Annotated in this window: 74 protein-coding genes and 2 tRNA genes (1 of these 76 only partly in view); 44 read left to right on the forward strand and 32 right to left on the reverse strand. The window is 42.2% G+C overall.

Annotated elements, in window-relative coordinates:
* The 6 genes from ACYVBM_RS00885 to ACYVBM_RS00910 form a co-directional block, all read left to right on the forward strand.
* Window positions 1-32, forward strand: the 3' portion of a protein-coding gene (locus tag ACYVBM_RS00885) for a RagB/SusD family nutrient uptake outer membrane protein (protein WP_460683718.1). It extends 1768 nt beyond the left edge of the window; 32 of the gene's 1800 nt are visible here — the last part of the coding sequence; its start codon lies beyond the left edge, outside the window; its stop codon occupies window positions 30-32.
* Window positions 33-67: 35 nt separating this feature from the next.
* A complete protein-coding gene (locus ACYVBM_RS00890) occupies window positions 68-1513 on the forward strand; it encodes a DUF4623 domain-containing protein (RefSeq protein ID WP_460683719.1) in 1446 nt (481 codons plus the stop codon).
* A 100-nt stretch (window positions 1514-1613) separates the two neighbouring features.
* Complete coding sequence (locus tag ACYVBM_RS00895; protein WP_460683720.1) at window positions 1614-3023, forward strand: glycoside hydrolase family 10 protein; 1410 nt, start codon at window positions 1614-1616, stop codon at window positions 3021-3023.
* Window positions 3024-3214: 191 nt separating this feature from the next.
* Window positions 3215-3964 carry a DeoR/GlpR family DNA-binding transcription regulator gene (locus ACYVBM_RS00900; protein ID WP_460683721.1) on the forward strand — a complete coding sequence of 250 codons (750 nt, stop codon included), beginning with the start codon at window positions 3215-3217 and terminating at the stop codon, window positions 3962-3964.
* Between the two features lie 18 nt (window positions 3965-3982).
* Window positions 3983-7168: a SusC/RagA family TonB-linked outer membrane protein gene (locus ACYVBM_RS00905; protein WP_460683722.1), complete on the forward strand. Its 3186-nt coding sequence runs from the start codon at window positions 3983-3985 to the stop codon at window positions 7166-7168.
* A 12-nt stretch (window positions 7169-7180) separates the two neighbouring features.
* On the forward strand, window positions 7181-9070 hold the full coding sequence (locus ACYVBM_RS00910; protein ID WP_460683723.1) for a SusD/RagB family nutrient-binding outer membrane lipoprotein: 1890 nt from the start codon (window positions 7181-7183) through the stop codon (window positions 9068-9070).
* A 248-nt stretch (window positions 9071-9318) separates the two neighbouring features.
* Here ACYVBM_RS00910 and ACYVBM_RS00915 read toward each other — a convergent pair whose 3' ends face one another.
* Both ACYVBM_RS00915 and ACYVBM_RS00920 read right to left on the reverse strand, forming a co-directional pair.
* A complete protein-coding gene (locus tag ACYVBM_RS00915; RefSeq protein WP_460683724.1) occupies window positions 9319-10719 on the reverse strand; it encodes a nucleoside recognition domain-containing protein in 1401 nt (466 codons plus the stop codon).
* Window positions 10720-10828: 109 nt separating this feature from the next.
* Window positions 10829-11776, reverse strand: a complete 948-nt coding sequence (locus ACYVBM_RS00920; protein WP_460683725.1) for an aldo/keto reductase — start codon at window positions 11774-11776, stop codon at window positions 10829-10831.
* 199 nt (window positions 11777-11975) lie between these two features.
* On the opposite strand from ACYVBM_RS00920, the gene ychF reads away from it, so the two are divergent.
* Window positions 11976-13073 (forward strand): redox-regulated ATPase YchF, encoded by a 1098-nt coding sequence (ychF, locus tag ACYVBM_RS00925; RefSeq protein WP_460683726.1) that lies wholly within the window; start codon window positions 11976-11978, stop codon window positions 13071-13073.
* A gap of 97 nt (window positions 13074-13170) precedes the next feature.
* Here ychF and ACYVBM_RS00930 read toward each other — a convergent pair whose 3' ends face one another.
* The gene (locus ACYVBM_RS00930) at window positions 13171-14175 is read right to left on the reverse strand and encodes a long-chain-fatty-acid--protein ligase (protein WP_460683727.1); all 1005 of its coding nucleotides are present in this window, start codon (window positions 14173-14175) and stop codon (window positions 13171-13173) included.
* A gap of 80 nt (window positions 14176-14255) precedes the next feature.
* Between ACYVBM_RS00930 and ACYVBM_RS00935 the strand changes: the two genes are divergently transcribed.
* From ACYVBM_RS00935 to ACYVBM_RS00945, 3 genes are all read left to right on the forward strand, one after another.
* The gene (locus tag ACYVBM_RS00935; protein ID WP_460683728.1) at window positions 14256-15170 is read left to right on the forward strand and encodes a UbiA prenyltransferase family protein; all 915 of its coding nucleotides are present in this window, start codon (window positions 14256-14258) and stop codon (window positions 15168-15170) included.
* Window positions 15171-15187: 17 nt separating this feature from the next.
* Complete coding sequence (locus tag ACYVBM_RS00940) at window positions 15188-15814, forward strand: class I SAM-dependent methyltransferase (protein ID WP_460683729.1); 627 nt, start codon at window positions 15188-15190, stop codon at window positions 15812-15814.
* Window positions 15815-16049: 235 nt separating this feature from the next.
* Window positions 16050-16325, forward strand: coding sequence for a hypothetical protein (locus ACYVBM_RS00945; RefSeq protein WP_460683730.1), 276 nt, complete (start codon window positions 16050-16052; stop codon window positions 16323-16325).
* A gap of 108 nt (window positions 16326-16433) precedes the next feature.
* Here ACYVBM_RS00945 and ACYVBM_RS00950 read toward each other — a convergent pair whose 3' ends face one another.
* Complete coding sequence (locus ACYVBM_RS00950; protein ID WP_460683731.1) at window positions 16434-19820, reverse strand: glycosyltransferase; 3387 nt, start codon at window positions 19818-19820, stop codon at window positions 16434-16436.
* Between the two features lie 89 nt (window positions 19821-19909).
* On the opposite strand from ACYVBM_RS00950, the gene ade reads away from it, so the two are divergent.
* The 4 genes from ade to ACYVBM_RS00970 all read left to right on the forward strand — a co-directional run bounded on the left by ade (window position 19910) and on the right by ACYVBM_RS00970 (window position 24500).
* Entirely contained in the window at window positions 19910-21541 is a 1632-nt protein-coding gene (ade, locus tag ACYVBM_RS00955) for an adenine deaminase (protein ID WP_460683732.1), read from the forward strand.
* 248 nt (window positions 21542-21789) lie between these two features.
* Complete coding sequence (locus ACYVBM_RS00960; protein WP_460683733.1) at window positions 21790-22569, forward strand: LiaF transmembrane domain-containing protein; 780 nt, start codon at window positions 21790-21792, stop codon at window positions 22567-22569.
* Between the two features lie 187 nt (window positions 22570-22756).
* Window positions 22757-23761: a sensor histidine kinase gene (locus ACYVBM_RS00965; protein WP_460683734.1), complete on the forward strand. Its 1005-nt coding sequence runs from the start codon at window positions 22757-22759 to the stop codon at window positions 23759-23761.
* Window position 23762: 1 nt separating this feature from the next.
* On the forward strand, window positions 23763-24500 hold the full coding sequence (locus tag ACYVBM_RS00970; protein ID WP_460683735.1) for a LytR/AlgR family response regulator transcription factor: 738 nt from the start codon (window positions 23763-23765) through the stop codon (window positions 24498-24500).
* A gap of 43 nt (window positions 24501-24543) precedes the next feature.
* Here the strand turns inward: ACYVBM_RS00970 and ACYVBM_RS00975 are convergent, their stop codons facing one another.
* Window positions 24544-25830 carry a PQQ-dependent sugar dehydrogenase gene (locus ACYVBM_RS00975; RefSeq protein ID WP_460683736.1) on the reverse strand — a complete coding sequence of 429 codons (1287 nt, stop codon included), beginning with the start codon at window positions 25828-25830 and terminating at the stop codon, window positions 24544-24546.
* 106 nt (window positions 25831-25936) lie between these two features.
* Here ACYVBM_RS00975 and ACYVBM_RS00980 point away from each other — a divergent pair, with 106 nt between their 5' ends.
* Window positions 25937-27103, forward strand: coding sequence for an ATP-binding protein (locus ACYVBM_RS00980; RefSeq protein ID WP_460683737.1), 1167 nt, complete (start codon window positions 25937-25939; stop codon window positions 27101-27103).
* Between the two features lie 119 nt (window positions 27104-27222).
* On the opposite strand, the gene purD is transcribed toward ACYVBM_RS00980, so the two are convergent.
* Window positions 27223-28506, reverse strand: a complete 1284-nt coding sequence (purD, locus tag ACYVBM_RS00985) for a phosphoribosylamine--glycine ligase (RefSeq protein ID WP_460683738.1) — start codon at window positions 28504-28506, stop codon at window positions 27223-27225.
* A 207-nt stretch (window positions 28507-28713) separates the two neighbouring features.
* On the opposite strand from purD, the gene ACYVBM_RS00990 reads away from it, so the two are divergent.
* The 3 genes from ACYVBM_RS00990 (at window position 28714) to ACYVBM_RS01000 (ending at window position 34183) form a co-directional block, all read left to right on the forward strand.
* Window positions 28714-30471: a peptide MFS transporter gene (locus ACYVBM_RS00990; RefSeq protein WP_460683739.1), complete on the forward strand. Its 1758-nt coding sequence runs from the start codon at window positions 28714-28716 to the stop codon at window positions 30469-30471.
* Between the two features lie 215 nt (window positions 30472-30686).
* Window positions 30687-32363, forward strand: coding sequence for a peptide MFS transporter (locus ACYVBM_RS00995; protein ID WP_460683740.1), 1677 nt, complete (start codon window positions 30687-30689; stop codon window positions 32361-32363).
* A 305-nt stretch (window positions 32364-32668) separates the two neighbouring features.
* Window positions 32669-34183 carry a peptide MFS transporter gene (locus ACYVBM_RS01000; RefSeq protein ID WP_460683741.1) on the forward strand — a complete coding sequence of 505 codons (1515 nt, stop codon included), beginning with the start codon at window positions 32669-32671 and terminating at the stop codon, window positions 34181-34183.
* Window positions 34184-34274: 91 nt separating this feature from the next.
* Here ACYVBM_RS01000 and ACYVBM_RS01005 read toward each other — a convergent pair whose 3' ends face one another.
* A complete protein-coding gene (locus tag ACYVBM_RS01005) occupies window positions 34275-35177 on the reverse strand; it encodes a hydroxypyruvate isomerase family protein (protein ID WP_460683742.1) in 903 nt (300 codons plus the stop codon).
* A 121-nt stretch (window positions 35178-35298) separates the two neighbouring features.
* Between ACYVBM_RS01005 and ACYVBM_RS01010 the strand changes: the two genes are divergently transcribed.
* Together ACYVBM_RS01010 and ACYVBM_RS01015 are read left to right on the forward strand one after the other, a co-directional pair.
* Window positions 35299-36255: a formylglycine-generating enzyme family protein gene (locus ACYVBM_RS01010; RefSeq protein ID WP_460683743.1), complete on the forward strand. Its 957-nt coding sequence runs from the start codon at window positions 35299-35301 to the stop codon at window positions 36253-36255.
* A gap of 25 nt (window positions 36256-36280) precedes the next feature.
* Window positions 36281-37615, forward strand: coding sequence for a Gfo/Idh/MocA family protein (locus ACYVBM_RS01015; protein ID WP_460683744.1), 1335 nt, complete (start codon window positions 36281-36283; stop codon window positions 37613-37615).
* A gap of 75 nt (window positions 37616-37690) precedes the next feature.
* On the opposite strand, the gene ACYVBM_RS01020 is transcribed toward ACYVBM_RS01015, so the two are convergent.
* From ACYVBM_RS01020 to mfd, 5 genes are all read right to left on the reverse strand, one after another.
* The gene (locus tag ACYVBM_RS01020) at window positions 37691-38098 is read right to left on the reverse strand and encodes a cupin domain-containing protein (RefSeq protein ID WP_460683745.1); all 408 of its coding nucleotides are present in this window, start codon (window positions 38096-38098) and stop codon (window positions 37691-37693) included.
* A 177-nt stretch (window positions 38099-38275) separates the two neighbouring features.
* Window positions 38276-38632, reverse strand: coding sequence for a DUF2200 domain-containing protein (locus tag ACYVBM_RS01025; RefSeq protein ID WP_460683746.1), 357 nt, complete (start codon window positions 38630-38632; stop codon window positions 38276-38278).
* A gap of 63 nt (window positions 38633-38695) precedes the next feature.
* Entirely contained in the window at window positions 38696-39295 is a 600-nt protein-coding gene (locus tag ACYVBM_RS01030; protein WP_460683747.1) for a HEAT repeat domain-containing protein, read from the reverse strand.
* Window positions 39296-39563: 268 nt separating this feature from the next.
* On the reverse strand, window positions 39564-40877 hold the full coding sequence (locus tag ACYVBM_RS01035) for an alpha/beta fold hydrolase (RefSeq protein ID WP_460683748.1): 1314 nt from the start codon (window positions 40875-40877) through the stop codon (window positions 39564-39566).
* Window positions 40878-41304: 427 nt separating this feature from the next.
* Window positions 41305-44742 (reverse strand): transcription-repair coupling factor, encoded by a 3438-nt coding sequence (gene mfd / locus ACYVBM_RS01040; protein WP_460683749.1) that lies wholly within the window; start codon window positions 44740-44742, stop codon window positions 41305-41307.
* Window positions 44743-45058: 316 nt separating this feature from the next.
* Between mfd and ACYVBM_RS01045 the strand changes: the two genes are divergently transcribed.
* The 3 genes from ACYVBM_RS01045 (at window position 45059) to ACYVBM_RS01055 (ending at window position 48217) form a co-directional block, all read left to right on the forward strand.
* Window positions 45059-46408 carry an alpha-L-fucosidase gene (locus ACYVBM_RS01045; protein ID WP_460683750.1) on the forward strand — a complete coding sequence of 450 codons (1350 nt, stop codon included), beginning with the start codon at window positions 45059-45061 and terminating at the stop codon, window positions 46406-46408.
* A 182-nt stretch (window positions 46409-46590) separates the two neighbouring features.
* Window positions 46591-46962 carry a 30S ribosome-binding factor RbfA gene (gene rbfA / locus ACYVBM_RS01050; protein WP_460683751.1) on the forward strand — a complete coding sequence of 124 codons (372 nt, stop codon included), beginning with the start codon at window positions 46591-46593 and terminating at the stop codon, window positions 46960-46962.
* A 31-nt stretch (window positions 46963-46993) separates the two neighbouring features.
* Window positions 46994-48217 carry an FtsX-like permease family protein gene (locus ACYVBM_RS01055; RefSeq protein WP_460683752.1) on the forward strand — a complete coding sequence of 408 codons (1224 nt, stop codon included), beginning with the start codon at window positions 46994-46996 and terminating at the stop codon, window positions 48215-48217.
* Between the two features lie 190 nt (window positions 48218-48407).
* On the opposite strand, the gene ACYVBM_RS01060 is transcribed toward ACYVBM_RS01055, so the two are convergent.
* On the reverse strand, window positions 48408-49697 hold the full coding sequence (locus tag ACYVBM_RS01060; protein WP_460683753.1) for a bifunctional folylpolyglutamate synthase/dihydrofolate synthase: 1290 nt from the start codon (window positions 49695-49697) through the stop codon (window positions 48408-48410).
* Between the two features lie 117 nt (window positions 49698-49814).
* On the opposite strand from ACYVBM_RS01060, the gene ACYVBM_RS01065 reads away from it, so the two are divergent.
* Window positions 49815-50510: a 2-C-methyl-D-erythritol 4-phosphate cytidylyltransferase gene (locus ACYVBM_RS01065; protein ID WP_460683754.1), complete on the forward strand. Its 696-nt coding sequence runs from the start codon at window positions 49815-49817 to the stop codon at window positions 50508-50510.
* Between the two features lie 9 nt (window positions 50511-50519).
* Here the strand turns inward: ACYVBM_RS01065 and ACYVBM_RS01070 are convergent, their stop codons facing one another.
* Entirely contained in the window at window positions 50520-51494 is a 975-nt protein-coding gene (locus ACYVBM_RS01070) for a Gfo/Idh/MocA family oxidoreductase (protein WP_460683755.1), read from the reverse strand.
* Between the two features lie 95 nt (window positions 51495-51589).
* Window positions 51590-51660: transfer RNA gene (locus tag ACYVBM_RS01075), tRNA-Gln, on the reverse strand.
* 188 nt (window positions 51661-51848) lie between these two features.
* On the opposite strand from ACYVBM_RS01075, the gene mdh reads away from it, so the two are divergent.
* Both mdh and ACYVBM_RS01085 read left to right on the forward strand, forming a co-directional pair.
* Complete coding sequence (gene mdh / locus ACYVBM_RS01080) at window positions 51849-52778, forward strand: malate dehydrogenase (RefSeq protein WP_460683756.1); 930 nt, start codon at window positions 51849-51851, stop codon at window positions 52776-52778.
* A 126-nt stretch (window positions 52779-52904) separates the two neighbouring features.
* Window positions 52905-54017, forward strand: a complete 1113-nt coding sequence (locus tag ACYVBM_RS01085; protein ID WP_460683757.1) for a lipase family protein — start codon at window positions 52905-52907, stop codon at window positions 54015-54017.
* 91 nt (window positions 54018-54108) lie between these two features.
* Here the strand turns inward: ACYVBM_RS01085 and ACYVBM_RS01090 are convergent, their stop codons facing one another.
* The 4 genes from ACYVBM_RS01090 to ACYVBM_RS01105 all read right to left on the reverse strand — a co-directional run bounded on the left by ACYVBM_RS01090 (window position 54109) and on the right by ACYVBM_RS01105 (window position 56996).
* Entirely contained in the window at window positions 54109-54561 is a 453-nt protein-coding gene (locus ACYVBM_RS01090) for a GatB/YqeY domain-containing protein (RefSeq protein ID WP_460683758.1), read from the reverse strand.
* 35 nt (window positions 54562-54596) lie between these two features.
* Window positions 54597-55670: a pseudouridine synthase gene (locus tag ACYVBM_RS01095; RefSeq protein ID WP_460683759.1), complete on the reverse strand. Its 1074-nt coding sequence runs from the start codon at window positions 55668-55670 to the stop codon at window positions 54597-54599.
* Window positions 55671-55792: 122 nt separating this feature from the next.
* Window positions 55793-56203 carry a Spy/CpxP family protein refolding chaperone gene (locus tag ACYVBM_RS01100; RefSeq protein WP_460683760.1) on the reverse strand — a complete coding sequence of 137 codons (411 nt, stop codon included), beginning with the start codon at window positions 56201-56203 and terminating at the stop codon, window positions 55793-55795.
* Between the two features lie 34 nt (window positions 56204-56237).
* Window positions 56238-56996, reverse strand: a complete 759-nt coding sequence (locus ACYVBM_RS01105) for a hypothetical protein (protein ID WP_460683761.1) — start codon at window positions 56994-56996, stop codon at window positions 56238-56240.
* Window positions 56997-57193: 197 nt separating this feature from the next.
* Between ACYVBM_RS01105 and ACYVBM_RS01110 the strand changes: the two genes are divergently transcribed.
* The 5 genes from ACYVBM_RS01110 (at window position 57194) to ACYVBM_RS01130 (ending at window position 63752) form a co-directional block, all read left to right on the forward strand.
* Window positions 57194-59539 carry an ATP-dependent helicase gene (locus ACYVBM_RS01110; protein WP_460683762.1) on the forward strand — a complete coding sequence of 782 codons (2346 nt, stop codon included), beginning with the start codon at window positions 57194-57196 and terminating at the stop codon, window positions 59537-59539.
* A 65-nt stretch (window positions 59540-59604) separates the two neighbouring features.
* Window positions 59605-60885 (forward strand): chloride channel protein, encoded by a 1281-nt coding sequence (locus ACYVBM_RS01115; RefSeq protein WP_460683763.1) that lies wholly within the window; start codon window positions 59605-59607, stop codon window positions 60883-60885.
* Between the two features lie 82 nt (window positions 60886-60967).
* The gene (gene tsaE / locus ACYVBM_RS01120) at window positions 60968-61399 is read left to right on the forward strand and encodes a tRNA (adenosine(37)-N6)-threonylcarbamoyltransferase complex ATPase subunit type 1 TsaE (protein WP_460683764.1); all 432 of its coding nucleotides are present in this window, start codon (window positions 60968-60970) and stop codon (window positions 61397-61399) included.
* 268 nt (window positions 61400-61667) lie between these two features.
* Window positions 61668-62882 carry an alanine dehydrogenase gene (locus ACYVBM_RS01125; protein WP_460683765.1) on the forward strand — a complete coding sequence of 405 codons (1215 nt, stop codon included), beginning with the start codon at window positions 61668-61670 and terminating at the stop codon, window positions 62880-62882.
* A 129-nt stretch (window positions 62883-63011) separates the two neighbouring features.
* On the forward strand, window positions 63012-63752 hold the full coding sequence (locus tag ACYVBM_RS01130) for a hypothetical protein (protein WP_460683766.1): 741 nt from the start codon (window positions 63012-63014) through the stop codon (window positions 63750-63752).
* Between the two features lie 244 nt (window positions 63753-63996).
* On the opposite strand, the gene gltX is transcribed toward ACYVBM_RS01130, so the two are convergent.
* The gene (gene gltX, locus ACYVBM_RS01135; protein WP_460683767.1) at window positions 63997-65532 is read right to left on the reverse strand and encodes a glutamate--tRNA ligase; all 1536 of its coding nucleotides are present in this window, start codon (window positions 65530-65532) and stop codon (window positions 63997-63999) included.
* A gap of 522 nt (window positions 65533-66054) precedes the next feature.
* Window positions 66055-66651: a 3-keto-disaccharide hydrolase gene (locus ACYVBM_RS01140; protein WP_460683768.1), complete on the reverse strand. Its 597-nt coding sequence runs from the start codon at window positions 66649-66651 to the stop codon at window positions 66055-66057.
* 409 nt (window positions 66652-67060) lie between these two features.
* Here ACYVBM_RS01140 and ACYVBM_RS01145 point away from each other — a divergent pair, with 409 nt between their 5' ends.
* The gene (locus ACYVBM_RS01145) at window positions 67061-67600 is read left to right on the forward strand and encodes an SRPBCC family protein (RefSeq protein WP_460683769.1); all 540 of its coding nucleotides are present in this window, start codon (window positions 67061-67063) and stop codon (window positions 67598-67600) included.
* 139 nt (window positions 67601-67739) lie between these two features.
* Here ACYVBM_RS01145 and ACYVBM_RS01150 read toward each other — a convergent pair whose 3' ends face one another.
* Complete coding sequence (locus ACYVBM_RS01150) at window positions 67740-69911, reverse strand: cation:proton antiporter domain-containing protein (RefSeq protein ID WP_460683770.1); 2172 nt, start codon at window positions 69909-69911, stop codon at window positions 67740-67742.
* Between the two features lie 18 nt (window positions 69912-69929).
* Window positions 69930-70487 carry a hypothetical protein gene (locus ACYVBM_RS01155; RefSeq protein ID WP_460683771.1) on the reverse strand — a complete coding sequence of 186 codons (558 nt, stop codon included), beginning with the start codon at window positions 70485-70487 and terminating at the stop codon, window positions 69930-69932.
* A 240-nt stretch (window positions 70488-70727) separates the two neighbouring features.
* Between ACYVBM_RS01155 and ACYVBM_RS01160 the strand changes: the two genes are divergently transcribed.
* The 4 genes from ACYVBM_RS01160 to ACYVBM_RS01175 all read left to right on the forward strand — a co-directional run bounded on the left by ACYVBM_RS01160 (window position 70728) and on the right by ACYVBM_RS01175 (window position 75432).
* Window positions 70728-71081: a HesB/IscA family protein gene (locus ACYVBM_RS01160; protein WP_460683772.1), complete on the forward strand. Its 354-nt coding sequence runs from the start codon at window positions 70728-70730 to the stop codon at window positions 71079-71081.
* A 30-nt stretch (window positions 71082-71111) separates the two neighbouring features.
* A complete protein-coding gene (locus ACYVBM_RS01165; protein ID WP_460683773.1) occupies window positions 71112-72083 on the forward strand; it encodes a TerC/Alx family metal homeostasis membrane protein in 972 nt (323 codons plus the stop codon).
* Window positions 72084-72126: 43 nt separating this feature from the next.
* The gene (locus tag ACYVBM_RS01170) at window positions 72127-74595 is read left to right on the forward strand and encodes a bifunctional UDP-N-acetylmuramoyl-tripeptide:D-alanyl-D-alanine ligase/alanine racemase (RefSeq protein ID WP_460683774.1); all 2469 of its coding nucleotides are present in this window, start codon (window positions 72127-72129) and stop codon (window positions 74593-74595) included.
* 138 nt (window positions 74596-74733) lie between these two features.
* Window positions 74734-75432 (forward strand): lipoprotein signal peptidase, encoded by a 699-nt coding sequence (locus ACYVBM_RS01175; RefSeq protein WP_460683775.1) that lies wholly within the window; start codon window positions 74734-74736, stop codon window positions 75430-75432.
* Window positions 75433-75811: 379 nt separating this feature from the next.
* Here the strand turns inward: ACYVBM_RS01175 and ACYVBM_RS01180 are convergent, their stop codons facing one another.
* Window positions 75812-76345, reverse strand: a complete 534-nt coding sequence (locus ACYVBM_RS01180) for a thioredoxin family protein (RefSeq protein WP_460683776.1) — start codon at window positions 76343-76345, stop codon at window positions 75812-75814.
* Here ACYVBM_RS01180 and ACYVBM_RS01185 point away from each other — a divergent pair.
* Window positions 76344-77063: a pyridoxine 5'-phosphate synthase gene (locus tag ACYVBM_RS01185; protein WP_460683777.1), complete on the forward strand. Its 720-nt coding sequence runs from the start codon at window positions 76344-76346 to the stop codon at window positions 77061-77063. The genes ACYVBM_RS01180 and ACYVBM_RS01185 overlap by 2 nt on opposite strands.
* A 77-nt stretch (window positions 77064-77140) precedes the next feature.
* Window positions 77141-77521, forward strand: a complete 381-nt coding sequence (locus tag ACYVBM_RS01190; protein WP_460683778.1) for a hypothetical protein — start codon at window positions 77141-77143, stop codon at window positions 77519-77521.
* Between the two features lie 244 nt (window positions 77522-77765).
* Here ACYVBM_RS01190 and ACYVBM_RS01195 read toward each other — a convergent pair whose 3' ends face one another.
* The 4 genes from ACYVBM_RS01195 to ACYVBM_RS01210 all read right to left on the reverse strand — a co-directional run bounded on the left by ACYVBM_RS01195 (window position 77766) and on the right by ACYVBM_RS01210 (window position 83930).
* Window positions 77766-78074 carry a DUF3467 domain-containing protein gene (locus tag ACYVBM_RS01195; protein WP_460683779.1) on the reverse strand — a complete coding sequence of 103 codons (309 nt, stop codon included), beginning with the start codon at window positions 78072-78074 and terminating at the stop codon, window positions 77766-77768.
* Between the two features lie 225 nt (window positions 78075-78299).
* A complete protein-coding gene (locus ACYVBM_RS01200; RefSeq protein WP_460683780.1) occupies window positions 78300-79115 on the reverse strand; it encodes a hypothetical protein in 816 nt (271 codons plus the stop codon).
* A gap of 98 nt (window positions 79116-79213) precedes the next feature.
* Window positions 79214-80752 carry a RagB/SusD family nutrient uptake outer membrane protein gene (locus ACYVBM_RS01205; protein ID WP_460683781.1) on the reverse strand — a complete coding sequence of 513 codons (1539 nt, stop codon included), beginning with the start codon at window positions 80750-80752 and terminating at the stop codon, window positions 79214-79216.
* Window positions 80753-80762: 10 nt separating this feature from the next.
* The gene (locus ACYVBM_RS01210; protein WP_460683782.1) at window positions 80763-83930 is read right to left on the reverse strand and encodes a SusC/RagA family TonB-linked outer membrane protein; all 3168 of its coding nucleotides are present in this window, start codon (window positions 83928-83930) and stop codon (window positions 80763-80765) included.
* 314 nt (window positions 83931-84244) lie between these two features.
* Here ACYVBM_RS01210 and ACYVBM_RS01215 point away from each other — a divergent pair, with 314 nt between their 5' ends.
* From ACYVBM_RS01215 to ACYVBM_RS01225, 3 genes are all read left to right on the forward strand, one after another.
* Entirely contained in the window at window positions 84245-85120 is an 876-nt protein-coding gene (locus ACYVBM_RS01215) for a bifunctional 5,10-methylenetetrahydrofolate dehydrogenase/5,10-methenyltetrahydrofolate cyclohydrolase (RefSeq protein WP_460683783.1), read from the forward strand.
* Between the two features lie 112 nt (window positions 85121-85232).
* Window positions 85233-85847 (forward strand): 7-carboxy-7-deazaguanine synthase QueE, encoded by a 615-nt coding sequence (locus ACYVBM_RS01220; protein WP_460683784.1) that lies wholly within the window; start codon window positions 85233-85235, stop codon window positions 85845-85847.
* 564 nt (window positions 85848-86411) lie between these two features.
* Complete coding sequence (locus ACYVBM_RS01225) at window positions 86412-86876, forward strand: DUF1801 domain-containing protein (protein WP_460683785.1); 465 nt, start codon at window positions 86412-86414, stop codon at window positions 86874-86876.
* Window positions 86877-87009: 133 nt separating this feature from the next.
* Here ACYVBM_RS01225 and ACYVBM_RS01230 read toward each other — a convergent pair whose 3' ends face one another.
* Both ACYVBM_RS01230 and ACYVBM_RS01235 read right to left on the reverse strand, forming a co-directional pair.
* Window positions 87010-88815: an ABC transporter ATP-binding protein gene (locus ACYVBM_RS01230; protein WP_460683786.1), complete on the reverse strand. Its 1806-nt coding sequence runs from the start codon at window positions 88813-88815 to the stop codon at window positions 87010-87012.
* 296 nt (window positions 88816-89111) lie between these two features.
* Window positions 89112-90287, reverse strand: coding sequence for a thiolase family protein (locus tag ACYVBM_RS01235; RefSeq protein WP_460683787.1), 1176 nt, complete (start codon window positions 90285-90287; stop codon window positions 89112-89114).
* A gap of 522 nt (window positions 90288-90809) precedes the next feature.
* On the opposite strand from ACYVBM_RS01235, the gene ACYVBM_RS01240 reads away from it, so the two are divergent.
* From ACYVBM_RS01240 to ACYVBM_RS01250, 3 genes are all read left to right on the forward strand, one after another.
* Window positions 90810-91856: a quinone-dependent dihydroorotate dehydrogenase gene (locus ACYVBM_RS01240; RefSeq protein ID WP_460683788.1), complete on the forward strand. Its 1047-nt coding sequence runs from the start codon at window positions 90810-90812 to the stop codon at window positions 91854-91856.
* Window positions 91857-91864: 8 nt separating this feature from the next.
* Window positions 91865-92686 (forward strand): TerC family protein, encoded by an 822-nt coding sequence (locus tag ACYVBM_RS01245; protein WP_460683789.1) that lies wholly within the window; start codon window positions 91865-91867, stop codon window positions 92684-92686.
* Window positions 92687-92878: 192 nt separating this feature from the next.
* Window positions 92879-92952: transfer RNA gene (locus ACYVBM_RS01250), tRNA-Pro, on the forward strand.
* A 100-nt stretch (window positions 92953-93052) separates the two neighbouring features.
* Here the strand turns inward: ACYVBM_RS01250 and ACYVBM_RS01255 are convergent.
* Both ACYVBM_RS01255 and ACYVBM_RS01260 read right to left on the reverse strand, forming a co-directional pair.
* A complete protein-coding gene (locus tag ACYVBM_RS01255) occupies window positions 93053-95107 on the reverse strand; it encodes a dipeptidyl-peptidase 3 family protein (RefSeq protein WP_460683790.1) in 2055 nt (684 codons plus the stop codon).
* 73 nt (window positions 95108-95180) lie between these two features.
* Window positions 95181-95409 (reverse strand): glycoside hydrolase family 97 C-terminal domain-containing protein (locus ACYVBM_RS01260; RefSeq protein ID WP_460683791.1); only part of this gene is annotated, 229 nt, incomplete at its 5' end.

A 95409-nucleotide genomic window follows, 5' to 3' on the forward strand; every position in this document is an offset into this window, starting at 1 on the left:
CCCAAACAGAAGGTTGGCCCGCATACGAATAACAGCATTATTACCTCTTAATAAAAATATATTAAAAATGATGAAACATATTTCTAAATACAGGGTAATGATCGTAACGCTGGCCGCAATGCTGCTGGTCATCTCCTGTCAGAAAAAATACCCGGGAAATGTAGATTCTCCTGATGAAGTGGTTCTGAAATCGATCAGAATTGTAAATGCCGGCGCCAATGGCGGTACAATTTTAGAAGGCGTTATCGATGAAAGCAGGAAGACCATATCTTTTCCTTATGCTGATACAATGACTGATTTCAGCAAGGTAAAATTAGAAGCCGAAATGTCCAGCGGTGCTTCGCTGGAAAAAGCAGAGCTGCAATTTGATTTTAAAGATGGAGCCGAATATTTTATTGAAAGCAAAACCTCTCTTACGCAGATCATTAAGGTAATCAATAATAAACGTTTCAGGGAGTACTCTCTTACACTGCGTACAAAAGTGCCGCCTTTTGGCGCCGATTTTGAGAAGCCGCAGATATACGATTATACCAGTAACCCGTTGGGAAATCCATTGTATCCTTCTTTTACAGGCGCAGCCACAAGGGGTTCCGGCTTCGACGGTGAACATGTGCTGGTTGTAACCCGGGCTTCGGGAGGTTCGCACCTCTTAAAGGTGTCCGATTTAAAAAATAATGTAATTAATCCTATACCGCTGAATCTGACAGGTGTTTCCGGTGGAACATTTCCTGTAAACGTGGGAGCGCAGATCAATGGGCATACTTATATCGCCAACCTCTCCGGTAACTCGGCGGCCAGTCCTTTAAAAATTTATTACTGGACAGACCCCTCTGCCCCACCCCAATTGTTGTGGAGTGCGGTAATACCCGATGGTGGTGTAAGACTGGGTGATAATATGTCGGCTAACCTGGATGAAAATGGTAACGGGTATTTTTATTTTGGCGATAATGCGGCTACAAGATTGGCAAGACTAAAGGTGACCAATTATACCCAGATTTCGGATCCGGTGGCATTTATGGCCACTACCGGGCAATCCTATATGATGGGTTTTAACAGGGTGGCCAACACGCCTGATTATATTTATAAGGGGTATTTAGGCCCTGTAAGGGTAGCCAATGAGTCAGCAGCAGTTTCCTATTCTTTAAGCAATACCGCTGTTCCTGAAAGAGGTACGGATGCGCACGTGATAAACTTCAACAGGGAGCGATACCTGGTAATGACCACTGCAGCCCGCTCTGGAGCGGAAGCAGCTGTGTTATATGTATATAACATTACAAAAGGGAAAACAACAACGGAAGCGCTGGAAGAATTTAACGGTAAACCGGCTGCCGATAGAGCGCCTATATATGAATATCCTTTGTTTGGCGCAGCGGGTCCCAACTGTTTCCTGCAAACTAGGTGGCACATTACAAAAGATACTGATGGAAGAGATTTGAAGTTAACTGTATATTCGGCATATACCGATGCGGGTTTTGTAGTGATTGATTTTCCAATAAAGAGCCTGGATGAATAAAACAAAGATGCGTTTCTTCTTACTGACATATCAGTAAGTGGAAACGCTTTTAAAATACATGGCAGTACCCGTTCTTCCATATAATCACAAATACAGCCCCATGAAAAAGTTAAATTGTCTCATATTAATAGTGCTGCTGGCGGCACTTTTCAATGCCTGTAAAAAAGAGAATTCGGGTAATGATCCCTCCCCGAAACCGCCCAATCCTTCGGGCGAAGAAATGATCCTGCCCAAAAAGCAGATGCGTGCTGCCTGGATGGCTACTGCATGGGGCCTGGACTGGCCGCAGGAAGATTATAATGCTGCTACGCAAAAGCAACAATACATTTCGTACCTGGAGAAATTTAAGCAGTTGAATATGAACGCTGTTTTTGTACAGGTAAAGGGAATGGGCGATGCCTTCTACAATTCTCCCTATGAACCCTGGAGCGTGGCTATTACAGGAACAAGGGGAAAAGATCCCGGGTATGACGTACTAAAGTTCATGATTGATGAGGCACATGCAAAAGGTATTGAGTTTCATGCCTGGCTGAACCCTTACCGTATTGCAACAAGAGCCGGTACGAGTTCCTATTATCCTGCACTACATTCGTCGGTGAAGCCCGAATGGGTAGTAAGCCATGAAAAAATACAGATATACAACCCTGCCATACCGGAAGTACGGCAGCGGCTGGCAGATATTGTTAAGGATATTATTACCAAATACGAGGTAGATGGTATTCATTTCGATGATTATTTTTATCCCGACCCTTCAACGGCAGGGCAAATGGTATCAGACCAGAACGATTACCTGACTTATAAAACCGGTACAGAAACTATTGAACAATTCAGGAGGTCAAATGTAGATAAAGCCATTAAAGGCGTTCGGGACGTAATTGTAGCAACAAAGCCCGAGGTAGTATTTTCAGTTTCTCCCGCATCCGATTTTACCTATAACCTGAATACGATGTATGCCGATATTAAAAAATGGGCCGCTGAAGGGTGGATGGATGTGGTGATCCCTCAATTATATAGCAATTCAAATTTTTCAACCAAATTGGGTGAATGGGATATATTCAATAATAAGCCGCATCTGATGATCGGGCATGGGTATTATGTAATGAATAGCAGCTCCGATCTTTCAAACCAATTCAGTTTGATTAAAAATAAAAAAGCGGTAGTAGGAAGTTTGCTTTATAGCGCCAAATACCTGAACTCAAAGCCGGATATTACCAATAAGCTGGCCGAGCTATGGAGCGACCCTGCCGTTATACCGTTCCTGGGAAGAGCCGTAGCGCCTGCACCGGCTGATCCTCAGAATGTTCGCCTGGAAGGAAATGTCCTTAAATGGAATACATCGGGACCTGTCAGATCGGTAGTGTACTTTACCACCGATATAAAAAAAGAAGCAAAAGTATTAACCATTACCAGCGCCAGCCAGGTAGATGCGGTTGAAACCGGATTTTATTCTGTTTCTACTCTTAATGCAGATAATAAAGAAAGTGCAGTTTCCAAAACCATTAAAAAATAAATGAATATAAAGATTTTTTAAGTTAATTCTCTTTATTATAGTGCCTGGTACCAGGCACTATTCTTTTTTAACACCCCCTGCTATATATTTTTCGGATTTGCGGGATATTTTTAGTTATTTTTTCCGGTTTTTTGCTGGTTTTTGCAGTAAATTGTATTATCTTTAGGTTATCTCTAACAAAATATTAAGAATTGCTTAAGAAAGAAAGGCAGGCTTATATTCTTCACCAGCTCAATCTTCATAATAAAGTATTGAGTGTTGATTTATGTAATGAGATCGCAGTTTCGGAAGACACAATAAGAAGAGATCTGCAGGAACTATCAGAAGCCGGGCGCCTCATAAAAGTGCACGGCGGCGCGCTTTCGATGGCATTTAGTGAGATACAGTTTAAAGCGGCACACGTTTATTCTCAGGCTCATAAAAAAATTATTGCAAACAAGGCATTGCAGTTGATAACAAGCGGAATGTTTATTCTGACCAGTGGCGGCACTACAATCCTTGAAATGATCCGTACCCTGCCGCCACATTTAAAGCTTACAATAATGACAGGGAGCATACCGGTGATAAACGCCTGTATGGTTCATCCTAATATTAATGTGGTAGTGATTGGTGACAGGTTGTCGAAGGATTCAAAAATAACAGTGGGTGCGGAAGCTATTGAAAAGATCAGCCATGTAAATGCGGATCTGTGCTTTCTGGGAACAAATGCCATTGATATAGAACATGGCGTTACTGATAATGACTGGGAAGTAGTACAGGTAAAAAAAGCCATGGTAAACGCTGCATCAAAAGTGATCTGTATGACCATTTCAGAAAAGCTCGAAACGTACCAGCCTATACGTGTTTGCGGATTAGATAGTATTGATTATTTAATTACAGAGCTGGAATCAGAAAGCGGGTTATTGCAACCATTTATAAAGGCAGGTTTAAGCGTTTTATAATTAATAAATATATCTATTATGAGAAAAACAATAACAAGTCTACTCTTGTTTTGGATGTTCTGCTGTTTATTACCCACACCGGCATTAGCACAAACAAGAACCATTAAAGGCATTGTATTAAGTGAAGACGGGATACCGCTACAAGGCGTTTCCGTATCAGTTCAGGGAAAACCAGGCGGTACGCAAACAGCAGTAAACGGCTCATTTTCTATTTCTGCCAATGCAGGAAATATCCTGACTTTTTCCTATGTAGGTTATATTACCGAAACAGCAACAATTGGATCATCAAATGTTATAAATATTACGCTTACAAAAAATGATACTGAAAATATGGGCGAGGTAATTGTTACGGCCATGGGTATCAAGCGTGAGAAAAAGGCTTTAGGTTATGCGGCCCAGGATCTTGGGGCTGAAGAACTCATGAAAAACAAGACGGCAAATATTGTTAACTCCCTTGCGGGCAAAATAGCCGGGGTGAATGTAACACAAACAAGTGGTGGAGCAGGCGCTGGCGCCAGTATCATCCTTCGCGGAGGTACATCCCTCCAACGCGACAACCAGCCTTTATTTGTAGTGGACGGCCTTATCTACGATAATTCTGCCAGCATCAACGGCGAAAGTGGCTTCGACGGGGCTCAGTCAACCAACTCTACTTACAGTAACCGGGTAATGGATATCAACCCCGAAGATATTGAAAACGTATCTGTATTGAAAGGTCCGGCCGCGGCGGCACTCTATGGTTCGCGGGCTGCGGCAGGCGTTGTCCTGATTACTACCAAAAGCGGAAAGCAAGGCAAAGCCAGTGTTAGTCTCAATTCCCGGTATGTGACGAATTGGGCAAATCGCCTGCCCGAATACCAGAACCGGTATAAAAGGGGTTTTTATCAACAAAATGGCGATCTTATAGAAGGCAATGCTACTACTACTATGGGCTCATGGGGCGCACCGTTTGGTTCGGGCGATGTGATGTACGATAATATCAGTAATTTCTTTCAGAAGGCAAATACCTGGGATAATTCGATCAGCCTTTCCGGAGGTACAAAAACAGGAAGTTTTTATCTTTCGGTATCCAACTTCAGTTCCACTGGTATCATCCCTAACTCAGAATATGATAAAACCACTTTCCGTTTTAACGGCGAACAAAAGTACGGCATTCTAAAAGTGGGAGCTAACGTAGCCTATTCCTCCGCGGATCAGTCAAGCTCTCTCACTTCTGGCGGGCTTTATGGTTCAAGCGGCGAAGGTGCGGTACAGGCAGCATTTATATGGCCACGCGACATGGACATGAAGCACTGGTTGAACGAGGATGGCTCCAAATATCGCCCGTTTGACTGGGACCTGGTACAAAATGATTTCGATAATCCTTACTGGATATTAAATAAAATGCCCCGAACTGACAAAACCAAGCGCCTTACCGGTAGTATCAAGGCAAGCGTGGATATTACAAAATGGTGGGATGTGAACTATCAGATAGGGATAGACCGTTATACGCAAAATACGACTCGTTTTGCATCACCGGGTTCAGGCATCTCTCTGATTTATCAAAAAGGATTGCTGTCTGAAAACGACAGAACATTCGAATTTAAAAGTTCCAACCTTATGACCAACTTCAAAAAGAAATTTGGTGATGTTGATATGAACCTGATGTTAGGAACTACGGCGGAATGGACCGACATTGAGTATAACGGACGGAAAGCCTGGAATTTTATTATCCCCGGAAAATATATTTATATGAACGCTGCCGCTACCGATAGAGATGCAGCGCAGCAATTGTCGCAACAACGCTTAATGGGTGTTTTTGGCGAATACCGTGTGTCGTATAAAGATTTTGCGTACCTCTCATTTACGGGACGTAACGACTGGTCTTCAACATTACCTATTGAAAATCGTTCCTACTTCTATCCTTCCATTCAGGGAAGCTTTATCTTTTCCCAGTTCATTCCTAAAAATAACATTCTTACCTATGGTAAAGTACGCGCTTCTCTTGCCCGGGTAGGGAAAGCCACAGATCCTTACGTAACCAATACATATGTGGTTACACCGGCAGAATATACTTTGTATAATGGGGGATTAGGCATCGGCGTTCGCAACGACTGGTTACGGGGTAACAAAGAACTATTACCCGAAATTACGGAAGCCCAGGAATATGGTATGGATCTGAAATTCTTCCGCAATCGCCTGGGCTTGGAATTTACTTACTATAAAAACAGCAGCTTTAACCAATTGATGCAACCTCGCACCTCGCAGGCTACAGGCTATATACTGATGTGGACAAATGCAGGGAATATCATAAACAATGGTGTGGAATTGACGCTGACCGGCTCTCCTATCAAACAGGAAAACTTTACCTGGGATGTTACCATCAATGCTTCTCGCAATAAAGGGAAAGTGGAGAACCTGCTTCCGGGATTAGATATTCTGTACGTAACAGATGTACAGGTTGGAAATGCCAAAGCAGCCTCATTTAATGGTGGGAACTTTATGGCTATTTCAGGGTCGAAATGGCTGAGAAGTGAGGAAGGCCATTTAGTATTAAATCCGCAATCGGGTATGCCGCAATCTGACGGCTTGCAAACATACGAAATCGGGAACAGGGAGTCTAAACTTTTCGGGGGCATTAATAACAGCTTTCAATATAAAAACTGGAACCTTTCTTTCTTGCTGGATTACCGTATCGGGGGCGATGTATATAATGGCACCGATTACTATATGACCTCTATGGGCATGAGCGCCCGTTCGGCCAACCGGGAAAAACTAACCATTACCGGAGTAGTTAAAACAGGAGATAATCCAGATAAAACACCTATTTATTCTGACTTGAAAACCTTTGAATACGAAAGAGGCAAAATGTATACAGTCGGCAATCAAACCATGAGCGGCGAAAGTATCATTAATGGTTACTGGCAGAATGCTTATAATTTAGAGTCGGCCAATTATATGACCAATACGAACTGGTTGCGCTTACGTACGATTTCTTTGGGCTATGCTCTTCCCGGATCGGTATTGAACCGTGTAAAGGCAATCAAGGGCGCTAGCCTTACAGTAACCGGAACAAATCTCTGGCTGTTGACAAACTATAAAGGAATGGACCCCGAGACTTCGGCAGCCGGCGCCGGAGCAATAGGGTCAAGCTCAGTAGGTATAGACTACAATGGTATTCCGGCCTTATCGGGTATAACTTTTGGACTTAACGTGACTTTTTAAAAACAAAGAATTATGAAAAAATTATCATATATATTAGTTGCTTTGTTAATGCTGAACCTTGCTTCGTGCAAAAAATGGTTGGACATAAACGACAATCCAAGCAAAGCCAGTGAAATAGTACCAACTCCGGATTTACGGTTGAGGTCTATTCAAATGCAATTCGTAGATGCGTATGAATCTTCAGGCACACGCGCAGCCTGGCTTACACAAAACGTGACCAAGATAACTGGTAGCACCAATAACGATGCAATTATTCGTTGGGATTTCCCGTTGGCATCAACAACCTGGCCTTATCAGGCATGGTTTGTTTACACGGCCACCAATCTGGAACCACTTATTAATAAAGCTACTGAAGAAGAGGCCTGGCATTATGTAGGTGCTGCACAACTAATTCATGCCTGGGGATTTATGCTCATGTTGGATTTATACGGCGAAATGCCCTACACCGAGGCTTTAGGATCAATTATTTCTCCCAAATACGATGATGGTAAAACAATTTTTTACGGCTGTATGGATATGTTAGACAAGGCAATCGAAAATCTGTCCAAAACTCAGCCAGCAAAAGCTACGCCCTTGTCTAGCGGTGATGTGTGGAACAATGGCAACCCTCAAAAATGGTTAAAACTGGCTTATGGCTTAAAGGCCCGTTGGCTGAATAATTTATCCAAAAAATCCTTTTATGATCCGGATGCAGTGTTAGCCGCACTGGACAATGCCCCTCAGTCCAATGCAGATAATACTGTAATGGAGGCCATCAACACATCAGAAACTAATATTTCCGGTATTGTTTCAGCAATGCAGCATACCAATCTGGGAGGAACAGGAAACCGTCTAACCAAATGGTACACAGACTTATTGACTAACACATTTACCGGAGGATCAGGCATTATGGACCCCCGTGCTACGCGTATCATTCCAAGTGCAGAATTTTATAACACTACAACCGGGAAAAAGGAATGGCGCTTATCCCAAGGAGTGGATATGAAATCAAATATCCGTACAAGTGCAGGCCCTGTTGCATATGAAATTATGGCTACGAGGGCTGGTACTACTACACATCCTTCCGGTCAGGTACGTGCAACAGCAACCCAGCGTGCTGACCCATCATTTACTAACAGATGGTTTACTACAAATACTACAGTAGCGCGGCAGGGCGACTCGATATATATTTCTATTTATTCGGATCGCTTGGATTGGATTGCAGCCTTCCAGGATAACAAAAATGACCAGTATCTGGCCAACCGTTACAATGGCATGACACTTGATAATCCGAATTTCAACAATAGTGTGATCAATATCAACTCTACCGGTAGCTTTTATATACGGGCTGATGCACCCGCACATTTGTTAACATATCATGAGATGTGCTTTATCAAAGCCGAGGCCTTGTTCAGGAAAGGTGATCCGGGAAACGCTTTGATCGCGTATAAGGCGGGTATTCGCGCGCATATAGAAGCAATGAACGAAAAGCTCAAAACATACGATCAGACCAAGTATGGCAAACAAGTTATTTCCGAATCCGAAATTGCTGCGTTTTTAGCAAGTCCGGCAGTGGCACAGAATGCAGGAGAATTAACGATGGCCAAAATTATGCAACAGAAACAAATAGCAATGTCGCTGACTGTCCAAAACTGGAACGACATGCGCCGTTTCAATTATTCTGCTCCTAATCCAAAGTTCGGGGTGGTATATCCCGATTTTGGACGTCCATTTGAAGTGAATGCAACCTCGTTGGAATGTTACCCTGGCGGAGCTCCAACAGATGAGCGTTATTGGCCCCGCCGTATTCAGCAATGTAGCCACGAACGAAATTATAACTCTACCAACTGGAAGAATTCTCACCCGGAAGCCAACCTGAGAACGATACTCTCTGCGCCGGTTTGGTGGGATACAGCCGAATAAAAAATAACGCACTACAAAAGAGTAGTGAGATTACACCCGCTAAGTCATTAAGCAGCACAGCTCAAATGGCGTAGCGGGTGTTTTATGTACTACCGGCAATAAAAATGATCAAAATTGAATGAACTGATTTCAGTTAGTTTTATTTGCCCAGGGACCGATAATTGGTAACAGGCTTTCAGCATGCCGCTATAAACACGATGTAGGGGTGGATGTGAACACATCCTGTCTACCATACCATCTACCCTCTCCTATCTAAAAAACAAATAACTAACCGCAATAGCGGTAATAATACCTGCAAGATCGGCAAGCAGCATGGCGCCAACAGCATAACGGGTATTTTTAATTCCCACTGCACCAAAGTAAACCGCAATAATATAAAAAGTAGTATCTGCTGATCCGCGGAATACCGAAGCCAGGTTACCGGTAAAGGAATCGGGGCCATGAGCTTTCAGCGTATCGATCATCATGGCGCGTGCTCCGCTACCGCTAAAAGGCTTTAACAGTGCAGTAGGCAAAGCATCAACAATACGTGCATCGCCGCCGGAAAAAGCAAAAAGTGCCTTGATGCCGTCCATAACAAAATCAAAAGCGCCGCTGTTACGCAGCAGGCTGATGGCCACCAGTAAACCTACGAGGTATGGGATAATTTTAACAGCCGTTTCAAAACCTCCTTTTGCTCCATCTACAAAAGCGTCAAAAACAGGAGCTTTTTTATAAATAGCTCCCGCAATGATCAATAAAAAGATCAGCAGGATCAACCCATTGCTAAGGCTGGTAGAGAACAGCTGCACCCCTTTAATATCCAAGGTACGCACATATAATATCAAAGCGGAAAACACAGCCGTTATACCCATTACCCAGGCTATAATTATGGGCTGAAAGACTTTTATCCCCTGCCTCACAGATACGATGGTCATTGCAGTAATAGTAGCTACAAAAGTGGCTATCATACATGGGATAAATATTTCTGTAGGGAACTGCGATTTCAAAGCTACCCTGTCGGCTATAATTACAGTAGGAATAAGTGTTAGCCCCGATGCATGCAGGCACAAAAACATGATCTGCGCATTGGTAGCTCTTGTTTTATCAGGATTCAACTCCTGCAAACTTTCCATCGATTTGATTCCAAAAGGCGTTGCAGCATTGTCTAACCCCAGCAGGTTGGCAGAAAAATTCATTACCATATGTCCCATCGCCGGGTGGTTCTTAGGCACTTCCGGGAAAATCTTAGAAAAAAACGGCCCAATGATCCTCGACAAAAACCGCACTCCGCCTGCCTGCTCGGCAATATTCATAAATCCCAGGAACAATGCCATGATTCCTATAAGGCCGATACAGAGCGTAACCGCATCTTTTGTAGTATCAAAAACGCCGTTGGTAGGCTGCAGATCATACATTTTAAATATACCGTTACCCATAGATATCACCTGGTGTCCCTCCCATTTCACAATTTGCCCGGGAACCATCTGTTCCGGTAAACCTGCCGGCAGTAAGGCAGCATCTACTTCTTTAATATACGTAGTATCGCCGCTCTTGCCTGTTACCATTTGAGTAAACAGCTGTTGCTGCCCGGGCTGAAATATAAATCTGCCCAAAGCTACTATGAGTGCAATGAGTATAAATGCGCTCCAAATCCTGCTTAAAACCATAGCAGTAAAAATACCAAAAGACAACAACTAATAATAATAAATTGTCAAAAGTTATTGCTGCATCAAAAAGGCCTGGTATGCTGTACCCAGGCCTGATAAGATAGAAGCTTTAGCTGCTTACGGAGTTCAGTAATTTTAAATCTTCATCATCAAGCTGCAGATCGGGGGCTGCGAGTATTGTATGTAATTGTTCAGCATTCGTTGCGCTCACGACCGGCGCGGCAACCTGTGGTTGCGCCAGCAGCCAGGCTAAAGAAACAGTTGCGGGCAGCGAATGATACTTAGCCGCTACAGCATCAAGCGCATTTAAAACTTCCAGCCCTTTTGCTGTAAGATACTTGCCGGCGCCGGAGCCCCGTATACTTTTGCCTAAATCGGCCTCAGAACGGTATTTGCCGGTTAAGAACCCCGCAGCCAGCGACCAGTAGGGAAGTACTGCAAGGTGATGCGCTTGGGCTACAGGCGCATACTCCGTTTCATATTTTGATCTTTCCACCAGGTTGTAATGAGGTTGTAAGGCAATATACTCCGGAAAATTTTTTTCCCGGGATATTTTAAAAGACTGAACCAGCCTTTCAGGTGACACATTAGAAGCTGCTATATACCGTACTTTCCCGGCTTTCACTATGTCATCATAGGCTGATAAAGTTTCTTCCGGCGAAGTTTTGCCATCGTCAAAGTGGGTATAGTACAAATCAATATAATCGGTTTGCAGTCTTTTTAAAGACTCATCTACAGATTTCAGGATATGTTTTTTACTGATATCATAACCATGTTCTTTAGTCTCCGATCCCACCTTGGTAGCAAGAACCAGGTTTTTACGGTTGCCCCTGTTTTTCTGCCATTTCCCAATAATCGCTTCAGACATACCTCCGGTTCCATTCACCCACCAGGGATATGTATCCGCTGTATCAATAAAATTGAAACCTGCCTCAATAAATGCGTCTAGTATTTCAAATGATCTTGCCTCATCCAGGGTCCATCCAAAAACATTACCGCCCAAATTGATGCGGGCTATTTCAAGATCAGTTTTTCCAAGCTTGATTTTTTTAGTCATAATACATTATTTACATATCTGATTATTGTATGATTTACAATTAGAACAGCGATGCATTCATTTTGTTGAATTTTCGGCATATCATGCAATATTTATATGGCCGCCAACTCCGGGTATTTAGTAAGTCAGACATTAATTGTACCTTTGCAGACTTTTTAGTGGTCAATGGTCAATCAAAATACTAAATATTAAATAAGAAATGGCTTTACAGGCAGGAATAGTGGGACTACCCAATGTAGGAAAATCAACGCTGTTTAACGCGGTAAGCAACAGCGCCAGGGCACAGGCAAGCAACTACCGCTTTTGTACCATAGAACCTAATGTGGGTTTGGTGGATGTGCCGGACAATAGAATCACACAACTGGCAGAACTGGTTCAGCCTAACAGGACCGTACCTACCCAGATTGAAATTGTGGATATTGCCGGCCTTGTGAAAGGTGCCAGCAAAGGTGAAGGCCTGGGTAATAAATTCCTGGCCAATATACGTGAAGTAGATGCCATTATTCATGTAATCCGCTGTTTTGAGGATGATAATGTATTGCGCGAAGAAGGCGCTATCCACCCTGTAAGTGATAAGGAGATTATTGATACAGAGCTACAGCTAAAAGACCTGGACAGCGTGGAAAAACAAATTCAAAAGAAGGAAAAACAGGCCAAAACAGATCCTAAGGCAAAGCCGGAGCTGGAAGTGCTGTTGCGCTGCAAAGCCCATTTGGAGCAAGGTAAAAGCATTCGCTCACTGGACCTGGGTAAAGAAGAGAAGCTGGCTGTTGCCGACCTGTTTTTGCTTACCGACAAACCCGTGCTGTATGTAGCAAACGTAGATGAACCATCGATGCACACCGGCAATAAGTATTCAGAAGTTCTAAAAAAAGTGGCCGAAGAGGAGGGCGCTGAAATTATTGTGATGAATAACAGTATTGAAGCGCAGATCTCTGAAATGGAGGACCCGGATGACAAAGCTTTATTTATGGAAGAATATCAAATGAAAGAGCCGGCATTAAACCGCCTGATCCGCTCTGCTTATAAATTATTAGGCTTGAATACCTATTTTACCGCAGGCGTACAGGAAGTACGTGCCTGGACGTTCCATGAAGGCTGGAAAGCCCCGCAATGTGCCGGAGTTATCCATACCGACTTTGAGAAAGGCTTTATTAAAGCAGAAGTAATTGCCTTTGAAGATTACCTGCAATATAAAAGCGAGGCCGCCTGCCGCGAAGCAGGTAAATTAAGAATCGAAGGAAAAGAATATATAGTGAAGGATGGTGATATTATGCATTTCAGGTTTAATGTGTAATATCCGTTCGTAGATAATAAGGATAACCAGCCGGCCGCAAAGGCCGGTTTTTTTACTACAGCCTCTCTCTTCCGAATGGCTTTTGATCATGAATTATTCAAACAGCCAGCAAACTGCATCCTCTCAAATCGCTGTTATCCATTCTTCCTATAACCTCAAAACGGCCATCGTAATATAAAACGCCCGAATCATCAGTAGCAATAAAACTACAGGAGTAAATATTTGCCAGATCTATCACATTAATAAGCCCGCGGGTTTTATTTGCTTCAATATTCTTTATGGTTAAAGGATCTTCTGCATCACGCAATAGAATGCGCATCCAGGGTGGAGTTTGAAAGATGCCGTTACCTTTAGAGTAAGCCTGTGATAACAGCTCCGACATACCATATTCCGAATGTACAGCATCCAGCGAAAACGCATCTTTTAATATATCGTGCACTTCATTTCTTATCATTTCTGTTCTCCTGCCTTTCATGCCCCCGGTTTCCATCACTACTGTATGATGCAAAGGCATTGGATACTTTTCAGCAAAGTCAAGCAGGGCAAAGGTTACGCCGATCAGCAAAGTCTGCTGGCCTTGCTCTTCCAGCACGGCTAAAGTATGTGCAAGCTGCTTAAAATCATATAAATAAAAACCACTCTTTTCATGCCCGCTTTTTTCAATCAATTGCTGCACCATGTAAACCAGTGAAGAGTGCTTTCTTTCCAGATAAGAAGGCAACAGACCCAGCACACACCAGTCTTTAGCATTACCATAAAATCGTTCAAAGCAGGAAAAAAAGCTTTCTTCATAAATACCGGCATCTTTTACAAGGTGCTTACTATTCACAGTTTGAGTGGTACCACTGCTTTCAAAGATCAGCTCAGGGTTAAAGCGGCCAGTGGTAATTGGATGGGTTTTAAAAAAACGGATCGGCAAAAAAGGAATGGTTGCCGTTTTTACAATTTTAGATACATCCACTTTAAGTGCATCTACATATTTTCTATAAATAACGTTATTAGCGTACTGAAACCTGAAAATATCTAAAGCAATTTTCTCAAAATCAGGCTCGCCTTGAAATATCAGGTTTCGTATATCTGCCCATTCTTGCTTTTGCTGCATCCGCAATAATCATTAAATTCTACAATTCATCGAAGCTACAAAATTTTCAACTTACAGCCCCTGTATCTTTGCATGTGCACATGAGCAATAAGTTTATAAAATTTATTTTCTTCTCAAATTATTTTGTGGGGTTGCTTTCAGTTGCACTATCCATAGAAATGAGCCTGCAGGCACATTTACCATTCAATTCATTTGCTTTCTACAGCCTGCTTTTTATGATTACTGTTTTGTATTATACGTACGCCTATGTTGGACCTGTAAATGCAAACAATTCGGTCAATCCACGTACAAAATGGTACCAAAAAAATAACCGCTTTGTAAAAACGAGCCAGCTCATATTTCTAACGGCCAGTATTCTTTTAATACTGTACATAGTTATAAAAAACCGGGAAGCTGTTTTTCAGCTTGAGCTGGTATACTGGCTCTCAGCTGGTATAATACTTATGGCGGCTTTGTTGTACTATGGCCTGTTACCCAAATCTTTTATCAGGTTAAATTTAAGGGGCACAGGCTGGATAAAGGCCTTTGTGATTGGCTTTGTATGGGCATCCTGTGTAAATATACTTCCGCTTATTGATATTAAAATTGAAAAGGGTACTTTAGTAGCCAATCCTGTTTGGGTGAGCTGGCTATTTGTAAAAAACTTTATGTTTTGCACTATAAATGCTATCATGTTTGATATTAAAGATTATGCAGATGATTCGAACAGACAGCTAAAAACATTTGTGGTACGGTATGGACTGCATAAAACAATTTTTTTTATTCTGATTCCTCTTTTATTAATAGGGGTTATTTCTCTGATTTTATTTACGATGACGCAAGACATCAGCCGGGTAGCCATTTTATTAAACCTGCTGCCATTTGCATGCCTGTTGCTTGTTGCATACTCATTGCAAAAAGAGAAAAGGATTTTATATTACCTGGTAATAATAGATGGACTGATTTTTTTTAAAGCATTATGCGGAATAGCCGGGGTGTTGCTAACTGATGCATAACCATTTCTATTAAAACAATGCGCAACAATTACAACTTTATAGCTCCTTATTACGATTTTATAAGCCGGCTTATTTTCGGCAAAGCTATTATACGGGCGCAAACCTGTTTGCTCTCACACATTGCACCCAACAGTAGCTTACTCATAGCCGGTGGCGGTTCGGGATGGATATTGGAGGAAGTGGCCAGGCTGTATCCGGCTGGACTTACTATAACTTATATCGACAACGCTGCAAAAATGATAGCCCTTGCAAAAAAGAGAAATTGCGGCGCTAACAAAGTGATCTTTATTTGTGATGCCATAGAAAATTGCCCGTTTACACAGCAATTTGACTGCATTTTTACAGCTTTTTTTTTCGATAATTTTAAAATTGAAAAGGCGGCAGCCATTTTTGAAATCCTGCACCCTCATCTTAAACCCGGAGGTAATTGGTTATATACCGATTTTGTTCCAACAAGCGTGGCAAAAAAATGGCAAAAAATATTATTGAAAACAATGTACTTCTTTTTCAGCGTTGTGAGTGGAATTGAGGCGCAGGAATTGGCAGACATGTCTTTTCTTTTTCAAACGTTTCACTACAAACAATTTTATATAAAATGGCATTACAGTCATTTTATACAATCCGTTGTTTATAAAAAAAAGTAAGCATCTGCCTGACATTTCTTCATGTTATGCTTATAGCCAAATAATTGTGGATAATTTATTTTATTGATTCCTACTATTTTAACTTTCACGCTTTATACAAATACAACAAAAACCAAAAAGGATTATTCATTTTGCTTTATCTTAGACCGTTTAATAGCCTTTTCACCATATTATACTTTTTAAAATACAATTGAGCGGTACAATATTTGCAGGCACAAAATATCTTATTCGTACAATGCATACTTCATTTATAAAAATCATACATTTTAGCAGGCTGGTTAAAATCAATAACAGGTTAAGAGAGTTCAATTTCAAAAAAAATAATAACGCTGGTGATTATGTTTTTGATGTTGACACTGCAGATGACAGGGGCAACCGCTTGTTTTTCAGGCTTACAAAAAACAATGATAATCAATGGAGCTTAGATTCCAAGCAACCTATCCCTGATTGGATAGAGAACCATCAACAGCAACTGGTAGTGGAACTTGAAGAAGGCTTGCTAACGAATTAAGCAACTTAAAAGTTCATAGCGTTCTTTTTCCAACGAAGAACGGTATTTTTTTGTGGCCATTTACCTGTATGGGTTAAAAACAGGCATAGGATACCTTTGCTTACTTTATCAGGTTTCTTTTAAAACCACATTCCCTGTTCTTTTCAGGTTCCCCCAGCCCTGGCCTTCCCCTTTTATGGCACGCCTTACCGATCTGAACCATACAATATACATTAATTGCCGGTATACAAACCTTTGCGGCAATAACCAAAGCAGCCGCCAGTAATTCTCCTTTTCAAAGCGAAATGCCACTACAGAAATAAATACATCTATAAACAGGAACAGAAAATAGTAAATAAGTATCTGCTGCATACTATCCATATCGTTCCTGTTATAAACAAGGCCTACAAAAAACAGCAGGTCGGCCAGTGGCGCGATCATTGGCATTAAGATCTGGAATAATAAAATATTAGGCAGCGCTATCATTCCCAACCCCTTATATTTTGGATTAAAACAGGCATCCCTGTTCTTCCAGAAGCTTTGCATAATGCCATAACACCATCTGAACCGCTGCTTCAGGAACTGGTTTACCGACTCCGGAGCTTCGGTAACCGCGATAGCGGCAGTACAATTACGAATCACATATCCCTGCCGCAAAATACGGATAGTGAGGTCGCAATCCTCTGCCAGGGAATCCGTGGCAAAGCCGCCAACGTCCTGCATGGCCTTTTTCCTGAAAGCCCCTATGGCACCCGGAACCACGGTAATACCATTAATATAATCAAATGCCCGGCGATCAAAATTCTGAGCAGTTATATATTCTATTGATTGCCAACGGGTAAGTATTTTTTGAGTATTGCCCACTTTTACATTACCAGCAACAGCGCCTGTGCTTTCTTCTTTAAAATAGGGCATCATCTGGCTGATAGCATCTCTTTTAAGCTGAGTATCGGCATCTATGCACAACAGGAAGTCACTACCAGCTCTTTCTATGCCGTAATTCAATGCAGATGCTTTGCCCCCGTTTTCTTTCCGGTATGCCTTTATTCTTTTATTGTTTCCAAAAGCTTCTGTTATACGCTCAAAAGTTTGATCTTTCGATCCATCATCTACAAAAATGATTTCGTAATTCGGGTAATCCTGTTGTAGCAGGCTTTTTACCGTAGCTACACAATTCACTTCTTCATTATATGCGGGAACAATAATGCTTACTTTAGGAGTAAATGACCCAATAACAGGAGTACCCTTTTTTTTGTCTTTAAAATAATTCAGCAGTGCCAAAACCCCGAGAAAAAGTATGCGTAAAATACCTAATAAAATGGCCAGCCAAAAGGACACTTTTAAGAACTCTGACAGGAAAGCTATGGTTTTGGACGCAGCTGAATCAGCACCAAGCCAGGCACCCTGTACCGGGGGCATTACCTGGTCCCGGGTCAGGTTCAACAGCTGAGCTACTGTAATAAACGCTATTCCCCGTTGTTTAAAATACTGAATAATTCGTGGCAGGGCATCTACCGTAGCCTGGCGCGGCCCCCCCGCATCGTGCAGCAAAATAATCCCCTTTTGGGGGTTTGCCTCATACTCCCGCACCACCCTGTTATAAATCGTATCGGCGTTCATTACATAAGCCCGGTTCTTGGTATCCCAATCCTCGGGATCAATACTTTCTCCAACAGCATAATAGCTGTGTTTCTTACTAATAGCAATAGGTTCCAGCTCCACATAGCTGCCCGGCTCAGAATCTGCATTGTAGGGCGGCCTGAACAAGATTGTGCTATGCCCTGTCTGCGATTCGATCAGCAGCCGGGTAGCCTCAATTTCCGTGGTAGCACGGCTCCTGCCTACTTCTGCAATATTGGGGTGTGTGAAAGTATGGTTCCCTATTTCAAACCCCTCTTTATAAATGCGTCTGAAAAGTGAAAGATTACTCTCTACATTGGTGCCCACTACAAAAAAAGTAGCCGGAACTTTCTCCCGCTTCAGTATATTCAATATCTGAGGGGTGAATTCAGGATCGGGGCCATCATCAAAAGTAAGAAGTACCTGCCGGTTCACTTTCCCGAACCTCTTAATGATATACCTGGTAGGCAGTTGCAGGTACTCCTCTTCGGATATAAGGTTATCTATACTATCCCTTACAATCTTCATTACACCGTCAGCGGGCTCTGTGATCATATCCAGTACCTCTCCATCCCCGATATAATCCGGCTTTTTATAACCAACAGGGCTGTGCTCCAGTTTTGTAAAAACAGATGGATAAGCAGCAACAGCTATTCTTCTTAAATCCCTGTTATAAAAGGTCCATAACCTTTCGTCTTCCGAGCCCAGCCTCCATATAGCAGTGCCCGCCACTCCATAGTCGTCTGCAAAACGCATGGTATTAAAAGCCCCGGCGGCATCATTAAAATATACTTTATGTAGAACGCTGTCTGCATCCCTGTAACTAAAAGAACAATTGTAAGTATCGCTGTTAAATTCAATTGGGGCATAATGATCTTTGGCTAAAGCTATCGCTTCGGCATAGGTTACATTAGAAGCATTACTATTTTCGGGCCAGTTGTACCCATACGCTGCAAGACATAATATTATTTTATCGGAACTGATGTTTGCCGCAGTATTATCAAGCACTTTCTCTATCCACCGCTGTTCACTAACAGGACCGGGTACACTTTCAGTAAAATGCTGATCATACGCCATCAGGAAAATATAATCAAGATAAGGCTCTGCTACCGTAAGATTATAGTTATCGTCACCCGGAACCACATCCTGCGTAACCAGTAATTTTTTTGCATGAAGACGCTCATACAATTCTTTCTGAAAAAGAAAAAGCGGCTTTAAAGTAGATTGATGTATCTCCTCAAAATCAATATTAATCCCTGCAAAATGATTTTTCTGTAAAACATCTTCTATCTGATCCAGAAAATGTTTTCTCTTTTCGGGATTTTGCATTATCCTGTCTAATAATGTACCATCAAAATTGCCATCTGTTTCAGCAATATTTACATTGCTCATAATAGGTACTATACGCACATTGTATCTGCGCATGTATTGCAGGGCTTCTGCATCAATGCGTACTACGAGCGTATCTGCAACAGGATCAATAAAAAACCATTCGGGCAGCACCATATTTAATTTATGAATATGGGCTTTTAAGGACGACAGGGATTGCGGGTCCCAATCCACGTAAAAAGCAGCACGTACCGCCTGCGTATAGGGGCGTTTTGCATCCCGTGCTATATGATCGTAATTTTGCTTACGCAGCTCTAAAAAATGCTGAAAACCTTTATAGCGTATAGCATCCTGCCTCGTAAAATCTTTCGGTATCACCAGGTTCTTATTCTTTGTATAGCCTGTTCGTTCCAGTTTGGGAAGAAAAGGCGTATTCATATTTGCCAGTGAGATCCACACAACCGGCACAATCAATAGTAACAAAAAAATAATTATCCGGCTTGTCCATTTAAAAGTGTTCCACCTTAATTTGCTTTCGGTTTCGAAAACCTGCTTTTGCTTTGCCATGATGAGAATTAGGTAATGCAAAATTATATTTAGATTTGTTTATCTGTGTAAATTTTCGGCTTAACAGACTGTTATTTAAAACATAAATTATGCAGGCCATAACAGGCAATTACGTAGACATAAAACAACGGCTCATATTCCCGGCATCCATATTTGTTTCGGATGGGAAAATAACCGCTATTCATAAGCTCGATATGCCTGCTCCGGAAGCCGGGTTTATCATTCCCGGGTTCATCGACAGCCATGTGCATATTGAAAGCAGCATGCTTGTGCCTTCGGAGTTTGCCAGGCTGGCTGTAGTACATGGCACGGTAGCTACGGTAAGCGATCCGCATGAAATTGCCAATGTATGCGGTATGGCAGGTGTAGAATATATGATCGGAAATGGCAGTACCGTACCTTTTAAATTCAATTTTGGCGCGCCAAGCTGTGTACCTGCAACCACTTTTGAAACAGCCGGCGCAATGCTGAATGTTAATGATGTGAAAGCATTACTGCAAAGGAAAGAGATCAAATACCTGAGCGAAATGATGAACTTCCCGGGAGTACTTCAGGAAGACCCGGAAGTGATACAAAAAATCAGAGCAGCCCTGGATGCAGGGAAACCGGTTGACGGTCATGCCCCGGGCTTACGCGGAGATGATGCAAAAAAATATATCAATTCGGGCATCAGTACCGATCATGAATGTTTTACTGCCGAAGAAGCACTGGATAAATTAAAACATGGCATGAACATCCTTATCCGGGAAGGAAGCGCTGCTAAAAACTTTGAAGCATTGATACCCCTGCTGAATAATTACCCGGATCAGATCATGTTTTGCAGCGATGACAAGCACCCCGACAGCCTGGTGGCCGCTCATATCAACGATCTTTGTGCAAGGGCTGCCGCTAAAGGAATAGATGTGTTCAACATACTCCGGGCGGCCTGTATAAATCCGGTGGCACATTATACGCTGGATGTAGGACAGTTGCAGGTGGGCGATCCTGCAGATTTCATACTGGTTGAAGACCTGCAAAATTTTAAGGTGAAGCAAACCTATATCAATGGGCAACTGGTGGCGGAAAACGGTAAGAGCTTTATTACTTCGCAGCCTGCGGCTATTATCAATAATTTCAGCTGTACCCCTAAGTTGCCGCAGGACTTTGCTGTTACTGTAACGAATGATGAAACCATTCCGGTGATTGAAGCATTGGATGGACAGCTTATTACTCACAAGATTTTTGTAAAACCCAAAATCCAAAACGGTTCCGTTATAAGCGATATTGATAGGGATATTTTAAAAATTGCAGTGATTAACCGCTATGCCGATGCCCCCATAGCCACCACCTTTATTAAAAATTTCGGGCTGAAAAAGGGGGCACTGGCATCTTCTGTTGCGCACGACAGCCATAATATTGTTGCCGTAGGTGTGGATGATGACAGCATCTGCAGAGCTGTAAACCTGGTCATAGAACAAAAAGGAGGTATAAGCGCCGCAAATCTTTTACAGGACAGGATAGAGACCATTTTACCGCTACCTGTAGCCGGCCTAATGAGCAAAGAAGACGGGTATAAAATAGCCAAAGCCTACACCGCTATTGATGCAATAGCAAAGCAGATGGGAAGCCCCCTGAGTGCTCCCTTTATGACACTATCATTTATGGCATTGCTGGTAATCCCTGAACTGAAATTAAGTGACAAAGGATTGTTTGACGGAGGAACATTTCAGTTTATTGAATAAAGACTCCTAGAAAGAACCTGTATGGTATATTCTGAACCAGGCAGCGGTATTACGATAAGGCCTCGTTGCGTCGCACTCTTCAGCGGTAATATTACTATGAACAGCATACGCTTTTCCAACTTCCAGACTTTCCGGTCCCCTGCTTTTCACCGACCCAACCCCGCCATTTACCGATATATTAGGTTTATATACAATAAATATGTTGCTTTAGCAGTTGTGGCGTGCTATTTTTACTTAAATTTAAAAAAATGAGCGAAAACAATATATACAACACAGAAATGTATAAAGGTGAACCAGGCAGCTATCCAGATCCCGGAAATTTCAGGCCCCGTCAGTCTCAAAGTCATGTATGGATAGGAGGATTCCTGTTAGTGATCGGTGTTGCCTATTTATTGAAACGTATAGGAATCCATTTGCCCGAGTTCCTTTTCTCATGGCAAATGTTCCTGATTGCACTGGGAGTTTTCATTGGCATCCGCAAAAACTTTGAAGGCCCGGGATGGATGATCCTGATCCTGATCGGTTCAATATTTCTCATCAATGAGTTTTTTGTTTTTGGTGAATTAAGAAGATTCATACTTCCCATTATTCTCATTGGTTCCGGTCTGTTCTTCATTTTCCGGCCTAAGGGATCTAAAAGCTATATACAGTTCGATGAAAGCGGTACTACCCCGCTTGCAGGAGCCAGTGGCCAGGATTACATAGATACTACCTCTATTTTTGGCGGCTCTAAAAAGAAAGTTTTTTCCAAAAGCTTCAGGGGAGGCGAAATGACCAATGTTTTTGGAGGCAGTCAAATAGATCTTAGTCAGGCCGATCTGTCCGGAACTGCGGTTTTAGAAGTTACGGCGCTTTTTGGCGGCGCTACCTTAATTGTGCCCTCTCACTGGAACGTAATTTCTGAAGCAGTTGCTATTATGGGCGAAGTTAAGGACAAGCGCGTTATGCAGACCCTTCCCGATACCAATAAAACTTTACTGATAAAAGGCACTGTTATTTTCGGAGGTATTGACGTAAAGAGTTTTTAAATTGCAGCAGGAAAGACCGAAGTCGGCAGGTTTGGGCAGCCCAAAAGAACGGCTGGAAGCTGGAAGGAGTATTATTACAGGCATCCCTTTCTGCCCACTCCCGGCTTGTGTATTTCCTGGCCTATTTATTATTCATTATTAATTACTCATTGAATTAATGCCTTCCCCTCTTTCAGCAAAACGGTTTTTGTTTTACCTTATACTTGGCTGGGTAGTGCTGGTGATAGCGCAGGTATTAATCTTCAGCCGCCTGTTCACTTTCCCGGTCAGGATTGTCATTACTGACAGCCTGGTAAGCATAACTATGCTGTTGTTAGTGAGCCTGCTGGTACTAAATATCACCAAATATTACCTGCCTACCTCCTACCAGTATGCAGGCATTATTGCTTCATCGCTGGTGTTGTCGCTGCTATGGCTGCTTATTACCAACAGCTTTCTTAAAATAATTTTCGACAGCTATATAGCCTACCTGGGGTTTCTGCATAACTCACTGGTCATAAGATTCACATTCGCCTTTCTTTTATTAACCATTGTTACCATTGCATCTATTTTATGGCACAACTGGCATGAACGCCAGAAAGAATCGCAACGGAAGGCCGATGTAGAAGCGCTTTCGCGCGAAGCAGAATTATTTAAACTACGCCAGCAGCTACAGCCACACTTTTTGTTTAACAGCCTTAACTCTATTAATGCACTCATTGGCCTTGATCCGCAGCAGGCACGGAAAATGGTGCAGCAGCTTTCAGATTTCTTACGCGGCACGCTTAAAAAAGAAGAGTCGCAAATGGTAACGCTGGAAGAAGAGATCACCTACCTTAACCTGTATCTTGAGATAGAAAAAGTACGGTTTGGGAACAGGCTTCGAACCCGGATAGATATCAGCGAAGGATGCAAAACGGCACTATTGCCTACTTTGCTGCTGCAGCCTATTGTTGAAAATGCAATTAAGTTCGGGCTTTATGATACAACAGGACAAACATTGATTACCATTACCTGCCATTCAGAACAGCAGGAGCTGATCATTATGGTTTCCAATCCGTACGACCCCGAAACATCAGTACCTAAAAAAGGCACGGGCTTTGGGCTTTCTTCTATTAAAAGGCGATTATATTTGTTATTCGCCCGCAATGACCTGTTATATACAAATGCCAAAGACAATATTTTTGAAACAATTGTAAAAATACCCCAATAATATGGCCAAAGTTATAATAATAGATGACGAATTTTTAGCACGGAGCATGGTAAAGGAATATTTAAAAAAGCATCCGAAACTGGAAATTGCAGCAGAGTGCAGTGATGGCTTTGAAGGCCTGAAAGCTATACAGGAACATGAGCCCGACCTGATCTTTTTAGATATACAGATGCCCAAGATCAGCGGCTTTGAAATGCTGGAGCTGGTAGAAAATCCGCCTGCGGTGATCTTTGCTACAGCATTTGACGAATATGCCATTAAAGCTTTTGAGGCCCATGCTATTGACTACCTGCTTAAACCTTTTGACCAGGAACGCTTTGATAAAGCCATAGCAAAATTCATGGTGCAAAACAGGCCAGCGGCAACAGAAAGCACCAGAGCGCTTTTAAACGATACCCAGTTGCCAGGCAGCAACACCCGTATTGTGGTAAAGAACGGAAGCAAGATAAAGATCATACCGGTGCAGGAAGTTTTATACCTGGAGGCTGCCGATGATTTTGTGAAGATCTTTACCAAAGAAGGCTATTATCTTAAAAACAAAACCATGGCTTTCTTTGAATCGTTCTTACCTGCAGATATGTTTGTTCGCAGCCACCGTTCTTTTATTGTAAATATCCAGGAGATCACCCGTATCGACCCTTATGAAAAGGATGGACATGTAGCCATACTCAAAAACGGAGCTAAAATCAACGTTAGCCGTAACGGATATGGAAAGCTGAAAGGAGTACTGGGCTTATAAAACGCGCAGGCCTGTAAGGTTTTGAAAACTTTATAGATCAAATTTATTTCTCTGCACTTACTTTCCAGATAATACCAGCGGTATCGTCATTTACCAGCAACGACCCATCAGGTGTAACAGCCACACCAACCGGCCTTCCATGAACCTCGCTTTTTGCTTCATTAGCAATAAAGCCTGTTAAAAAATCTTCTGGCGGCTGAGGTTTTCCATTTTTAAAAGGAATAAAAACCACTTTATACCCCGAAAGAACGGAACGATTCCAGGAGCCATGCTGGCCAACAAAAGCGCCATTTTTATATTTAGCCGGGAATTGCCGGCCTGTATAAAAGACCAGGCCAAGAGATGCCGTATGAGGGCCCAAAGCTACATCCGGAATGATGGCTTTATTCACCAGCTCCAGGTGAGGATCACCTGCCCAGCGCGGGTCTTTGATCTTACCAAAGTAGCTGAACGGCCAGCCATACCAGCCGCCAGGTTTAACGCTGGTAGCATAGTCGGGAACCAGGTTGTCTCCCAGTTCATCGCGCTCATTTACTGCGGTCCAAAGCTCGCCGGTTACGGGATTCCAATCCATACCAACAGGATTCCGCAAACCATTTGCATAAACCTGCTTACCAGACCCATCAGGGTTTACTTCAAATATCAGTGCCCGCCCGTCCTCGGCATCAATACCATGCTCCCCGGCATTGCTTCCTGAGCCTACGCTGATGTATATTTTATTTTTCGCTTTATTGGTAATAATATTCCGGGTCCAGTGATTGTTATAACCTCCTGCATATAATTCTGTAATTTTTTCTCCAGGTATAGTAACCAGCGTATCACCGGCTTTATAAGGGAAACGGTATAACCCGTCCGTATTGCCAACATAAAAATAATCTCCCAACACCAACATGCCGAAAGGACGGTTCAGGTTTGTAAGGAAAACATATTTAGCATCTGCAATACCATCTTTGTTTACATCTCTGAAGAGTAAGATCCTGTTTGCCGATTGCCTTGTGCCTGCTTCTGAAACAAAAACATCCCCGTTAGGTGCAATGTAGGTCCACCGCGGATTTTGCAGTCTCTCCGCAAAACGGGTAACTATAAAGCCTTCAGGTGCTTGGGGGGCTTCACCTTCAGGCCATCCAATGGTTCTGCTGTTCTTTCTTGCCGATACGGTTTTATAGGGTGGTTCTAAAGTAAGCGGCCCCACTGCTGTTTGAACGGTTACGGGCGGCTGGGCAGCCAGCTGAGCTTTCGTATCGTCATTTACTTTACTAACCTGTGCGCTAGCATATAAAGATACGTTTAGCAGAAGGTAAGAAGCCAGCTTCATTTTCATATGTGCCATTAAAAGGAATTTACTATAAAGATATTCAATTATGATAAGTTAGCCAATAATTATTAACCATGAAATTTAAAAATACAATTTTCAAATTTCATGGTATATTTGAAATATGATACATAGAAAAATGGAAGAAACGGCACTGAAACTGCTCAAACATTTTCCGGCTGTAGCCCTGCTGGGACCCAGGCAGGTAGGTAAAACCACACTGGCTAAAAACCTGGTAAAGCGGTTAGAAAAGAAGAATATTTATTTAGACCTGGAGCGGCCTACAGACCAACTAAAACTGGCAGATGCGGAGGCCTATCTGCAATTTCATGTTGACAAATGTGTAATAATGGATGAGATACAGTATCTCCCGCAATTATTTAGCGTGCTGCGCCCTCTTATCGATGAAAAACGCAAGCCAGGCCGGTACCTGCTTACGGGGTCGGCCTCACCGGAACTGGTAAAAGGAGTATCCGAATCGCTTGCGGGTCGCATTGCTTATACTGAGCTGCCCCCCGTAGGACTTACAGAATTACCGAAAACTATTTCACAACAAAGGCACTGGTTCCGGGGCGGGTTTCCCGATTCACTAACCGCCAAAACGGATGTACTGAGCCGGCAATGGCTGGACCACTTTATTAAAAGTTATATTGAACGGGACCTGAACCTTTTTTTTCGTGTAACGTTGAACCCGTTGATTGTACGCCGGTTCTGGCAAATGCTGGCGTACAATAACGGCGGCGTTTTCAATGCCGGCAATTTTGCACGGGCGTTGGGCATTACCAACCCTACAGTGCAACGATACCTGGACCATTTAGAAGGAGCTTTTTTAATAAGAAGGTTACAGCCATGGTTTGCAAATATTAACAAGCGACTGGTGCGATCGCCTAAAATATATATCCGCGACAGCGGCCTGCTTCACCGGCTGGCACAAGTAAATACTATGGAGGAACTCAGAGGGAATGTGCTCATCGGTGCATCATGGGAAGGATATGCGATTGAGCAAATCGTGCAGTTGCTGCCGGAGACCTTATCTCCTTATTTTTACCGCACGCACAATGGGGCAGAGTTAGATCTGCTGCTGATAAAGCGCAACAAGCCGTATGCCGCCATCGACATAAAGGTAAGTACCAGCGCTCAACCATCGCGTGGCTTTTATGAATCTATAAACGCCCTGAAGCCTGCAAAAAGTTTTATTATCTCACCATTAGGAGAGGCTTATCCTGCAGCAAACGGCACCCTGCGGTGTAACCTGAAATATTTCTTAACTGAAGAATTGCCAAGATTATGAACCATGAAAATTAAAAATTGTATTTTTAATTTTCATGGTTCATAGTTTTTATATTTTTATTAAAAAAACTATAAGCTGCTCTTTCTATATTGTATATCACTGCTTAAAAAACGTTTCTTTTAAAGGAACTCATACCCTATATCCCTTCTGTAATACATATCGTCAAACCGGATACCGGATAATGTTTTTTTAGCAGTATTAATCGCGTCTTTAATGGTATCGCCAAATGAAGTAACACACAGCACCCGGCCACCATTGGTTACTATTTGCCCTTCCTGGGCTTTTGTGCCGGCATGAAAAATGATGGCCTCCTCCAACTCCTTCGAAGCAGAAGGAAATACAATTTTATATCCTTTTTCAAAACTTCCGGGATAGCCGCCGCTTACCGCAACCACCGTAGCCGCGGAGCGCGGATCTGTTTCAATGTTTACACCGCTTAGTTTATTTTGTGCTGCGGCCAGGCAAAGTTCAGCAAGATCGTTCTTTAACCTTGGCATCACTACTTCTGTTTCGGGGTCGCCCATGCGGCAGTTGTACTCAATTACATAAGGCTCGTTACGCACTTTTATCAAACCAATAAATATAAACCCCGTATAATTGATGCCCTCTTTGCACAGGCCATTTACGGTAGGTTGAATAATTTTTTCTGTTACCTTCTGCATCAAATCATCCGAAGCAAAAGGCACCGGGCTTACAGCGCCCATGCCGCCGGTGTTCAGGCCTGTATCCTTTTCGCCAATGCGCTTATAATCTTTAGCTTCGGGCAACAATACATATTCTTTTCCGTTGGTAAGAATAAAAACGCTCATCTCAATCCCGTCCAGGAACTGCTCTACCACTACGGTTTTGCCGGCATCGCCAAACTTGGCCTGCATCAGCATGGCTTCAAACTCAATGATAGCATCGGTATGATTGTCGCAAATAACCACACCTTTACCGGCAGCCAGGCCATCGGCCTTTAATACAATAGGTAAAGAATGGGCTTTTAAATAATTCACGCCCTCATCAAAATCCTTAGCCGAAAACTCACGGTAAGCCGCTGTAGGAATATGATGTCTTTGCATAAAAGCCTTGGCAAAAGCCTTACTTCCCTCTAGTTGGGCGCCCAGCTGCGACGGACCTATAAAATGGATATGCTTTAGTTCTTCTTTCTGAAAATGATCCCAGGCGCCTTTTACCAAAGGCTCTTCCGGGCCTGCTATTACCATTTCAATATCATGATCCAGGCAAAACTTTCCCATTGCTCCAAAATCTGTAACAGCAATGGCGACATTAGTACCACATTGTGCCGTACCAGGATTGCCGGGTGCAATGAACAGCTCATGTTTACCCTGTCCTCTTTCTTTAATATTCCAGGCAAGCGCATGTTCCCTGCCACCGCCGCCAAGTATCAGTATTTTCATGTTCCAGTATCGTTTTTAAAGTTGGTGAAGGTAATAAATCTGCAAGGAAGGCGTGGGAATTGAGCCGGTGATTTTTTTTAGCGAAAAAGAACAGCCTAACGGGCGCGAAGGATCACAAAAAAGTTTTTTATCGCCCGCTAACCTGTTTCGGAGATCACTTTCGGGTAAATTCCTATATTTACTCATCTTGTTTTAAATATAATTCGTATGCCGGAAACCCAAAATGATTTTTTTAAGAGCCGTGTATTAGGACATCCTTCGGGGTTGTTCGTCTTATTCTTTACAGAAATGTGGGAACGGTTCTCCTTTTATGGAATGCGTGCCTTGCTGGTAATGTTCTTAACCGCTGCTTTATTTGACGGCGGCTGGAGCTGGACGCGTGAGCAGGCTATGGCCTTATTTGGCTCTTATGTTGGACTGGTGTACTTATCTACTATGCTGGGAGGATATTTTGCCGATAAAAAAATAGGATACCGCTTAGCAGTGGTAGTGGGGGCCTTGCTGATGACCATGGGCCATGCTTCTATGGCCATAGAAACCCGGTTTTCCATTTATCTCGGTTTGATATTACTGGTTTTTGGCAATGGTTTTTTCAAGCCTAATATGACTTCTATCATTTCCGAGATGTATAAAGACCGTCCCGATAAAAAAGATGGGGCTTATACCATTTTTTATATGGGTGTAAATGCCGGTGCTTTTTTTGGTATTTTACTATGCGGGTACCTCGGGGAAAAGGTAGGATGGAGCTGGGGGTTTGGCCTGGCAGGCGTGTTTATGCTTTTCGGGCTTATACAGTTCTGGCTGGCGCAGGATATTTTCGGTACAATTGGCTTGAAACCTAAAAAGAAAGATGCAGCTGCATTAGAAAAAGCTAAATCAGAATTGGGCAATGATCAGCTGAATCCCTTTTCGGGCGCACAGCTGGCACTTATAGGCTTAATGGTAGCGCTGGGATTATTATGGATCATTTTTGAACCCGCGAAGCTGATCACAAACGGCAGGATCGATATTTTTAATTTCAGTGTAATAGGGCTATCAGGCAACAACTTCACAATATTATTAGCCCTGGCATTATTCATAGTACTGCTGATTTACAGGCTGTCCCGTTATGCCAAAATTACAAGAGACAAAATGATCGCCGTTTCGTTCTTTGCTTTTTTAACTATGTTCTTCTGGGCCATTTTTGAGCAATCGCCGGGAACGCTTACCATTTTTGCAAAAGATTATACCAACCGGATCCTGGAAGGTAATGCAGGTACTATCTTCAAAGTAGTAAATGCACTGATCACCATTATTCCATTAAGCATCATTACCTGGGTATTATTTAAGCTATTCGGGCAAACATTTAAAAAATTTACTGTTTCGAACCTCATTTTAGCTTCCAGCTTTTTTATCATCTGGTGTATTGCTATCTGGATGCTCTATAACCAGTTCTCCGAAAAAACACTGGAGGTGCCCGCTTCCTGGTTTTCTACTTTAAATTCTTTATTCATCATCAGCCTGGCACCGTTATTTTCGAAATGGTGGAGCAGTAAATATAATCCTTCAGCAAATATAAAGTATGCCATTGGAATGGGTTTGCTGGCACTGGGAATGGTTGCTGTTGCTGTGGGCGCAGGTGCTATTGAGCCGGGCGCCAAAACGGCTTCTGTAAGTATGGTCTGGCTGATACTGGTATACCTGTTTCATACTATGGGAGAGCTTTGCATATCGCCGGTCGGCCTGTCGTATGTAAGTAAACTGGTACCCGGACGCATGATTGCTGTGATGTTTGGGATATGGTACCTTGCAGTAGCCATTGGTATGAAAGGTGCTGCCAAATTTGGCGAGAATGTAGATAAGATCGCCGATGAAAAGGGAATCAGCTATTTCTTCTGGATGCTGGCCGGTGTTTCGTTTACAGTAGCCGTAATATCTATTTTATTTGGTCCTGTTATTAAAAAGCTTATGCACGGAGTACGGTAACTTTTTTTTAGTTCTACATTGAACACGGTTTCTGTATGTAAGTATATAGTGTTTGTATACTTCACAAAGGGATAAAACAGGGTCTCTTTTATTAGATGGCCGGCGGCGCCTGATGCCACTAGGCATGGGGAAAACCGTTTCCATATCCGGCCTCTTTTGTTTTTTCCGTACTTTGGATGCGCTTTATTTAATTTAGTAGCCAAAATATGAATACAATGGAAACGTTATCGACCAAAACTAAGCATCCTAAAGGTTTATGGGTTCTGTTTGGAACAGAAATGTGGGAACGCTTTAATTTCTACGGAATGCGTGCGCTCCTCACTTTATTTATGATCAATTCTCTGGGAATTATCGAGTCTGAAACTTCTATTATTTATGGCGGATTTTTAGCACTATGTTATTTAACTCCCATGCTTGGAGGTTTTATAGCTGATAAATATTTCGGTAACAGGAATTGTATTCTTTTGGGTGGATCACTGATGGCTATCGGCCAATTGGTACTATTTATCAGCGCCACTTCTTTTCCCCAAAATATGGATCTTGCCAAAATGCTTCTTTGGATAGGGCTGGGTATCATTATCCTGGGTAATGGATTTTTTAAACCGAACATATCCTCAATGGTAGGCAGCCTGTATCCCAAACAGGAGAAAAGTAAATTAGATTCTGCTTTTACTATTTTTTATATGGGTATCAACCTGGGCGCTTTCTTGGGCCAGCTGATCTGCCCTTTATTAGGAGATGTAAAGGATGTAGATGGCGTAAGGGATATTCACGCTTTCAGATGGGGGTTCCTGGCAGCTTCTATGGCTATGATGATAGGTACCCTTACCTTCTTTCTTCTAAAAAACAGATATGTTGTAACTCCGGAAGGAAGACCCATTGGCGGACTTCCTAAAAATAACACCGTCGAAGATTTTGACGAAGGCGAGGCCCAGTCAGCCAGCTTTTCCAGAAAGTCCATTGTTGTTGCGGTTATAGCTTTTATTGGACTTTGCCTCTTATTTCATTTTGCTGCAGGCCAAAATATTGTGTATGCACTGGTATATGCCGCGGGTTTAACCTTAGCCGGGTTGATCATATCTGATACTTCTATTACAAAAGTTGAGAGGGACCGGATACTGGTGATCTATGTAGTTTCGTTCTTTGTCATCTTCTTCTGGGCAGCATTTGAGCAGGCAGGTTCTTCCCTTACTTTTATTGCGGATAACCAAACAGACCGGAACTTTTTTGGATGGAACATGCCGCCATCGATGGTGCAAATCTTTAACGGATTATTTATTGTAGTACTGGCCGTACCTTTTAGCATGTTATGGGACAAATTAAGATCCCGGGGCAAAGAGCCGGTATCTCCCTTAAAACAAGCCTTTGGTTTACTGATCATCGCTTTAAGTTATTTCATCATTGCCCATAATGTTAAAGACCTTGGCAATACCGGGTTATTAGCTATTAAATGGCTGATACTGCTTTACCTGTTACAAACCTGTGGCGAACTTTGCCTCTCGCCGATTGGCCTTTCCCTGGTTGGAAAACTGGCTCCTAAAAGATTTGCCTCACTTCTGTACGGTGTATTTTTTATATCCAATGCCGCGGGTTATGCCCTGGCCGGAACACTGGGGTCTATAATGCCTGCTACCGGCGATAAGTTTAAAAAAGCAAGCGAGCTGGGCTTTAACCTCCGGGATATCCTGGATAAAAAAGTAACGCTTACCGCTGAACAGGCCGAACTCTTTGCCAAGAACCAGATACCCACATCAAATCATGTATTTGCCGGTTTTGAAATACATAACCTGTACGAGTTTTTTATGGTTTTTGTTGTACTGTGCGGCATTGCAGGCGTTATTTTAGCATTGGTATCACCATTTTTAAAGAAAATGATGCACGGTATAAAATAAACTGGTTGAGCCATACATAACAAAGAACAGCTTCTTATTGGGAGCTGTTTTTTATGTTACTGAAGAATCATTACACTTAAAATGAGTAGTGAATGGTCCGTTTTGAATATATATCCGAAATTACTCACTATTCACTAGTGACAACTCCCACTTAACTTAACACCAGGCCCTGTTATTATTGACAGGAGAGAAATCTGTCGCATATCATACCATTTGTATATACAACGGAAGCCTTTGTAACGTCCTATATTTTCACCAGCAAGTATTTAAGTTTTCATTATCTTTCCTTTTTACTTTTACGCCTCATGCAAACTTTAGAACAAATCCAGGACTTTAAGGGCAAATATCCCAGGCAGCTATGGTCGTTATTCTTTTCAGAAATGTGGGAACGCTTCTGTTTTTATGGTATGCGGGGCATGCTGGTATTCTTCATGATATCCCAGTTAAATTTCGCAGACGCCAAAGCCAATCTTCAATACGGCGCTACACAGGCTTTTGTGTATGCCTTTACTTTTATCGGAGGGCTTTTTGCCGATAAGATACTGGGGTTTAGAAAATCGCTGTATTGGGGCGGTTTGTTGATGATTGTGGGTAGTATTATACTGTCAGTAGATCCGCACAAATTCTTCTTTTTAGGTATTTCGTTCACTGTGATTGGTACAGGCTTTTTCAAGCCCAACATTTCAACAATGGTGGGATATTTATATAAAAGAGGAGATGTGCGAACCGATGCAGGCTTTTCCCTTTTTTATGCTGGCATTAACCTGGGCGCGCTTATTGGCGGTTATATGTGCATTGCCATAGGCAAAGGAGAAATGTTTGCTTCTTTTGTTCCCGAAGACAAAAGATGGAATGTGGCATTCAGCCTCGCAGCAGTGGTAATGGTCATCAGCCTGGTTAATTTTATTTTTACCCAGAAAATATTAGGGCCTATAGGTTTGCAACCCCAGGCTGTATTGGCTGATGGCAGCAACCGGCCAATAGCTAAATGGAAAGAATATACTGTTTATGTCGGTACTTTATTGCTAATACCGGTTATTATGAAAATGGTATCGCAAACACAGTACACCGATTATTTTATGTGGACAATAGGGCCACTCACACTTTTATATTTGTTTTACGAAATGACCAAAGTAACACCGGCTGAGCGTAAAAAACTGATCGCAGCTTTGGTGTTCATCTTATTCTCCATATTGTTCTGGGGCATTTATGAACAAAGCGGAGGTTCACTTAGTATTTTTGCAGCTAAAAATCTTGACAATAATATACTGGGCCTGCATCTTGATCCCAATGGTGTAAATAATTCGGGCGGCTCATTCTTCATTATCTTTCTAGCTCCGTTGATAGGGCTATTATGGATATGGCTGAACAGGAAAAAAACAGAACCCAACACCGTGGTAAAATTTGGCCTGGGCTTTTTATTTTTAGGGGCAGGATATTATTTCTTGTTTGGTACCCGATGGTTTGCCAATTTGCAGGGCGTAACCTCTTTAAACTTTTTTACACTGGCATTGCTGGTAATTACGTTGGGAGAGCTGTGTCTTTCGCCAATAGGACTTTCCATAATGACCAAACTCTCCACAAAAAATTTACAGGGTATGATGATGGGTTTGTGGTTTTTGGCCAGCGCTTACGGGCAGTATGTTGCAGGACGTATTGGTGCGGGCATGGCAGAAGTAAAAGAAGGCGCCACTAATTACGATGCTTTGTTAACATATACCGACGGTTATAAACAGCTGGCCTTTTATGCAGTGATAGCCGGCGTAATACTGATCGCCCTGTCACCGCTTATGAAAAAGCTAATGCAGGAAATAAAATAGAACCCTTTGTCCAGGGTTTCTGACCCCGGGTTTTTCGACGATAACCAGTGCACAATCCATAACCGGCAACGAGCCCCCGGATTTCGCAATCTTAAAAGCTATCCACCTCCCGGTAAGCCTGCACCAGCCGAGCTTCGCCTTCTTTCCCGGGCTTCGATATCCCATGCTCCATGCCTACAACACCTTTATACTCTTTGTCATATAAAAACTTAAATACGTTTTTATAATTGATCTCTCCTGTTGTTGGCTCTTTACGCCCCGGGTTATCCCCCACCTGTATATAAGGGATTTCATCCCAGCACATCTCCAGATTTTTTATAAGATTACCTTCATTTTTTTGCATATGATAGGCATCATATAATATTTTACAGCTCGGGCTATCCACAGCTTTGCATATTTCATAGGTTTGAGCTGAGTGACGCAGGAACAGATCGGGTGTATCACTTAAGGGTTCCAGTACCATTACAATACCATGAGGCTCAAAGATCTCAGCACCGCGCCGCAACGCTTCAATTACATTGGCGGTTTGTATTGCCAGGGGCAACGACTTTTCAAAATCTCCCGGCACTACAGTCACCCATTTTGCGTTACAACGTTTAGCTACTTCAACAGATTTACGGCAACCTTCGAGGAAGATATCCACATGCTCTTTCTTTTTAGCGGCAAGTGTATTAGCACCGTTACCACCTTTAGGCACTACAAAAACTCCCATGCGCATATCCAGCTTAGCCAGTGTATCTCCTATCCGGGCCTGCATTTCAGGTGTTCTGCCCGTCATACCGTTATCTTCAATTGACCGGAAACCAAGATCATGCATATACTTGATCTGATCTATGAATTCCTTCCCGGCGCTGTTGGTAAACATGCCTTCATGAGGGGCATAATCCAGGTGAAATGTTTTATCACTAACTCTGGTGCTTTTTCCGAAAACGGCAGGGCTAGCCAATACACCTGTAGAAAGCAGCGTATTTTTTAAGAATGACCTTCGTTGCATCGTTACTATTTTTTGCCAAGATAACTTTAAAAAAGTTACCGGCATCTGAAAAATTTTGCAAAACCCTGGTTAAAAATGTTTTGCAGGGCAATTTCAGATTTTGTTTTATACCTTTATCGTTATGCGAAACATAGTATTAGCTGTTTTTGGGGCAATTGCCTTTTTGAATAGCCACGCTCAAAATCATTCTTTTAAGAAGTATGACCAAACCCTTCCCGGTTCAACGGTAAAATTTACAATGGTGCCCATACCCGCCGGTACTTTCTTATGGGGTAGTCCGGCCTCCGATCCTAATAAAGAGGAAGATGAGACGCCACAAAAAGAGGTAAAAATTGATGCCTTCTGGATGGGGGAAAAAGAAGTAACTTTTGAAGAGTTTCTTACTTTTTTTGCTGATGAGCATTTTTCGAGGAACTCGAAAATAGACGCCATAACACGCCCCAGTATACCTTATGTTGACCCATCTGCTGCTGTCGGAGGAGATGACCAAACCTATCCGGCTATTAATGTAAAACAATTCTCAGCTTTAATGTACTGCCGCTGGCTGTATAAAAAGACAGGGATCTTTTACAGGCTTCCGTCAGAAGCCGAATGGGAATATGCGGCCCGGGCAGGAAGCAAAACCATTTATCCCTTTGGTGATAATGCTTCTTTATTAGATGAATATGCCTGGTATAGCAAAAACAGCAACGATTCTTTAAAGCACGGTGGACTAAAAAAGCCTAATGCCTGGGGACTTTACGATATGCTCGGTAATGCCCAGGAATGGGTATTGGACCAATACCAGGAAAATTATTACGCCACTATCAATGATAAGGCCGTTAACCCTATCAGGATACCGGAAGTAAAACATCCGGGGCTGGTTCGGGGAGGCTCTTATAAAAACGACGCTGCAGACTTACGCCCGGCCAACCGCATTGCGTCCAGCCTCGACTGGAGCAAAAGCGACCCCCAAATTCCAAAAAGCCAGTGGTGGAACACTGATGCTCCTTTTGTTGGATTCAGGATCGTACGGCCCCTGAAACAACCTACAGCCGAAGAAGCCGACCGTTTCTTCAAACAATTTACCGGAAGATAGCATACATTACCAAAAAACATATAAAATGAGTTACAGTAAGTCAAGAAGAAATTTTGTGAAGCATGGCTCACTGATTGCCGGGGGGCTTATGGCCGCACCTATCCTGGGCAGGGCTAATTATTTTTCGGGTTCGGCAGGTGAGATCAAGGTGGCTGTTATAGGCTGCGGCGGACGTGGCACAGGCGCAGCGCTGCAAGCACTGAATTCGAAACAAAATGTAAAGATCGTTGCTCTTGCTGATGCTTTCAGAGACAGACTGGATGGATGCTACGCCGCTTTAACGGCTAAAGACCTGTCTGAACAAGGATATAGCAGCAATTTTCTAAACAAGGTAGATGTGCCTGAAGAAAGGAAATTTACAGGCTTTGACGCCTTTCGAAAAGCCATCCCCTGTGCAGATGTGATCATACTGGCGACCCCGCCGGGGTTCAGGCCCGCCCATTTTGAAGAATGTGTAAATCAGGGGAAGCATGTTTTCATGGAAAAACCTGTAGCTGTAGATCCTGCAGGAGTAAAAAAAGTGCTCGATGCTGCGCAGACAGCCAAACAAAAGAAGCTGAATGTGGTAGTAGGGCTGCAGAGAAGATACCAGAACTCTTACCGAGAATTGTTTAAAAGAAAAAAACTAATCGGTGACATAACTTCAGCACAGGCGTGGTGGATAGGATCAGGCGTTTGGGTTAAGGAAAGACAACCTGAGCAAACAGAAATGGAATACCAGATGCGCAACTGGTATTACTTTAACTGGCTTTGCGGCGATCATATTGTAGAGCAGCATGTACATAATATTGATGTAGTGAACTGGTTCAAAGGGGCCTACCCTGTTAAAGCTCAGGGAATGGGCGGACGGCAGGTGCGTACCGATAAAAAGTATGGTGAAATATACGATCACCATTATGTAGAGTTCCATTACCCTGATGGCAGTATTATGAATAGCCAATGCAGGCACATGAGCGGTACTATGGGGAAAGTGGATGAGCTGCTGACAGGAACAAAGGGGCGCATTTACTGCGGCGCCGGCACTATAACAGATCTTAAGGGTAATACCCTATACGGATTTGATAAAAAAGGCGAGAATAATCCTTACCAGGCAGAGCACGATGAATTGTTTGCCGCTATTGCCAAAGGTGAATATAAATTTGCTGATGCCGAATTTGGAGCCAAAAGCACCCTCACAGGAGTTATCGGACGTATGGCCACTTACAGCGGTCAGTTAATTGATTTTGACAAAGCATTAAACAGCGGCATAGACCTCATGCCTAAAGAATATAGCTTTAGCGCTGCACCGCCGGTGATGCCTGATGCTAACGGTAACTATCCGATTGCTGTTCCGGGCAAAACAAATTATAAAGTTGCTTAATAGCTTTAACAAGATATATATTAGGGGTTGACCTTTTTGGTCAGCCCCTAACTTCTCAAATTAATTTATTTAATACTATTGATTGTCTTCAAACCACTTCACAATCGATGGCATATTTCTTTCAAAACCACCTGGTATAAAAAAGTTTAACACTCCTGCTTTTTTGCTGCTTTTATTTTTAAAGTCATGAAATGTCTTCGCAGGAATTCTCAAAAATGTTCCCTTTTCAGCATCAAACCATTTCTCCCCAATCAGAAATGAAATTGTGCCTTCCAGCATATAAAATACTTCATCATTTTCTTCGTGAGCATGTACTCCCGGTCCATCAGAACCAGGTTCTAACCACCACTCTGAGACACTGTATTTGTCGTTGGTTTCGTTTTCATCCGCTTTGAAAATTGCGGTCATCGTGCCACAATTGTATGCCCGTCCTTCTCCTTGCGTCAAAATTAGCGCATCGGTATAATTGCTTTTATGTTTCATATATTGCTATTTGTTCATTAAATCTATTTATTGTTTAATGATGTGCCGCAATACTTTACCGGCTTTTAAATTTTCAATACTTTTTAAAACAAGGAATCCTTCTATCATCTTTATAAGCGTCCTGAAGAAGGCCTCGTTAACAGCTGGCAGGTTTATGGTCGTTATAGCTTGCCGGCTTTACTGTCTTAAAATTTTTTCCATAGCTTTTCCTTTTGCCAGTTCGTCAATCAGCTTATCTAAATACCGGATTTCGCGTATTAATTTATCTTCTATTTCCTCTACCCGATAACCGCATATTACACCGGTGATTTTTGATGCGTTCGGATTCATTTTTGCCTGATTGAAAAAATCTTCAAAATTGGTTTTGCTGTCAAGATGTTTTTGCAATGTTTTTTCGTTATATCCTGTCAGCCAAAAGATGATTTCGTTCACTTCAGCTTTGGTTCGTCCTTTTTTTTCTGCTTTTGTAATATAATGCGGATAAACGCCTGCGAAAGGCATTTTATAAACTCTCTCTCTATTTTTTTCGTGCATTTTATTTCTAAGTTGATTTGTAAATAAATTTGCCGATCTCCGTTTGCCAGTCATTGGCTATGTTCATTTTCCTTTTGCTAATTTATATGTAAATATTGTGTTTTTATTAGTCAAATCCCATGTTGAAATTTCGTCAAGCACTTTGTCCCTATGTTTTTTACCTATATCCCGAAGTGCATTGCCAACTGCCTTTCGCAAGTATTCACTATCGTGTGATTTATGTTCACTAATAAGTTGTATTGCAATTATCGGGTTGTCTTTAAAGTAAGGCCGGCTTGTCCAAATACGAAGCCCTTCAACAACGGCTCTTCTTACATTTGGATTTTTATATGCTAACCATTTTTTAATTGACGGCAAACTTTTTTCGTAACCGATTGTCTTGCAATAATAATCAAATGCTTTTGCCAGCATTTCCTGCACCCGCCAATCTTTATCGGCTGCAACTTTTGTTTCAAGAAGTTTGAGCGCCCTGGAATTATCGATTGAAAGTTGTCCTAAAAGATAAGTTGCCAACATTCTGACCTGATAAGTATCGTCAGATAAAAATTTTGTCGCAAGATTAAAAGGATCTTGTGTTTGGTCAGCTAAGATGATGGCACCTGCTCCAACAATATGTTGAAAGCCGTGCTCCACTTTCCTTATATCGTTAATGAGTTTCTGCATTGTTGATGATTGTCGCTATAATTGCCTGTAACGTTTCAAGGCCTGCCAGGCGAAACGGGAATTTGAAAACCGCCAGCCGGCAACGAGCACCCAATAAAATTACTGCTGTTAAAGTTAAGTGCTAAATTTGAGTATTCTTGCTTCCTGACTGTCGCCACAATGATTGTTGCATGTGAGCTCTTATCATTTCTGAGATTGTAACCATTTCATTGTTTGCTCCGGGTCCGCAATGCTCCTTGTTAGTTGTTGTTAAAATGGTTTATTCTAATCAGGGCTTCTTAGAAGGGCTGTCAAAAAAGTCAGACAATATGATATTAAATAAAGCGGACTTTTCATATGCCCCATAGTGTGTTGCCCCCGGCATAATGAACAATTGCGCATTTGGAATATTCTGAAAAATAGCAGTCGTATGCTCTAAGCGAATGGCATCTCTATCGCCTGCCATGACAAGAACAGGAGCTTTAATACTTTTCACTTCAGAAAAAGAGATATTCGGATATTTGGCCATCAATGTGTTTAACTGCCGGTCTTTTTCAGTCTTTCCTGTTAATGAAGCTGCTACAACACTTTCATATATTCCGGGAGCAAATGCGTTTGCATTTGCCTGAATATTGGCTCCCCAAATGGCTAATTTGTTCACTTTTTCGGGGTGCTTTATTGCTAATATCAACCCAATAATTCCACCGTCACTTTGCCCCCATATATAGGCAGAATCAATCTTAAGTTGCTCTAAAAATTTATTTATATCATCAGCCATTAAATCGTAAGTTAATTCTTGTCCGTCATGTCCAGATTTGCCTTGTGCCCTGTTATCAACTGCAATAACTTTGTATCTGCTTTTAAAATCCGCAATTCTCACTGCCTGTCCGGCAATAGAACCGCCATTACCATGCAACAATAATAAAGGCTTTCCCTCTCCGTATGTTTCATAATATAGCTTCACTCCATTAACCGCTGCGAAACTGCCGGCCTTTCTATTGTTTCCATAATCTGTATACCGGCAGTCCACTTTCAGGTGAAGTTTTCCAGCAAAAGAATTGTCAGGTTCAATACTGAATTTTGCGCCATCAAAATGGAATAGCTTATTATTTGAACCGGTAATCCAGTGCACCAAACTTCCTTTTTCAAAGCTCCCATTATCTATTGGAATTCGTTTCCATGTACCAGGTGATGTTTCTATTTTCAATTGAAAGTCATCAAATAAAAAAACCCCGTCGTAATTACAATAACCGCCTATTTCAATAGTTTTTGCATTACTATCAATTTTCCCATTAATGTTTGTTACGACCCAATTTGAATTATTTTTCAGGTTTTGAGTAATATCTGTGTGAAAGCCTATGCTGTTATCCTTGTTTCTTATTAAAACGATAATTGCAGATTTAGCTGTATCCGTATTTGCCTGGACTTTTGTAGCAGCTTTAAATTGAAAAGGTTTTCCTGAAAACTTTTCTACATTAATATTTTGTGTGAAATATGATCTTTCCCCGACAATTGTTGTAAAAGGCATTTGTCCGAAAATCTGACTTACAGGAAAGTGCTGAAGGATGCATATATAGCAGAGTTGAAAGATCATTGTCTTCATAAAGCATTGTTTTTTCAAATATACGAAATGCATCGTAAATTTATTTCCCAATCCGTTTTATGACCAGCGCTATTTTGGAAGGTACGTGAAGCATTTCAGCTTATAACGCCAATCCCGAACTACAAATGATAGGTAAGCCAAGCTGAAGCAGAGCTTCCGCAAAAATTGTCAACGATCAATGCTATTCTTTTTGGATTCTGGGTTATTGAATCTACTGGAAATGTAACACCCGGAACGGGGGTAAAATTCTTCATGAGTTACTGAAAAATATCAATGACATTGAACTTGCGTTGAAATAATGCACAACTCTTAAATACATATAACCTTATACATATGTGCAAAAACTAAAATAAATCAGCAAATGCTTATAATCAATTATAGTATTAAAACTGGTTTCGAAGGTTTCTAACAATAAATTATCACAAACCTATACCGCCAGGCAAAAAGCATGCAGCTCTTTTAAAAATTCATGCAGTTCTTTCATGGATGTTATTGGTTCCGCGATCAATAAAAACAGTTTACCGGTCTGTTTCAATCTTGCTTTATTGGTTCGGGTTTGCAGGTATTCAATTATTTTCTGAAAGATATCCGATTCAAAGTACGGTGAGTCGGGCCTGTTGATAAAATGGCAGCGAAGGGTTTCATTTTTTAAGCTCATCTTTTCAAAGCCCAGTTCAATGGCCAGCTTACGGCATTTTACGGTTTCAAACAGGTCGTTCACCTGTGGCGGTACAGGGCCGAAACGATCTGTCAGCTCATTGTGCATTTCGTGCAGCTCTGCATCATTTTCGCAGTTATCTAGCCGCTGGTATAATGATAAGCGTTCGGTAATATTCTCCACATATTCATCCGGTATCAATATTTCAAGGTCCGTATCGATGGTACAGTCCTGTACAAAATCATCCTGTTTGCTGATCTCTTCTTTAAACAGGTCTTTAAACTCGGTACGCTTTAATTCCCGGATAGACTCGTCCAGGATTTTCTGATACATCTCAAAACCGATTTCTGCCATAAAGCCGCTCTGCTCCCCGCCTAATAAATTTCCGGCACCTCTTATATCCAGGTCACGCATTGCTATCTGGAACCCGCTTCCCAGCTCACTATGCTGCTCCAGCGTTTGCAGGCGCTTGCGCGAATCGCTGGGCAGGGTGCTCATCGGCGGCGCCAGCAAATAACAAAAGGCTTTTTTATTGCTACGTCCTACACGTCCACGCAGCTGGTGCAGATCGCTCAGTCCAAAATGATGCGCATTGTTAACAATGATCGTATTTACATTCGGGATATCTACCCCGCTTTCCACGATATTGGTACATACCAGCACATCATATTTACGGTCGATAAAATCCAGTATTTTTCCTTCGAGCTGGTGGCCTTCCATTTGTCCATGTGCAAACCCTATTGACAGATCAGGACAAAGCCCCTGTATCAGGGCTGCCATTTCAGCAAGCCCGGCTACACGGTTATGAATAAAGAATACCTGGCCGCCACGTTCTGTTTCAAAATAAATGGCATCGCGAATAACATCTTCGTTATATACCTGCACCTCTGTCTGTATCGGCTGGCGGTTAGGTGGTGGGGTATTGATAATGCTCAGGTCCCTTGCACCCATCAGCGAAAACTGTAAGGTGCGCGGAATAGGCGTTGCCGTAAGCGTCAGGCAATCAACAGTGGTACGGATGGTCTTTATTTTCTCTTTATGGGCCACGCCAAATTTTTGCTCTTCATCTACAATTAAAATGCCCAGGTCTTTAAACTTAACTTCTTTTCCAATAATACCATGCGTACCGATCAATATATCAATCTTTCCCGCTTTTAGTTTTTCAAGTGTTTCTTTTTTCTCTTTGGCAGATTTAAAACGGTTAATAAAATCAACAGTTACCGGGAACTCTTTTAAACGGTCACTGAAAGTTTTATAATGCTGAAAAGCCAGTATAGTAGTAGGTACCAGCACCGCAGCCTGCTTACCATCCACGCAGGTTTTAAAAGCCGCGCGAATAGCCACTTCCGTTTTGCCAAAGCCCACATCGCCACAAACCAGCCTGTCCATAGGCGATGGAGCTTCCATATCCTTTTTTACATCGGCCGTGGCCTTGCTTTGGTCTGGTGTGTCTTCGTAAATAAAAGAAGCTTCCAGCTCAGTTTGTAAATAATTGTCCGGTGTATGTGCAAAACCCTGCTGAGCCTTACGTTTGGCATATAGCTTAATCAGGTCAAAAGCAATTTCCTTAACCCTCGCTTTGGTCTTTTCCTTTAACCGGTTCCAGACATCACTGCCCAGCTTATTCACTTTAGGTACACTGCCATCCTTACCCGTGTATTTGGCAATTTTATGCAGGGAGTTGATGTTTACGTATAACACATCTTTATCTTTATAAATAAGGCGCACTGCTTCCTGCATCCTGCCGTTTACTTCCATCTTCTGCAAACCGCTGTACACACCTACTCCATGATCTATATGGGTTACATAATCTCCCGGCTGCAGCTCCCGAAGTGTACGAAGCGTAATGGCCTTATTCTTATTATATGCCTGCTTAACCCTGTATTTATGATATCGCTGAAAGATTTCATGATCTGTATAGCAAACCACTTTCAGGTCATCATCTATAAAGCCGGAATATATCGATAGCGGCACCGGGTTGAAAACCAGTTCTGCCTTTAAATCATCAAAAATGGTTTGCAGCCTTTGCAACTGCTTGGGGTTTTCCGAAAAAATATAGATGCTGTAATTTTTCTTTTCCTTTTCTTTCAGGTCTTTGATCAGCAGTTCGAACTGACGGTTAAATGCCGGCTGAGGCCTGGTATTAAATTCAAATACCTCTTTAGCTCCAAAACTGTTGCCGCCAAAATGAAATACAGCCCTGTTTTGCATCGACTCTAAAAAACTATCAGCCGATATAAAGTCATCCACTGACAGATCTTTCCTAAGTAATTTATCGGCATCATCGCTGCCGGGTGAAGGCTGAGCCATGCTGCTGAACTCTAAAAAGTATCGAAGCTCTTCTTCATTATCCTTCAGTCTTTCCACGCACAGCTCCTGGTCCTGCAGCCAGATGGCGGTATTGGAAGGCAAAAAATCAAAAAGCGATACCCGCTGCTCTGAAGTGAATTGCGTATCAACATTGGGTATGATCGAAACGGAAAGGAGCCTGCGTTCACTTAGCTGTGTTTCGGGATCAATAATACGGATAGAATCTACCTCATTTCCAAACAACTCAAACCGGTAAGGCTTTTCATTGCCAAAAGAATAGATATCAAAAATGCCTCCACGAAGCGCATACTGCCCCGGCTCGTACACAAAATCGCTTCTTTTAAAACCAAACTCATCCAGCTTTAGCAACAACCGGCCAATATCGATAGTATCAGCCGTTTTTATATGAATAATATTTTCGGAAAGTGTTTCAGAAATAACCACCTTCTCAAACAACGCTTCAGGATAAGTAACGAGTATTTTTCGTCTTATACCCTGCGCCTCTCCTAAAGCAGCGGGAAGCTGGGTTGCTAACTTTGTCAACGCTTCTGTTCTTAACATTACATGCGAGGCATTAAGAAGCCGGTAATTTTTCCGGGTCTTAAAAGAAGACGGATAGTAGAAAATGTCCAGCGCGCCTGTAATGTTTTCGAGCGTATTATGAAAATAGGCCGCATCTTCAGCCTCATTTAAAACGATAATATGGTTAAACGCTGAAAAGTGGGCTGCGCTCGCAGCAAATACAAATGGCGCGGCGCTGCCAAAAAGCCCTGTAAGAGCCACTTCCTCTCCCTTCTGAGGAGCGGAGGTAAGGGGGCCAGATAAAGAGAGCCTGTTCGCTATCTGTAAACAGCGGGTATCATCAGCATAAAAATTCTTCAACACCTCCTGGCTCATCAGGAGGCAAAGTTACGGGGAAGTTGAACATTTTACAAGCCGCACCAAAGCGTTGCTTCGGTGAAAGCTAAAAACAACAGGTCAGAAAACTGCTGGTGATATCATTTCGGGAGTTCACTTTCATTAATTTCCCCTTCTACAAAATATGGTCAATGCTCATTCTCTCTGAGCTATATACCAGCGGCAGCAGTGTAAAGATGAGTAATATCCTTTTCATTTTTTAGCGTTTATGTATACAGACGCACAAAAACTGCATTTCGTAACAGAAATAAAAAAAAATCTGTACGTTTGAAAGGCACCTCCTAAAATTTATTTTATGCGGAAAATAACAGCGCTGCTTGCTTTAATGGTATACTTTCAGCAAATATACGGCCAACCCTACCAACCCACCTGGGAATCGCTCGAATCCAGGCCCATCCCCCAATGGTTTACCGATGCCAAATTCGGCATATTTATACATTGGGGGCTGTATAGTGTACCGGCATGGGCCACCAATTCTTATGCAGACGGGTTTGGCAGCAATTATTCCGAATGGTACTGGGAGCGCCTGAACAATACGAAGCTGAAGATCCATAAAGAGTTTGTTGATTTTCACAACAAAAACTATGGCCCTAATTTCCGGTACCAGGATTTTGTAACACAGTTTAAAGCAGAAATGTTTGAGCCTGATCAATGGGCAAAAATTTTTAAGGATGCCGGTGCAAAATACGTGGTACTCACCAGCAAGCACCACGACGGGTTTGCACTCTGGCCCAGCAGGGAAGCCTGGAACTGGAACGCTTATGATGCCGGTCCTCACAGGGACCTGGCGGGCGATCTCAGCTACGCAGTAAAAAAAGCAGGACTGCACATGGGCTTTTATTATTCCTTATATGAGTGGTACAACCCCCTGTTCCAACAGGATGTACATCAATATGTATCGGAGCATATGCTGCCCCAGCTAAGAGACCTGGTGGTCCGGTATCAGCCGGAAATTATTTGGCCCGATGGAGAATGGAACCATAATGATACCGTGTGGCGCAGCCGGGAGTTTTTAGCCTGGCTTTACAACGAATCTCCTGTAAAAAATACGGTGGTCACCAACGATCGCTGGGGCGGCGGCAGAGATCATGGCGGATTTACTACTACCGAATACGGGCAGGGGAACTCAAGCATGACAAGACCCTGGGAAGAATGCCGGGGTATCGGGGAGTCTTTCGGTTATAACCGCAACGAGAACCTGGAACAGTATCAAACAAGCAAAGCTTTGATTTACATGTTAATAGATATTGTGTCCAGAGGAGGAAATTTATTATTGAATATTGGGCCTACAGCCGATGGGCGCATACCTGTAATTATGCAGCAGCGCTTAAAAGATATGGGCGACTGGTTAAATACCAACGGGGAAGCCATATACAGAACTACTGCATGGGCAGAAGCGCCTCCATCGGCAGACAAGCATATTTTTTACACAAGAAAAGGTAACGACCTGTATGTATTACTGACCGACTGGCGGCAAATAACAGAAGTGCCCGCAGCCGGTAAACAGGTGGAAATGCTGGGATACAACGGGAAAATAACTTTTCGTAAAAAAGGAAATAAAACAGTGATACAGGCGCCTGCTGTTACACCGGCCAGCAACCCCGGTTCTTATGCCTGGGTATATAAGGTGTCGGGAGCGTTTTAAATTTAGAATATATTAAGTTGAAAGTTGGCAGATGACAGTATGCACGTGCCTACCATAGTTAACAGGGGTTAATAAGCAGTAAGACGATAAACTATCGTTCATTAACTATGGTCATACCGCCAATAGTATATTTTGATTAAAATATAAGTAAGTATTTTTACAGCTGAAAAAACAGAATGATTATGCAGGAAAGTAAAAGACAGAAACAGGTGGCGGGTTTATTAAACGAGGAAATAAATAAAATATTTCAGAAGCTGGGGTTAAGCATGCTCGGCGGGGGCATGGTTTCCATCTCTTCAGTAAAAGTCACCCCCGATCTGCTGGAAGCAAGATTTTATCTCAGTTTTTTCCAGGTAGCAGATAAAGATGCGGCTCTAAAAAAGGTAGCAGAAAGGCACCATGAAATAAAGAAAGAGCTGGCAGCATCCGTCAGGCATCAATTGCGGAACATCCCGATCCTTAAATTTTTTGCAGACGACACGCTCGATCATGTGTTTAAAATGGAAGCGCTCTTTAAAAAAATAGAAGAAGAACGAAAAAGCAATCATCAATAAATATTCATCACTAATTATTAATTACTAATTCTTGTACTCCCTATTTGCCTGGCGCTATTTTAAAGCAAAAAAATCTACCAATGCCATCAACATTATTTCGTGGATTTGCATTATTGCCATTATGGTGGGCACGGCTGCTTTAATTCTGGTGCTTAGCGTTTTTAACGGTTTTGAAGGATTGGTAAAATCTTTATATGCCTCCTTTTATACCGATCTGAAGATCGGTCCTGAAAGCGGAAAAACAATCACCATAAACGCAGAACAGCTTCAAAAATTAAGATCCGTAAAAGGCATCAGGAGCTTTTCGCTGGTAGTGGAGGAAAAAGCCATCCTGCAAAACGGGAATAACCAGTCTATAGTACATCTTAAGGGCGTAGATCATCACTATGAAACCACCACAACCGTTAACAGGCACATGTATTCAGGCCATTTTGATATAGGAACAGAGCAGCAGCCATTATTGGTATTAGGCGTAGGGATTGAAGGAGCGCTCGGTATAAGGGCCGGCAGCGATATAACTCCATTAATGATCTATGTTCCCCGTAAAAATGATTCGGAGGCGCTGAACGAGATGGAAGATATCAGCAGTGATACGATCCACACGGCAGGCTCCTTTATGATACAGCAGGAATTTGATAACAAATATGTAATCACCAATCTTATATTTCTACAAAGGGCCATGAGGTTAAATGCTGATGATTACAGCGGCGTGGAAATTGCAGTAAATAATCCCTCCGAAACAGATAAAATAGGACAACAGCTGGCTGATATTTTTGGAAGCGGGTATAAGATACAAAACCGGTATCAGCAAAATCAAAGCCTCTACGCCATCATGAACCTGGAGCGGTGGGTATTTTATGCGGTGCTATGTATTATACTGGTAGTAGCCGCCTTTAATATGGTAGGAGCCCTGACCATGCTGGTTTTAGAAAAACGTAAAGACATCAGCGTGCTGCATGCTTTAGGCGCTAACAATCATTTCATATTAAAAGTTTTTTTAAGTGAGGGTTTTTTGCTGGCCGTTATTGGAGGCGGGATAGGTATGCTGATTGCTTTGACACTTGTTATCCTTCAGCAGCAATACCATCTTGTTCCCTTAGAAGGAGGATCTTTTTTAATTAATTATTTCCCTGCAGAATTAAAAACAACCGACTTCATCCTGGTAGGCGCTACCGTTCTGATCGTATCTTTCCTTGCCTCCTGGTTCCCAGCGTTAAAAGCATCCAGGCAGGAGTTTTCCCTGAGAAGCGAGTAGCAAATGATTCAGTTTCCGGATTTCAAGTTTCAGGCTCTCACATGATGCTGCTGGATACTGGTTACTGGATACTGGTTACTGGATACTGGATACTGGATGCTAGTTACTGGATTGCGCTTCCGGCTTTCATATCGTACACCTTATACCGTACATTGTGCTGGATACCGTCGGAGACTTAACATTTAATATTTCATATTTTCACCTCCCCTACCAGGAACACGCTTCCGCAAACCAGTATAAGATCATCGTTATGCGCATGAGCTTTGGCTGCGGCCAGGGCCATATTTACATTTTCAAAAACAGATCCCTTTAAACCATATAAAGCTGCTTTATCTTTTAACGTTACAGCATTTAAGGCGCGTGGTATATGTGCGTTGGTAAAATAATAAGCGGCATTGTGGGGCAGCATGTTCAGCACCATATCCACATCCTTATCCATTACCATTCCCAGGATAATATGCAGCTGATGATACGTTGAAGTTTCAAGCTGATTGAGCAGCTCCTGTATGCCGCTTTCATTATGGGCCACATCCAGCACTACTTTGGGTTGATGCTGAATGATCTCCCAACGACCATGCAGCCCGGTTTGTTTCCTTACATGTTTTAACCCCTGCATTACAATCTCTTCCGGCAAATGATAACCGGCAGTTCTTAGCTGTCGGCAACTCTCCAGCACCGTAACCAGATTTTTAATCTGATACTGACCGGTAAGATCCAGGCAATACCTGTTATGATCTGTTTTCCCTTTTTCGCCTACTTCAACCCAAAGCATTTCATCTTCATACAGCCAGTTACCCACCTGGTAATGGTCCCCGGCAAAAAACAGCGCGCTGCCGGTTGCTGCTGCTTTATTTCTGAAAACGCTTTCCGTTGCGTCTTTTTTCTCCCCCACTACAACCGGCACTCCCGGCTTGATGATCCCGGCCTTTTCAGCAGCAATTTTTTCAAGGGTATCACCTAATATCTGTACATGGTCCCAGCCAATATTTGTAACTACAGATAAAACAGGTTTAATGATATTTGTGCTGTCCAAGCGACCACCCAGGCCGGTTTCTATAATCGCTATATCAGCACCTTCTGCAGCAAAATGATCAAAAGCCATAGCAACAGTAATTTCAAAGAAGCTGGGCTGTATGTTTTCTATATATGGCTTCATGCGTTCTATAAAATCAACAACACGGCTTTCAGCTATCATTTTACCATTAACCTTTATCCGTTCCCTGAAATCTTTCAGATGAGGAGAAGTATAAAGCCCGGTGTTATACCCTCCTGATTGAAATATAGCCGCCAGCATATGGCTTACAGAACCTTTGCCGTTAGTACCGGCCACATGTATAAATTTCGTTTTCCGGTGAGGATTTCCCAATATTTCACAAAGTGCGGTGATGTTGGCAAAGCCGCTCTTAACAGCATCGGCCCCCACACGGCTAAACATAGGCAGGCGGGAATACATATAGTCTAAGGTTTGCTGAAAATTCATAAGCAAATATAGTCATGTACGATAGAGGATGTACGATATCCCTGGCCGTATCTTCCGGAACTCAAAATCCTAAATCAGAAATCTCCAATCAAAAATTATTATCAATACATTTGGCGCATGAACAAAGTTGCAATTATTGTAGCCGGCGGTTCCGGCAAAAGAATGGGCACTGATTTGCCCAAACAATTCTTAATGCTCCATCATAAGCCGGTATTATACTATACTTTACATACTTTTTTATCTGCCTATGAGGATATGCAGATTGTGCTGGTACTTGCAGAAGAATATGTGGATATGGGCCGGGAAGTGATTGATGCTTATTTTGAAAAAGACAGAATCAAAATAACGCTGGGCGGCGCCACGAGGTTCGACTCGGTTAAGAACGGTTTATCACTTGTAGAAAGTGAAGCGATCGTATTTGTTCATGATGCAGTAAGATGCACGCTTACCACCCATCTTATACACCGCTGTTATGAAACCGCTTTGGAAACCGGCAGCGCCATACCGGCCATTAAATGCAGCGACAGTGTACGTATCTTTAAGGAAGACGGCAGCAATGAGGCCATTGACCGGGAAAAAGTGGTGCTGATCCAAACGCCGCAGGTTTTTCATAGTAAGATCTTATTACCGGCATTCAATATAGATTATAAAGACTGGTTTACCGATGAAGCAAGCGTTGTGGAAGCTTTTGGAATGATGGTTTCGCTGGTGGAAGGAGAAAAACAGAACATTAAAATTACCCATCCGTCAGATCTGAAAGTTGCAGAACAGCTGCTGCTACAAGATCCGGCATTTCGTAAGCCAAGCACCTGATAAAAAGCCCTACCCTGCAATACTTGCATTACCAATCTTTGCAAGTATCTGGTGTGCGACATCCATAGCTTTAAGACCGTCAATTTCTGAAACTACGGTTTGCGTATTATTATTGATCGCATCTTTAAACTCCTCCAGCTCCTGCTTTATAGCATTAACCTGGGGAACGGCAGGATTGGCAATAGCAATGGTTTTATTACCATTAGGTGTAGCCATATCAAAAGCAAATACATCTTTGTCCTGCGGTTCTTTGAGTTTGATAATTTCCGTTTTTTTATCCAGGAAATCTATTCCTATATAAGCATCCTTCTGGAAGATCCTCATTTTCCTCATCTTTTTCATAGATATACGGCTTGAAGTAAGATTAGCCACACAGCCATTGTCAAACTCAATACGCACATTGGCAATATCGGGTGTATCAGTCATCACCGCTACTCCACTTGCAGATATTTTCTTGACATCACTTTTTACCAGGCTCAGGATAATGTCAATATCATGTATCATCAGATCCAATATCACGCTTACTTCGGTACCCCGCGGATTAAACTGGGCCAGGCGATGCACCTCGATAAACATAGGTTTCAGATCGAATCCCTTTAATGCCAGGAAAGCCGGATTAAACCGTTCCACATGGCCCACCTGCAATTTGATGTTGGACTCTTTAGCCAGCTTTACAAGCTGACGCGCTTCTTCCATAGTATGGGCAAAAGGCTTTTCCACAAACACGTGCTTGCCCAGCTTGATGGCTTTTTCGCACCACTCATAATGATAATTGGTTGGAGCAACAATATCTATGGCATCGCAGCGGCTTAAAAAATCTTCTGTATCAAAAAAACGTTTGATGTGATATTTTGTAATAACCTCATCAGCAACTGCGTCATTGGGATCCACAAATCCAACAACCTCCACATCGCTAATTTCCAGCCAGTTATTAAGATGGAATTTACCTAAATGTCCAACTCCGACAATTCCTATTTTAAGCATCGCCAAAAATATTCAATTTTAAAGTTATAAAATTCAACGGTGTATAAGATTTTACAAAAGAAAAAGAGCAGACCTGAAAAGACCTGCTCATTTTGTTGACCCATAAGGATTCGAACCTTAACTGACTGAACCAAAATCAGTAGTGCTACCGTTACACCATGGGTCAATCCAGTTCCGATTTCACAATCGGGTCGCAAAAATAAGCAATTTGTTTATTTCAAGCAAAAGCTTTTAAAAAAATATTTACGAAAACCCTTTCCTGATGAATATCACCTGTTTTATGTATGGGGTTTTGAAATGTAACAGTTAATTTAGCGCCTACTAATTTTTAACGATTTAAAAATATATAGCAAAATGAAAGTAACCGTAGTAGGAGCTGGCGCAGTTGGAGCAACCTGTGCCGACAATATTGCCCGCAAAGAACTGGCTTCAGAACTCATCTTATTAGATATTAAAGAAGGCGTAGCAGAAGGTAAAGCTATCGATATGATGCAAACAGCCGCTCTTCTCGGTTTTGATACTAAAATAAAAGGTGTTACCAACGACTATGCCGCTACCGAAAATTCTGATGTGGTGGTCATTACTTCCGGCCTGCCGCGTAAACCCGGAATGACCCGCGAAGAACTGATCGGCGTAAATGCAGGCATCGTAAAAAGTGTTGCCGAAAATATCCTGAAGCACTCGCCTGACACTATTATTATTGTTGTATCGAACCCAATGGATACAATGAACTATCTTACTTTAAAAACCTCGGGCCTGCCTAAAAACAGGATCCTGGGCATGGGCGGGGCTTTAGACTCATCGCGCTTTCGCTATTACCTTAGCCAGGAACTGAAATGCTCTCCTGCTGATCTGAATGCTGTTGTAATTGGTGGTCATGGCGATACTACTATGATTCCTTTGATCAAACACGCCACATGGGGCAGCACACCGGTTACCCACTTCCTGAGCGAAGCGCAGCAACAAAAAATTGTTGCAGACACGATGGTGGGCGGAGCTACACTCACCAAGCTTATTGGCACATCTGCTTGGTATGCGCCAGGTGCCGGTACTGCAGCTATGGTAGAAAGTATTCTCCGTGATGAAAAAAAGCTGATCTCCTGCGGAGTTTACCTGGAAGGAGAATATGGTCAAAGCGATATCTCGCTGGTAGTACCTGTAACTATTGGCCGTAACGGCTGGGAACAGATCATCGACTTCAAACTAAGTGACGAAGAGCAGGCCGCCTTTAACAAAAGCGCCGATGCAGTAAGAACAATGAATGATGTGCTGAAAACCTTATAACAAAATCCATTACTGTTAAAGGCTGTCCGAAAGGTTTATTTTAAACCGGGGCAGCCTTTATTATTTTACGTAAATTGCATATAACTATTAGTCAATAATCTATTTCTAACCATTAAATTGTAAACCTTGAAATACTCACTCCTGGCAGCTTTATACCTGCTGCTTTCCGGACACTCATTGCTGTTTGCCCAAAACAAGCTGCAGCCCGGTTTTGACGCAAAAGAATATATCTCTCTATTATCTCTTGGATTTTACGGAAGCAGTATTGCCGACACAGCAGCAAGAAAACACGAAAAAGATATTTATTCCAGGCTATATGTCTCTCCTGAGGTTGGCTTAAAAAACCAGTGGTCGCTTTACCTGCGTAACGATAATGTAGCTGTTATATGTATAAGGGGCACTGTAGGCGATAATTTGAGCTGGGCTGCTAATTTTTATGCGGCCATGATACCCGCCAACGGAACACTACAGCTCAATGACTCTACCAGCTTTAAGTATAAGCTCTCTGCCGATGACCAGGCTGCTGTACATGTAGGCTGGACCGTAGCAATGGCTTCTATGGTACCGGATATGGTATCAAAAATTAAAGAGCTATATACAAAAGGTGTAAAGGATATTTATATTATAGGGCACAGCCAGGGCGGGGCCATTGCTTTTCTTGTACGCTCTTACCTGCATTACCGGCAGCAGGACGGGGCACTGCCCAAAGATATATTGTTTAAAACCTATTGCAGCGCTGCCCCAAAACCAGGTAATTTATATTATGCTTACGACTTTGAACATATTACCCGTGGCGGCTGGGCGTACACTATTGTGAACCGGTTAGACTGGGTACCCGAAACACCGTACACCATTCAGCGTATCCAGGATATGAATGAGCTAAACCCGCTTATTCACACAAAAGACCTGCTTAAGAAACAAAAATTCCCCATGAGGCTTGCAGGAAGTATTTTATACGGAAAACTCAACCGCAAACCCAGGAAGGCTCAAAAAGTTTTAACTAAATACCTGGGAAACAAAATATACAAAATAGCTATAAAAAAAGCCTTACCTCAATTTAAAGAACCGCAATATGTGCCTTCTGATAATTACATGCGCGCAGGCAACCCTGTTGTCTTAATACCCGATGCAACATACCGGCAGCAATTTAAGGAAACCGGGAAGGATTATTTTGTACATCATCAGTTCGCTCCTTATTATTTCCTTACTAAAAAATATTATTTTGGAACAAACCAATAAAAGCGCAGGTAACAACATCGCTTCACGTATATAAAAACAGGCAGTGCCCGTTAGCTTTCTTATAAAATGCTACAATCGAATTGAACAGAACCTAAGGTGCTAACAGCTCTTTAACCATTACCGAAATAGCCTTCCCGTCTGCCTTCCCTGCAAGGGCTTTAGTAGCAAGGCCCATTATTTTTCCCATATCGGCAGGAGAAGCGGCTCCGGCCTCTGCTATAATTTTTTGCAGCTCGGCCTTCAGCGCTTCAGGAGAAAGCTGGGCCGGTAAATATTTTTCTATCACGGCAATCTCCTGGCGCTCTTTTTCAGCCAGGTCAGGACGATGCTGCTTTTCAAAAATTTCCAGGGAATCCTTACGCTGCTTCACCAGCTTCTGCACAATTTTTATCTCATCATCGGTACTTAACTCTTCTTTAGCGCCTTCAGCTGTTTTAGCCAAAAGAATAGCAGCTTTTACAGCGCGCAAACTGGTAAGGGCATTAGAATCCTTAGCCAGCATGGCTGTTTTAATATCAGCATTGATTGTTTGTTCTAAAGACATTTTTCTAAAAAATTGAAAGATTGTTGAATAATTGTTTAGCGGGTTTGTCGTTTCACGGGCAGCCTTTGCACGCCGGATCGGTGCTTTTTGTTTTCAGCTTTTGGTATTATGCTTTTTGCCTGGGGCGTTTTGCTTCCGGCCTTCAGCTTTCCACTTTTCGCGGGCGGCTTTTCACTTTCAGCCTGCGACGTTTTTCTTTTGCCATCTTTACGGAAATACTTCAGATTACGCACTTCTTTTTCTGTAAGAAAACGGAACTTGCCACGTTCTACATTCTTTTTAGTTAACCCGGCGAACATTACACGGTCTAGGTTTTTCACTTCGTAGCCCAGGCTCTCAAAAATACGCCTGACGATACGGTTACGCCCGCTATGGATCTCTACACCAATTTGCTTTTTATCTTTCATGTCACTGTACGCCAGCACATCTACATGAGCCGGCCCGTCCTCAAGCGTAACCCCTTTCAGAATTTTATCAAAATCTGCTTTATCAAGCGGTTTATCTAATGTAACAGCATAAATTTTTTTAACCTCGTTACTGGGGTGTGTCAGTTGCTGTGCCAGCTCTCCATCGTTCGTGATAAGTAAAACCCCCGATGTGTTCCTGTCCAGCCGCCCTACAGGATACACCCTTTCTTTTGTAGTATTTTTTATAATATCTAGCACCGTTTTCCTTTTTTGAGGGTCATCGGTAGTAGTGATATAATCTTTGGGCTTATTCAGCAGGATATAAACCAGGTTCTTTGTAATTAAAACTTTTTTACCGTTCGCGGTAACTTCATCTCCATCAGCCATTTTATAACCCGGCTCCATAACCACCTTCCCGTTCACCTTCACCTTACCCTCTTTGATAAGCGCTGCAGCATCCCTGCGGCTGCAAATACCCCCGTGTGCCAGGTACTTATTCAGCGGCATTTGCTCGACAGCCATTTTTTCTCGTATTATTTTAGGCGCTTCCGTGTGCTTTTGCGCCACTTCTTTTTTCTTTTGTTCAAAATACTCGGCACGTTGCTTTTTATACAGTCTTTTTTCCTGCTTGAAACCCTCTTTTACCGCAGCATTGCTTTTCTTTTTAACAAATTTCTCAAAACGCGGGTCTGCTTTTTTCATTTGTAAATATTTTTGCTGTTTTTCAACAGTAGTTAAGAAGTGCAAAGATACTTTATACAGCAAATAAAAAGCCACCCCATTTATGAAGTGGCTCCTGCTAAAATCAGGCTGCTTTAATATTATTATTTCCTGTCATTTCCTCTTGCGCCGGGCCCTCTGTTTCCCCTTTCTTTCATTTTAGCTTCCAGCTTTTCTTGTTGTTCTTTAGTAAGAACAGCATTTACTTTTTCAGTCCTTTCTTTCATCATTGCCATTCTTTTTTCCCTTCTTGCATCATCGCTTAAAGAGTTATCATTTCTCAGCTCTTCAAACTTACTCCTTTGCTCTTCATTGATCTTTTTTATTTTCTCTTCCTGGTCTTTTGTCAGATTCAGGTCTTTGTACATTTCCATCATGCCCATCCCGCCAGGGCCGCGCCTTTCTTTGCCCGCTGCTTCTTTTTTGTCTTTTGCCGGAGGAGGGCCATCCTGTGCATAAATAGCAGTAATGCTGAAAGCGCTGAAAATGGCTGCGAGGAAAATTGTTTTTTTCATTTTTGTAAATTTTAATTGATCGGATACCTGTTTTTTATTTTAAATAATACAGTCTGGGGTTATTCCGGATTTGCCGGGGCGTTGAACTCATTTTCTGCTGACGCAATCTTTCATCCCATATCGATTTTTGCCCCGCTGTAAGAATACTGCTCAATTGCAGGTCCTGTTCTCTTACCAATTGCGCTATCTGCTCCTGCTTTTGATCGCCTTTTAATGTTATATCATTCCTTATAATCCGCAGGCGCGATGCGTATTCATCATTCCATAATTTTATCTGTTCTTTTTGTTTTTGGTTAAGATTCAGTTCATTCCAGGCCGCTCTATTCTCTTTAGACACTTTTTCCCCGATATTCTTGCTCAACCCGTTTGCATCTCTTTCTTTATCCCTGATAACATTGTTTATCACATTTTTATCATTGACTGAGGAATGGCTGTTTTTTCGGAATTTCCTCACGTTTTCCTCGTACCGGACATTTTGTTCCTGTGTAAAAATGGTTTTTCTTTTTTCAACCTGCTGCTGCTTTATGGCCCGCATCCTTTCCTTTTTTTCCCCGTCCGTTAAATTACTGTCTGCAAGAATATCTTTCACCGCCTGACGGTTTCCCTTATTTAATTGCTGCAATTGCTTTTGCTGCACTTTTGTAAGGTTGAGGCCGTCATACATACCCCGCTTTTCATTTTCGGCTTTCTTTACACCGTCATTTTCCCTTCCGGGAATTTCCTGTGCGATTAAAATATTGATTATTAGCAGCGCCCCAATTAAGAACCATAGCTTTATATATTTCAACCTCATAACCTTAATTCTTTCTTAGATGATATTTTAAAATCAAACTTTCTGCTAATTCCTGTTAAATATTTCAAAACGCTTTTTTGACTAATACCCGTTACCAGGGTTTAATTCAGTCCTTCATTTTAACAAATCCAGGCACTTTTAGTAAAATTTGCCCCTAATACTTTTTAACCATTGTTCCCCTTCGTACCTTGCACCCCATGCAGGATTATTTAAAAGGATTGAACGAGCGGCAAAAAGAAGCAGTTTTACATGTTAACGGACCGATCATGATCATTGCCGGGGCAGGCAGTGGTAAAACCAAAGTTTTAACTACGCGTATTGCACACCTTATGGCCTGCGGAGTAGATTCATTTAACATACTGGCGCTTACTTTCACCAATAAGGCCGCCAGGGAAATGAAAGAAAGGGTTGAACATATTTTAGGGAATAATGAAGCACGCAATTTATACATCGGCACATTTCACAGTGTGTTTGCACGAATCTTAAGAGCAGAGGCGCACCGCATTGGCTATCCGAATAATTTTACTATTTACGATACCGATGATGCCAAAAGTGTGGTAAAAACGGTGATCAATGAAATGCACCTGGATGATAAACTGTATAAACCGGCAACCGTTTATAACCGGATTTCAGCAGCAAAAAATGCTTTGGTAACGCCGTCCGATTATGCCAACGATTATTATGTACAGCAGGAAGATATCCGGGCCAACCGGCCGGCCATAGCAAAGATCTACGATGCTTATTGTAAGCGCTGCTTTAAAAACGGCGCTATGGATTTTGATGACCTGTTGCTGAAGTTTTACCAGGTACTGAAAACCCAGCCCGATGCGCTGAGCAAATACCAGCATAAGTTTAAATATATACTGATAGATGAGTACCAGGATACCAACCCTGCACAGTATGAGATCATAAAGCTGCTGGGCGCCATGCACGAGAATGTGTGTGTAGTGGGCGATGATGCACAGAGCATTTACAGCTTTCGTGGCGCTACTATTCAGAATATTTTACAGTTTCAGAAGGATTATGATGAAGTAAAAGTGGTAAAGCTGGAGCAAAATTACCGCAGCACGCAAAATATTATTAATGTAGCCAACGAGGTGATCAGTAATAATAAAGGCCAGATACCCAAAGTGCTTTTTACAGAAAATGCAGAAGGTGAAAAAATAAGGATCGTAAAAACCATGTCGGATAATGAAGAAGGAAAATTTGTTGCCGACAGCATACAGGAACAAAAATTACGCAATCATTTTGCCAACAAAGAGTTCGCTATTCTTTACCGAACTAACGCGCAAAGCCGTGCCTTCGAGGAAGCTTTGCGGCGCATGGCTATTCCTTATACCATTTACGGGGGCATCAGCTTTTACCAGCGCAAGGAAATTAAAGACCTGGTAGCGTACCTCCGCCTCATCATCAATAGCCGGGATGAAGAGGCATTGAAACGCATCATCAACTATCCCGTTCGCGGCATTGGCAAAACCACCATAGATAAAATTATACTGCAGGCCAATACCCATAATATTACCATGTGGCAGGTGCTGGAACAGGCACCGCAATTTGGCTTCCGGGCCGGCACGCTCGATGCCATTAACCAGTTTGTCACCATGATCCAGAGCTTTTCCAGCATGCTGGCAAAACATAACGCCTACGAAGTAGCTTTTCATGTGGGCAAGCACACCAATCTGGTGAAAGAACTGTTTAACGACAAAAGCACGGAAGGGTTACAACGTTACGAAAACATTCAGGAATTACTCAACTCTATCAAAGAATGGGTAGAAAGCCCGGATAATGAAGAAGGTGAAGTGGTAGATAAAAGCCTGGGATCGTACCTGCAGCAGATCACACTGCTTACCGATGCCGACGAAAAGGATCCTGACGCAGATACAGTAAAGCTGATGACCATACACGCAGCTAAAGGTTTGGAATTCTCCTGCGTATTTGCCGCCGGACTGGAAGAAATGCTTTTCCCTAATGCCATGAGCATTAACACCCGGGAAGAGCTGGAAGAAGAACGACGCCTGTTTTATGTAGTGATCACCCGGGCTAAAAAGAAACTCTGGATCACCTATGCCAATACCCGTTACAAATTTGGCCAGCTGGTACAAAACGAGCCCAGCCGGTTTATTGAAGAATTGCCCGAGCAATATCTCGACCGCAGCTATGCGGGGGGTGGCACCAAGATGTCGGGAGGATTTGGCTTTGGTGGCAATGCGTTTGACCGGATGAACGGAGGCTGGGGTACCAATACCGTGATTGATGCTGAAAAAAAATACGGGCCGGCACCGGTGAAAAAAGCAAGCACACCAGGTTACCTGGCCCCTAAACCAGAGAAAAAAATAACCGAGCATACGCCAAGCGCCGGTTTTACACCCAGCGATGTTGCAGCGCTTGCCGTTGGTAAAAAAATAGAGCACCAAAAGTTTGGCTTTGGCGAAATTATTAAAATGGAAGGCGCCAGTCACAATCCTATGGCTGTGATAAAATTTGATATCAACGGCGAGAAAAAGATCTTGCTGAATTATGCAAGGTTAAGAATTATAGAATAAAATAGCTGAACAGGCGGTTATTTATTAGCACATTGCACGCCTGATCTATATTCAAAGTACATAGCGTGGAAAGGAAAAAAATAATTACCCATCACTACTACAAACTCATTCTCATATCCGCCTTAATCGGTGCGCTAAGCTGCTTGTTGGCATTCTCCTTAAAACATCTTACGGAGCATTTCCAGCATAAAGTATTCAGTGCAACCAGCGGTATCAGCAAAGTTTTATTGGTGTTGCTACCCACAATCGGTATTACATCCATATACTTCCTGCGTAAATATCTTTTTTTGAACAGGAAGAACAAAGGCATCACAGAGATCTATAAAACGCTGGATCTGCGAAAAGAGCACCTGCCTTTTTTTAAAATTCCCTCTCACTATCTGAACGGATTTTTCACTGTTATCTTCGGTGGATCTACAGGTGTTGAAGTATCAACAGTTGTTGCTTCAGCCACAGTGGGAAATATGAGCTATAAAAGAGAATTTTCAGCAAAAATGTATAAGCGCGAGCTCATTTGTGCAGGAGTTACGGCAGGAGTAGCAGTTCTTTTTGCCAGTCCGCTGGCAGGTTGGCTTTTCGCAATGGAAGTGATTGCCCGAAAGGTACGTCGATCACTGATCATCAGCTGTACGGCCTCGGCGATTGTTGCAGGCATATTTGTTTTTCTTTTCGACAATACCCCGCTTCTTCACTTTCCTGTTGAAGGGTGGAACGGGTATGCTATTCCCTTTTTCATTTTGTTAGGCTTATTAAGTGGTGCGCTTTCGGTTTATTTTACGCTACTGGTTACCCGTATGAAACATCTCTTTGGGCAGATACATAATAATTTTATCAGGGTTAACACAGGCGCGCTGGCAGTAGGTACCCTGATCGTATTTTTCCCCGCTTTATATGGCGACAGTTACCATGGCCTCGATACAATACTTGAAACGATTATCAGCGAAGGCCGGTTCTCCCTGCTGGTATTGGCAACATTGATTGTATTCAAACCTTTAGCCGCATCATTAACCCTGGGCGCAGGTGGCGATGGTGGCGTATTTGCACCCAGCATTGTAGCAGGAGCTTTTTTGGGCATATTTATTGCACTTTTCTGCAATACTTACCTGAATACCCACCTGGTGCCGCTCAATTTCGCGCTGGTAGGAGCAGCAGCTACCCTATCAGCTGCTATTTTTGCACCATTTACGGCGTTAATACTGGCTTGCAACCTGATGCCTAACGGATATAACTTATTCATTCCTGTGCTGATAGGTTGCTTTACTGCCAGCCTGTTTTCAAAGCTGCTGCTGCCCTACAACGTATATACTTATGATTTTTACAAAATATCAGGCGGCCCACCGGCATGAGCTTACTATTTTTCTGTTGCAACCGTCACAAAGGCATGTATTTGGAAAGAAAAAAAGATATTTGTGCCTAGATTAATGAGGTATGCCTAGCATTAAAAAATATACATTATCCCATATCAGGGAAACAGCGGAGTGGGTGCTGGATGAGCTGCAAGACCAGAAAGTGATTGCATTACACGGCCATATGGGTGCCGGCAAAACCACGCTTATCAGTGCTCTTTGTGAATATTTAGGAGTGACAGGCGGAACAAGCAGTCCTACTTTTTCTATTATAAACGAGTATCCCCTTACTATAAATAATATGGATGATTCTGTTTACCATATAGATCTTTATCGTTTAAAAAACGAAGAAGAAGCCATCAGGGCAGGAGTGGAAGACTGTATTTACAGCGGTAGCTATTGTTTTGTAGAATGGCCTGAAAGAGCGCCTGGCATTTTTCCACCGGAGACAGCACATATTTACCTCTACCACGAGAACGAGAACAAACGGTCCATTAAAGTGGAAAGGAAATGATTAAATTTGCCAGCAGGAAAATGGGAGTAGGTTTGCACACACTGCCGGATGTATCGCCAGGGGATCACAGGATACAGCTGTCAGCAGGAAACGTTGACTGATGGAGCATACACAAAATTGCCCCTACAATCATTCGTTTTTATCTGAATGTATAAACTGGCGGAACCAATGATAGCGGTGCTACAGACCACATCGTAAACATAAAATATTGTTTAGTCGTAACTAATATTCTAAACCGAGATAACTTAGTACACTTCTTGTTATAAGTATGAGTAAAAAACAGCCTGTAATCAGCACGTCCTTCAGCTATGAAACGCTGGAGGAAACACTGGATATAAAAGTGAGGGGAAAAGGCATGACCATTGGTATTCCTAAAGAAATTGCTTTCCAGGAAAACCGTGTAGCCCTGACGCCGGATGCAGTAAGTGTGCTGGTAAGCAATGGGCATCATGTAATGCTGGAGCATAATGCCGGCGATGCCTCACATTACCGGGATAAAGAATACAGTGATGCCGGGGCTAAAATCGTATATAGCCGCGAAGAAGTATTCAAAGCTCCTGTACTTGTAAAAAGTGCCCCTGTTATTGAGGAAGACCTGCCACTGCTGCAAATGAACCAGTCTATCATTTCTCCTTTACATTTATCGGTTTTAAGGCCGGAAGTGCTGTGTACAATGATGGAGAAAAAAATAACCGCTATATCGTTTGAAAACCTGAAAGACGACAGCGACTCCTACCCTATTGTACGCAGTATGAGTGAAATTGCGGGTAGCGCTGTAATGTTGATTGCAGCTCAATACCTGAGCTCTGCCAATCATGGTAAAGGAGTATTGCTGGGCGGCATTTCGGGTATTGCACCCACCAAGGTGATTATTATAGGGGCGGGTATTGTGGGTGAATATGCTGCACGTGCAGCCCTGGCAATGGGGGCATCGGTAAAACTATTTGATAACAACGTAAGCCGGTTAAAAAATCTCCAAAATACTATAGGACAGCGGTTATGGACCTCGGTAATTGAACCCAAACTACTGGCCAAGCAATTGCGTACCTGCGAAGTGGCAGTAGGTTGCCTGGCTAACCAGAGCGGTCGCACTCCTATGGTAGTTACCGAAGAAATGGTAAGCGGTATGAGGCCGGGATCGATCATTATCGATGCCAGCATTGATCGCGGCGGCTGCTTCGAGACATCGGAAGTAACCTCGCACGAATCACCTATTTTTATAAAATACGGGGTGATACATTATTGCGTACCCAATATTCCTTCGGGTTTTGCACGCACCGCTTCACAGGCTATCAGTAATGTATTGATGCCTTTACTGATTGATGCAGGCGAAGAAGGCGGCCTTGAAAGTCTTGCCTGGCACCGCATCCACCTGCGGAACGGCATTTACCTGTTTAAGGGACACCTTACTAACTTTTATCTCAGCCAGCGATTTGATTTAAAATATACCGATTTAAATTTGCTGATCGCCAGCCAGCGATAGCCTTCATTTGCTAAAAAACTGATTTACCCGCGGGACTATCGGCTTTAACAATAGCTCATTTGCTTTTTGTGAAACTTGGAAAAAGAGCGTTTATTTGAAATTAAAAAGTAACTAACCTGACACATTATTATGGGCAATAGAATACTAAAAGACATTCGTTATTATGAAAGCGACAGACCTAACATTGAAGGACAAAGTATGCCTCAGGAATTAGGCAGACTTTTTATACCGACAAAAGACACAAGCTATATTGGACAACGCATTGCAAGAAAGCTAAATGAGCTACAATATTCTTTTGGCCAATATGATCACATCTATATCAACTTAACAACCATCTTGGCTGAAAATCAAATACAGATTTCAGCCAGAAATATTGATAAAACAATTAAATACATTGACTTCGGGGTACATCCAACAAAATTCAACGCCTTTACAGAAGCACAAAAAGACAGCTTTTTAAAATCATCAACGGTCGACATACTAGAAAAAATCAGTACTGAATTCAATTTGCCGATTGTAAAAGAAATGGCAGGGCAGCTTTCAGAATTTGACACGGAACTAACCATTCACTACAAAACAAAAGAAGCAAGTTCATATAGAATCAGCATCTATTATCAAATTGCACCTAAAGAGAGCTTTACCAAAGCGATCATTGAATACCGGGATAAGAAAACAAATAGTTGTTACACAACGAATTTTAGACTGAAGTTCTATGATGACATTTATTCATTAGTAGATACAGCAACCTTTAAAAACAGCACAATCATACTCAAACCCAAAAAATCATTCAGAGCAGCCTTATACAATGAAAGATATAAGACTCCTATTGAATTAAATATAAATGACTTTGAAAAGTGTGACTGCCGCTAACCCCGGATCTTGTAATGGCTATGAGTACATAACCTCTTAAAAAAAGACCCTCATGGGAAGCTATTGGAACGGTAACCATTGACGACAATGGAGATGCATGTTGAAGATCCTGACGGGTATGTGCTACGGTTCGGAACTGCCCCAACTATAACGAACCTTTTTTAGATCAATAATATACAGGCAAAAACAGTATTCAATAAAATCCGGGTAGCTTTTTCCAGGGTTCTGAATATAAAAGTAATAGTTAGCTCCCGCCACTCAGCAGCCTGAGCGTATTTTCAATCCGCTTTATCGTTTCGTCTCTGCCAATGAGTTGTGCAATATCAAAAACGCCCGGTCCAAACTTGCCTCCCACCAGCATAATACGTAAGGGCAGCATGACTTCGCCTGGCTTTAGCTGGTTTACCGCAGCTATTTCTTTAAAGTTATGCTCCAGCTCCTGGGCTTCCCAAACAGGCGCCAATTCATAATTACGGATCAGCTCCGTAAAAAATAATGTCTTGGCTTCATTCCATTTAGGCTGTATCGAAGCCAAATCCATAGCCTGGGGCACTGAAAAGAAATATGCCGTTTGCTCATAGAAATCTGTAAGCAGGGTACAACGGTCTCTTGTCAGCTCAATAGCTTTCTGAAGCATAGTATCATCTGCAACGGTTATTTCTTTATTCTCTAAAACAGGTTTAACTAAGGACAACAATTGCTGAACGCCTGATTTCTTTATCCACTCATGATTAAACCATTTGGCTTTTTCATAATCGAACTTAGCGCCTGCGCTATGCACACGGTCCATGGAGAACCGGGCTATCATTTCTTCCAGCGAAAAAAGTTCCTGCTCTGTGCCATCGTTCCAACCCAGCACCGCCAGCAGGTTGATGAATGCCTCGGGCAGAAATCCTTTCTCTTTAAAACCTTCAGTCACCTCACCGGTCTTAGGATCTGTCCAGCTCATAGCAAATACCGGGAAGCCATATGTAGCTCCATCCCTTTTGCTCAGCTTTCCGTTAGGACCCAGTATCAGCGGGAAATGCGCCCATTGCGGCATCTTATCCAAACCAAATAAATATTTCCAAAGTAATACATGCACCGGCGCACTCGGCAGCCATTCCTCTCCACGAAAGGCATGAGATATTTCCATCAAATGATCATCTACCACTACGGCAAGGTGATAGGTAGGCATACCATCTGCTTTCAGCAATACTTTATCATCCACCAGCGAAGTATGAAAGCTCACTCCGCCACGAATCATATCATTAAAACTTACCGTTTCGTTTTCAGGCATTTTTATACGTACCACATAGGGCGTACCGCTACGCATGAGCTCATGCACCGTATTGCCATCCAGCGTAAGCGAATTACGCATCTGCATACGTACTTTATGATCGTATTGCGGAGAGGGATTTTCTTCTGTATGGTATTGCCGGCGCATTTGCTCCAGCTCTTCGGGTGTATCAAAAGCGTAGTAAGCATGGCCTTCTGCCACCAGCTGATCGGCATACGTCCTGTATATATCTTTACGTTCGCTTTGCCTGTAAGGTCCAAAAGCCCCTCCATGCTGTACACTTTCGTCCGGCTCAAGGCCACACCATTTCAGGCAGTTAAAAATATATGCTTCTGCACCTGGAACAAAGCGTGTCTGGTCAGTATCTTCTATCCTTAAAATAAAATCGCCACCATGTTTTTTGGCAAACAGGTAATTATATAAAACGGTTCTTACACCTCCCAAATGCAGGCCACCTGTAGGTGATGGCGCAAAACGTACTCTTACTTTCTTATTGCTCATGGCGCAAATGTACAGCGCATTTAGCAAGTATCAATAGTATGATTTGATAGCTGCTGCTCCATAAAAGATCTCATTTGCCGATAAGGTCAGTTTTATTCATGCTTCAGGATAATATATTGAACTTCATAATTACTTTTTATACATTTTTAAAACATTATGATGCCAGCTTATTTTAAATATAGCACCACATTATTGGTTTGCATGCAGCATATTGTTTCGCTTTCAGCGCAGGATATATATGCAATGACTTAGACAAAATAAAATCGGATATAAAAGTTATAAGAAAAAAAGACCAGAGCATCCGGTCAAAACTCATAACACGAATGCAGAATCCAGGTGGGTCGTCAGGCGATTCTCTGCAACTGTTTGCTGCCAATGCATGAATATATGATATGCTTAAATCGACGTATGGTGATAATGCTGTTTGGGATAAAAACTTAACCGTTGAGGAGGCCCAAAATTTAAAAAGTAAAAGTTCAATGAAAGTATCTGACAAATAATATAAAGGGGGCGTATTAACAATTACAACTCTGTAATTATAATATCTTTCCAGCGTACTTTTATGCCGCCGCCATCATGAATCTGCAAGGCAATAAATCCGTCAGCAGCGCCGATCTTAGGGTCGGCCAGGTTAACCATTTCATGACCATTGAGCCAGGTAGTCACCTGGTCGTTCACAACCCTGATCTTCATAGTGTTCCATTTGCCGGGCTTCAGCCATTTTTCATCTTCAGTTTTTGGCTTCACAAGCCAGCCGCGCCCGTACGATTCATAAATACCTCCTGTGTGGCTATCCAGCGGCGCTACTTCTACCTGCCAGCCGCTTATTTTCACCCCTTCAATGGAAGACCGGAAAAACACACCGCTGTTCCCATTGGCCTCCTGTTTAAACTTCAGGCTCAGCTCAAAATTTTTATATTTTTTATCTGTTGAAAGATAACCATATTGCTTATCAGGTCCGCTCTCGCAAACCAGTTCTCCTTTCTCCACATACCATTTTTCTGTGCCGTGAACCGTCCAGCCAGTTAAATTCTTCCCATTAAACAGCCACGATGACTTTTGACCGTGTGCTACTATTGAATAAAAGCAAAAAAGCGTTACAGTAAGCAGACTTTTCATATATTTTAAATATTTTGCTTAAAAGATAATAAATGATTTTTAAATACATTCGAACATTATATAAATCTGCCTGTTGCAGGCAGCTTACAACCCCATTATCCGAAATCAACTGTCATCTATATCTTTACCGTTACCGGGAGATTATTGCGGGGCGCATATATTTTTTTCAAATATAATTATAACACAGGCTCAATAAGAAAAAGGTTTTTGTATCTTTAATCACACTATTAAAAAAAATACCTGAACAAATATTCAATTAGCCAAACAAGTGAGATTTAAAAACTAAAACGACAGAGTATTGCCACTACACATGCTGCCTTTTAGATTTCCTGTTTAAAATATATGAACCCGGCATAAAAACGGGATATGCAGCTTTTTAAATAAAGAGAAAAAACTAATCTTCTGGGATATGCGTATAGTAAAAAAGACGGGCTTTATATTATTGATGATTGTAATAACACTCTTGGTTGCAGCACTATTTGTGAAGGGTACCATAACAGTAGAACAATCTGTAGAAATCCACGCTCCGGTATCAAAAGTATGGGACTATACGAGCACGATCCGTAATATGAACATCTGGAGCCCGTGGTTTACAAAGGACGAAGATATGCAAACAAAGATCAACGGAATTGATGGCAAACCTGGCGCACGGTTTTGCTGGGAAAGCAGAGTAACGGCTATCAATAAAGGTTGCTTGTCTATTGCAGGTATCAGGCCCCAGCAACAGGTATACATCAACCTCAGCCTTTATATTCCTTATCAAACAGCTGCCAAAGGCTATATTAAACTGGAGTCTAAAGATTCTCTTACCCGTGTAACCCTGAAATTTTACGGCAAGAGGCCTTACCCGCTCCGTATTATGAAAATATTTGGTGTTGTTGAAAAAACAGTAAGCAGCAACTTTACCGAAAGCCTTCGAAACTTAAAAATGCTATGCGAAGAGCAATAACCTCAATTCGAGAAGCTGACAGGTAGCAGCAGCAACCCATTTTCCCATCGACTGTTTATTCAGTAGCCGCCCGGTGCAGGTATACAAAGAAGTACCCGATCATTCGGTCAAGGATTTAGAAAATCGGCTGGCAGATGACCTACTTTTTCCATAGCCTTTTCTTTAAGTATTTACCAGCTTTATTAATAGCTCCAAATTGCTCGCTGATCGTTTCTATAAGCTTACCGTCGGCCTGCTGAATATCTCCCATGTTGATGCCTGTTTCCAGCTGCTCGGGGTATAGAATGATATAACTGTGCTTCGAAAAGTAGTTGGATAGATAGTAAGGAAGCTTGCTGAACTGTGGCAGATAGGAGTTATAACCTTTGCGCGATGAAATAATAATGAACAGGTCATTCATATTCAGTTCTCTGGTAAAAATCAGGAAGTCGTCCCAGTTAGTAAAGATGGTGAAAGAAGCCTGCAATGTTACGCTATTTTTTTGCGCCATATTTTTAATTTCGGCAAGTGTTTCTTCTGCACCACAGAAATTCACCCGCATGCCTGCTTCTGTGGCAAGGCTTGAGACTTTTTGAACCCAATGGATAAAGCCTGGCTCTGTTTCTGCTTTGGGAGGAATAGCCACCATCATCCGTTTCAGCGTATTGAAAGGCTGCGATGGCTTATATATATATATGGTTTTATAGATCCGCCTGATAATATTTTGTGTAATCTCTCCAAAAAAAACTTTCTCATCGGCACCCTTATGCAAACCAATCACTATATCTGTTATCTGCTGTTCTTTTATAGTGTAAATAATACCATTGCTTATGCTGGAATCATATCTTATTAAGGGGCTCATTTTATTTTCAGATGCAGCGGCATGCGATAATGCTTTATCTAGTATCTTTTTCCCTTTTCCCGCCGTATTCTGCGCTTCGGCCGCATCATCAATAATATGTAAGCCATACAATGGTATATTGCTTTTTTTAGGTTTCAGCATTACACCAAAGTCTATAAGATCGGTGGTAATCTCTGGATAAGCCAGGGATATCAGTATCTTTTCATCATTAACTGCAACCTCTGCAGCAGCATCCTTTTCCTCTTCCTGCAAAGCCAGCTTTTTAGCTGAACGCTCTGTTACAAAAGAACCTACCCCACAGCTTACGAGTATTAACAGGATCGTTCCATTCAGCACATCTTCGTCCAGGAATCTAATGGGCTCGCCGGTTGGTGTTTCACCAATAATAAGATTGTAGCCTACCAATATGATGGCCAGTGTTGCAGCAGCATGAGAGGCACTGAGGCCAAAAAGCATTTTTCCTTCTGTGGCGGTCAATTTGAATATTTTTTGGGTAAGCCACGCAGCAAAATATTTTGTTACCAGCGCTACCCCAATAATAACGCCCGCAACCCTTGCCGCCCCCCATCCTTTTACCAATACCTTTACATCTACCAGCATTCCCACACTAATCAAAAAGAAAGGTATAAACAAGGCATTGCCCACAAAGTTGATACGGTTCATTAAAGCGGAGCTGTGCGGTACAAAACGGTTTAATACAAGGCCAGAGAAGAATGCACCTATAATGGCCTCTATACCTGCTGCCTCAGCCAGAAAAGAAGCCAGGAATACCATACCGAGCACAAAAATATACTGCGAAACGCTATCATCGAACCGCTTGAAAAACCATCTTACAATAACGGGGAACAGAAAAAGCACAATACATACAAAAATAACAGCAGAAAAGCCCAGCTGTATCCAGAATGCAGAAGAGACCTGCTCCCTGGCCATTCCAGATACGGCTGCCAGCAAAAGCAGCGCTACCGTATCTGTGATCATGGTGCCTCCAACTGCCATCGCTACCGCCCTGTTACGTATAACGCCATATTTACTGGCTATAGGATAGGCTACCAGCGTATGAGTAGAAAACATACTGGCCAACAGCAGGGAAGATAAAAAGCTATATCCTAAAATATAATACGACGCCAATGTTCCGCAGATTAAAGGCAGAAAAAAGGTAAGGGCTCCAAATACAACTATCTTTTTTTTATTTTTTTTAAATTCTGCCAGGTCTATTTCCAGGCCGGCTAAAAACATAATATACAGCAGCCCTACTGTACCAAATAAAACAATGCTGGTATCTCGCTTCAGCAAATTCAGCCCGTACGGCCCTACTATTACGCCTGCAACGATCAGTCCTATAATATGCGGTACTTTTAATTTGCTGAACAGGATAGGTGCAAATAATATAATAAAAAGCACCAGCGCAAAAATGATAACCGGGTTAGTCAACGGTAAAGTAAAATCTAAAGATGACAATAACGCTACCATATAATATTGTAAACCGGCCTATAACCGGTCGGCATTGATTGAGTAAGTTGTTTTACAATCAGAAAGTACAATTTCCCTTATACCGTCCATTTTTTTCTCATTGAGCATCCTTAAAGTAACTTCAATTTTCGTGGCCCCCGGAGCACTTTTATCTGACAGCTGCAAACCTCTCTGCGTATAATTGCCGTTATATATTCGTGTAAGATTTTTGCCTACATACGCTTTCATTACAATATCGTTACCGGAACTTGCAAACTCCCATTGCTCTGTTTTAATATCACCAATAGCGGAACCGGTACAGGAAGTTTCCACACACTGCATTTTAACCTGCCATTTGCCCACGATAGACGGGCCATGAATGACCACGGAATCAATTTCCCTTCTGGTGCTATCCAGCTTATATTCGCGTTCCTGCAGCTGCTTTTCTTTCTGTGTAAGCTGCTGCTCCAACAACAATAAGGTCTGCTGTTTTTCATTCAGCGTCGCTTCTTTCTCTTTTATCGACTTTTCCCGCTCGCTCAATCCGCAGGAACCAAACAAAATAGCAATAATAAATATGGACTGTAGCAATTTCATAGTTATTGCAATAAGGTTCAATAAACAATAGGAATCAGGGTAAAAATAAGGAATTCGTGGTTGTTTACAGGGTACAAAAGAAAAATGGCTGATTTTTAATAATACCCGCCCCTGATTTTCCAACTCTTTCAACAATATAATAACTTTGCTGTTCTACATTTCTGTAATCAGAACGGTAAAGAAGAAAGTGGCAATTGTACGAATAACCCATAAAATGGCGCTCCCTTCAAAAAAGTAATAATGAATCATACATTTTCTGCAGACAGCATACAAATAAGTGACCCGGCAAAAGCCCGGATAGAGCAGATCCTGGCTGAAAATCAAAGCCAGGGTAAAAACAGCTTTTTACGCGTAAGTGTGGTTAGCGGTGGCTGCTCAGGTTTGAGCTATAAACTCGATTTTGACAGTGAGGAAAGGCCTAAAGACCAGGTATTTGAAGATAATGGCATTAAAATAGTTACAGATATGAAAAGCCTGCTTTACCTTTTAGGCACGACCCTTGATTTTTCTGAAGGGCTGAACGGAAAAGGATTTTTCTTTAATAACCCTAATGCTTCCCGCACCTGCGCGTGCGGGGAAAGCTTTGCTGTTTAGCATCCATACTTATTCAACTATACATATTTAATGACACCCGATCAAATCTCTTACCTCGTATTTGGTATTGTAATTGTTATTGCCCTTGTATTCGACATGGGGCTGTTTAGCAAGAAAAACACTGCTATCACCCTTAAAACAGCGCTTTGGCAATCTGTATTTTGGGTAATGCTGGGCCTGGGTTTTTTCGTTTTCCTTATTTATGAAGAAAATAAAACCATTGCCATCGAATACCTTAGCGCCTACCTGATGGAAAAAAGCCTGAGTATTGATAATATCTTTGTATTCATATTGATTTTCAACGCATTCAGAGTAAAAGATATTTATTATGGCAGGGCTCTGCTGTTTGGCGTATTAATGGCCATCGTATTCAGGGTTATTTTTATTACGCTTGGTGTAGAGCTGGTAACCCGTTTTCATTGGGTCTTATATGTGTTTGGAGCCTTCCTGGTATATACGGGTATTAAAATGTTTACCGCGGGCGATGATGAAGAATTTGACCCCAAAACACATGCCGTATATAAGTGGATGAAACGTGTGCTGCCGTTGGTACCTCATGACGGAGGCGGAAGATATATTATTAAAGAGAACGGGAAAAGGCGCTATACCGTATTATTTGTAGTAGTAGCCATGCTTTCTGTAATTGACCTGGTTTTCGCGGTAGATTCTATTCCTGCTGTAATGGGTATATCCACCAATAAAATGGTAATTTATACATCCAACATTTTTGCCGTACTGGGGCTTCGCTCCCTCTTTTTTGTACTGAGAGGTGCGGTCAATAAATTCGATTACCTTCAGCAGGGTATCGCTATTGTTCTTGTATTTATAGGCGTTAAAATGCTGGGAGAACACTGGATCTCACAATGGATCGACAAATCGCAGCAGGTAGTGCTTTCGCTGGTGGTTATTGTAATATGTATCACCGGAAGTATTCTTTACTCCATCCTTCAAAAAAGAAAAGGTATTCCGGAAGAAACAGAAGACAGCCCGGCTGATCTGTAGCCGACACTTCATTTATACAATTCACCCTTTTTCTATTGCAGGGATGTTTACATTACAAGAAATAGCTTCTATTTTACAAACAGGTCAGCAAAAGCTTCCTGATGTTACCATCACTACGTTACTTACCGACAGCCGGAAAGTTATGCACCCCGAAAGCTCATTGTTTTTTGCATTACCCGGGCCCAGAAGAGACGGACACCGGTTCATTGCAGAATTGCACAAAGCCGGTGTAAAATATTTTGTAATAGCCAAAAACAGCATCGTACCCCAATATCCCGGCGCTGTTTTTTTCAAAGTTGAAAAAGTACAGGAGGCTTTACAAAAAATAGCCACCGCGCATCGAAACCGGTTTAGCCTGAATGTTATTGGCATTACCGGCAGCAACGGTAAAACTGTGGTAAAAGAATGGCTCTACCAACTGTTAAGGCCTCAGTATAATATTGTAAGAAGCCCCAAAAGCTATAATTCTCAAATAGGTGTTCCCCTGAGCGTATGGGAAACAGGGCCGGCCAATAACCTCGCCATTTTTGAAGCAGGTATCAGCCAGCCGGGAGAAATGGAAAAGCTGGAACCCATTATACAGCCCGACATTGGCGTACTCACCCATATGGGAGCAGCGCATAGCGAGGGCTTTCTCAGTGAGCAGGAGAAACTCAGGGAAAAGTTACAATTGTTCATCCATTCATCGGTCATTATTTTTAACGGTGATAATGAAATGATAAGGATGGAAATTGCAGGCATCAACCGGCCTTCCTTCTCCTGGGGAAAGCAAAAACACAACCCGCTCCGCATCATTAGCCTGAAAAGAGAAGGCCGTATTTCAAAAATAAAGCTTGGCTGTACCGGGCAGGTCTTTGAAATAGAAATACCGTTTACCGACGATGCTTCATTAGAAAATGCTATTACCTGCTGCGCGGTACTGGTGTATATGAATCTGGACACAGCTATTATAAAAGAGCGCATGAAAACACTACAGCCGGTGAACATGCGGCTGGAATTTAAGAAAGGCGTCAATAACTGTATCATTATCAACGACAGCTATAGTGCAGATACAGACTCGCTGGCTATTGCACTTGATTTTTTAAAGCAGCAGGCAAAAGGGCTGAAAAAAACCGTTATCCTTTCCGACTTCTTGCAAAGCGGAGAAAGTATGACCCATCTGTACAGCAATATTCTTGAACAGCTTCAAAAACATAATATCAGCCGTTTTATAGGTATTGGAGAGCAGATGCTTAACCTTGTACCCCAACTTATTGGGGAAAAGAAGCAGCAGATCCTTTTTTCACCATTTCTTACTACCAAGGACTTCCTGCGCCATCTTCATACACCTGAATTCAGGGACGAGGCCATATTGATCAAAGGCGCGCGTTTGTTCGAGTTTGAAGAAATTGTGGCACAGCTGGAACAGAAAGCCCACCAGACCATCCTCGAAATCAATCTCAATGCTATTGCCCATAATTATAAGGCTTTTCAGCAAATGCTGAACCCGGCAACCAAAATGATGGTGATGGTAAAAGCTTTTGCTTATGGTAGCGGCGGCAGCGAAATTGCCGGGTTATTACAATATCATAAAGCCGATTACCTGGGCGTTGCCTATGCAGATGAAGGTGTAGAGCTTCGCAAAGCCGGCATTACCATACCTGTTATGGTTTTAAATCCTGAAGAAAATGCTTTTGACGCTATCACTGACAATTACCTGGAACCGGTTGTTTTTTCTTTTAGGCAATTATATGATTTTCAGAATCATATACATCAGTCGGGATTAAAAAATTACCCCGTGCACATTGAAGTGGAAACAGGTATGAACCGCCTGGGCTTCCATATTGCCGATATCCAAAAACTCGGGAAGCTGCTAAAGGACAACAGCCTCATTCGTATACAATCTGTTTTTTCTCATCTTGCTGCAAGCGAAGACGAAGTAGAAGATGCATTTACGCTCAAGCAATGCGAAGTGCTGCTCCAGGCCACTAAAGAGCTGGAAGCTGCTGTTACATACTCTTTTTTAAAACATATTGCCAACTCATCGGCGATAGCCCGTTTTCCACTGCTACAAATGGATATGGTACGCCTGGGAATTGGTCTTTATGGCATTGCAGGTAAAAACATCAGTAAAAAGCTCCAGCCGGCACTTACGCTGAAGTCTACCATCGCCCAGGTAAAACAACTCAGCAAAGGAGAAACCGTAAGTTACAACCGCAGAGGCGTTGTACAGCAAAATACTGTTATAGCCACTGTTCGTATCGGTTATGCCGATGGATATTCGAGGCGGCTAGGCAACGGAGTAGGATATATGCTGGTAAAAAACAAAAAAGCATACGTGATCGGCACAGTATGCATGGATATGGTAATGATTGATGTAACATCTATTAAAGGAGTAAAAGAAGGGGATGAGGTCATCGTTTTTGGTCCTGGTTTGCCCTTGCAGGAGCTGGCAGAAGCTATAGACACGATCCCTTACGAGATCATGACAGGTATTTCCCAGCGGGTAAAGCGCGTGTACTGGAGCGAATAGCTTTTAGGTTACGGCAGCAGGTTATATCCCGTCTTTATTACTTTACACCACTTCATATGCAGCACATCCATCATTCCTTATAAACGAAAAAAAATTTAAGTCCAAAAAATTGAAAATTAAAAGCATCTTTGCACCCTTATGAAGGCTGGAAAATTAAGTACATCGGTATTAATTATTGTATTGATTTTGATCGTAGATCAGGCATCGAAGATCTACATCAAAACCCATTTTCCCATAGGAGAAGTTACGCGCATTCTGGGAATGGACTGGGCGCGCATTCATTTTATTGAAAACAGTGGCATGGCCTGGGGTTGGAAATTTGGTAATGAGGCCGGAAAGGTGGCCTTAACCCTGTTTCGCCTTTTAGCTGTGGTTTTCGGGAGCTGGCTCCTTGCAAAATTTGCCAGGGAAAAATATTCCCGTGGCTTTATGGTTTGTGTGGCGCTTATTTATGCCGGCGCGCTGGGAAATCTTATTGACAGTATGTTCTACGGAATGATATTTGACAAAGGGCTGCATTTTGACACCGCCGTTGGCGATTATGTCAGCTATGGCGGTATTGCTACCTTAGAGGGAAAAGGATACTCCTCATTTTTACACGGAAGCGTAGTGGATATGCTTTATTTCCCTATGGTTAAAACTACATACCCTCATTGGATTCCCTGGGTTGGCGGCGAGCCTTTTGAATTTTTTAGCCCCATATTCAACATTGCTGATATGGCTATATCTACCGGTGTTATTACACTCCTGGTTTTTCAGAAACGTTTTTACAGGAAAGAGGGAACCATAAATAATACAAAAGACCTGTCAGAACAGGCTAATAGTCTTTCGGCATAAAAAAATCCGCCGGAAATTGATTTTCCAGCGGATCCTGGTGTTTCTCTCAATATATTTATAACGCTTTTTTCAGCCGCTCTTCCGGCATTATCCAAAAGATAACTTGTTTGAAGTTGCATTATTGGAGCTTGTTATGAGAGAAAAATGTTGTCCTGAACTTGCCGAAGCAATATATTTTTCCAAAAATCGGATTCGTCAGGCTGTTTATAACAGGTCCTTTTATTTGCGCCTCAGCCAGGCATTTATTGTATGTTCATTTTTTGAAGTTTAGACACTTTTGTATAAAATTAATTCAAATCAATGCAGCTACAAAAAAAGCCCCATCACTAATTCAGGCGATGGCTTTCGTAACCAGTTGTTTTTAGAACCCTATTAATCCCTACCTGGCAGACTCATTTTTCCTGAAACGATCAAAAATAGCTTTTTCGGTTTTATGATCCATTTTTGATGATTTTTTCAGCACATCTATAAAATGTGCTACTTCCTGCACCGCAGCCGGGCAACCTGAATTATTGCCGTCCGGCATTACCGCATCTCCTATTACTTTGCCCTTTGCATCGTACACTAACCAAAAGGGTATACCCGAGTGCTCAGGTGCGTGCTTTTTGAACAGTTCCGCTGCACCGGGATTCTCAAGTTCTTTTTTTTCCTCCGATTCAAGAATGGTTAGATGCTCCATTACATAATTATCATCAAAAAAAAATTTACAGGCAGCATCATTTATCGCGGCATCCATTTTTTTACACCATCCACACCAGGATGCATGAAAAATTATAAACACATTCTTATTTTCTGCTTTAGCTTTGCTGAATGCTTTCGCCAAAACTTTACCGGCGGACGGGGGTGCTGTTTGCGCGAAAGAGGACCATATCATGAAACCTGTAACAGCCAGGAACGAAAACATTTTTATCATGACGAAACTTTCAGTAAATATAAATAAAATAGCTACGCTGAGAAATTCCCGCGGAGGCAATAATCCTAACCTTATAAAAATGGCACTGGATGCAGAAAAATTTGGTGCAGATGGTATTACCGTGCACCCCAGGCCGGATGAAAGACATATACGATATACCGATGTACGGGAGCTAAAGCCTTTGCTTACCACAGAATTTAATATTGAAGGGAACTGTTCCGAACAAAAATTCGTTGACCTGGTGCTGGAGGTTAAACCCCATCAGGTTACATTAGTACCCGATGCCCTGGGACAGCTCACCAGCGATCATGGCTGGGATACGGTCGCACATAGAGATTATCTTACCCATATTATTGGGGTTTTTAAAGCGGCAGGCATAAGGGTGTCGATCTTTGTAGATCCGGATGAAAGAATGGTGGAAGGAGCAGCCGCTACAGGTACAGACAGGATAGAGCTGTACACCGAAGGTTATGCCGGTCATTATCATAAAGACCGGAACAAAGCGATTGAACCTTATATAAAAGCCGCCAAAAGAGCCCAGGAACTGGGGCTCGGACTTAATGCCGGTCATGATCTTGACCTAAAAAACCTGGGGTTTTTCGCCAGCTGTATTCCATGGCTGGATGAAGTGAGTATTGGTCATGCAATTATCTGCGACGCCCTGTACCTGGGCTTTGAAAATTCGATACAGCTTTACAAAAGGCAGCTTTTTGTTTAAACTGGGGGACCTCCGTTTACGGATAACAGCAAACCTTTTGTTTCAATCTATCGTCAATTGTTTGGAAATTTAAGAGCATGAACTACTTTCTTACACTAATCCTTTCATTTTGGGTATTTACTGCCAATGCCCAACGGGTAGAGAGCATCCACTTCCACTTATACACCGATAGCCTTAAAAAAGGTACACATAATTATATTAATGTAGACGGGAAAATGAGCGATGGCAGTTGGCGGCCACTTACCGCTAAAGAACTTGACTTCAAAACGGACTACGGGAAATTCCAGGGCAATGATCTGGTATTACCTGATAATCCTACAGTTAAAAAAGTATGTGTTACCGCTACTTTAAAATCAGATAAGCAAACTACCCAGCAAATAACCATCTGGATAAAACAAAAACCCGATCCTCCGCTGCCTGTGTACAGCAGTGAAGCGGAAGCGAGAAAACGGAAGTAGATACTGCATTCAGGTTACTGGTTACTGGATACTGGTTACTGGTTACTGGTTGCCGGATACTGGATACTGGTTGCCGGATCCACTTAACATTCTACATTTAATTGAGTATAGAATTTCTGCACTATATGGTTTATGGCTTAAGGCAGAAGGCTTTTATCTTTTTGCTTCCAGCTTTCTGCTTTTAGCCTTTGGCTTTCATATCGTATATCGTACATTAATGCTGCTTACCCTCAGCAGCTAACTCCTATGCCTGCGCTGTGGGTCCGCCAAAGTTCACCGGGATCTGCACTTCGTCCAGATCTTTTATCGGCCCCTGCATAGCTTCAAATTTTTCGATATTATCTATCATCGCCTTCATAAAACGCTTGGCATGCTGAGGAGTAAATATAATGCGGGCTTTTACTTTACTTTTGGGCGTACCCGGCATAATGTTCACAAAATCGAATACGAATTCTGCATGAGAATGCGTAATGATAGCGAGATTGGCATAAGTGCCTTCTGCCACTTCTTCCGATATTTCTATATTGAGCTGGTTGGGTTGCTGATCCTGCATGAAATTCTTTTTGTTTAGAGCGAAGGTAATGAAAAGAAATGTGGCGCTACGTCTGATTATTTAGCCAAGATAGCCGAATACCGCCTGAAGTATTTTAGCGTTAGTTATAACTTCCACAATAGCAAAAATTTGCATCTTTGTTAGGCCAAGATATAATAGAATATAAATGCCGCCTCACCAATAGGAGACGGCACTTGTAATTAAGTCTGTTACTAACAGAAAACACTAATCTAAAAATCCTGCAGGCATAGTAATTATCTCGTTACCACCAGCCCATCCTCGTCCATCAGGTAAGAGGTAAGACGCCGGCTTCAAAGTCACTTTTCCATTACTTATAGTACCAGTAACATTTGCCATAGTAACTAGTCCCAATGCACCGCCATCATCTATTACTTGATTCGGGCACACGACAGTTTTGCCATCAGATTTAATCATAAATGCAAAGCTTCGAAATCCGAACGGAGAGATCACTTTAAAAACATTCGCTCCATTGGCCTTTGCTATTTGTATGTCTATTACTTTTTCTGCCCAATAAGAATCCATAGTAGTAGTAACCGGAGCACCAAACTCTAATTTATTCGAAGCTAATACATCAATTTTCTTCTTATTAGCAGGTGAAATATTATCATCGGCAATATTTAAAGAGAAAGGAAAAGCCAAACCCACATTTACATCGTTGTTATTACCTTCAGTTACCGATAAAGCGCTGGGATCAATAACTGAGAAATCACCGTATTTAACTATTGCATATGATTTGGCCTCACCACTGGCAAAAGCTATCGGCCCGGCCATTGTAAATACATTGGTATAGCCGGCGCCGGATGCCGTAACAGTAACAGGCACCGACAATTCTCCTGATGTGGAAGTGCGTCCTACAGGCACCTTCAGCTCTCCGCCAGTCATGTTTAAGCTGGTAGTAGTAGAAAAGAAGCTGATTTTATTGGGCGCTCCGCTATAAAGCGCACCATCGGTTTTTTCGCAGGAAGAAAAAAACAATAAAACCGCTAACGCTCCAAGTATGTTTGTATAAACTCTTTTCATCCGTTTATTTTTTAATTTTATTAATTTTCCCAATGAAACGTCTTCTAATCTACCTGTTTTAGCTAAACTAAAAGATGTTTCATATGGGTTTTATTATTTTAAAGTGGATTTTGATCTGTTGTAGCGTTCATATTAGGATTCCCATCAAATTCCTTTTGCGGAATTGTTAAAATAAACTCCTTGTTGGCAGGATCCAGTGTATTCCAGGTTGGCTTTGAACTGTGATTAGAGCCTGCAGCATTCCTGTTAAACCCGGTTTTCAAACGCAGAATATCGAAAATACGTTCTGCCTCGCCCCAAAGCTCAATGCGGCGCTGTAATATAATATAATCCATCAATGTTATCGGAGTACCTGTAGAGCCCATAGTCAGCTCTTTTGACAAAGTAGCCTGATCTAAAGCAGCCTGGTATCCTGTTGGATTTCTAAGCTTCCACAATGCGGCTAAAGCCTCCTTAGCCTCTGCATATTTTTCAGCATGGCAAAGCGCTTCTGCTTTAACCAGCTGCATTTCTTCGGCACGCATAAAGATATAGTCGCCTAAATCTGCCGCAACATCTGCATACCTGAATTTAACCTGGTTATAGGGTTTGGTGACATTGGTACCTCCGTCTGTAGCGCCATTCCACCATTTTTTACGTGCGTCGGCAGTAGGAATCTGATCATACAGCCATTTATAGATACATTTACGGGAAGACTTTGCATAACGATCTGCCGATGCATCCATATGAGAGAAAAAGGAAGAATATATAGTGGATTGATCTGCAATAATCTCTGCTCCCCACATTACATTTTTTGCTTTAACACTATTGAATCCTGTGTATAAATCGTCTCCGCTTATCATAGCCAGTCCTGACTTTGATAATGCTTCAGTAGCTGCTGCTGCTGCTTCGGTCCATTTATTCTGCACCAATGCCACATTAGCTTTTATAGCCTGTGCCACATAATAATCTATATGTGATTTATGAGATTGTGCCCCTTTTGCAGCAAATAGTTCTATAGCTTTATTGATATCTGCATTTATTTGTGTATAAACCTCCTCTACGGTTCCTCTGGGTTTACCTTCAGATGCAGATGTGGTAGGCTCGGTATAAAGAGGTACTCCCGGCGAGGTTTGATGACCTATATAGGTTTGCTGGTAAGATTGGATAAGCTGGAAATAAGCATAAGCCCGCATGGCATAAGCCTGCGCCATAATGTTATTTACGACAGACTTATCTCCCGGTAAACGCAACTCCTCAGCAAGAATGTAGTTCGCGTTGCTTACTAAAGTATAATAAAAGTTCCAGGTGGCATAAGGTCTCCACGAAGTTAAGGTATAACGGCTCCTTACATCGAAGCGGTAATCAAAATAGAACCAGCCATTACCCTGGGCATCCTGCACCATATCTTCACCCATCAATGAAGTGTAGAGCTTGGTTGACATAATACCAAAATTCTGACCAGTATTAGCGGTAGTCCAGCCCGAAGAATATAACATGCGGTAAATACCATCCATTGCAACCTGGGCTCCCTGTGTGGTTTCAAACAATGTTGGCGCTGCGACTCTGTCAGTTGGGCTGGTTTCTAAAAAATCCTTTTTACAGGAAACAAAGCTCAGTCCTATAAAAAGCGTTGATATATATATGTACTTTTTCATTGTTATTGGATTAAAAATTAACATTGATTCCCATAGAAATTATCCTGTTAGGAGTAAAAACATAATCAGTTGTCCCGGTAAAATTAAACTGGGGGTTCATTCCCTGGCGGGCTGCAAACATGTATAAATTATCTCCCTGTATAAAGTATCTTACAGAGTTAAGTCCTATACGATTAATATCAAATGTATATCCTGCAGACACGCTTTTGATGGCAAAGTAAGAAGCATCAACCAAAGCCCTGTCGTTGATAGTGAGTGTTACTTCTTTTTGCATTCTTGGAACGTCTGTTATATCTCCGGGTTGCTTCCACGCCCTGAGCACTTCCCTTGAGAGATTATTTCCAATATATAAGGGATTTAAATAACTGTACCCCACTACATCATATATTTTTCCTCCTATGGAGTAGGCTGTAAGCAAAGAGAAATCAAATTTTTTAAAGTTCAACGTAGTTCCCAAAGAACCATACAGTTTAGGAATACGATTACCCAAAATCACCCTGCTGGCAGCCGCTTTACTCTTATCGCTTGAAATATAATGCTTGCTGCGGTCAAATTCATCTTCCTTCTTGTCATAAACCCAGTATAACTGGTCGCCGGTAGCAGGATCAACCCCTGCGCTTCTTGCCATATAGAAGGAGTTAATAGATTCTCCGACCCGGATGATCGTCGTGCTGCTGATAATCTCCTCTTTATCAGATTTACCGGTTAGTTTAAGCACCTTGTTTTGCACTTTGGATGCCATCGCAGTTATATTCCACGTTACATCTCCATTTCTTATTACATCATAACCAACTGATAAATCAATACCAGAGTTCTTCATGTCGCCAATGTTATCATTAAACCCATCGAAGCCCAAAGACAATGCCAATGGCCTGTTTAATAACATATCGGTGGTTTTACGCGTATACCAGTCGAAGCTTACTGTCAGCCTGTTTTTTAAGAGCCGTCCATCAAATCCTATATTAAGACTCTGGTTTTTTTCCCAGCTTACTTTTTTGTTTTCTACAGAAGTTACCGCGCCACCGTTATTATTGGCATTATTCCATGTAAGGTCATAAAACGCCTGCCATGCGTAATAAGCAGAAGCGTTATCATACTGCAGATCATTATTACCCTGCCCGCCATAACTGGATTTGATGGTAAAACTGTTCAGCCAGGTAAGGCCCTGAAGAAATTCTTCCTCAGATATTTTCCAGGCACCACCTATAGACCAAAACTGGCCCCACCTGTTATCTTTGAAGAACCTGGAAGAACCATCTGTACGGAAACTACCAGACAAATAGTATTTTTTATTGAAATTGTATTCTACTCTTGATAAATAAGATTCGAGGTTATCGTTATTTTCGTAAGAATTAGCATCGGAAATTGATGAACCCGGAGCTAGTTCATAGAGGCCTCCAAACGGAAATCCTGTTTTTTGTGCACTCAACAAATTAAACTTGTAAGCATAACTCTCATGTCCCATCAAAACATCTACTGCGTGCTCACCGAAAACCCTGTTCCAGGTTAACAATTGATTAAATGTATAAGAGAACGTTTTGTTCCATTCTTTGTTTAAACGGCCGGAACCTTTTGCATTACCAAAATAGGGATTATAGTAAAAAGTATACGCTCTGTCAATATAATCAGCTCCAAGATTAAAAGTTAAAGCAAAACCCTGAAAAGCACCATACTTTTGATCACGTGTATTAAACTCTACAGACGCCCGGGTACCTACGTTGTTTCTGAGATCATAATATTTATCATCGTACAGAACAGCTATCGAGTTAAAGTTTTGCTGAGCACCGGCAGCCCTGTTCAAACCATAATCAAACAGTTTTTCACCATTAGCGCCCAATTTAAAAGAGCCATCTGCATTACGCTCATAGATAGGGTAAATAGGGGCCATCTGCTCGGCAGAATACCACACATTCGACGTTGAACTACCTGTAGAACTCAACATATTTGATGTGCCTTTAGAAAGGTTAACAGATAAGCTTGTTTTAAACCAGTCTTTAGGTGTAAATTCAGTATTTGCACGTCCGGTAAACCTGTCAAATGAGGTAGTTTTCAGCAATCCGTTCTCTCTTAATACATTTATTGAAGCAAATCCTTTCATTACGTTGCTTCCTCCTGAAAGATCGAGCTGATACTCCTGGCGTACCGGATTTTTTGCCATCACTTCATCCAGCCAGTTATCGTTCCATTTTAATTGTGCAGAAGGGTTTAATTTTCCGGTAACCGGATCTATTAACTGATCTACCGGAATATTATATGGGTTATACTCCTCATTTACACCAAAAATCGGATCTACCGTACCTTTCATCCGGTTAATGGCGTTAATACCGGCCTGGCTCTCAGGAATTCCTTTTTCGAAAATTTCCTGGTTCTTGTAAGCCTGGAATACTGTTTCCAGATACTCCTGCGCATTCATTACATCATATCGTTTAACAGCGCGGGAAGCTACACCTACATTTGCTTTAAAGTTAACGTTTATTTTGCCCGATGTATTTCTACCCGATTTAGTGGTGATCATTACCACACCGTTTGCAGCGCGGGAACCATAAAGTGTGGAGGCGGCGGCATCTTTTAATACTGTAATATTCTCTACATCATTCGGGTTAATAGAGTTCAAATCACCTTTGAACGGAACTCCGTCAACTACATACAACGGATCAGCCGAAGCATTGATAGAGCCAAATCCTCTCACCCTTATTCCTGCATTGGAGCCAGGCTGACCAGAACCCAAAGTTGAAACCACACCCGGCGCTGCCCCATCTAAAGCTTTTGTGATACTGGTTAAGGGGCGTCTTTCAATCGCATCTGCGTTTATTGCAGTAGCCGAACCTGTAAATGTTGATTTTGTTGACCGCCCATAAGCAGTAACAATGACTTCATCAATTACAGCTCCTTCTCCTTTTGTAAGAACTGCGGTAACAGTATTACCTCTTACCACTACTTCAACAGTGCTAAAGCCGGTAGCTGAAAATACCAAAGTACTTCCAATGGAGGTGTGGATACTAAATTTACCCTCCTCATCAGCCGAAACACCCGTATTTGTCCCTTTGATAGAAACAGTGGCAAAAGGCACGGAAGTACCGGTTTCATCCAATACCGTACCTGTAACCGTTCTGGTTTGAGAAAAAGCCAGAAACGAAAATCCCATAAACATTGCTAAAAGCAATAGAGTTTTTCTCATGTAAAACGTTTTTGTTAAATAATGATTAAATCGGATTAAAAAAAGAGATTTAAATATGAAAACATACTATATCTTCTTCATTCAAAAGGGAAAGTTATAGTTTTTTTTAACAAAACATTCATATCTTCTTAATATTTTTTTAAAATCAAATCATATGTGATTTTATATAAAAAATTCATTTGATTGAATATCAATCAAATATAAAAATTACTGTATAAAAAATTGACCCTGATCAACTATTCGGATTTAACATTTTATCCCTTCGCAACGAAATTATTACTGCAGCCTTGACAAACTTTATGCATCTTTGCAACATGCAATTACTGGATGGAAAAAAGACAGCCAAAGCTATCTTAAATACGATTAAAATTGATGTAGCCCAACGTGCGGCAACAGGAAAAAAAGTGCCCCATTTAGCTGCTATTTTAGTAGGGAATAACGGAGCCAGTCAAACTTATGTGAACTCAAAAGTTAAAACCTGTAATGAGATCGGGTTTGTATCTACCTTAATAGAATACGAGGAAGAAGTAAGCGAGATGAAATTGCTTGATAAAATCCAGGAACTGAACGAAGATATATCAGTGGATGGCATATTGGTTCAACTGCCGCTGCCCCCTCATATTTCAGAAGAGAAAGTAATAGAAAGCATTGCTGTTTCAAAAGATGTAGATGGCTTCCATCCCGAAAATATGGGCAAAATGATTATGGGTGAAGAATCTTTCATTCCTGCCACCCCTTATGGCATCATGCTTTTGCTGGAGCATAATAATATTCAGACAACTGGTAAACATGCCGTGGTGCTGGGCCGTAGCCATATTGTTGGTCGCCCCATAAGCATATTGTTAAGTAACAATACCAACCCCGGCAATTGTACCGTTACCGTTTGCCACTCTAAAACCAAAAACCTGGATGAAATATGCAGGCAGGCCGATATTATTGTAGCCGCTATTGGCAGGCCCGAGTTTTTAAAGGCCGAAATGGTAAAGGAGGGCGCTGTAGTAATTGACGTAGGTATTACCCGCGTGGAAGATACTACCAAAAGATCGGGTTACAGGCTTGTAGGCGACGTAGATTTTGACAACGTAGCGTCTAAATGCTCTTTTATTACCCCTGTTCCGGGGGGCGTAGGACCTATGACTATCGCCGCTCTGATGAAAAACACCTTTAAATCCTGTGTAGACCGGGACTAAAAGGTTACTGGTTACCGGATATGCTGGCACTCTCTATTCATCAGGGAATTAAGTATTTATATAAAATGTTAAATTCCAGATTATAAATCATCCATCTCTAATAGCATCCAATGTGCTTCCTTTAGAAAGCAGGTCGCTGCCTGTAATGGAACATTTTTATACCATACAGGGTGAAGGCTTTCACCAGGGAAGGGCGGCTTACTTTATACGGCTGGGAGGCTGCGATGTGGGCTGTGTATGGTGCGATGTTAAGGAAAGCTGGCCGATGGAAGGGCACCCTGTTCTAAATATTGCAGAAATTGTTTCAATTGTAAAGCAATCGGGCGCTCCGCTAGCTGTTATTACAGGTGGTGAGCCCTTAATGCATAACCTGGATGATCTTACTATAGCCTTACAAAAGGAGGGCATTGAAACCAATATTGAAACATCAGGATCTTCCCCTCTTTCCGGTAACTGGAACTGGATATGCCTTTCTCCCAAAAAATTTAAAGCGCCGCTGCCGGAAATCTTACCTGTAGCACACGAGCTCAAAGTAATCGTTTATAACCTATCAGATTTTGCCTGGGGAGAGCGCTTTGCAGCGCAGGTTTCTGGAACATGTAAATTATACCTGCAACCAGAATGGGGCAGGGCAGATAAAATAACACCTCTTATCGTAGATTACATTAAGAGAAACCCTAAATGGGAACTCAGCCTGCAGATACACAAATATATTAATGTACCTTAATTGTCAGATGACAGTCGGGGAAATGGTGTGACAGAGTTGAGAAATTTAAAGGCTTCTGTTACCTGTCAACCAAAAAAAAGCACCCCTTATAGAAATAAACGGTGCACTCTCGAAAACTATCTGCTTAAGGAAAACTATACTTTTTTATTGTCGGGACAACCCTCTAAAAACTACCTGCCTTACAGGAGAAAAAGCGGGAGAAGCCCTGATTGCTTTTGTTAACACAAAAATAGACGACACGGCCAAAGATGGTTGTCGAAATCGGGAAAAACCGTTTACGAGATGCGGAAAAATAAGGAAGCACAGGAATGCACAGAGCGTATCGTGAGATCATATTCAAATAAAAATTTCGGTGCATTCTGTGGCTGCTAAACAAAAAATCAGGGCAATCCCAATACCCTGTATCGCTCGCAGATTACACGGAAGAGCGCAAAAATAGTTCGGTGTTCTCAGTAAATAACCGTGTGAAGCTCTGTGGGTTTTAAAATATTGGGTATCTTATTTACTTTTTTGAATCAGCTCTCCATTAAGTATCTTTAACGGTAAAACAACGCTCTCCTATTTATGCTGTCAAAAGTCACCTCAGTTAAAGAATACTTAAACGAAATACCGGCTGAAATAAAGCCGTATTTCGATAAATTAAGACACACCATTCTTAAAAACCTCCCTAAAGGTTATGAGGAGGCGATGAGCTACGGAATGATCGGCTATGTAGTTCCTCATAGCATTTATCCGGCAGGCTATCATTGTACACCCGGGCTGCCCCTGCCATTTATTAACCTGGCTTCGCAAAAAAATGCTGTCAGTTTATACCACATGGGCATTTATACGAATCCTGAGCTGCTTGCATGGTTTACTGCCGAATATCCCAAGCACAGCAAAAGCAAATTAGATATGGGTAAAAGTTGTATCCGCTTTAAAAAGGTGGAGAACATCCCATTTGGATTGATTGGTGAACTGGTAAAAAAAATGTCGGTAAAGCAATGGATTGCTTCGTACGAAGCAGCCTATATCAATCAAAAGAAATAAGATCGCGGTCAATCACCCACGGCCCACAGCGATATGGCAAAGGGCTTAACTCAAAAATATCATGTTACCACTGCCTGTAACAGTTTATGTAAAAACACTTAATCAACTTTTATCATCTGAGTTTTTAACATGCTCAGGATGATAAGGTTTTAGCCAGGCGCTCAATATTCAGGCTCCTGGCCGATGCATCAAATATTTCCTTATACACCCCATTGATCCTTACCAGCTCTTCATGCTTTCCGCTTTCCACCACTCTGCCCTGCTTTAATACATAAATAATATCCGCATCTACAATCTGGGAAATAGAGTGCGAAATCATTACAACGGTTCTGTTTTGTTTAATAGCATCCAGGCTGTTTTTGATCTGTTCTGTAGCAATGGCATCCAGGCTGGCAGTGGGTTCATCCAAAAATATAATAGGCGGATCTTTTAAAAACAGCCTGGCAATAGCAATACGTTGCTGCTGGCCTCCGCTTAGTAATTGCGCATCGCTTTTATATTGCATGGGCAGTTCCATTACCTGGTTGTGGAGATAAGCCTTTTGGGCGGCCAGTGTAATTTCTTCATAGGAGGCCTCTATTTTTCCATAGCGGATATTATCTTCTATGGTACCCTTAAAAATATGGTTTTTTTGAAGCACCAGGCCTATCTCACTTCTTATAGAGCTGTTCTCATAATCTGATAAAGAAATACCGTCAAGTAATATTGCGCCGCTGTCCGGCTGGTAAAACTTGTTAAGCAGGTTTAATACCGTGCTTTTACCGGCACCGCTTAGACCTACAAGAGCTGTGGTTTTACCACGTTCTATTTTCAGGCTTACATCGTGCAACGCTTTTGTTCCATTGGGATAGGTAAAATCTACATGGCACATTTCGAAAGTTCCTTCTGCCTCTGTTACAATATGCCTTCCGGTTTGTTCTACTTCTTCATCATCATCAATAATCTGGAAATAAGCTTCGGCATAAATAAACGCGTCATTCACCTCATCATAGATCCTGTGCAGCTGCCTGATGGGCGCCGATACATTATTAAATAACATAATGTGCAGCATGATCGCTCCGATGCTTATCTGATGGTTCAACACCAGGTAAGCAGTAAGTATTATTATCAATACAATACCGATCTGCTCTATAAAACTTTTTACCCCATCGTAAGTAAAGTTGGTTTTGCGCGTGTATAGCTGGTTATCTGTCAGCTGCTGCTGAATTTCCAGCTGCTTTTTCTCCTCCACGTCTTCCCGAACAAAACTTTTGATCACCGTCATTGAATCGATGATATTGAGCAGCCCGTTACTTTTATTTTCCCTGCCTCCACGCAATTGCCTTCTCACTCCCTGCAGTTTTTTGGCCTGCCTTGCGCTTACATAGAAATAAGCGGGTAATATAGTAACAGCAATCAAACCCACATATATATTGGCCATAAACATAATAATCAGCGCCAGTACAGCGTTACAAAAAAGCGGCAGAATATCTATAAAAAAATTCTGTACCAGCCGGGTAAGACTTTCAACACCCCTGTCTATACGGGTTTGCAGCTTGCCCGACTGGTTTTCGGCCGAAGCAAAAAATCCCATGTGATAGGTGAGTATGCGGCTGATGGCTTTTTGTGCCAGGCCATTGCTAACATTGATGCGTATCTTTTCTCCGTAAAATTTTTGTCCGAACTGGATAAAGATGTTTACGATTTCTTTTACAAAAAGAACAACTGAAATAAAGATCAATAGCTGTGTTCCCTCTTTCATAGGATCTGGTACTTGTAATAAAGCATCTACATGATCAACCGTATATTTTAAAATAAGCGGGTTCACCTGTGCGGCCAGCGCCCCTACCAGCGTCAGCGAAAGCGTACCGAATATCATGGTACGGTATGGCTTTACAAAAGGCCATAGCTGCTTTACTATATTGACAAGATTTAAAGTTTTGGAAAAAGGTTTAGCCATTAAGGAAATGTTGAAAGGTTGAAAAGTTGAAAGGTTGAAAAGTTAAAACATTGGTTGCCGGTTACTGGTTGCTGGATACTGGTTACTAGATGATTTGTGTCTGCCTAAAATAGGTTGACATTTTTTACAATATCCAATTTTCAATACGCAATAATCCCCGCCTGACCAATCATTCGGGCAGGAATGTTCAGTTATTGTCTCCGAAACGAAATCCCGATGAATATTGGACATTGGGTATTGATTGTTGATTATTGTAATCGGGATACTGGAACTTGCAACTTGAAACCTGGAACCCGTTACAACCTTTCGATCACCCCGGCAATGCCCTGCCCTCCACCCACACAGGCAGTTACCATACCATATTTTTTGCCCAACCTTTTTAAGTCTCCCAGCACCTGGATCGTAAGCTTGGTGCCGGTACAACCTAAAGGATGGCCTAAAGCTATAGCGCCGCCATTGATATTTACTTTTGACGGGTCAAGACCCGCCTCCCGGATGACCGCCAGGGATTGCGAAGCGAAAGCCTCATTCAACTCTATCAGATCTATGTCGCTTAAACGCTTTCCCGCCTGCCTCAAAGCTTTGGGAATAGCGGCTACAGGACCAATGCCCATGATGCGCGGATCAACGCCTGCCACTGCAGCAGATGCCAAGCGGCCGATCGGCTCCAACTGCAGTTCCCTCATCATTTTCTCACTCATCAACACTACAAAAGCAGCGCCGTCGCTGGTTTGGGAAGCGTTGCCTGCCGTAACCGTTCCGCGGGCAGCAAATACCGGTTTTAGCTTAGCAAGCGCCTCCATCGAAGTATCGGCGCGCGGACCTTCATCCGTATCTACTCTATAACTGCGCTTTTGCTTTTTCCCTTTTTCATCCAGGTATATTTCTTCCACGTGAATGGGTAAAATTCCGGCTTTAAAATAGCCTTTTCTAATAGCGTCAAGAGCTTTCTGATGCGAGTTATAGCTAAATTCATCCTGGGCTTCCCGGGTAATGTTGAAATCCTTAGCCACCGCTTCGGCCGTTAAGCCCATATTCAGGTAATAGTCCGGCGCATCACTGGCGATACTATAAGAAGGGACCGTTTTCCAGCCAGATGCAGGCACCATGCTCATGCTTTCTGTACCTCCGGCAATAATACAATCCGCCATACCACTGCGGATCTTGGCGGTTGCCATTGCAATAGTTTCTAAGCCCGAAGCACAATAGCGATTTACCGTAACCCCAGGTGTTTCGATACCCAACGCACGTGCTGCAATGATGCGTCCTACCTGTAGTCCCTGTTCTGCTTCGGGTACCGCATTGCCTACCATTACATCATCTACCTGTTTCGCTTCCAACTGCGGTACATACGCCATCAATCCTTTTATAACTTCTATGGCCAGATCATCCGGGCGGAAAAAGCGAAAGCTCCCTTTTTTGGCCCTGCCCACTGCCGTCCTGAATCCCGCTATGATATATGCTTCTGTCACTATCTTGTATTTGAGATTGAATATGTAGCACAAATAGTTGCTTATGCAACTTGTGTTTCAAATTTAAATAAATTATATTTTCGACCGCCTGATTTTATTAAAACCAGTAAATGGGTTTTTAAAAAAATATGGTATCGTCAGAATAGTTTTTTTTGCTGAAGTGAGTGAAAAATGCCTGAAAATCCCAGCCAGTTTTGGCCATGAAAGAACCTGTACGAGCAAATTCCCTGACGAAGCAGAATGCCTTCCAAAGACAGGTAGAGGCAGGCATATTTAAAAAAACAGGAAATACACCAGGCCTTATTCCAAAAGTCAGCATCTAAGTTTTAAGATTTCTAATGCTTTATGTCACTCATTGCGGAATTTCAGGACGCCTGCCTTGCTTTTATAATCCTTTCAGTCTTCAGACTTGTTTGCCGGGTGTTATTTTACCCCGGTGAATAATTTTAGGCCTGAATTTAAGATCTGCCTGCCCTGGATAACATCATTATACAACCTTAACTTGAGCTATATTTGCAACCGATGTATTCACTACTCCGCAAGATCTACTTTATGTTCCCGCCTGAAAAGGCGCATTATATGGCTATGAACCAGCTAAAGCTGCTTACCGCAACGTCGGCAGGAAAAAAGCTGGTCAGTTCCTTCACCCATTCTGCAAATCCGTCTTTAGCCACACACTTTTTGAACATGGCATTCAAAAATCCCGTAGGATTGGGGGCAGGATTTGATAAAAATGCCAAATATTTAAACGAGCTGGAAGCCCTTGGCTTTGGCTTTGTAGAGATCGGGACAGTAACACCACTGGCACAGGAGGGAAATCCACCACCCAGGTTGTTCAGGCTGCCGGCAGATAAGGCTCTTGTTAACCGCATGGGCTTTAATAACGAAGGTGCAGATGCAATTGCTCAAAGGCTGAGGTTATGGCGCGAAAACAAGTCCGACAGCCATGAAAAATATCCTTTGATCATCGGCGGCAATATCGGCAAAAACAAAGTAACGCCTAATGAAGATGCCTGGAAAGATTACGCTACCTGTTTTAATAAGCTGCACCATTATGTAGACTATTTTGTAGTGAACGTAAGCAGCCCCAATACACCGGGGTTACGCGAGCTGCAGGAAAAAGAGTCTTTAAGAAAAATTATATGGAACCTGGCTATGATTAACAATGGCAAAGCGATTGCCAAACCGATCTTATTAAAAATAGCTCCTGATCTTACCCGGTCGCAGGTGGATGATGTAATTGAGCTGGCTGCAGAAGTGAAACTGGACGGACTGGTGATATGCAATACCACCATCGACCGGAACGGCCTGAATACACCGGTTGCCGAACAGGAAAAAATAGGAGCAGGAGGCCTAAGCGGCAAACCGGTGAGGGCTAAAAGTACCGGTCTTATTGAGTATGTTTACAAGCAAACTCATGGCGCTATTCCTATTATCGGATCGGGAGGGATTTTCACCGCTATAGATGCTAAAGAAAAAATGGCTGCTGGCGCCTCTTTGGTACAGGTTTGGACCGGCTTTATTTACCAGGGGCCAACGATTGTAAAGCAAATTTGTGATTCATTATAAACCGGACTATGGACTTATTATTTATCTCTACTGCTGAGTTGTTTACATTCGACGCTCTGGTAAGCTTTGTTATACTCGTTATACTTGAAGTAGTGCTGGGTATAGACAACGTGATCTTTGTAAGCATTATCCTCAACCGGCTGCCACAGCACCTGCAAAAAAAAGCCCGCACCGTATGGATGATAACCGGTATTATGAGCCGTTGCCTGTTACTGGCCGGGCTTAGCTGGCTGCTGGCTCAAAAAGGAAAATATATTATTCCTGAAAGCTGGTTTGGTAAGGGCTTTGACCTGGCAAGCCTCGTGATGCTGGCAGGAGGCTTGTTCCTTATTTATAAATCGGTAAAAGAAATCCACCATAAGCTGGAAGGAGAAGACCCAACTGTCAATGTACAAAATCAAAAACAATTGGGTTTCAGCCAGGCTATTGTTCAGATACTGGTAATAGATGCTGTATTTTCCTTCGACAGTGTGATCACAGCAGGAGGTACAGCCAGGCATCTTGAAATTATGATAGCTGCAGTTATTGTTGCCATGATCGTTATGTTCACCTTTAGCCCGAAAATTGCCTCGTTCATAGAAAAACACCCGACATTAAAAATGCTGGCCTTATCATTTTTGGTGATGATAGGTGTGAGCCTGATTGTGGAAGGATGGAACTCCGACATAGCGCATGAACTTCATTTGAAAAACTATATTTATTTTGCCATGGCCTTCTCCTTTATTGTTGAATTACTGAACATGGTGATGCGTAAGCGCTCAGGCACGCATGTTGTAAAATTAAATACTCCGAGGCTTGAAGCAGAGGTAAAAGAAAAAGAGCCTCAATAGCGCCGATACTGAAAATATCTAAACAATGCTGAATTAAGATCTGTTTTTTAACCGATTCAAAAAGCCAACCGGTTTAGATGCACAAAATTGAGGCAGCAGTTTTAAAAACAAGATTTATAAGAATGAAATGTTTTAAGTTTGTGCTGGAAAACCTCTGCTGAAAATTAAACAGTATTTAGCTGATATCCATTTCGGGATGTAGCGCAGCCCGGTAGCGCGCTTCGTTCGGGACGAAGAGGCCGCAAGTTCGAATCTTGTCATCCCGACCTTTATAATTTGAAAGTCCATCAGCAAAAAAAGCTGTCCGAAATACTCCGGACAGCTTTTTGCTTTTAAACGAGCTTATATTATTTTGATGGCCCCTGATCAATTCTTCACCGGCAGCAAAGAATAGTCCCTGGCATATTCAATCACCTGGTCGTAAAAAGAAGTGGGAAACTCAATGCGTACATCCTTCACTTTATCACCATCCATCTCAGCTGTAAGGCGCGGCTGTACAAAACCTTTATAAGGCTTAATGTTGAGCGTTGCATAACGTTCCAGTACTTCTTTATGCAGGTCGGGATTTACATTCACCCCGTAGGTTTCTACCAGGTTCTTGCCGGCGTTGAAATCACCTTCTGATTTGATGCGTTGTATTTCTCTTAGCAGCTCACCAAATAAAGTGCGCAGCTTGTTGTAATCATTGATCTGCACATAGGTTTTGCCTTCTTTTTTGATCAATTCCACCACATGGTCCTTCTTCCCTTTTTCATAAACCCAATAAGCATTTAAGGCGCGGTTGCGCATATGCGCCTCTTCTATTTTATCGCCTAATTTCAACCGCACCAATTGGGTCATCAGACCATTCATCATATAATTGTAGTACTCGGCCTTGCCTACTTCCAGTGAGGGCATTACACCTATTTCCACCAGCTTGGGATCCATAATATAGTAGAGCGCTACCAGGTCGGCACGGGCTTCTTCGAGGCAGGAAGCATAGTTTTTCAGCGTTTTGTCGGGTGTGGCTATGCCAGTATTGATCTGGCCCGATGCATGGCCAATACATTCATGCATATCTGTATGCAGGTCGCTGCCCAGGCTGCCATATTGTTTGATACGATCCCGGTCTTCTTTGGTATCTGCAAATTCTTCCAGCATCCCATTGCTGGCGCTGCTAAGGTTGTAGGCTTCTACAATATTGGACAGGGCTACTGATTTAGAACCATACTCTTTCCTTAACCAATCCGAATTGGGCAGGTTAATGCCGATGGGGGTGCTGGGCGCTGCATCGCCGGCCTCTACAATTACATTGATGGCTTTGGCATTAATGCCTTTTACATTTTTCTTTTTATGTTCGGGCATCAGGGGAGCATTATCTTCAAACCACTGCGCCTGCGCTGCTATTTTTTCAATGCGTTTTGAGGCTTCAAAATCTTTTATGGAAACAATAGACTCGTAACTTCCTTTTTTACCGATCGCATCGTTGTACACTTCAATAAAACCACAGGTAAAGTCGATCACGCTGTTGGTATTTTGTGTCCAGGCAATATTATACTCATCCCATTTTTTAAGGTCGCCTGTCTGAAAATACTCTACCAGTAAGGTCAGTGCTTTTTTCTGTATATCATTTTCAGCTAAAGGAATCGCTTTTTTGATCCAGAAGATCATTTGATCAATAGCGGGTGCATACATTCCGCCGCTTTTCCATACTTTTTCTGACAGCTGCCCGTTTTCTTTAATTAATTTACTATTCAGCCCCCATTCAGGTTCCTGGTCGCTATGCGGGAATTTAGCATAAAAAGCCTCTACTTCTTCCTGGGTAACCCCTTCATAAAAATTGTTGAAGGAATGAGCCACATTATCAATACCGGCACGCAGATCTACCATCTTAGGCTCAAATTTCGGATCGAAAATCACCGGCCTGATACGGCTTAAAAAGGCATCAACGGTTTCGCCGTTATCCAGCGGTAATTTGCCTGCATCGCTTTGCTTTACCAGCTCGCTGAAGTATTCAAAGCTACAGGCAGGAATAATTTTATCGGTGCTGTAATGATGGTACAGGCCATTGCTGAACCAAACCTGCCCGGCATAGGTTTTGAACTTTTCCCAATCATCGCCGCTCTGGTTGACTTTAGTGGTCTGCCATATTGCCTCCAGTGTTTTGCGCACTAAAAGATTGTATTTGCCACGTTGATCATAAATAATATCACGACCCGAAAGCGACGCCTGGTAAAGATAATAGGCTAACTCTTTTTGTTGTGCCGAAAGCTGGTCCCAGCCGGGCACCTGGTAGCGCAGGAGTTGCAGGTCGGCAAACGACTCAGCAGTTACATTAAATGGTTCAGATGAAGCGGCGACATGTTCTTTATCTTTTGTTTCACCGGATGGCGATCCGCATGAAGCAAAAAACAGGGAGCCCGACACAACAGTTATCTTCATTATGTTTTTATACATCATTACAATAAGATCTTTTAGTTCAGATAAAAGTAAGAAAAATAGTATCCGGTATCACTTATTTATATCCCAACTTTTTCAGGCCTTTTACAGGCATACCCGCTTTCACTTCAAATAAAGAAATAGCATACCCACCCGCAGGAACGGATTTCAGCTGTATCTTCGACCGGCTGCTGATAATGCCTTTTCGAATGGTATACGCCTGGGGGTTGGTTTTATAATCCGCATCTTTAGCATCGGCATAGATAGTGGCCTCATATAATTTGCCCGGCTCCAGGAAATCAAAC

The organism is Niabella aquatica (genome assembly GCF_054779315.1).

Excerpts from the sequence above, each read along its gene's own strand:
- ACYVBM_RS00975 (WP_460683736.1), bottom strand. The coding sequence starts at position 25,830 with ATGGCACATATGAAAATGAAGCTGGCTTCTTACCTTCTGCTAAACGTA.
- ACYVBM_RS01170 (WP_460683774.1), top strand. The coding sequence starts at position 72,127 with ATGTTTACATTACAAGAAATAGCTTCTATTTTACAAACAGGTCAGCAA.
- ACYVBM_RS01210 (WP_460683782.1), bottom strand. The coding sequence starts at position 83,930 with ATGAGAAAAACTCTATTGCTTTTAGCAATGTTTATGGGATTTTCGTTT.
- ACYVBM_RS01240 (WP_460683788.1), top strand. The coding sequence starts at position 90,810 with ATGTATTCACTACTCCGCAAGATCTACTTTATGTTCCCGCCTGAAAAG.
- ACYVBM_RS01105 (WP_460683761.1), bottom strand. The coding sequence starts at position 56,996 with ATGAGGTTGAAATATATAAAGCTATGGTTCTTAATTGGGGCGCTGCTA.
- ACYVBM_RS00890 (WP_460683719.1), top strand. The coding sequence starts at position 68 with ATGATGAAACATATTTCTAAATACAGGGTAATGATCGTAACGCTGGCC.
- ACYVBM_RS01175 (WP_460683775.1), top strand. The coding sequence starts at position 74,734 with ATGAAGGCTGGAAAATTAAGTACATCGGTATTAATTATTGTATTGATT.
- ACYVBM_RS01060 (WP_460683753.1), bottom strand. The coding sequence starts at position 49,697 with ATGAATTTTCAGCAAACCTTAGACTATATGTATTCCCGCCTGCCTATG.
- ACYVBM_RS01035 (WP_460683748.1), bottom strand. The coding sequence starts at position 40,877 with ATGAAGACAATGATCTTTCAACTCTGCTATATATGCATCCTTCAGCAC.
- ACYVBM_RS00960 (WP_460683733.1), top strand. The coding sequence starts at position 21,790 with ATGAGCGAAAACAATATATACAACACAGAAATGTATAAAGGTGAACCA.
- ACYVBM_RS01150 (WP_460683770.1), bottom strand. The coding sequence starts at position 69,911 with ATGGTAGCGTTATTGTCATCTTTAGATTTTACTTTACCGTTGACTAAC.
- ACYVBM_RS01025 (WP_460683746.1), bottom strand. The coding sequence starts at position 38,632 with ATGCACGAAAAAAATAGAGAGAGAGTTTATAAAATGCCTTTCGCAGGC.
- ACYVBM_RS01145 (WP_460683769.1), top strand. The coding sequence starts at position 67,061 with ATGCGTATAGTAAAAAAGACGGGCTTTATATTATTGATGATTGTAATA.
- ACYVBM_RS01100 (WP_460683760.1), bottom strand. The coding sequence starts at position 56,203 with ATGAAAAAAACAATTTTCCTCGCAGCCATTTTCAGCGCTTTCAGCATT.
- ACYVBM_RS01005 (WP_460683742.1), bottom strand. The coding sequence starts at position 35,177 with ATGCAACGAAGGTCATTCTTAAAAAATACGCTGCTTTCTACAGGTGTA.
- ACYVBM_RS01225 (WP_460683785.1), top strand. The coding sequence starts at position 86,412 with ATGCTGTCAAAAGTCACCTCAGTTAAAGAATACTTAAACGAAATACCG.
- purD (WP_460683738.1), bottom strand. The coding sequence starts at position 28,506 with ATGAAAATACTGATACTTGGCGGCGGTGGCAGGGAACATGCGCTTGCC.
- ACYVBM_RS01190 (WP_460683778.1), top strand. The coding sequence starts at position 77,141 with ATGAACTACTTTCTTACACTAATCCTTTCATTTTGGGTATTTACTGCC.
- ACYVBM_RS01020 (WP_460683745.1), bottom strand. The coding sequence starts at position 38,098 with ATGAAACATAAAAGCAATTATACCGATGCGCTAATTTTGACGCAAGGA.
- ACYVBM_RS00915 (WP_460683724.1), bottom strand. The coding sequence starts at position 10,719 with ATGGTTTTAAGCAGGATTTGGAGCGCATTTATACTCATTGCACTCATA.
- ACYVBM_RS01185 (WP_460683777.1), top strand. The coding sequence starts at position 76,344 with ATGACGAAACTTTCAGTAAATATAAATAAAATAGCTACGCTGAGAAAT.
- mdh (WP_460683756.1), top strand. The coding sequence starts at position 51,849 with ATGAAAGTAACCGTAGTAGGAGCTGGCGCAGTTGGAGCAACCTGTGCC.
- ACYVBM_RS00930 (WP_460683727.1), bottom strand. The coding sequence starts at position 14,175 with ATGCAGCAAAAGCAAGAATGGGCAGATATACGAAACCTGATATTTCAA.
- ACYVBM_RS01140 (WP_460683768.1), bottom strand. The coding sequence starts at position 66,651 with ATGAAAAGTCTGCTTACTGTAACGCTTTTTTGCTTTTATTCAATAGTA.
- ACYVBM_RS00995 (WP_460683740.1), top strand. The coding sequence starts at position 30,687 with ATGGAAACGTTATCGACCAAAACTAAGCATCCTAAAGGTTTATGGGTT.
- ACYVBM_RS01200 (WP_460683780.1), bottom strand. The coding sequence starts at position 79,115 with ATGAAAAGAGTTTATACAAACATACTTGGAGCGTTAGCGGTTTTATTG.
- ACYVBM_RS01245 (WP_460683789.1), top strand. The coding sequence starts at position 91,865 with ATGGACTTATTATTTATCTCTACTGCTGAGTTGTTTACATTCGACGCT.
- ACYVBM_RS01045 (WP_460683750.1), top strand. The coding sequence starts at position 45,059 with ATGCGGAAAATAACAGCGCTGCTTGCTTTAATGGTATACTTTCAGCAA.
- mfd (WP_460683749.1), bottom strand. The coding sequence starts at position 44,742 with ATGAGCCAGGAGGTGTTGAAGAATTTTTATGCTGATGATACCCGCTGT.
- ACYVBM_RS01065 (WP_460683754.1), top strand. The coding sequence starts at position 49,815 with ATGAACAAAGTTGCAATTATTGTAGCCGGCGGTTCCGGCAAAAGAATG.
- ACYVBM_RS01160 (WP_460683772.1), top strand. The coding sequence starts at position 70,728 with ATGAATCATACATTTTCTGCAGACAGCATACAAATAAGTGACCCGGCA.
- ACYVBM_RS01255 (WP_460683790.1), bottom strand. The coding sequence starts at position 95,107 with ATGAAGATAACTGTTGTGTCGGGCTCCCTGTTTTTTGCTTCATGCGGA.
- gltX (WP_460683767.1), bottom strand. The coding sequence starts at position 65,532 with ATGAGCAATAAGAAAGTAAGAGTACGTTTTGCGCCATCACCTACAGGT.
- ACYVBM_RS01095 (WP_460683759.1), bottom strand. The coding sequence starts at position 55,670 with ATGAAAAAAGCAGACCCGCGTTTTGAGAAATTTGTTAAAAAGAAAAGC.
- ACYVBM_RS00895 (WP_460683720.1), top strand. The coding sequence starts at position 1,614 with ATGAAAAAGTTAAATTGTCTCATATTAATAGTGCTGCTGGCGGCACTT.
- ACYVBM_RS00935 (WP_460683728.1), top strand. The coding sequence starts at position 14,256 with ATGAGCAATAAGTTTATAAAATTTATTTTCTTCTCAAATTATTTTGTG.
- ACYVBM_RS01230 (WP_460683786.1), bottom strand. The coding sequence starts at position 88,815 with ATGGCTAAACCTTTTTCCAAAACTTTAAATCTTGTCAATATAGTAAAG.
- ACYVBM_RS00980 (WP_460683737.1), top strand. The coding sequence starts at position 25,937 with ATGATACATAGAAAAATGGAAGAAACGGCACTGAAACTGCTCAAACAT.
- tsaE (WP_460683764.1), top strand. The coding sequence starts at position 60,968 with ATGCCTAGCATTAAAAAATATACATTATCCCATATCAGGGAAACAGCG.
- ychF (WP_460683726.1), top strand. The coding sequence starts at position 11,976 with ATGGCTTTACAGGCAGGAATAGTGGGACTACCCAATGTAGGAAAATCA.
- ACYVBM_RS01030 (WP_460683747.1), bottom strand. The coding sequence starts at position 39,295 with ATGCAGAAACTCATTAACGATATAAGGAAAGTGGAGCACGGCTTTCAA.
- rbfA (WP_460683751.1), top strand. The coding sequence starts at position 46,591 with ATGCAGGAAAGTAAAAGACAGAAACAGGTGGCGGGTTTATTAAACGAG.
- ACYVBM_RS01215 (WP_460683783.1), top strand. The coding sequence starts at position 84,245 with ATGCAATTACTGGATGGAAAAAAGACAGCCAAAGCTATCTTAAATACG.
- ACYVBM_RS00940 (WP_460683729.1), top strand. The coding sequence starts at position 15,188 with ATGCGCAACAATTACAACTTTATAGCTCCTTATTACGATTTTATAAGC.
- ACYVBM_RS01000 (WP_460683741.1), top strand. The coding sequence starts at position 32,669 with ATGCAAACTTTAGAACAAATCCAGGACTTTAAGGGCAAATATCCCAGG.
- ACYVBM_RS01010 (WP_460683743.1), top strand. The coding sequence starts at position 35,299 with ATGCGAAACATAGTATTAGCTGTTTTTGGGGCAATTGCCTTTTTGAAT.
- ACYVBM_RS01205 (WP_460683781.1), bottom strand. The coding sequence starts at position 80,752 with ATGAAAAAGTACATATATATATCAACGCTTTTTATAGGACTGAGCTTT.
- ACYVBM_RS01180 (WP_460683776.1), bottom strand. The coding sequence starts at position 76,345 with ATGATAAAAATGTTTTCGTTCCTGGCTGTTACAGGTTTCATGATATGG.
- ACYVBM_RS01015 (WP_460683744.1), top strand. The coding sequence starts at position 36,281 with ATGAGTTACAGTAAGTCAAGAAGAAATTTTGTGAAGCATGGCTCACTG.
- ACYVBM_RS00920 (WP_460683725.1), bottom strand. The coding sequence starts at position 11,776 with ATGACTAAAAAAATCAAGCTTGGAAAAACTGATCTTGAAATAGCCCGC.
- ACYVBM_RS00990 (WP_460683739.1), top strand. The coding sequence starts at position 28,714 with ATGCCGGAAACCCAAAATGATTTTTTTAAGAGCCGTGTATTAGGACAT.
- ACYVBM_RS01165 (WP_460683773.1), top strand. The coding sequence starts at position 71,112 with ATGACACCCGATCAAATCTCTTACCTCGTATTTGGTATTGTAATTGTT.
- ACYVBM_RS01155 (WP_460683771.1), bottom strand. The coding sequence starts at position 70,487 with ATGAAATTGCTACAGTCCATATTTATTATTGCTATTTTGTTTGGTTCC.
- ade (WP_460683732.1), top strand. The coding sequence starts at position 19,910 with ATGCAGGCCATAACAGGCAATTACGTAGACATAAAACAACGGCTCATA.
- ACYVBM_RS00905 (WP_460683722.1), top strand. The coding sequence starts at position 3,983 with ATGAGAAAAACAATAACAAGTCTACTCTTGTTTTGGATGTTCTGCTGT.
- ACYVBM_RS00945 (WP_460683730.1), top strand. The coding sequence starts at position 16,050 with ATGCATACTTCATTTATAAAAATCATACATTTTAGCAGGCTGGTTAAA.
- ACYVBM_RS01070 (WP_460683755.1), bottom strand. The coding sequence starts at position 51,494 with ATGCTTAAAATAGGAATTGTCGGAGTTGGACATTTAGGTAAATTCCAT.
- ACYVBM_RS01125 (WP_460683765.1), top strand. The coding sequence starts at position 61,668 with ATGAGTAAAAAACAGCCTGTAATCAGCACGTCCTTCAGCTATGAAACG.
- ACYVBM_RS01090 (WP_460683758.1), bottom strand. The coding sequence starts at position 54,561 with ATGTCTTTAGAACAAACAATCAATGCTGATATTAAAACAGCCATGCTG.
- ACYVBM_RS01130 (WP_460683766.1), top strand. The coding sequence starts at position 63,012 with ATGGGCAATAGAATACTAAAAGACATTCGTTATTATGAAAGCGACAGA.
- ACYVBM_RS01110 (WP_460683762.1), top strand. The coding sequence starts at position 57,194 with ATGCAGGATTATTTAAAAGGATTGAACGAGCGGCAAAAAGAAGCAGTT.
- ACYVBM_RS00950 (WP_460683731.1), bottom strand. The coding sequence starts at position 19,820 with ATGGCAAAGCAAAAGCAGGTTTTCGAAACCGAAAGCAAATTAAGGTGG.
- ACYVBM_RS01195 (WP_460683779.1), bottom strand. The coding sequence starts at position 78,074 with ATGCAGGATCAGCAACCCAACCAGCTCAATATAGAAATATCGGAAGAA.
- ACYVBM_RS00910 (WP_460683723.1), top strand. The coding sequence starts at position 7,181 with ATGAAAAAATTATCATATATATTAGTTGCTTTGTTAATGCTGAACCTT.
- ACYVBM_RS00970 (WP_460683735.1), top strand. The coding sequence starts at position 23,763 with ATGGCCAAAGTTATAATAATAGATGACGAATTTTTAGCACGGAGCATG.